Below are 113,605 nucleotides of genomic sequence, written 5' to 3' on the forward strand. Positions count from 1 at the left end.
CCAGTGGAAGCCGACCGACCAGCTGTCGATCGGTTACGCGCACCGCTCGGAAATCGATCACGACCTGGAAGGCAACGTCACCTTCACCAAGCCGGGCAACGTCTCGGCGGTGTTCGCTGCCGGCGGCGTGCGCACCTACGACAACGGTCCGGGCGGCGCGGCGCTGACCACGCCGAGCACCGATACGCTGAGCGTGTCGTACGCCTTCACCGAACAGTTCCGCATGATGCTCGACGCGCAGAAGACCGACTGGCATTCGCTGCAGTCCGTCGACGTCAAGCGCGCCGACGGCACGCCGATCTCCAGCGAAGCGTTCCTGTGGGACGACACGATGATGTACGCGCTCGGTGCCGAGTACGACTTCAGCGATTCGTTCACCCTGCGCGGCGGTGTCGCCCAGGACGAGTCGCCGACCAACGACACTCATCGCACTCCGCGTCTGCCCGACAACGATCGCATGCTTTATTCGCTCGGCCTGACCTGGAACGCGAACGAGCACCTGAGCATCGATGCCGCCTACACCCGCATCGAGATCGACAGCCCGGACGTGAACGTGGTGTCCTCCAGCCGTTCGACCTTGGTCGGCAAGTTCAAGGGCCACGCCGATCTGTTCGGCATCGCGGCTCAGTACAAGTTCTGATCCTTGCCTCGCGCTTGAACGAAAAACCCCGCTTCGGCGGGGTTTTTCTTTGCGCGCGATGCGAGCATGGACGCATCGGCCGTGCCGACCCGCGCGATGAATCGTTACGATGCTCATCGCGCCGGGTCCGCGCCGGCCATGAGGTCGTTCGGGAGCGCTGCCGCCGTGTCGAGTACCCCAGCCATCGTCGATTCGTTGCTGCGCGGTCGCGCGCAACCGTATACGCGCCCGGGCAGCGTCAGCGCGATCGCCAAGACGCGCTTCGAAGGACGGGTCCGGATCGGCGAGATGGGCGTGGACGGCGACGAGCAAGGCGATCGCCGCGTGCACGGCGGACCGGACAAGGCGGTGCACCACTATCCGCGCGATCACTATGCGCTGTGGCGCGAGGAGATCGGCGAACATCCGCTGCTGGAAGCGCCCGGTGCGTTCGGCGAGAACTTCAGCAGCCATGGTCTGACCGAGGCGCAGGTGTGCCTGGGCGATCGCTATCGCATCGGCGATGCGTGGTTGGAAGTGAGTCAGGGCCGGCAGCCGTGCTGGAAGCTCAACGATCGCTTCGGCGTGGCCGACATGGCGCGGCGAGTGCAGGCCAGTGGCCGTACCGGTTGGTACTACCGGGTGATCCAGGCCGGCGAGATCGCCGCCGGCGACACGCTCACGCTGATCGAACGCCCGTGGCCGCAGTGGACGTTGCAGCGGATCGCGACGATGCTTTACACCCGCACCCTGGATATGGACGAGTTGCGCGCCGCACTGGCGCTGCCGCTGGTGCCGTCGTGGCGCAAGCTGGTGGAGACGCGGCTGGCGCGCGGCGCGGTCGAGGATTGGCGTTCGCGGATCGAGGGACCCGTGGCGGATTGAAGCGGTATCGTGGGGTGCGGTGTTTGCGGGCAGATCGAACGACGAAGGTGGTGCATGGGCGAAATCAAGTTCTCCAAGGAAGAAAAAGCCCTGCTGGCCGGCAAGCTGCAGCGGTATTTCAGCGAGGAGCTGAACCAGCAGATCGGCCGGTTCGACGCCGAATTCCTGCTCGACTTCATCTCCGAGGAAATCGGCGGCTATTACTACAACCGCGGTTTGAACGATGCGCAGGCGGTGCTGGCGGCTCGGCTGGACGAGTTGGGCGATGCGATCTATCAGTTGGAGCGGCCGACCGAGTTCAAGCGGTGAGGCTGGATTCGCGGCGGTTGCAAAGCGTCGGGGCTGAAGCCCCTCCCACAAAAGACATCGGACTTGCGCAGTATGGCTTTGCAGAAAGCCTGGGAGCATGAGGTCTTTTGTGGGAGGGGCTTCAGCCCCGACGCTTTTCGCCCAGCGGATAACGAATCAACCAGCCGATGGCCTGCCTTTCGCCAGCCCGGCAAAACACGCCCGCGCCGGGGTACTCACGATCAACACCGCTTCCTGCTTGAAGCGGCGCTTGTATTCGTCGGCGATCTCGACCACGCGCCGGCGTTCCTCGGCGGTGTCGGCATGGATCAAGTCGATCGCGCGCGAGTCTTCCTGTTCGACCTGACCGCTGTCGCCGCGCCATTGGCCCTTGGCCTGATACACCGTCAGCCCCGCGGGGAAGCGCGGCGTCACCACTTCGGCCAGGAAGGTCTGCCACTGCGCTTCGCTGACCGGGCCGTCCGGGCTGTTCATGCCGAACAACACGCGATCCTGGCGGCGTTCGCCGCAGGCGCTCGGATCGCCGGGCTTGACCGGCAGCGGCGCGAGCGAGGCACAGGCGGTGAGGGCGCACAGCAACAACGCGGACACTACGAGCTTGCAGGACATGGTCCGTATCTCCTGGGGATTGCGTCTATCTTGGCAGCAAGCGCGTCCGCCGGCTTCGCGCGCGGCACGGTCGATCTGCGATGGCCGTCGCAGGCTCTCGCTCAAGTCCATCGCCTGGGTGCGAAGGGCTGCGGATCGCCGCGCGCCACGATCGTCGCGACTGCAACCGGCGCCGTCGCACCATCGCGGCATTGCCGCCCGCAATCGGATCGACGCGGTGCGCGCCCTCCTGTAGGAGCAGCGCGAGCCGCGACCGCGACATCGCATATACGACGCAAGCGTAGTTTCGCGGTCGCGGCTTGCGCCGCTCCTACAGGGAGTTGTCGAGCCTACGAAAAACGGCGCGATCCGAAGATCGCGCCGTTCGTGGTTTCATGCCGCCGCGTCGGGTTCGTCGATCAATCGCCCAAGGTCAGCAGCGAAGCGTTGCCGCCGGCTGCCGTCGTATTGACAGTGATGGTCTTCTCGGTGGTGAAGCGCGGCAGATAGTGCGGGCCGCCGGCCTTGGGGCCGGTGCCGGACAGGTTCTGGCCGCCGAAGGGCTGCACGCCGACCACCGCGCCGATCTGGTTGCGGTTGACGTAGCAGTTGCCGACCTTCACCCGCGAGCTGATGCGGTCGATGGTTTCGTCGATGCGCGAATGGATGCCCAGGGTCAGGCCGTAACCGGTGGCGTTGATCGCGTCGATTACCATATCGAGTTGATCGGCCTTCCAGCGGATCACGTGCAGCACCGGGCCGAAGACTTCCTTGTGCAGCTGATCCAGCGACTTGAGCGCGTACGCGCGCGGAGCGAAGAAGCTGCCGTGGGCGCTGTCGGCTTCGACCGGCACTTCGGCGATCTTGGTCGCTTCGGTGTCCATGCGCTGCGCGTGATCGCGCAGCGTCTTCAGCGCGTCCTCGTCGATCACCGGGCCGACATCGGTCGAGAGCAGGCCGGGATCGCCGACCTTCAACTCGGCCATCGCGCCGGCGAGCATGGTGGTGACCTTGTCGGCGATGTCGTCCTGCACGAACAGCACGCGCGCGGCCGAGCAGCGCTGGCCGGCGGAGGTGAAGGCCGAACCGATGGCGTCCTTGACCAGTTGCTCCGGCAGCGAGGACGAGTCGGCGATCAACGCGTTCTGCCCGCCGGTCTCGGCGATCAGCACGCCGATGGCGGCATCGCGCGCGGCCAGCGAACGGTTGATCGCGCGCGCAGTGTCGGTGGAACCGGTGAAGGCCACGCCGGCCACGCGCGGATCCTTGGTCAATGCCGCGCCGACGGTGGCGCCGTCGCCGGGCAGGAACTGCAGCACCGCTTCGGGCACGCCGGCTTCGTGCAGCAGCTTGACCGCGTAGTAGCCGATCAGATTGGTCTGCTCGGCCGGCTTGGCGATGACGCTGTTGCCGGCGGCGAGCGCGGCGGAAATCTGGCCGGCGAAAATCGCCAGCGGGAAATTCCACGGGCTGATGCAGACGAACACGCCGCGGCCCGACAGGTGCAGGGTGTTGGATTCGCCGGTCGGGCCGGGCAGGGCTTCGGGCGCGAACAGCTTGCGCGCCTGCGCCGCGTAGTAGCGCAGGAAGTCGACCGCTTCGCGCACTTCGGCGACGCCGTCGGGAATGGTCTTGCCGGCTTCCTTGGTGCACAGCGCGATGTATTGCGGCATGCGCTGCTCAAGCAAGGTCGCGGCGTGTTCGAGGATCGTCGCGCGGCTGGCGGCCGGCATCGTGTCCCAGGCTTCCTGCGCGGCGACCGCGTTCTTCAGCGCCAACTCGACGGTGGCGCCGTCGGCGGCCTTCCACTGGCCGACGATTTCGCGGCGGTCGGCGGGGTTGGTCACGGCGATATCGGGACCGGTGGTGTTCGCGCCCGGCACCAGCGGCGCGGCGCGCCAATCGGCGGCCGCGGCGGCGTTCACTTGCGCGGCGAGGGTCTGCAGTTGTTGATCGTTGGCGAGATTGACGCCCATGGAATTGGTCCTGTCGAAGCCAAAGCTACGGTAAAGATCGGCCGGAAGCGGAATGCGCGGATGCGGAATGCTGTCGAACGCGGCGACGGTTTCGACCGGATCCTGGATCAGGTCGTCGATCGCGATGGCCTCGTCGGTGATGCGGTTGACGAAGCTGGAGTTGGCGCCGTTCTCCAGCAGGCGACGCACCAGGTACGGCAGCAAATCTTCATGCGAGCCCACCGGCGCGTACACGCGGCACGGCGCGTTCAGGCGATCGGCCGGAATCACCTCGGCGTACAGATCGTCGCCCATGCCGTGCAGCTTCTGGAATTCGAAGTGCTGCTCGCGGCCCATCGCCTTGGCGCGGCGGTGGATGGTGGCGATGGTCTGCGCGTTGTGGGTGGCGAACATCGGATAGATCGCGTCGCTGGCTTCGAGCATGCGCCGCGCGTTGGCCAGGTACGACACGTCGGTGTTCGGCTTGCGGGTGAACACCGGGTAGCCTTGTTGGCCATCGACCTGGGCGCGCTTGACCTCGCTGTCCCAGTAGGCGCCTTTGACCAGGCGCACGGGGATCTTGCGGCCGGTTTTTCGCGCCAGATCGGCGATGAAGTCGATCGCTTCCGGCGCGCGCTTCTGGTACGCCTGGATGGCGAGGCCGTAGCCTTCCCAGCCGTCGAGCGATTTGTCCGAATACGCCGCGGCGATCAGATCCAGCGACATTTCCAGGCGATCGGCTTCTTCGGCGTCGATGGTGAAACCGATGCCGTAGCTCTTGGCCAGTTGCGCCAGTTCAAGCACGCGCGGGGTCAGTTCGGCGAAGACGCGTTCGCGCTTGGCGTGCTCGTAGCGCGGGTGCAGCGCGGAGAGTTTGACCGAGATCGACGGGGTGGCGAACACGTCCGCCTGCAGATAGCTGCCGCTCTTACCGATCGCGTGGATCGCGTCGCGATACGCCTGCTGGTAACGCAGCGCATCCTTGGTCGTCAGCGCGCCTTCGCCGAGCATGTCGAAGGAATAACGGTAGTTCGCGTTGTCGCCCTTCTTCGAACGCGACAGCGCTTCGCCGATGGTGCGGCCCATGACGAACTGATGGCCCATGATCCGCATGGCCTGGCGCACGGCCAGGCGGATCACCGGTTCGCCGACGCGGCCGACCAGGCGCTTGAAGGCGTTGTGGACGTCGCGCTTGGTGTCGTCGGCCAGGTCGACCAGCTTGCCGGTCAGCATCAGGCCCCAGGTGGAGGCGTTGACCAGGACCGAGTCCGATTGACCCAGGTGGCGCTTCCAGTCGGCTTCGCCGAGCTTGTCGCGGATCAGCTTGTCGGCGGTCTCTTGGTCCGGAATGCGCAGCAGCGCTTCGGCCACGCACATCAGCAGCACGCCTTCGTCGCTGCCCAGGTCGTACTGGCGCATGAAGGCTTCGATCGCGCCCTGGTCCTGGGCACGGGCGCGCACGCGCTTGACCAGGTCGGCCGCGGTGGCCTGCGCGGCGGCGCGGTCGGCGTCGGGCAGGCGGGCGAGTTCGAGCAGATGGCGTACGTGCTCGGCTTCGTCGCGGACCCAGCCTTCGGTAAGCGCGGCGCGCGGGCCGCTGGTCGGCGGCGGCAGTTCGGGGCTGATCATCGTGTTGGACGGCGGCTGGGCGCCACGGCGCGGCGGCGGACCGTCGCTGGCGACGGTGGAGGAGGCGTTGGTGGACATCGGGCCCGGGACTGGGGTGGGAAGTCCGCCATTTTAGAGCTTTCTCTCGGGCGCCATCTGCACTTTTTCGGCCGGCAGCCGGGGCGGCGGCCGTGCGCGGGAGTACTGTGCTGCGCGCACCGGCACACGCTCCGGCGGCGCCGCCGGTGCGAACGGACCGACCGGGCAAGGTCGCCTCGGCGTCGCGAAGGTCTCGCCGTTCGCGCCTTATCGCCACCGTAACTTGCACCCGTCACGTTTGCGGCGCCTACCTTTGAGCGCCGTGCAAGTCGCCGAACACCCGGCAAAACCGCGCGGTTTCGGGCTTGGAGCGGGGTCGCTCATGCGGGCGCGGCGCAAGTGGCGGGTTGCCGCAGGACGGGGTCGCCGCTACCATTTATCGGTTATCCGTAGCGCCGATGCCGGCGTGATGGGCCCGGCCAGGGCTCGCCAGCCACCTTTAGCCCCTCGCAATGCTCCGCGCGCCGTTCCCAGGCGCGGTCGGTGCCGGGAGCAGAGGCAGCCCGCGGAGCGCGTTAGATCACCACACTGATTTTTCGGGGCTCGAACTGATGAAAGCCGGTCGTTTCAAGCAGTGGGCAGCGGGCATCGCCTCGATGGCGCTGCCGGTCCTCGCGTTTGCCCAGGCTGCGGACCCTAAGCCGTGGCAGCTGAATATGGGCAAGGGCGTCACCGCCCAGTCGATGAACGCCTACTCGGCCCACCAGCTCGCGCTGTGGATCTGCGTGGTGATCGGCATCCTGGTCTTCGGCGCGATGGCCGTGGCCATGGTCAAGTTCCGCCACTCCAAGGGCGCGGTGGCCGACAAGGACTTCGTCCACAGCACCAAACTGGAGATCGTCTGGACGGTCGTGCCGGTAGTGCTGCTGGTGGCGATGGCGTTCCCGGCCACCAGCAAGCTGATCAACATGTACGACACCCGCGACTCGGCGATGACCGTCAAGGTCACCGGCGTGCAGTGGATGTGGAAGTACGAGTACCTCAACGAGGGCGTGCAGCTCACCAGCCGCCTGGACCGCAAGAGCGACCAACTGCGCCAGAGCGGCAAGCTGGTCACCCGGGCCGACCACGAGCACTACCTGCTCGACGTCGACAACGTCCTGGTGCTGCCGACCGACACCAAGATCCGCTTCGTGATCACCGCCGACGACGTGATCCACGCCTGGTGGGTGCCGGCGCTGGGTTGGAAGCAGGACGCGATTCCGGGCATCGTCAACGAGGCCTGGACCGACATCAAGGAACCGGGCATCTACCGCGGCCAGTGCGCCGAGCTGTGCGGCAAGGACCACGGCTTCATGCCGATCGTCGTGCGCGCGGTGCCCAAGGCCGAGTACCAGCAATGGCTGGCCGAGCAGAAGGCGAAGAACGCGCCCGCAGCTCCGGCCGCACCTGCCGCCGCCGCGCCAGCGACTCCGGCTGCTGCGCCTGCCGCCGCCCCGACCGACGCCGCTCCGGCCTCGGCCGCGGCGACCGCCCCGAATTCCGACGCCCCGACCGCCGCCCCCAAGGGCGTCGCGGTCGCGGGTTGATCGTCAAGCATTCATCAGAGGTAGGCCATGGCAGCCACGCACCCCGTCGCCGATCATCATCACGATCACCACGATGATCACGCCCACAAGCAGGGCTTCATCGAGCGTTGGTTCTTCTCGACCAACCACAAGGACATCGGCACGCTGTATCTGATCTTCAGCTTCGTGATGTTCATCATCGGCGCTGGCATGTCGGTGCTGATCCGCTGGGAGCTGATGGAACCGGGCCTGCAGCACCTCAAGCCCGAGTTCTTCAACCAGATGACCACCATGCACGCGCTGGTGATGATCTTCGGCGGCGTGATGCCGGCCTTCGTCGGCCTGGCCAACTGGATGATTCCGCTGCAGATCGGCGCGCCGGACATGGCGCTGCCGCGCATGAACAACTGGTCGTTCTGGATCCTGCCGTTCGCCTTCACCCTGCTGCTGATGACCCTGTTCCTGCCGGGCGGCGCGCCGGCCGGCGGCTGGACGCTGTATCCGCCGCTGTCGCTGCAGGGTGGTTCCAACGTCGCCTTCGCGATCTTCGCCATCCACATGATGGGCATCAGCTCGATCATGGGCGCGATCAACGTCATCGCCACCATCCTCAACATGCGCGCCCCGGGCGTTGATCTGTTGAAGATGCCGATCTTCTGCTGGACCTGGCTGATCACCGCCTTCCTGCTGATCGCGGTGATGCCGGTGCTCGCCGGCGCGGTGACGATGCTGCTGACCGACAAGTTCTTCGCCACCTCGTTCTTCAACGCGGCCGGCGGCGGCGACCCGGTGATGTTCCAGCACATCTTCTGGTTCTTCGGTCACCCCGAGGTCTACATCATGATTCTGCCGGCGTTCGGCGTGGTGTCGGAGATCATCCCGACCTTCAGCCGCAAGCCGCTGTTCGGTTATCAGGCGATGGTCTACGCGACCGCCTCGATCGCCTTCCTCTCGTTCATCGTGTGGGCGCACCACATGTTCACCGTCGGCATGCCGCTGGGTGGCGAGATCTACTTCATGTTCGCGACCATGCTGATCGCGGTGCCGACCGGCGTGAAGGTGTTCAACTGGGTCACCACCATGTGGCGCGGCTCGATCTCGTTCGAGGCGCCGATGCTGTGGGCGATCTCGTTCGTGATCCTGTTCACCATCGGCGGTTTCTCCGGCCTGATGCTCGCGATCGTGCCGGCCGACTTCCAGTACCACGACACCTACTTCGTGGTCGCGCACTTCCACTATGTGCTGGTGACCGGCGCGCTGTTCTCGATCATCGCCGCGGTCTACTACTGGTGGCCCAAGTGGACCGGACGCATGTACAGCGAGCCGATGGCCAAGTTCCATTTCTGGTGGACGATGATCTTCGTCAACCTGCTGTTCTTCCCGCAGCACTTCCTGGGTCTGGCCGGCATGCCGCGCCGTATCCCGGATTACAACGTGGTGTTCGCGGACTGGAACCTGATCAGCTCGATCGGTGCGTTCGGCATGTTCCTGACCCCGTTCATGATGCTGGGCATCCTGCTGCATTCGAAGCGCTCCGGCGCCAAAGCCGAAGCGCGCGCGTGGGAATCGGCCAAGGGCCTGGAGTGGACGGTGCCGAGCCCGGCGCCGCACCACACCTTCGCCACGCCGCCGGTCATCCGCGACGGCGATCTGGCCCACGGCGACATCACCCACTGATCCAGATGGGTGCAGGCGGCGCGCCGGGTCGATGAAGACCGCGGCGCGCACCGGCCACCCGAGACGGAGACCATGACCCAGCCTCGCGACCCGCACGATCTCGCCCAACGCCGTTCGGCCGCCCGCCGCACCGCGCTGTGGTTCGGGCTGGCCGCGGTGGCGGTGTATGCAGCTTTCATCCTCAGCGGCGTGCTCGGCGCGACGGGGGCACGATGAGCGCTTCGGGTTCGCCGCACGATCCCTCGCCGCAGGATCTCGAACAGGTCCGCCTGGAGCAGGCCGGCCTTGAGCAGGCGCAGCTGAACCAAGCGCGCTCGCAGGCCAGCCCGAAGATGACCCGGCTGATGGTGTTCGTCGCCCTGGGCGCGTTCGCCTTCACCTTCGCGCTGGTGCCGATGTACCGCATCGCCTGCGAGAAGGTGTTCGGCATCCGCCTGGACCGCGGCGCGGTCGCCGACGCCGGCCAGGGCATGAAACCGGTCGCCGACCGTCTGGTCACGGTGCAGTTCGACGGCAGCGTCAATTCCAAGCTGCCGTGGGAGTTCAAGCCCAACCAGTTCAGCATGAAGGTGCGTCCGGGCGAGCAGTACGAGACCACCTATCACGCCCGCAACGCCACCGACCGCGCCATCGTCGGCAGCGCTTCGCCCTCGGTTGCGCCGGCGCGCGCCTCGGGTTATTTCAACAAGACCGAATGCTTCTGCTTCACCGCCCAGACGCTGCAGGCCGGTGAGGTGCGCGAGATGCCGGTGCGTTTCATCGTCGACCCCAATCTGCCGGCCGACGTGCACACCATCACGCTGTCCTATACCTTCTTCAAGAACGACGTGCTCACCGCACGGCTGCAGCAAGGCGCGGTCTCCAAGACCCCATCCTCGCCGTTGGCCGCGCCCTGAGCTGGCTCAGCACCACTTAATCACGGAACGCCGCCATGGCCCACGCTCACACGCCAGACGCCAACATGTACTACGTCCCGCATAGCAGCCGCTGGCCGTTCCTCGGTTCGATCGGTCTGTTCACGACCATGATCGGCGTCGCCAGCTGGCTCAACGAAGTCAGCTGGGGCAAGCCCACCTTCTTCGTCGGCATCGCGTTTCTGATCGCGGTGCTGTTCGGCTGGTTCGGCGATGTGATCCGCGAGTCGGTGCGCGGCCACTACAACAAGCAGGTCGACGTGTCCTTCCGCATGGGCATGGTCTGGTTCATCTTCTCGGAAGTGATGTTCTTCGCCGCGTTCTTCGGCGCGCTGTTCTACGCCCGCCAGTTGGCGCTGCCGTGGCTCGGCGGCGACGGCGACGGCGTGATGACCAACAGCCTGCTGTGGCCCGACTTCAGCTCGGCCTGGCCGAGCAGCGGCCCGGCCGGCGTCGGCGGCAGCTTCGAGACCATTCCGGCCTGGGGCCTGCCGCTGCTCAACACCCTGATCCTGTTGACCTCCGGCTCGACCGTCACCGCCGCGCACCACGCGCTCAAGGGCGGCCATCGCAAGTCGCTGCTGTTCTGGCTGGGCCTGACCGTCGCGCTGGGCTGCCTGTTCCTGTTCTTCCAGGCCGAGGAATACATTCACGCCTACACCGAGCTGAACCTGACCCTGGGTTCGGGCATCTACGGTTCGACCTTCTTCATGCTCACCGGCTTCCACGGTCTGCACGTGACCCTGGGTACGTTGATGCTGGCGATCATCTGGTTCCGTTGCCTGAAGGGCCATTTCGACAAAGACAACCATTTCGCGTTCGAAGCGGTCGCTTGGTACTGGCACTTCGTCGACGTGGTCTGGCTGGGGTTGTTCCTGTTCGTGTACGTGCTGTAAGCGCGGATACGGCGGTGGTTGCGAGGGGGCCGGCAGTCGCCGGCCCTTCGCTTTTGTGGCGGGCCGTTAAAGTCCGCTGAGAAGGTTGCAAGGTTTTTGTGGGAGGGCCTTCAGGCCCGACGCCTTCGTTCCGATCTTGGCGATCCGGGCCCAAAGCGTCGGGCCTGAAGGCCCTCCCACAAGAGCCGGGCCGGTCACGCGGCCGGCGGCGCTCAGTTGGGATTGGACCCCACGCCATGCGGCGTGATCCAGCCCATGTAGATCCCCAGGATAATGATCAGAATCAGCGCCACGGACAGCGCGATACGACGGGTCAGGGCGTTGACGGTGCGCTTGCTCTGCCCCTTGTCCACCAGCATGTAGTACAGACCGGCGCCCAGATTCCAAACGATGACGATCAGGAAGGCGACAACCAGCAGGATCTTCAGCGACTCGTTCATCGCGGCCTCCTCGGGTGCGCGCGGCGCGCGCGCGGATGCGATCGGCGGATTATCGCAGTTCGGCCGGCTCGGCGTCGGCACCGGTGGCCTGCGATGAAACGACGCGGCGGCCGGCTGTTCGGTTGGATCCTGGCGCTGGCGGTGATCGCGTTGTTCGTGCACTTGGGGCTGTGGCAATCGCGGCGCGCGGTCGAGAAGCAGGCCATGCTCGACGCCGCGGCCACGGTGTTGAAACAGCGTATCCCGCGCTCTCTGGCCGTCGCCGGCGATGCCGCGCGCGTGAGCGATTACGACTGGGCCTCGGGTCTGGGGTATTTCGATGAGCGCGACGCGTTGCTGCTGGACAACCAGCAGCGTGGCGGCCGCGCCGGCGTGCGTATCTACCGCATCTTCGTGCCGCGACAGGGCGGCCCGCTGCTAGTCGACCTGGGCTGGCTGCCGCTGGGCGGCGATCGCAAACTGCCGGCGATCGGCAAACCCGAGGGAGAACTCGTGCTGTCCGGCCTGCTGACCGCGCCGCCGTCGACCGGCATCGCACTGGGCCCGGGGCTGGGTCGCGAAGGCTCGCAGTGGCTGCTGACCCGGGTCGATCCGGCCGCGATCGCGCGTCAGACCGGAATGTCGGTGGCACTGGCCCCGCGCGTGCTGCGCCTGGACCCGGCGCTCAAGCTCGGCTACGAACGCGATCTGGAACTGCTCGCCAACACCTTGCCGCCGCAGCAGCACCGCGGCTATTCGCTGCAGTGGTTCGCCCTGGCCGCGGCGGTGCTGGCGACCGCGTTGATCCTCACCTTCCGCCGCAAGCGGCGCCCTTCCGACGTCGACCGCCCATGACCGATTCCGATCCTTCCGCCGCAGACCCCGTGTCGCACCGGCAACGCAACCGCAACCGCCTGGTGCTGTTGCTGATCGCCGCGTTCTTCTTCGTGCCGATGCTGGTCGCCGGGATCCTGCGTTTCACCGACCATCATCCGGCGGTGAACCGCCAGCACGGCGAACTGCTCGAACCCAAGCCGGATCTGCGCGCGCTGAACCTGCGCCTTGCCGACGGCCAGCCCTACGCCTGGAACCCGCAGGCGCGGATCTGGCGCATCACGGTCGCGCCGCAACCCGGCTGCGCCAGGCGCTGCGTCCGATTGTCGCGCCAGCTCGACACGGTCTGGCAGTTGTTCGGCAAGGATGCGGACCGGGTCGAGCTGCTGTGGCTGGGCGAGCTGCCGGCCGGCGCGGCCCGTCCCGCTTCGCTGCGGGTGTTGGCGCCTTCGCCGGAGCTGCGGGCCCGTCTGCCGCGCACGGACGACCCGGCCGGGCCGCCGGTGTACGTGATCGACCCGAACGGCTTCGTGATTCTGCGCTACCCTCCCGGCTTCGAACCGGGCGGCCTGCGCGCCGACCTCGCCAAGCTGCTGAAACTGATGTGACCGGTGGGCCGGCGCGGCGCGCCGGCGATCCGTTAGCAAGCATCGAGCAGGAAAGAGTTTTCGAATGAGCGTAACCAGCATGACCGGTCTGAGTGGTTCGGGTCCGGCGTTGACCAGCATGAATAAGAATTTCCATCGCATCGCGTGGCTCGCCGTCGCGCTGGCGCTGTGCGTGATCGTGTTCGGCGCCTTCGTGCGCCTGTCCAACGCCGGCCTGAGCTGCCCGGATTGGCCGACCTGCTACGGCCGCGCCGCATGGCCGAGCACCGCGCACGAAGTCAACGACCACGTCGCCACCGCGATCCGCCCGGTCGAAGTGCACAAAGCCTGGCGCGAACAATTCCACCGCATGATCGCCGGCCTGCTCGGCGTGCTGGTGCTGGCCCTGGCGCTGGTCTCGGCGCGCCGGCGCAGCAGGGGCCTGTTGCAGGTGGTGGTCGCGGCGGCGGTGGTCGCCATCGCGATCCCGCTGTACATGAAAGGCCAGCACGTGGCCGCTTCGGCGCTGGCGATCGTGGGCGAAGGCATCCTGCTCGCTGCCGCGCTGCGCTGGAGCAATACCGATCTGTCGCGCGCTTCGTCGCTGACCCTGGCGGTGATCATCTTCCAGGCCTTGCTCGGCATGTGGACGGTGACCTGGCTGCTCAAGCCGATCGTGGTGATGGCGCATCTGCTGGGCGGCCTGCTGACGTTCTCGTTGCTGGTGTGGATCGCCTGGCGCGCGACCAACCAACCGATCCGATTGGCCGATGCGAGCCGCGTGCGGGCGCTGATCATGGCCGGCATCGCCGTGCTCGGCGTGCAGATCGCGCTCGGCGGCTGGACCAGCGCCAACTACGCGGCGTTGGCCTGCGGCAACGATTTTCCGACCTGCGTCGGCCAGTGGTGGCCGCGTCACGACTTCGGCGAAGCGTTCGTGCTCTGGCGCGGCATCGGCGTGGATTACGAAGGCGGCATCCTCGACGGCGAGGCGCGCATCGCGATCCAACTCGCGCACCGGGCGATGGCGGTGATCGTGTTCTTCTATCTGATCGGGCTGGCGGTGAAACTGCTGCGCACCCCGGGCCTGCGCGGCTGGGCCACGCTGCTGTTCGCGCTGACCTTGCTGCAGGTCGGCCTGGGCATCGCCAACGTCAAGCTCGGCCTGCCGCTGGCGGTCGCGGTGGCGCATAACGGCGGCGCCGCGCTGCTGCTGTTCGCGCTGGTGTCCTTGCTCGCGCGCCTGCGCACGCCGGAGCCATGATGAACGCTGTCACCCGACCCACCGCCAGACAGTATTGGGCGCTGACCAAGCCGCGCGTGGTCGCGCTGATCGTGTTCACCGCGATCGTCGGCATGTTCCTGGCCGTGCCGGGCTGGCCGCCGTTGCAGGAATCGGTCCTCGGCTTCCTCGGTATCTGGCTGGCCGCATCCTCGGCGGCGGCGATCAATCAGCTGCTGGATTCGCGCATCGACGCGAAGATGGCGCGCACTTCGTGGCGGCCGATCGTGGCCGGGCAGGTCACCCCGACCCAGGCGCTGGTCTTCGCGCTGATCCTGGCCGCGGCCTCGATGCTGATCCTGGTGCTGTGGGTCAACGTCATCACCGCGGCGCTGACCTTCGCTTCGTTGATCGGCTATGCGGTGATCTACACCGTCTTCCTCAAGCGCGCCACGCCGCAGAACATCGTCATCGGCGGCGTCGCCGGCGCCGCGCCGCCGCTGCTGGGCTGGGCCGCGGTCACCGGGATGCAGGGGCCGTGGGACTGGGCGCATGCGCTGTTGCTGGTGCTGATCATCTTCGTGTGGACGCCGCCGCATTTCTGGGCGTTGGCGATCTTCCGCCGCGCCGACTACGCGCGGGCGATGGTGCCGATGCTGCCGGTCACCCACGGCGTGCAGTACACGCGCTGGCAGATCCTGTTCTACACCGTGCTGTTGGTGGCGGTGACCGTGATGCCGTGGGCGGTAGGCATGAGCGGCCTGTTCTACCTCGGCGGCGCGCTGGTGCTGGGCGCGATGTTCTTGTACTACGCATGGAAGCTCATGGACCCGCCGGACGAGTTGTATGCGATGCGGGTTTTCAACTATTCGATCGTCTACTTGATGGCGTTGTTCGCTTTTCTGATGGTCGACCATTGGCTGCTGCCGGTGCTGCAGCCGGTAGCGGCGTTCGAGCTGCAGCCGGTGCGTTGACCGCCCGCGCCCGCCGGGCGCCGGCAGACGCCGAATCAAACCTGCGTCTGATAAATCTGAGGAGTTGCTGTCGATGAGGAACACGATCCTCCATTCCATCGCGGCGCTCCTGCCGTTGGCCGCGCTGACCGCGGCGCGCGCGCAAGCCGTGGAGCCGTCGCTGGCCGCGCCGCGCGACCTGGTGGTCACCGCGGCCAGGCTGTTCGATTCGCGCAGCGGCAAACTCGTCGATCGTCCGCAGGTGCTGATCCGCGACGGCCGCGTGGTCGAGGTCGGCCGGGTCGGCGACGCGGCGCCCGACGGCGTCGAGCGTCTGGATCTGCCCGGCATGACCCTGCTGCCGGGGCTGATCGACATGCACACGCACATCGATTCCGATCCCGCTTACGGCGGCTACACCTATCTGCAGTTCGGCGACCGCTTCTGGTCGATGCTCGCGGTCAAGCACGCGCGCCAGACGTTGGACGCCGGCTTCACCACCATCCGCAACGTCGGCGCCGATGCCTGGAACGATGTCGGCCTGCGGCAGGCGATCGACGAAGGCCAATTGCCCGGCCCGCGCATCGTCGGTGCCGGTTATGCCTTCGGCGCGACCGGCGGCCATTGCGATTCGACTTTCTTCCCGCCGTCGATGGCGCAGAAAAACCCATACAACGCCGACTCGCCCGAGCAGGGGCGCCAGCGCGTGCGCGAGTTGCGCAAGTACGGCGCGCAGGTGATCAAGATCTGCGCGACCGGCGGCGTGTTCTCGCGCAACACCGAGCCCGGCCAGCAGCAGCTGAGCCTGCAGGACATGCAGGCGATCGTCGCCGAAGCGCATCAGTGGGGCCTGCGCGTGGCCGCGCACGCGCACGGCGCGGCCGGCATCAAGGACGCGATCCGCGCCGGCGTGGACACCATCGAGCATGCCAGCCTGATCGATGAGGAAGGCATCCGCCTGGCCAAGCAACACGGCACCTGGCTGTCGATGGACATCTACAACACCGACTACACCCAGGCCGAAGGCAAGAAGAACGGCGTGCTTGAGGACAATCTGCGCAAGGATCGCGAGGTCGCCGACCTCCAGCGCGAAAACTTCCGCCGCGCCCATGCGGCCGGAGTGAAGATGGTCTACGGCACCGATTCGGGCGTGTACCCGCACGGCCTCAACGGGCGCCAGTTCGCGGTGATGACGCGTTACGGGATGAGCGCGGCGCAGGCGATCCAGAGTGCGACTTCGAATGCGGCCGAGGCTTTGGGCCGCAATGACGTCGGTATTGTCGAGAAAGGGCGGTGGGGCGATTTGATCGCGGTGGCCGGCGATCCGACTCAGGACGTGAGGTTGCTGGAGTCGGTGCCGGTGGTGATCAAGGGCGGCGAGGTGGTCAAGGACGCGCGTTGAACCGTTGCCCCCTTTGAAAAAGGGGCGAGCGCCCGGCGCCAGTTTCGTTTCAAAGTGAAGAACCGTGGCGCGGGGGCTTTTTGCGCGGAGCGCGCAGGAGCAAAAGCAAATCCCCCCTGGCCCCTTTTTTCAAAGGGGGGAATCCTTCGGGGAGATGCTTGGCGGGTCTAATCCGCGGCTTGTTCTGGCATGGGCTGCGTTCGCGCACGCCGCGCATACCGCCGCGCAATGTTCGCGCAGACGATCAGCTGGATCTGATGGAAAATCATCACCGGCAGTACGATCGCGCCGAGTGTGCTGCTGGCGAACAGGATCTTCGCCATCGGCACGCCCGTGGCCAGGCTCTTCTTGGAGCCGCAGAACACGATCGCGATTTCGTCCTCGCGCGAAAACCCCAACCGGCGCGCGGCGAAAGTGGTCGCCACCATCACCACCGCCAACAGCAGCGCGCATACTGCGATCACTACGTACAGCGCCTGCACCGGTGTGCTCTGCCACAAGCCGCTGCTGACCGAAGCGGCGAACGCGGTATAGACCACCAGCAGCACCGTGCCTTGGTCGGTGTAGCGCAGCACCGCGCGCTGGCGTTCGACCCAAGGGCCGATCCAGCGTCGCAGCAGGTGCCCGGCCACGAAGGGCACCAGCAACTGCAGCGTGATCTTGCCGATCGCCTCGCCCGGGTGCGCCATCGCGCCGTGCGAGCCGGCCAGCGCGCTCATCAGCAAGGGCGTGAGGAACACGCCGAGCAGGCTCGAAGCCGAGGCGCTGCATACCGCCGCAGGAACGTTGCCGCCGGCCATCGAGGTGAACGCGATCGAGGACTGCACGGTCGAGGGCAGGGTGCACAGGAACAGCAGGCCCAGGTACAACTCCGGCGTCAGCCAAAGGCCCGACAGGGGCTTGAGCGCCAGGCCCAACAGCGGAAACAGCACGAAGGTGCTGGCGAAGATCAGCAGGTGCAATCGCCAATGCAGCGCGCCGGCCACGATGGCCTCGCGCGACAGACGCGCGCCATGCAGGAAGAACAACGCGGCGATGGCCACGTTGGTGAGATCGTCGAGCCCGCGCGCGGCCATGCCCTGCAGCGGAAACCACCAGGCCAGCGCGACCGCGGCCAGCAGGGCCAGGGTGAAGCTGTCCACGCGCAGACGTTGGAGCCACGACATCGATCAGCGCCTCGCAAAGAGGAAGCGCGCAGGGCCGCGGCGGTCGTCCGTGAGCGCGCGGCGATGCGGGCCTGAGCCTCATTCTGGCCGGCGCGCGCGGCCGGGTCCATGGCGGAACGTGGCGGCGAGTTCGGTGCGGGCGTGAGGATGCCGGGCGCGGGAGCGTATCGGATCGTTTCGCAGGCTCGAAGGGCGGTTGTAGGAGCAGCGCGAGCTGCGACCAACCGAAGTGACGTACGCAAGCGCCGCGTCCGAAGCCCGAGCGTATCAGGCGGCAAAACCGCCGAGGGTCGTCGCTTCGGTGGCTTAGGTGGCATTGCACCTTCGAAGCCTGAGCGCATCAGGCGGCAAAACCACTGAAGGTCGTCGCTTCGGTGGCTTAGGTGGCGTTGCACCTTCGAAGCCTGGGCGTATCAGGCGGCAAAACCGCCGAGGGTCGTCGCTTCGGTGGTATTGGACCTTCGAGGCCTTTGCGCATCAGGCGTAAAAAACCACCGAAGGTCGTCGCTTCGGTGGCTTGAGTGGTATTGCACCTCTTAAATTGGCCGCACCCGCTCGGCGATGTCGGCGGCGCTGTCGGGCGTGACGTACCACTTACCCGGTTCTTCGTACTCGAAATCGATCGCCACTTCGGCCGCTTCGCGATTGATGCGCACGATGCACACCCGCCACGGCGCCTTGTCCTTGGTCTGGGTGACCCGGCGCAGTTCCTCCAGACGGTTTTCGATCTCCACCCCCGACGGCGTCAGCGCCTCGCCGGGTTGGCCCTTGTCGTAGCGGAAGCCGTTGAGCCGGCTGATGCCGTCGCCGTACCAGGCGATCAGCGAATAGCCGTCCCAGGGGCGTTCGCCGGCCTTGGGGTCGACCACGATCAAACGCGCGATTTCGCCGAGCAATTCGTCTCTGTTCATGTCCTGCCTTGGGCGTGTCGGTTGGGAGCGTGCCGGTCGGAGCCGTGCCGGCCAGGGCCGCGCCGATCAAGCACGTACCGCTCAGGAACCGGCCGCGATCATCTCGTCCATTTGCGGACCGTCGACCCGGTCGTACTGCTGGCCGGCGCGGTTGTCGAAGGCCACGCGTTGATCGTAAACCCTGCTGCCGTCGCTCGGGTCGATGACCTCATAGGAAATGCGAACCCGGTCCGGTCGGTCGACGTCGCGCGGGGTCAGATCGATGTCGATGCGCACGTCCATGCCCTTGTCGACCCACGCCGCCCACTCGTTCTCCAGGGTCTTGTAGGCGCCCATGTTGAAGTTGCCGTTCTGCGGGAACAGGTTCTTCAGGCCCTGGTCGGTGACGAAGCGGTGGCCGAACACGTGGCCGCCCTGATCGCCGTCGATGCCGCGGTCGGCAGCGGCGCGCTGGGCGTCGGTTTCCGCGTCGCTGCGATCGATCTTGCTGAACACGGTGCGCAGGGTGCCCTGTGCATGCACCGGCCGGCCCTGCTCGTCGACGGTCCAGGTGGCGTTGTTGACCTCGCCGCTGTCGGGGTTGGTCACCGTCGCGGAGATCTCGCGGGTTTGGCCGGGCTCAGGGTCGCTCAGGCCCAGCCAATCCTTGAGCGTGTCGACGAAAGCGCCGCCGCCGGTGTCCTCGCGCGGCAACGCGGCATAGGCGTCGCGCACCTCGGGACTGCCGCCGCGCTCGACCGCGGCGGCGATCGTGTCCTGGCCGAACGCGGTTTCCAGCGTGCGCAGTCGCGGCGCGTCGAGCTTGCCGGCCAGGTCGTTGGCGAGGATCTCGCGCTCGGCCAGCGGCAACGCATCGACCTGTTCGCTCAGCGTGTCCCATTGCGGCGGCGTCCATCCATCGATCTGTTCGCGCAGTTGCGGCGCGGGCGTCTGGCGCAGCGTCTGCGGCGTGGGTAGAGCCTGAACAGGCACCAGCGACGGGGCCGGATTCAGGAGCGGGCCGGACTGGATCGGGTCGGTCATGGATGTGCCTGATCGATACGAATCAAACACACAAACTATCCATAAAACCTGCTGTGCCCCAGTGGGGAAAACCCCAGTAATTCGTGACAGTTCAATGACTTCGTCGGCATCGGATAGGGTTCGCCCCATCTGGCTGCGGCCCGTGTCCAGGTCTAGCGTGCAGTTTCACTTCTGTGCGGACGGGCGCGGCCATGAGCGGAATTTTCAACCATCCGATCTACCAAAATCCGGTGCTGTTCCAGCAAGCCGCCGATCCGCCGCCGGCGGCGAAGCCGCAGGCCACCGAAGGCGTGGTCCCGCCGACCGGCACCCAGCACGAAGACGTGCAGGCCGCGGTCGATGCCACCATCAGCCCGGAGGCCACGGTCGAACAACGCAATACCGCGTACCGCGAAACCCAGGCTTACGTGGAGCGCGCAGCCAGCGGCGGCGATTACGAGGTCATCGACGCGACCTCGATGAAGTCGATCGCCCTGTACACCCTGCGCCAGGAAAACCTGCCCACGCGCTACCGGCCGGAAGTGCTCGCAGCGGTCGATCGCGAAATCTCGCCGAACGCCAGCACCGAGCAGCGCATGCAGGCCTACGACCAGATCCAGCAGTACGTGGAAATGGTCGGCGGCATCGGCGATGCCGGCATCGTCGCCGAGGCGCTGCCAGGCCGCACCGCCGATCTGCTCGGCGAAGCGCGCATTCCGACGGTAAAACAAGATGCCCAGAACGACGCGCAAGCCATCCTGGACGTCGGCAAGCGCGATGGCGAAGACGATTACGGCGCGCGCCGCGCCGCCTTCGCCGACGCCGTGCGCGGCGAGCCGGAGGCCTATCGCGAATACCTGACCGCGGCCGTGCTCGAACGCGATCACGGCGCGGTCAAATCCTGGCTCACCCCCAGCGGCGTACTGGGTCTGGCCGCCGACGGCAAGATCGACGCCGCCACCCGCGCCGACATCACCGAGCAGATCGCCAAGGCCTATAACGACCGGGTGATCGATGCCGATTCCTTCGACGGTCTGGCCGATATCGACTACGGCCCGGATCAGGTCCGCGAGTACAAGGAGATCACCGATTTCCTCAACGGCTCCAGCGGCCCGGAAACGCTCGAGCTGCGTGGCAATCTGGCCGAGCGCATCTTCGATACCTGGTCGCAGTCGCAGTATCCGACCGATCTGGGCCTCCACGGATACAACTACCGCCAGTTGGAACTGGCCATCAACGTCGCCGGCGGCGATGCGCAGCATCCGGAGGTGTTGACCGATTTCCTGCGCGGCCTGCCGGCCGACCAGCTCGATCGAGTGATCGCCATCGCCGCGCAGTTGCCGCAGGCGGAGCCGGACATGATGGCGACGATCTTCTCGGCGGTGGCGCGCGACGAGCGCCCGCAGGCCGGCGACCTGGCCGCGCAACTGGCGCGCCTGCCGGGCGAGCACGGCGACTGGTTCGAGCAGGATCAGGTCTCGCGCAACGAGGCGCTGGCGCAGATGCTCGGCACCCATTCGGACAAGGTGCTCGACGCGCTCAGCGAGTACGACGACAGCGGCGCGCGCGGCTTGGGCGAGGACACCGATCGCAAGCAGTACGAGGTCAACGGCCGCGATCTGGCCGCGGTGCTGGAGCTGACCACGTTCAATCCGGACATCTCCAGCGCGGGCCGACAGAGCGCGCGTCAGGCGATCCTGGATTACGTCGGCGATCAGTCCGACATCATCAACGACTCGCGCGGCCAGACCAACTCGCCCGGCTATGAAGACGCTTCGGGCCGTCTGGTGGTGATCTCCGCGGCCAGCGACGTGGCGGTGGACCGCGGCTTCGAGAAGCTGCAGGCGGATATGGACGCGAAGAAGGAAGCGATCGCCTTCGTAGTCGATCTGGCCCTGGTCGCGGTGCCGTTGCCGGCGCGGTTGGAAGCGCGCGCGACCGGTCAACTGGAGACCTTGTTCGCCAACAATCCGTTGGTGCAGGAGGCCTTGACCGGCCTGACCGGCGAGGTCATCGACACCGCCACCGGACAATTGACCGACGCGGCCAAGCAGCAGCTCTACGGCAATATCGACTCCAACCCGGAACTGGCGCGGCTGACCGAACGCCAGACTGTGGCCGACGCCTTCCGCGAGAGCGCACTCGGCGGCGTGGCCGACGAACGCGACCGCGCCGAGATCCGTCGCGATGCGAACGGGCTGGCGGATGACATCAGCGAGATCGATTGATCGCTGCGGTTCTGCGCGGCGGGTTTTTCGCCGGTACGGCGGCGCGAAAGTTCTCCGCGCCGTCGCTTCGTTTCGAGTCGGTTCCGCTCAAATCTCCCAGACCGGTTCCTCCCTTTGAAAAGGGGGGCAGGGGGGATTTGCTCCTGATCGCCCATCCCCGGCGTCACTTCTCCCCGATCAAATGCCGCTGCCAGAACTCCATCATCGCCGCGCCGAAGTAATCGGTATTGACCTTCTTCTGAAAGCCGTGGCCTTCGTCGTCGAACATCAAGAACCACACCGGCTGGCCGTTGCCGCGCACCGCCTTCACGATCTGCTCGGCCTCGGTGTAGGGCACGCGCGGATCGTTCTTGCCCTGCGCCACGAACAAGGGCGAGCGGATCTTGCCGGCGTTCTTCAGCGGCGAAATGCGCTCGAACACCGCCTTCATTTCCGGTAGGCGCTCGTCGCCGTATTCGGCGCGGCGCAGATCGCGGCGGTAGCTTTCGGTGTTCTTGAGGAAAGTGGTGAAATCGGAAATGCCGACCACGTCGACGCCGGCGCGGATGCGGTCGCTGTAGTGGGTCAACGACGCCAGCACCATGTAGCCGCCGTAGCTGCCGCCGTACACGCCGACCCGCGTGGCGTCGAGTTCGGGCTGCTTGGCCACCCAGTCGAGCAGCGCGCCGATGTCCTTGACCGAGTCCTCGCGCTTTTCCGCATTGTCCAGGCTCAAATAGGTGCGGCCGTAGCCCGAGGAGCCGCGCACGTTGGGCACCAGCATCGCCACGCCGAGCTCGTTGGCCAGGAACTGCGCGTTGGCGCTGAAGGTCGGTTGCGACTGTCCTTCCGGGCCGCCGTGGATCTGGATCACCACCGGTACTTTCTTGCCGGTCGGCAGATCGGCCGGCTTGTAGTAGAACGCGGGAATCGACCTCGGCTTGCCGCCGGCCTGGTCGAAGGTCGGATAGTGGATCAGGCTCGGGGCGACGAACTTGGTCGAATCCAGGCCGCCGACCTCGCTGCGGGTCCAGCGGGCGAGTTGTCCGGCTGCCAGATCGATCACGTAGACGTCGCTGGGCGAGGTCGCGGTGTTGATCGCCAGCGCGATGCGCTTGCCGTCGGGCGAGAAATCGGCGCGGCCGATCACGCCGATCGGCAGCGCGGGCAGCCGCACTTCCTTATGCCCGGGCAGCGACAACACATGCAGCTTGCCGATGCCGTCTTCGTTGCTGACGAACAACAGATGTTTGCCGTCGTCCGACAGCGACAACTGGTCCACGTCCCAGGGAATGTCCGCGCTGAGCACTTCGAACTTGCCGCTTGCCGGTTCGTGCCGGCGCAAGGTGCGGAATTCCTGCGGCTTGCCGTCGACCGGTTCGTCGGAGACGAAATACACCGCGCGGCCGTCGTGGGAGAAACGGAAATCGCTGATCGAGGCCTTGCCGCCATCGACCGGGAACAAGGTCAGCTTGCCGCTGTCCAGATCGACCAGGCCCGGATAGGACTCGCTGGCCGACACGTACTTGAGCACCAGCAGTTGCTTGCCGTCGGGCGAGAAATCCTGCGCGCTCCAGTTGCCGCCTTCCACGACCGCCGCGCGCGATTTGCCGGTGGCGAAGTCCATCACCCACACATCGGTGTCGCGGCCGTTGCGCACGGTGCTGCTGTAAGCGAACTGCTTGCCGTCGTGCGAGAACAGCGGGTCTTCGTTGCGCGCCTTGCCGTCGGTGAGCAGGCGGGTCTGGCGGGTGGCCAGATCGAAGTAATACAACTGCCAGAACTCGTTGCCGCCCACGTCCTTGCCGAACACGAAGCCATTGCCCGAGCCCGGCGCGGCAGCCAGCGAATTGACTGGTTCGGGATAAAAAGTGAGTTGCTCGCGCATGCCCAACGGCTGGCAGACCCGGTGAGCCTGAGTCGTTTCGCCGAAGCGGGTGCCGATCAACAGGCAGCCGTCCTGGGTCCATGCGCCGAAGTTGGCGCCGCGGGTGTTCTGGTAGCGGTTGAGCCGCTCCAGCAGCTCGGCCGGAATCGCCGGAACGTTCTCGCTGACCCGGTTGCCCTGGACGACGCGCTGGGTCTGCGCCGCGGCGGTCTGGGCCTGGACGGTGCCGGCGCAGGCCAGGACCAGCGCGGTGGAAGTCAGGATATGGCGCAACGACATCGGCGTTCTCCCCGGTAGTGCGAAGGTGCAAGGGCCGCGTCCGGCCGTGGCGCGGACGCATGGAGCCTGAGCTTAACGCTGTGTGGCGGGATCGCGATCTCCCCCGAAAGTCACGGCCGGGGAAGGCCGCTGATGGCCTTAGAGTGCGTTGATTGCATTCGGTGCGCGGTGTTCGCGGCCGCGATGCGCGGCGCCGCCGCGCGGTAATTCACACAGGGAGAGTATCGATGCTCGATCGCAGGACGTTCCTGATTCAGGGCGCGCTGGCCGGCGCCGGCGTGTTCGCCGGCGGATCGGCCGGGCCGTCGCGCGCGGCCACGGCGGCGCGCTGGGCGCCCTATGCGGACGCGATGGTGATCGACGGCTGCGGCTTCGTCGGCAGCGTGGATTCGCAGCCGGGCGACGCCTTGTCCGAGGTGCTGGTCGAGGAGGTGCGGGCCAGCGGCCTGCGCGTGCTGCAGACCACGGTCGGGCCGGTCGCCCAGTACGAAGGCGCTTTCGAGCAGGCGGTGCGCGATATCGCCTATTGGGAGAACGAAATCGTCCGCCATCCGGAGCTGTTCGTGCCGGTGCGCACGGGCGCCGACCTGGAGCGCGCGCGGCGCGAGAGAAAAGTCGGCGTGGTCTGTCAGTTCCAGGACAGCGCGCCGATCGGCGAGAAGCTCGAGCGCATCGACGACTTCCATCGCCTGGGACTGCGCACGGTGCAGCTGACCTACAACCTGCGCAACCTGGCCGGCGACGGCTGCATGGAAGCGGGCAACGCCGGTTTGAGCAAGTTCGGCCACAGTCTGATCGAGCGCTTGAACGAGCGCCGCATCCTGATCGATCTGGCCCACAGCGGTCGCCGCACCGCGACTGAGGCGATCGCCGCTTCGAAGGCGCCGGTGCTGATCAGCCATACCGGCTGCGCGGCCCTGGTCGAACGTCCGCGCAACAAGACCGACGCGGAGCTGCGCGCGGTCGCCGATCGCGGCGGTGTGATCGGGATCTATCTGATGCCGTTCCTGCGCGAAAGCGGCCAACCGATGGCCGCCGACGTGATCCGCCATATCGAACACGCGCTGCAGGTCTGCGGCGAGGACCATGTCGGCATCGGCACCGACAACACCGTCTCGCCGGTCAAACTGACCGAGAAGTACAAACGCCAGCACGCCGAATCGATCCGCGAGCGCCGCAAGCTGGGCATCTCCGCGCCGGGCGAAAGCGAGAGCGTGTATCTGTACATTCCCGATCTCAACACCCCGCGCCGGTTCGAGACCCTGGCCGGCCTGTTGTCCGCGCGCGGCCACAGCGATGCGCGCATCGGCAAGATCCTCGGCGGCAATTTCGCACGGGTGATGGGCGAGGTGTGGGGCTGAGCCGCCGCTCGCGGCGAATGCCCGAAGCCCGATTGTAGGAGCGGCGCAAGCCGCGACAAACCGAAGCGATTGATAAGAGCGTGCCATTCGAAGTCCAGATGCACCGCGCTCTCGATCGCTTCCGCCAACCTTCGGCCAATGCGCTCGCGTACATCGCTTCGATTGGTCGCGGCTTGCGCCGCTCCTACAGGGGGCGGCCGGCGCGACGCAGGTATGCGCGTTTTATTCGACCGCGGTTTGACTGGGCAATGCTAAGCGCGCCTGCAGCAAGGTCAGCAGTTCGCGTTTTTCCGCATCGGTGAGACCGCCTTCGCGTTTGCGTTCCTGCAACTCGTCCAGGCGTTGGACCACGGTCTGCTTGTCCAACTGCGCGATCGCATCGAGGAACTCGCGCTGCAGCGTATCGTCGCCGCCCGGCAGGCTTTGGCTGGCCAGCTTCTGCAGCGCGCCGGCCTGTTCGTGTTCGGCGAAATGCTCCAGCAGCGCGCCGGTGCTGATCTCGGGGCGTTGTTGCACCAGGTCGACGATCTGGGTGAGCAACTCGATGCCCGGCTGGCGCAACGCGGCGAAACGGTAAGGCGGTTCCAGCGCGGCGGCCAGCGAGGGCTTCTGCAGCAGCACCGCGATCGCGCTGCGCACCAGCGAACGCTTGGGCGTGGGCGCCGGCCGCGAGCCTGAGTGCGCGCGCTGCGCGGGTATGTGCGTCTCCGGCGAGGACGCGCGCGCGCCGACTCCGGTCAGTTCGGTCAGGCGCTGCTTCATCAGATCGCCGAAGGCGCCGTCGGGAATCTGCGCGAGCAGCGGCTTGGCGCGCTCGGCCAATCGGCCCTTGCCTTCGAGCGTGTTCAAGTTGACGTCGGCGGCGAGCGAATCGAACAGGAACTGCGACAAGGGCGTGGCCTCGCGCAGGCGGCGGTCGAACCCTTCCGCACCTTCGCTGCGCACCAGCGAATCGGGGTCCTCGCCGTCGGGCAGGAACAGGAAGAAGGCCTGGCGGCCATCCTTCATGCGCGGCAACACCGACTCCACCGCCTTCCACGCCGCGCCGCGTCCGGCACGGTCGCCGTCGAAGCAGAAGTACACGTCGGCGGCGTTGCGGAACAGCAGTTCGGCGTGGTCGGGCGTGGTCGCCGTGCCCAGGGTCGCCACCGCGGTGTCGACGCCGTGCTGGAACAGCGCGACCACGTCCATGTAGCCCTCGACCACGATCAGCCGCGGAATCTTGTTGTGGGTCTGGCGCACCTGCCACAGGCCGTACAGCTCGCGGCCTTTGTGGAATAGCGGGGTTTCCGGCGAGTTGAGGTATTTGGGCCCGTCTTCCTTGTCGAGCACGCGGCCGCCGAAGGCGATCACCCGGCCGCGGCGGTCGTGGATCGGGAACATCACCCGATCGCGGAATTTGTCGTAGACGCGGCCGCTGTCGTTCTTGGAGAACAGGCCGGCGCGCTCGAGCAGTTTCATCCGCCGATCGTCGGTGCCGAGCGCATCGCGCAGACCGTTGAAGCCGTCCGGCGCATAGCCGATCCCGAAGCGGTCGCGGATCTCGTTGCTGACCCCGCGGCTGTCCAGATAGCCCTGGACCTTCCCGCTGACGGCGTATTGCTTGAGGAAGAAGCGCTGGGCGGCTTCGACCGCGGTGTACAGGTCGGAGGTCTCGGAATCCTCGTTGCGCGCGCGGGTGTCGCGCGGGACTTCCACGCCGACGCGCTTGGCCAACTCGTCGACCGCGTCGAGGAACTCGAGGCGGTCGTAATTCATCAGGAAGCTGATCGCGGTGCCGTGCGCGCCGCAGCCGAAGCAGTGATAGAACTGTTTGGTCGGCGAGACCGTGAACGAGGGCGAGCGCTCGTCGTGGAACGGGCAGCGCGCCGAGTATTCCTTGCCCTGGCGTTTCAACGGCACGCGCGCGCCGATCACCTCGACGATGTCGGTGCGGGCGAGGAGGTCGTCGATGAAGCCGTCGGGGATGCGGGCCATGCCGGGGACCGCCTTGGACGGGCGGCGGAAACTCGTTGCGGATCGGCGACTAGGATGCCACGAGCGGACGGCTCAGGCCGCGCCCGGATCGGGTCGGCTGGGGGCGGCTCGACCGGGCGCCAGGGCGCGGACGGCTTCCAGCCGGAGCGGCTTTCAGGGTGCGGTGCCTGTGGGGAGGCTCTTGCGGAAGGGCTTGTGTGGCTTGAAGTCTTTTGCGGGAGGGGCTTCAGCCCCGACGCTTTTCGTCCAGATCGCCGGGACCGACCGATTTCTTCCATGCCCATCCGGCAACCTGGACGAAAAGCGTCGGGGCTGAAGCCCCTCCCACAACAGCCGGCTTCCCACGTGCTCTTTCACCAGCGGCTGCGGCGCCTTACGGCCCCGGCCGATCCGGCCACGGCTCGGCCCAGGCCGGAATCCTTATCAATCCGTCGAGCCACCGCACCAGATGCGGATAGGGCTGCAACGGCATGTCCGCCTCGCGCCAATAAACCGCCATCGAGGCGAGCTGGAAGTCGGCGATGGTGAGCCGGCCGCAGGCAACGTAATCGCGGCCCCGCAGGTGGCCGTCGAGCACCGCGGCGTACTTGGCGATGTCGGCCTCGCGCCCCCGCATCGCCTCTTGGTCCGGCTCGCCCAGATCGAAGCGGGCTTTGACGATGCGCTCGAAGTAATGCGCGTCGATCGCCGGCGCCCAGTGGCAGTCGTTCCAGGCCAGCCAGCGCAGCACTTCGACCTGTTCGGCCGGTGCGTGCGCCGGCCACAGGTCCGAGCCGGCGCGGATGCACAGGTGGGCCATGATCGCGGTGGATTCCCACAGCACGAGATCGCCATCGACCAGGGTCGGCGCCTTCTGGTTCGGATTGAGCGCGGTGTAGTCGGGTCGCTGCATCTGGCCGGCGACCACGTCTTGTTCGATCAGCTCGGCCTCGATGCCCAGGTGCTTGACCAGCGCCAGCACCCGGCGGGGCGCTTGGGCGTGGATCCAGTAGATTTTCATGTCGTCGCTCCGTTGCAGGTATCACAACGACGAACCGCGGCGACGCGAATCGACACGCCTGCTCAACCCGCCGATGTTTCCAGTCCGGCCGCCACGCGCTCCTGGGCCAGCCGGTGACGCACGCGCGCGTGCTCGTCGAGCATCGCGGTGATCAGCGCGCCGAGCAGGAACACCACGGCGCAGTAGTACATCCACACCAGCATGATGACCAGGCCGCCGGCCGGCCCATAGGCGGTGCCCAGGTCGGCCTGGCCCAAGTACAGGCCGATCGCGCTGCGGCCGAGCATGAACAAGCCGGCGGTCAACGCGCCGCCGAACACCGCGCGGCTGCGGCTCACCGGGCGATCGGGCAGCCAGCGGTACATCGCCGCGAACACCAGCGCGTACATCACGAACGAGAACGCCGCAGCGAATACCGGCAGCAGGTCGGGCACGTAGGCGATCAGCAACTGCAGCGCGGCCTGCGCGGCCATCGACACCACCAGCAGGAAGCCGACGCTGATGACCATGCCGAACGACAGCAAGCGCTTGCGCAGCCACGCCGCCAGCCCGCCCAGGCGCTTGGCGTCGCTGCGGAACACCCGGTTCAATGCCGCCTGCAGCTGGCCGAACACCGCCGAGGCGCCGACCAGCAGCGCCAGCGTGCCCAGCAGGGCCGCGAACGAGCCCGTGCCCGGCCGGTTTTCGGCGTTGGCCACGATCAAACGCGCGGTGTTCTCCACCTGCGCACCGGCCAGCAGGCCGATCTGGCGGAAGAATTCTTCCTGCGCGGACGGATAGAGCGCGGTGGTCAGCCACAACACCATCAGAATCAGCGGCGCCAGCGACAGCAGGGTGTAGAACGACAGCGCGGCGGCCAGCGCCAGAATGTCGTAATCGACGAAACGTTGCGCGAACTTGCCCGGCCAGCTTTGCTCCAGGCGGCTTTGCAGCGCTTGCACGCGTTGCAGGGCGTCCTGCGCGAATTCGCCCGTGTTCGGTTCGCGCCGGCGGTCGGCGCTGGGGAGGTCGGTGGGTCGCTCGTCGTGGGAGGTCATGCGACGGACAGTGGCTGCGGCGCGTTCAGTATCCGCGAAGCGGGTTAGCGGCGCGTGGGCGGGGTGTGCAGATCGGGCCAGCAGTTCAGTCCCGAGGAATGATGCGCAGGCAGGCGTTCGTTGTCGGCGAGGTGTTGCGGTCGCGGCTCGCGCCGCTCCTACAAGGGCAAGTCCGTTGCCACATCCGCGCCTGTAGGAGCGGCGCGAGCCGCGACGACCGCGGCAATAAAACGGCCGCGCAATCTGCATTGCGCGGCCGGCGTACTCACTCACGGAAGTAATCGTCCCGCTCGGAACCCTCGAACAAGCCGGCACGCAGACAACAGTTCCTTGAACCTCCGCGCGGAGCCGCAGGGGCACGGATCGTTGCGGCCCAGCTTCTCGACCAGTTCCTTGTCGCCATGCACCAGCCGACGGCCGCGTTTGACGCGGGTCTCGGACGGATAGCCCTTGCGGCGTTTGCGGGTGGTTTCGAATCTGGGTTCGGCGTCGAACGATCCGCTGCCGATGGACAGTTCGTCGAATCGCGCGGCTGGGGTTCGAACTGCCGCCGCCGACGCGTCGTCGTTGCGGCATGGGCCGGCGTCCAGCCCGGTGGCGGGGCCGGTCTGGATGGAATCGGTCCGGGTGGGATCGTCTTGAGTGAAATCGGCCCGGCTGAAACCGGCCTGATTGACATCGGCCTGGTCGAAATCGGCCCCGATCAGGCGATCAGCGAGCGGCTCGAAAGCAAGCGATGGGAGCGTTACGGCGTTGCATAAGGCACCTCCGGTTGTGCGGCCCCGATGGGGCGATGGAACCGGCACCGAAGCCTCGATGCCGGAAGAACACAGGCCCGCCGCGTCCGGCGGCGGGCCGGATGGGGATTCAGCCCGCCAGACGCTTCTTGGTCAGCGCAGAGACTTGGCCCATGTCGGCCTTGCCGGCCAGCTTGGCCTTGAGCGGGCCCATCAGCTTGCCCAGGTCGGCCGGGCCGGTCGCGCCGACTTCGGCGATGGCCTGCTCGATGACGGCCAGAATCTCGGCTTCGCCCATCTTGGCCGGGATGTAGCGCTCGATCACCACGATCTCGTCGCGTTCGATCTGGGCCAGATCCTCGCGCGCGGCGGTTTCGTATTGGGTGACCGAGTCGCGGCGCTGCTTGACCATCTTGTCGAGGATCGCGATCACGGCGGTGTCGTCGAGCTCGATGCGCTCGTCGACTTCCTTCTGCTTGAGCGCGGCGTTGATCAGGCGGATCACGCCCAGGGACTGCTTGTCGCCGCTCTTCATCGCGGCCTTCATGTCTTCGGTGAGGCGTTGCTTGAGGCTCATGGTCGGACCTTTCCGTGGATCGGTGAATCGGAAGTGGGCGGGCGCCGCGCTCGCGGGTGGGCGAGTCTCGCGACGGCCGCCTGTTTGCGGAAACGCAAACGCAAAAAGCCGGCGACGCCCGAGGCGCAGCCGGCTCGATGGTCGTTCCGCGAAAGCCGGCGGGTTAGGCCTGGCGTACGCGGAACGCGCGATCAGTACAGGCGCTGACGCTTGGTGACGTCGCGCGAGGCGCGGCGCGCCTGACGCTTCACCGCAGCGGCGGCCTTGCGCTTGCGTTCCTGCGTCGGCTTTTCATAGAACTCGCGCTTGCGGGTTTCGGCCAGGACGCCGGCCTTTTCGCAGGTGCGCTTGAAACGGCGCAGGGCAAATTCGAAAGGCTCGTTTTCGCGGACTTTGACGCTGGGCATACGTAATCTCGTTAACGGGGACCGGCCCGGGCAGACCGGGAGAGCCGCGCATTATAGCGATGCTCGTGCGGAAGGTGCAACATACACCTCCATGAACGCGACATTCTCCCAGAAACCGGCCGCCGGCGCAGCCTGCGGGGCCCGCCGATGAAGGTGTTGGGCATCGAAACCAGCTGCGACGAGACCGGGGTGGCGGTGTACGACACGCAGTCCGGACTGCGCGCCCACGCCCTGTACAGCCAGATCGCCCTGCACGCCGAGTACGGCGGGGTGGTGCCCGAGCTGGCCAGCCGCGACCACGTGCGCAAGCTGCTGCCGCTGATCCGCCAGACCCTGGCCGAGGCCGGGCTGGCGACTTCCGACCTGGACGGGGTGGCCTATACCGCCGGTCCCGGCCTGGTCGGCGCCCTGCTGGTTGGTGCTGGAGTGGCGCGCGCGCTGGCCTGGGCGCTGGAGGTCCCGGCGATCGGCGTGCACCACATGGAAGGCCATCTGCTGGCGCCGCTGATGGAGGACGACCCGCTCGGCCGCCCTGAGCCGCCGTTCGTGGCCTTGCTGGTGTCTGGCGGCCATACCCAGTTGGTCGCGGTCGACCGGATCGGTCAGTACCGCCTGCTCGGCGAGACCCTCGACGACGCCGCCGGTGAGGCCTTCGACAAGACCGCCAAGCTGATGGGCCTGCCATACCCCGGCGGCCCGCAGCTGGCCGCGCAGGCCGAGCTCGGCGTGCCGGGCCGGTTCAAGTTCGCCCGGCCGATGACCGACCGGCCCGGGCTGGACTTCAGCTTCAGCGGACTCAAGACCCAGGTGCTGCTGGCTTGGCAGAACAGCGACAAGACCGACCAGACCCGCGCCGACATCGCCCGCGCGTTCGAGGACGCGGTGGTCGACACCCTGGCGATCAAGTGCGAACGCGCGCTCGATGCGGCCGGCTGCAAGACCTTGGTGGTCGCCGGCGGCGTCGGCGCCAACACGCGTTTGCGCGCCAAGCTCGCGGCGATGGCGGAAAAGCGCGGCGGCCGCGTCGCGTTTCCGCGGCCGATGTTCTGCACCGACAACGGCGCGATGATCGCCTACGCCGGCGCGTTGCGGCTGCAGGCCGGGCAGCGCGCGGATGCGTCGGTGAGGGTGACGCCGCGGTGGGATATGGCCTTGCTCGAACCGGTGTAGCGGTTCCGGCGATCGGCAGCGCCTTAATACTGTCGATGGCGTCGCTGCGGCGAAGTCTTTTGTGGGAGGGGCTTCAGCCCCGACGCTCTTCGCTCGGATCGCCGAAAAGTCTCGCTCCATGCAGGCCCTCCTGCGCGGAGAGGAAAGCGTCGGGGCTGAAGCCCCTCCCACAAAAGGCCTCGTGGTTCGAGCAGCCCAAAGCCCCTCCCACAAAAGGCCTCGTGGCTTCGAGCGGCCCAAAGCCCTTCCCACAAAAGACCTCGTGGCTTCGAGCAGGCCAAACCCCTTCTTGCAAAAGACCCGGCGGCCTCGAGTGGCTCAAGGCCTTTCCGCAGAAACCTCGCGCCGCGGCGGCGGCCGCTGGCGCAAGTGCGCGGCGGTGACGACGAAATCCAGCGGCGCGGGTAGCATGCGTCTCGCGTTAGGTAGTGCACGACCCACGTATTCCCCATTCCCACAGCGAATCCCGCCCCCATGGATCACGTTTTCATCGAAGGCCTGGAAATCGAAGCCCTGATCGGCATCTACGATTGGGAGCGGAGCATCCGCCAACCGCTGGTGTTCGATCTGGAGATGGCTTTCGACAACCGCGTGCCCGCGGCCAGCGACGCGATCGGCGATACGCTCGATTACGCAGCGGTATGCGAGCGCATCTCCCAGTTCGTCGGTCAGTCCGGTTTCGGTCTGGTGGAAACCTTGGCCGAGCGGGTCGCGGCGATGGTGCTCGACGAATTCAAAGTCAGCCGCGTGCGGCTCAAGCTCAGCAAGCCCGGCGCGATCCGCAATGCGCGCGCGGTCGGGGTGTGCATCGAGCGCAGCCGCTGAGGGTTGGGGCAGCGCTGCTGCTGCGCGGCCCTCACCCCGGTCGCACCCCGGCCCGAGCGCATAGCGCTCGGGCGTTCGGTGCCGCGCGAGCCGATGGCTCGCAAGCGCGGCCCCTCACCCCGCAGGCCGGAGAGGGAGACGAGCGGAGTTCGGCGAGTCGGATCGGTGTGGGCGAATCGTCCACCAAGAGCCCTTCTCCCGCTCGCGGGAGAAGGTGCCCGAAGGGCGGATGAGGGCATTTGCGCATGCGCACCTCGCCGCGGCCCTCCCCCCGCAAGAGGGAAAGAGACGAGCGCGGTCCGCCGCCTCACTTGCGAATTCTCCCTCCAAGTCAGACGATGCCCCGATCCACGACCTGGGGGAGCAGGCGATGTTCGAGAAGATTTCCCGTAGCTGGGAGTTGGCCAAGGCCAGCGCCTCGGTGCTCAATTCGGACCGGGAGCTGCTGGTGTTCCCGGTGGTGTCGGCGATCTGCGTGCTGGTGGTGTTGGCCACCTTCCTGGTTCCGGCGATCGCCTTCGATCTGTTCGCTGGCGGCTACAGCGTCGGTTCGCTGCTGTTCGCCTTCGCGTTCTATTTCTGCCAGTACTTCGCGATCATCTTCTGCAACTGCGCGCTGGTCAGCGCGGCGATGATCCGGCTGGAAGGCGGCAATCCCAGCGTGGCCGACGGCTTCAACGCCGCGCGCGCGCGGATCGGCGCGATCGCCGGCTACGCCGCCATCGCCGCGACCGTGGGCATGCTCCTCAACGCGCTCAAGGGCCGCGACAACAACTTCATCGTCCGCCTGATCGGCGGCGCGCTCGGCGCGGCCTGGACCATGGCGACGTTCCTGGTGGTGCCGGTGCTGGTCGCCGAAGACGTCGGCCCGATGGATGCGATCAAGCGCAGCACCGCGATGTTCAAGCGCACCTGGGGCGAAAGCGCGGCCGGCATGATCGGCATCGGCCTGGCCTGCTTCGTGGCGATGCTGGCGCTGGGCGCGGCGGGTTTCGGCCTGGCCTATCTGCTGGGGTTCGTGTCCTCGGCGCTGGCGGTGTTGATCGGCGCGGTGACGGTGCTCGCGCTGCTGGCGCTGGCGGTGTACCAAAGCGCGCTGGGCGGCGTGTATTCGGCCGCGTTGTACCGCTATGCGGTCGACGGCGAAGTGCCGCATGGGTTCGAGGGGCTGTCGCTGGAAGCGCCGCGCCGCTGAAACGGCCGCGGCGTACGGCGGATGAGCCGCGCAAGCCGCGGCGCTGGACTCATCGGGGCCGCCTTCGGGCGGCCTTCGCTTATGCGCGCGCGGGTGCGCCGATCAACGCGCCGGCGCCGGACGTCCCGCGGTTCGTTCCGCTACCTGTGCATCGTCTTCGCTGCCGAAAGCGACCGCGATTCGATTCTCTTCACCCGGCGCATCCTGGTGGAACCACACATGCGCCGCATCGCCGACGCGCGGCAAGGCGAGCGGATCGAACAGAGCGGTCTTGGTGACCCAGCGCTCGGTGCCCAGGTGATCGACGAACTTCACCACGAAGCGGACGCGCGGTTGGTTGTAGATCTCCACGCCGGTGTCGTGCAATTCGGTGATCGTGCCCGGCACGCGCATGCCCTGACACAACGCCTCGCGGATGCGCCGCTCGCGCAGCCGGTGCTTGCGATGCGCGCGCAACGCGCCGGCGGCCAGCGCCGTCGCGATCAAGGCCAGCGCGGCCGGCGCCCAGTACTGCGAAGTCCAGCCCGCCCAGGTGGCCGTGTCCCAGGTCTGCGCGGCGGCGAACCCGTCGTCGGTGAATCCCACGCGTTGCGGCGGTTGCCAGCGATCGGCCGCGCCGCGCCAGAAACCCAGGCCGATCGCCGCCAGATTGATCGCGAAGGTGGCCTGAATGCCCGCGGCCATGCCGTAGAGGGTGTCGAGCACGGCATTGACGAAGAAGCTCAGGATCATGCCGCCGAAGGCCCCGACGAACAGCATCCACAGCAGCGGCGGTACGTCGCTGGGCGGATGTTGGTGGGCCGGCAGGTAGGCCGAGGTCAGGCCGTAGTCCATCGTGTCGGCGATGCCGTAACCCAACATCGCCCACAAGCCGGCGCAGATCGCCACGAAGCTCCACACCCGCACGTGCGCCACTTGCATCGGGCCGGATCGGAGCTGTTGCTGGCGCCGCGCGACGGCGGGATCGACGGTGCTCATGGCGACGGTTCCGTGTCGGCGCTGGATCGCGTGCGGCCATCTTGCACGGGATTGTTGAAAGTAAAGTGCGCGAACAGTTAAACCACGGCGCAAACCGGGGTTTTTAGTACCAAAGCGCTAGCCTGCTTTATCCTGGCGGCTGCCTCCGAGCCGTCCCCGCCGCCTTGCCCGTGAAATCCTTCGATCTGCCGCCTCCCGACGCCGACGCGCTGGCCCACAGCGCGCGCCTGACCCAGTTGATCCGCGCGCAGATCGACGCCCACGGCGGCGCGATCCCGTTTTCGCGCTTCATGGAGTTGGCGCTGTATGCGCCAGGCCTGGGTTACTACAGCGCCGGCGCCAGCAAGTTCGGCGCGAGCGGCGATTTCGTCACCGCGCCCGAGCTCGGCCCGGTGTTCGCGGCCTGCGTGGCCGAAGCGGTCGCGCCGGTGTTGCAGCAGATCGGGCCGCAGGCGCGGTTTCTCGAATTGGGCGGCGGCACCGGCGCCTTCGCCGAGGTCGCGCTCAAGCGCTTGCTCGAACTGGACGCGTTGCCGGACCGTTACGCGATCCTGGAACCGAGCGCGGAGTTGCGTCATCGCCAACGCGAGCGGTTGCGCGAGCGCTTGGTGCCGCCCTTGTTCGACCTCGTCGAGTGGCCCGACGGCCCGTTCGGCGACGAGTGGGAAGGCGTGCTGTTCGCCAACGAAGTGATCGATGCGCTGCCCACGCCGCGCTTCACGATCCGCGACGAGGAAATCTTCGAAGAGCACATCGTGCTCGATGGCGAAGGCTTCGCCCGCCAGTGGCGGCCGGCCGACGATTTCCTGGCCAACGCGGTGCGCCAGGCCGAGCGCCGGCTGGAGCGGCGGTTCGAGGAAGGTTATCGCTCCGAGTTGCTGCCGCAGTTGCCTTACTGGATTCAAGCGGTGTCCGGCGGCCTGCGCCGCGGCGCGATGCTGTTCGTCGATTACGGTTACGCGCGCGCCGAGTTCTACGCGCCGCAGCGCAGCGATGGCACTTTGCGCGCGTTCTATCGTCATCGCATGCACGGCGATCCCCTGCTGTGGCCGGGCTTGCAGGATCTGACCGCGTCGGTGGACTTCACCGCGCTGGCCGAGGCCGGCGTGGCGGCGGGATTCGATCTGGCCGGCTACTGCTCGCAGGCCAGCTTTCTGCTCGGCAACGGCCTGGCCGGCGTGCTGCAGCGGATCGAAGGATTGAAGGACGAGGTGGAGAAGCAGCGGCGTCTGACCGAGGTCAAGAAGCTGACCTTGCCCAGCGAGATGGGCGAGCGTTTCCAGGTGATGGGCTTGGAGAAGGAGGTTGAGTTCGGGGTGGCCTTCCTGGCCGGCGATCTGAGCCATCGTTTATGAGCGGCGCGTCGTCGCGCGCGTGGTTGCGCGAGTTCGACCGGCCGCTGCTGTGGTGCGCGTTGTGGCTGGCGATGATCGCGGCGGTGGTCGCGACCTGTCTGTTGCCGGCGCGCGATCTGCCGCCCCCGCCGTTTTCCCACTTCGACAAGATCGAGCACTTCGCCGCGTATCTGGCGCTGTCCTCGTACGCGGGCATGCTGCTCGCGCGGCTGCGTCCGCAGGCGATCGCGGTGGCTGGATTGATCGCCATGGGCGTCGGCCTGGAGTACGCCCAGGCCACTTTGACCGACTCGCGCAGCGGCGATGCGGTGGATGCGCTGGCCAATAGCCTGGGCGCGTTGAGCGGACTGTTCTTGGCGCGCACGCCGGTGGCGTTGTGGCTGCAGCGGGTCGATCGCCGGCTCTCCCGCAAGCGCTGAAGCGTCGGCGTGGGGCGTCGGAAGGGCCTAGGGAACGGCTTGGTCCGGGGCGGCCTTAAAGTGATGTCGGTCACATTTATGTTTGAGCCGGCCGTCGGCGGCTGCGCCGTTTTCAGAAATCTGTCACAAAGCCAGAGTCGGCATAGTCACGCGACGTATTGCGAAAAAGTTAAAAAATAGTGAGGCTCAGCCCGGGCCACGGGAGCCCACCTCACCTTCGCAAGGAAAACCGACTCATGCCCTCAGTGCACCGCAACCGTTTGGCGTTGGCCGTGGCCGCCGCCATGGCCGCCAACGCCCTCGTTCCCGCCGCCTACGCTCAGGACGCCACCGCGCCGGCTCCGGCCTCCCGCGAGGCGACGACGCTCGATGCGGTGCAGGTGACCGGTTCGCGCGCGCGCGGCCGCGCCGCGGAGGAAACCGCCGCGCCGGTGGACGTGATCGGCAAGGAAGAACTCAACGCGACCGGCGCGACCGAGATCGGCCAGATCCTGCAGATGCTGGAGCCCTCGTTCAACTTCTCGCGCACCTTCGTCAGCGACGGTACCGACATCCTGCGCCCGGCCACGCTGCGCTCGCTCGGCCCCGATCAGGTGCTGGTGCTGGTCAACGGCAAGCGCCGCCATCAGCAGGCGCTGGTCAATGTGCAGCAGACCATCGGCCGCGGTTCGGCCGGCACCGATATCAACGCGATCCCGCTGGCGGCGATCGAGCGCATCGAAGTGCTGCGCGACGGCGCCGCCGCGCAGTACGGGTCGGACGCGATCTCCGGCGTGATCAACATCATCCTCAAGAAGCAGACTGAGGAAACCCAACTCTCGTTCCAGGCCGGCCAGTACTACGCCGGCGACGGCGAGAATTACTCGGTCTCGGCCAACACCGGGGTCAAGCTCGGCGGCGACGGCGGCTACCTCAACCTCACTGCCGAATACCGCGATCGCGCCGAAACCAACCGCGCCGGTCCCGATAGCGCACGCGTCAATCCGCCGCGGGTCACCCAGCGCCTGGGCGACGCGGATGCCAAGGACGCCTATTTCTGGTTCAACGGCGGCCTGCCGGTCGGCAAGGGCGAGTTGTACTGGTTCGGTGGCTTGTCCAAGCGCAAGGGCGACTCCTCCGGCTTCTTCCGCAGCCCCGGCGACAACCGTACGGTGCCGGATCTGTATCCCGACGGCTTCCTGCCCAACATTCTGACCAAGGTCGACGACACCTCGCTGGCGGTCGGCTACAAGTCGGCGATCAACGACAACTGGGACTGGGACATCTCGGTCAACCGCGGCCGCAACAAGTTCGGCTTCGAAGAAAGCAACTCGGTCAACGTGAGCTGGTGGTATGAGCCCAACGGGAGGGCGTGCATTCCCGGCACCGTCAATTGCGGCATCTACGCCCAGTCGCCGACCAGGGCCAAGACCGGCACTCTGCAAGCCGATCAGACCACGTTCAACCTGGATTTCCGCGGCACGCTGCAAGGTTTCAACGATCATCCGCTGTACTTGGGCACCGGCGTGGAATACCGCAAGGACGAGTACAAGATCACTCCCGGCGATCCGGTGACCTACACCTACGGCCGCACCAACAACCGCGCGATTCCGATCCTGGGCCAAGCCGGCGAAACCGCGCAGCCGGGCATGCAGGGCTTCCCGGGCTTCTCGCCGAACGAAGCCGTCGACGACGGCCGCCACAACTACGCCGTCTATCTCGACGCGGAAACCAACCTGACCGATCGCTTCCTGCTCGGCGGCGCGGTGCGTTACGAGGACTACTCCGACTTCGGCAACACCACTACCGGCAAGCTGTCGGCGCGCTTCGACGCAACCGAGCAGTTCGCCATCCGCGGCACGGTGTCCACCGGCTTCCGCGCCCCGGGCGTGCAGCAGCTGTTCTACAGCCAGCGCTCGACCAATCTCAACGCCGCCGGCGTGTTGACCGATACGCTGACCGCGCGTCAGGACAGCGCGGTGACCCGCGCGTTCGGCATCGAACCGCTGAAGGAAGAAACCTCCAAGAGCGGCTCGGTCGGCTTCGTGCTCAAGCCCAACGATCGTTTCTCGCTGACCCTGGACGTGTTCCGCATCGATATCGACGATCGGATCATCTTCTCCAGCAACATCCAGCCCGAGAGCGTCGGCACCAACGGCCAGCCCTGCGCGCCGGGCAACGGCAACTGCCCGATCCGCGCGATCCTCGATCCGATCGGCGTGGGCCAGGTGCTGTTCTTCACCAACGCCATTGATACGCAGACCACCGGTATCGACTTGGTGGCCAACCACAACACCGAGTTCGCCGGCGGTTCCAAGTTGAACCTCACCGCGTTGATGCATTTCAACAAGACCGAAGTGAAGGAGCGTCGTTCGCAATCGAACATCCTCTCGCCGAGCGCCTTGTTCGACGACACCCAGGTGACCTTGATCGAAAAGGGCCAGCCGCGTCAGCACCACGTGCTGCAGGGCGTGTACGAAGTGGGAGCGTGGGAATGGACCGCGCGCGCCAACTACTACGGCCCGGTCACCGGCGAAGGCTTCACCCCGGGCATCAAGCAGACCTGGAGCGGCAAGTGGCTGGCCGATCTGGCGGTGCGCTACAAGTTCAGCGATCAGCTCAGCGTGTCGGTGGGCGGCAACAACATCTTCGACACCTACCCGGACAAGTGGGATCCGCAGACCGGCGCGCCGTTCCCGCAGTTGGGCTTCAAGTACGGCTGGGAAACCCTGCCGTTCGGCATGAACGGCGGTAGCTACTACGCTCGGATCGATTATCGGTTCTAAGGAGCCGGGACGCGGCGGCTTGGGCCGTCGCGGGATCGCAGTACGAAACGCCGCGCGAATTCCGCGCGGCGTTTCGTTCTTGTCGATAGCCCGATTCTGACGGTAGGAGCGGCGCGAGCCGCGACCGCGCCATCAAACCTGCGGCGCAACTGTGGTGTCGCGGTCGCGGCTCGCGCCGCTCCTACAAAGGGCCGTCGATGCCGACGTTTTTGCGGGCGACGGCGATCGCCTCGATCCGCGCGCGCCGCATCGCCTCGCCGATCGCGGGGCCGCTCAGTCCCGGCTTGAGATCGCTCGCGCGCACCTTCAACGCGGCTCGCAACGCCGCGCGCAGGGCCGCGGCTTGCGGATACTCGCTGTCCTCCAAGCCCAGGCGACCGCGCTTGTCGGCTTCGCAGGCCAGCGACATCTGTTCGATCCGCTTGGGGTTGCGGAAACCGTCGCAGCGCGCGATCAGTTCGTACACCGAACGCGGACGCATTTCGTCGAGACGGTGCACGTTGAGGTGTTCGCGGCACACCGCCTCGGCGAGCAGGCGGTGATCGGTCGGCACTTTAAGCCGCGCGCACAAAGCGGCCAGCGGTTCCAGGCCGGCTTGCTCGTGCTGGTGATGGCGCGGCAGCAGATCGGCCGGGGTCAGCGCCTTGCCCAGGTCGTGGGTGAGTGCGGCGAAACCGATCAGATCGTCGCCCGGGGCGAGCTTGGCGGCTTGATCGAGCACCATCTCGGTGTGCACGCCGGTATCGACTTCAGGATGGTATTCGGGCCGCTGCGGCACGCCGTACAACGCATCGACTTCCGGCAGCACTACCGCCAGCGCGCCGGCGTCGCGCAAGGTGCGCACGAACGCCGACGGCGCGGCGCAGGTCAGCGCGCGGCGCAGTTCCTGCCAGACGCGTTCGGCGACCAGGTCCGCGAGTTCGCCCGACTCGGCCATCCACCGCATCAGCGCCATCGTTTCCGGCGCGACGGTGAAACCGTACGGCGCGAACCGCGCCATGAAGCGCGCTGCGCGCAGCACCCGCAGCGGATCCTCGACGAAGGCCGGGCCGACATGGCGCAGCACCCGCGCCTGCAGATCGCGCTCGCCGCCGTAGGGATCGACCAGGCGGCCGTCGCTTTCGTCGCGGGCGATCGCGTTGATGGTGAAGTCGCGCCGGCCCAGATCGTCTTCCAGGCTCACCGACGGATCGGCGTCGACCACGAAACCGCGGTAGCCGCGTCCGGATTTGCGCTCGGTGCGCGCCAGCGCGTATTCCTCGCCGGTGTCGGGATGCAGGAACACCGGGAAGTCCTTGCCCACGGCCTTGAAGCCGGCGGCGAGCATCGCCTCGGGGGTTTGTCCGACGACCACGTAGTCGCGATCGCCGGCCAAGAGGCCGAGCAGAGAATCGCGCACCGCGCCGCCGACCAAGTACACCTCCATCCTCGCATTCCTCAAATACTGTTTCGGTACATTTCAGCCGCGGTCTTAGCGCGGCGCGTTCTGCGCCAGCAAACCGATGATGTCCTCGGCGCCGGCGCTGCGGCCCAGATGGCGCACGATCGGATTGGGCTGACCCGAGACCCACAGGCGCAACTCGGATTCCAGATCGAAATGCCCGGCGGTTTCCAGCGAGAACATCACGATGCTGCGGTAGGGCAGGCTCAGGAATTCGGTCTTGCGGCCGGTCACGCCCTGTTTGTCGACCAGGATCAGGCGGCGGTCGGTGAATACGATCAGGTCGCGGATCTCGCCGAACGCGCGTTGCACGGTTTCGCCCGCGGCAAGCAGCGGCGCGAAGTCGTCGTTGACCTTGTCGGTGGATTTTTCGCCGGCGTGGCCGAGCAGGGTGTCGAGCAGGCCCATGGGATGTCCTTGTCGCGAGGTGTGATGCGCATCCTAGCGCAGGCAAACCGGCGAGGTGTTGTCGCGTCCGCCCCCTGTAGGAGCGGCGCGAGCCGCGACCGCGACATCGCGCTTACGACGTTTCCGTGAGGTCGCGGCTCGCGCCGCTCCTACAGAGGCGGGAGTCAGCGCGTGGCCAGGCCCAGGATTTCGGGCAACCGCGCCAACACCGGCGTCGGCGTAACGCCGAGCTTGATCAGGCCGTTCTCCACGCTGGTCGAATCGGTCTGCAGCGAGCGCCAATTGTCGCGGCTGATCGGCTTGCCCGGCAGGTGTTCGCCGATGGCGGCCTGCAGTTTGCCCAACGCTTCGGGCAGCGGCAGCACCGCGCGCAGACGGCCGCGGGCGCGCGCGCTGGCGCGTACGATCTGCGCCAGCGTCATCACGTCCGGCCCGACCAGGTTGTAACTGCGCGCGATGTGGCTGTCGTCGTTCAAGGCGTTGACGAAGGCCTGGGTGACGTCGCCCACCCAGACCGGCTGGAAGCGCGCGTCGGCGCGGCCCATCGGCAGCACCGGCGCGTAGCGCAACAAAGCGTCGAAGCGGCAGAACAGGCCGTCGCCGGGGCCGGCGATGACTGAGGGGCGGAACAGCGTCCACGATAGTTTGGAGGCGCGCACGCGCTGTTCGGCGCGACCGCGCGATTCCAGGTAATGGCTCTGGCCGGTGCCGGCGTTGAGCGCGCTCATCTGCAGCAGGCGCGTCACGCCCATGTCGCGCATGGCCTCGATCAGCGCTTCGAGCAGTTCCACGTAGACGTGCTCGAAGCCCGCGCCGGTGTCGCCGACTTCGTTGAGGATGCCGACCAGATTGACCACCGCATCGACGTCGTCGAGCACCGCGCGCAGGAAATCCGGATTGCCGACGTCGCCTTCGATGATGCTGGCTTCGCGCGAGAGCAGCTTCTTCTTGTGCGGATCGACGCCGCGGCTGAGCACGGTGATGCGGCAGCGTTCGCGCAGCAGGTGTTCGACGAGATGGCGGCCGACGAAGCCGGTGCCGCCGAGGATCAGGACATGACGACGGGGCATCGCGCGCGGCTCACTCTGTTTCGGCCGGCAACGGCGTGGTGGCGGTGGCCGCCGTTGCCGGGCAGGCGAAGGATTTGCGCTTGGCGTCGATCACCCCGCGCATACGGTCGCTGACGCTGGCTGCATCGCCGTTGAGGCGCCAGTCGTAGAGCACGCTGAAGGCCAGCACGCGGGCGACGTACTCGCGGGTTTCCTTGTAGCTGATGGTCTCGATCCAGAAATCCGGATCCATGCCCGGACGCTGCGATTGCCAGCGCGACAGCGGCGCCGGACCGGCGTTGTAGCCGGCCATCGCGAAATACGGTTGGCCGCCGTACTTGTCGAGCAACTGGCGCAGATAGGCGGTGCCCAGAATGATGTTGGTGTCCGAGTCGTACAGGCTGGCCGCGCCGCCCCAGGGCAGGCCCAGGCTCTTGGCGACCTGAGCGCCGGTGCCGGGCAGCACCTGCATCAGGCCCATCGCGTTGGCGCCGGAACGTGCGGTCGGATTGAACACGCTCTCGGCGCGGATCTCGGCGGCGACCCAGGCCGGATCGATGCCGTTCTTGAGCGATTCGCGGCGGATCGTCTCGCCGTGGTGCAGCGGGAAGCGCAGGTAGTACAAGCGCTGTTCCTGCGGGGTCTTGTTGAGCGAGAACACCGCGCGGTCGAACCAGTTGTAGCTCTGCGCCACTTCGATGGCGATGCGCCGCTGGGTGTCGTCGAAGCGGCTCAGAGCGTCGTCCCATTCGCGGATCGCCCAGGACGTGCGTTCGATCTGGAACAGGCCCATCGCGCGCTGCAGCGCCGGATCGCGCGCGATCGCGGCCTTGGACGCGGCGCTGTCGGTGGGCTGGATCGGGCACAGCGTGTATGGCGCGCCGAGACGGTCGGCCGAGAGGAAACCGTGGAAGTCGGCGTTCTTGGCCGACTCGCGATACAGCCGCGCAGCCGTGGCCTTGTCGCCGGCGCGTTCGCTAAGCCGCGCTTCGAAATATTCCCAGCGCGATTCGTCGCGCTGCTTGGGGCCCATCTTGCGGATCGCGGCGAGTGCGCCGTTCCAATCCGAGCGCGACATCGCTTCGCGCGCGCGCCATTCGTGCAGGCGCTCGTCATAGGCCACATCGGGCACGGCGTTGAGCCGGCGCGCGGATTGCGCGTCGTAGGACGCCACCGACCACAGGGCGGTTTGATACAGCACGCGGCCGCGGTCTTCATCGGTAAAGGCCAGCGCGTTGGCGTACTTGGGCAGTTGCGCCTCGGCGCTGGCCGGTTGCGCCTTGGCCAGTTTTGCCAGGCCGTAGGAGGCGATCTTGCGGCTGCGTTCGGTCTTGGGCCAACCAAGCGCGCGCTCATTCACGTTATCCAAAAAAGCCGCGTACTCGTTCGCCTGAGCCAACTGATCCGCAGGCAACCCACGTGCAGCCGCGCGCATCACCGCCGGTTGCCATTCCGCGGCGGCCGCATCGATACGTTCCCAACGCAATTCCGGGCTCAACCCGCCTTGCGCGGCGAGCACCGCGAACGGCGCGTCGCAGCCGTCGGGCAGCGATTTGCCGCTGCTGCGCCAGATCGTCTGCGCCTCGCGGGTCCATTGCGCATCGACCCGGCCCAGGGCCTGACGCGCGTTCAATTCGGCGCAGCGCAAGGCGACGCTGCGGTCCTTGCCGGCGAGGGTCTTGGGCGACCACGCAGCGTTGAATGCCGCCCAGTCTTCGCGCCGCGCCGCGGCGGCCAGCCACAGATCGCGGAACGCATCGCCGGAGGCTTCGCGGCCGCGACGGTTGAGGAAGTCCTGGGCCTGGCCGTTGTTGACCGTGTCGATGCCGCGGCGCAGCGCCTGGTACTCGACCCAGCCGTACAAAGGATGACGGGCGATATCGGCGTACTGCGCGGCATCGAAGGGGCCGCGTTCGGCCGCGTCGATGGCCGCGCGCACGCGCGGCAGCAAGAGGTCGACCGCGGGCGCGGGCAGCGCATTGCGGACCGGTGCCGGCTTGACCGCGGGCTGGGTCGGCGCCGACGCCGGAGACTGGGCGCAGGCGGTGGTGGCGAGGGTCGCGACGAGCGCGGCGAACAGCAGGGAATGGGGGCGCGGGAGCATCGCTGGACTATAGCCGAGCGCGCATGAATGTCTTATGTGAACGCTGCATGGATGATCGCGAATCGCCAAGCGCGTCGCGTGGCTCGGTATGGCGATTGTAGGAGCGGCGCGAGCCGCGACTGCGAAACTCCGCTTGCGTCATATGCGCGAGTTCGCAGTCGCGGCTCGCGCCGCTCCTACAGTCGGCTATCCAGGCAGCGAACGCCCGTGCAGAATCGTGGATTCGCTTTCGGAGCGCGCGCATGACGATCTGGCTGGTCTTTCTGGTCCTCGGCGCGATCGCCGGCATCCTCGCCGGCTTGCTCGGCGTCGGCGGCGGTCTGGTGCTGGTCGCCGCGTTGGCCTGGATCGCGCCGGTCTTCGGCATTCCGCAGGAAGCGGCGATGCACACCGCGTTGGCCAGTTCGCTGGCCAGTATCGTATTGACCGCGACCGCATCGGCGCGCGCGCATGCCAAGCGCGGCAGCGTGCTGTGGCCGACCGTGCGCTGGATGGTGCCCGGCCTGCTGCTCGGCGGCTGGCTCGGCAGTTTCGTCGCCGTGCGCATCGACGGCGAATGGCTGCGCTGGATCGTCGCCGTCTACTGCTTCATCGCCGCCGCGCAGTTGCTGTTCGGCAAGAACCGTGCCGCGCTGGGCGCCGATGCGCCGCCGCCGCAGGGAACGCCGCTGACCGCCGCGGGCGTCGGCATCGGTGCGGTGTCGGCGGTGGTCGGCATCGGCGGCGGCAGCATGACCGTGCCCCTGCTGGTGTGGCGCGGCGTGGCGCCGGTGCGCGCGGTCGGTACCTCGTCGGCCTGCGGCGTGGCGATCGGCCTGGCCAGCGCGGTCGGCTATGCCTTCAACGCGCCGCCTGGCGCGCTGCCGCACCATGCGATCGGTTACGTCTACTTGCCCGCGGCGATCGGCGTGGCCGTCGCCTCAGTGTTCGCGGCGCCGTATGGCACGCGCCTGGCGCACAAACTGCATGGCGACACCTTGAAGCGGGTGTTCGCCACCTTCCTGATCCTGGTCGCGGTGAGCTTGCTGCTGGGCGGCTGAGCGCCGGCAGGGCCTAGGCGACGCGGCGGGATTCGCGTTTTGCGCGGCCCGGGCGGCGATGGTTTGGGCCGAGCCTGAACGGGCCGATTCGACCTTGCCGGGTGCCGCCGTTCGGCGGCAACGCGGTGCATGCCGCTCAGAACTGAGACCGGGTTGGCAAGTACCACCTATTTGCGCCTTGTGGCGGATTCACGAATTGTTTACAACCTTTCGGTGTCGTCCGGCCGGTCCGGGCGGCGTGCCAATAGCCATCAGAGCTAAGTCACACATACCGTAGAGGGAGAGAGAGTCGATGAAGCCGTCGCGTCGCCATGCCTTGGCGAAAGCCATCCAGTTGTCCCTGTTGGTCGCCCTGCCGGGCTTCGCCGCTGCCCAGGAGGCAGCACCCGCCAAAGACGCCACCACGCTGGATACCGTCCAGGTCACCGGCACCCGCATCAAGAAGGCCGAGATCGAAAGCCAGGTTCCGGTCCAGACCCTCACCCGCGAAGACATCGAGCGCACCGGTCTGACCTCGATCGGCGATGTGGTCCAGGAACTCACCGGCGCGGGTTCCGCGCTCAACACCAAATTCAATTCGTCCGGCAACTTCGGTTTCTCGCCCAACGGCGACGGCATCGGCGCAGGTTCCGCCCAGGTCGATCTGCGCCACCTCGGCCCCAAGCGCGTGCTGGTGCTGGTCGACGGCATGCGTTGGGTCAATGAGTCCTCCGCCTCGGGCGTAGGCGCGGCGACCGACCTCAACACCATTCCGCTGGCGATCGTCGAGCGCATCGAAGTGCTCGAAGATGGCGCGTCCTCGCTGTACGGCTCCGACGCCATCGCCGGCGTGGTCAACATCATCACCCGCCGCAATTTCGAAGGCGGCCAGCTGACCTTGAACTACGGCCAGTACGGCGAGGGCGACGGCAAGCTCAAGGGCTTCGACGCCGCCTGGGGTTTCAACACCGATCGCGCCAACCTGTTCCTGGGTTTGAGCTACGTCGATCAAGACCCGGTGTTCTCGCGCGACCGCGAGGTCTCCAGCGTGCCGGTGCCGGGCCGCGGCGTGGAAGCGGGCAGTTCGGCGACGCCGAACGGCCGCTTCACCTTCACCAATCCCAGCTGCCCCTCGACCGATCACGACGGCGATCCGAGCACGCCCAACATCAATCTGTGCGACATCACCACGCCCAACGGCAGCAGCTTCCCGAACGGCAATCCGCGCTATCCGCAGGACTTCATCCCGTTCGGCGGCGCCAACCGCTTCAACTTCGCCCAGTACAACATGCTGCTGACGCCGTCCAAGCGCACCGGCGCGTTCGGCCAGTTCCGTTTCCACTTCAACGACAACGTGCAGGGTTACGTCAAGGCGCTGTACAACCGCCGCGAGTCGACCAACCAGGCCGCGCCGGAACCGCTGTTCCTCGGCGCCGGCGCCGGCACCGGCAATCCGTGGTCCGAGCAGATCACCATTTCGCGCCTGAACCCGTACAACCCGTTCGGCTTCGACCTGACTTCGATCGGCCCCAACGCCAATCTCGACACGGTCGCGCGCCGGCCGGTGGAAGGCGGTCCGCGCATCTTCGACCAGAAGGTCGACACCACCTACATCGCCGCCGGTCTGGAAGGTAGCTTCGATGCCGGTGACCGCACGTTCTTCTGGGACGTCAACCTCGCCAGCAACAAGAATGAGGCCGACCAGACCAACCGCGGCAGCTACAACGTGCGCAACATCAATCTGGCGGTCGGCGATCCGGCCGTGTGCGCCGCCACCCCCGGCTGCGTGCCGCTGAATCTGTTCGGCGGCCCGGGCACCATCACCCCGGCGATGCTGCAGTGGATCAGCCCGATCGTGCGCGATCGCAGCGAACAGAAGCTGTCGACCTTCACCGCCAACTTCTCCGGCGATCTGTTCGAGATGTGGGCCGGCCCGCTGTCGTTCGCCGCCGGTTACGAGTACCGCAAGTACGAGGGCTTCTATCAGCCCGATCCGATCACGGTGGCCGGTTTCTACAACGGCACTCAGTCGCTGCCGACCAAGGGCGAGTACGACGTCAACGAAGCCTACGTCGAACTCAACGTGCCGCTGATCAAGGAAGGCGCGTTCGGCAAGAGCCTGGACCTGAGCCTGGCCGGCCGTTACTCGGACTACTCGACCTTCGGCGGCCAGTTCACCCCGAAGTACGGTCTGCGTTGGCAAGTCGCCGATGAGTTCCTGCTGCGCACCACCTATGCCGAAGGCTTCCGTGCGCCGTCGATCGGCGAGTTGTTCGGTTCGGCCAGTCGCGCCGACCTGCAGCTCAGCGATCCGTGCCTGACCTCGATCACCGGCGAGCCGGCGACCGGCAACCGCGCCAACTGCGCCGCGCTCGGCGTGCCGGCCGGCGCCGCCCAGGCCAACAGCCAGATCTCGGTGCAGACCGGCGGCAACCAGGACCTGGAGCCGGAAACCGCGCGCAGCTTCACCGCCGGCTTCGTCTACAGCCCGGCCTGGGCCTCGGGCGCGGGCTGGTCGGACAAGTTCGACTTCGAAGTCACCTACTACCGTCACTCGCTGGAAGGCGCGGTGCAGGCGATCGACGCGCAGACCCAGCTCAACCTGTGCGTGCAGACCCTCGATCCGCTGTACTGCGGCGGCATCACCCGCTCCAGCATCGGCGGCATTTCGTCTTTCGAGAACAAGCTGACCAACCTGGGTTCGATCAAGACCTCCGGCTGGGACATCGACTTCTTCTGGACGCTGCCGGAAACCGCGCTGGGCCAATTCAAGGTCAAGTGGCAGAACACCTGGGTGACCCAGTACGACGCGGTCGGCGCCGCCGGGCAGATTCAGCCGCGCAAGCCGGGCGTGGAAGTCAACGACAGCGCGATTCCCGAGTGGAGCTCCAACCTCACCCTGGATTGGAAGCGCAACGCCTGGAACGCGTCGTGGACCGTGCGCCACATCTCCGAGCTGACCGAAACCTGTCAGGCTTCGGCGTTGGCTTCGCCGTACTGCGACAACCCGGTAACCGGCGAGAACAAGCTCGCGCCGACCACCTATCACGACGTGCAGTTGGGTTATCGCTTCGAAGTGCTCAAGGGCCTGCAGATCACCGGCGGCGTCAACAACCTGTTCGACAAGGATCCGCCGATCTGCCTGTCGTGCTCGCTCAACGGTTACGACGCGTCCACCTACGACATCCCGGGTGGCCGTTTCCTGTACCTGCGCGCGGACCTGCGGTTCTGATCGCGGTCGCCGTCAATCGGCCGGCTTGGATCGGGGCGTCCGCGATCGGCGCGCCCGCGGTCGATCCGTTATCGACGGCTTGAAACACGAACGGCCGATGGGAGACCACCGGCCGTTTCGTTGTGGGATGTTCGCGGTGGGGTTGGGTTGAGGCCGTGGCCGCGACGGCCTGGCCGCGAATGCAGTGAGTGCGAAGGCGATGGGGGTCTCGCGGCGGCTTCATGCGTGCGCCGTCGTGTCCGGAGCTTTCGTGCGGTTCCACCGCTTTGAGACGGTTTCACGCGTTGTTCAAAACTGCATCGGCCGTGGCACAAGGATGCACGGCGTGCGTATAGCCACTAGAGCTAAGTCACACACCATTCGAGGGAGAGAGTCGATGAAAGCGTTACGCCGTCATACCTTGGCGAAAGCCATTCAGTTGTCCGTGCTGGTCGCCCTGCCGGGTTTGTCAGCCGCGCAGGAAGCCGCGCCTGCGAGCAGCACCACCACCCTGGACGCGGTCCAGGTCACCGGTACCCGCATCAAGAAAGCCGAGATCGAAAGCCAGGTTCCGATTCAGACCCTCACCCGCGACGACATCGAACGCACCGGTCTGACCTCGATCGGCGACGTGGTCCAGGAGCTCACCGGTTCGGGTTCTTCGTTCAACGGCAAGCGCAACGCCTCGGGCAACGACGGCTTCCCGTCCGACGGCGGCGGCGTGGGCGCCGGTTCGACCACGGTCGATCTGCGCCACCTGGGTTCCAAGCGCGTGCTGGTGCTGGTCGACGGCATCCGCTGGGTCAACGAATCCTCCGCCTCGGGCGTGGGTTCGGCGACCGACCTCAACACCATTCCGCTGGCCATCGTCGAGCGCATCGAAGTGCTCGAGGACGGCGCGTCCTCGCTGTACGGCTCGGACGCCATCGCCGGCGTGGTCAACATCATCACCCGGCGCAATTTCGACGGATTCCAGCTCACCACCAACTTCGGCCAGTACACCAAGGGCGACGGCACCAGCCGCGGCCTGGACTTCGCCTACGGCGGCAGCAGCGAGCGCGCCAACTGGTTCCTCGGCGCCAGCTACACCAAGCAGGACGAAGTCAGCTCGGCCGATCGCGAACTCTCGCGCTTCCCGGTGCCCGGCACCGGCCTGGCGCTGGGCAGCTCGCGCGTTCCCGGCGGGCGCATCGCCTTCACCGCGCCGGACGGGCGCAAGTACGATCTGGTCGCCAATCAGGGCCAGAGCAATCCGACCTACACGCCGGGTCAGCCCGCGTGTGCGCCCGGTGTGGTGCGCACCGACGGCTTCCACTGCTTCGGTTCCAACGATCCGTTCAACTTCGCCCCGTACAACTACGTGCTGTCGCCGTCCGAGCGCAGCGGCGTATTCGGCCAGTTCCGCTTCGACGTCAACGACAAGGTGCGTTGGTATGCGCGCGCCTTGCTCAACCGTCGCGAATCGGAGAACCGCGCCGCGCCCGAGCCGATCGATCTGGGACCCGGCGCCGGCAACGCGTTCGCGGCCGCGGTGGTGATGCCGGCCAACCATCCGTTCAATCCGTTCGGCGTGCAGCTCGATTCGAGCAACCTGAGCATCCTGCGCCGGCGTCCGATCGAGGGCGGTCCGCGCTACTTCGAACAGAAGGTCGATACCTGGTTCGTCGGCACAGGCCTGGAAGGCACCTTCGACGTCGGCGAGCGCGCCTTCTTCTGGGACGTCAACCTGGCCAGCAGCCGCAACAAGGCCGAGCAGACCAACCGCGGCAGCTACAACGCCAAGAACATCGCCACCGCGATGGGCGATCCGGCGATCTGCGCGGCCACGCCCGGGTGCACGCCGCTCAACATCTTCGGCTACAACACCATCACTCCGGCGATGTTGCAGTACATCAGCCCGGTGCTGCACGACAGCAGCGAGAACAAGCTGCAGTTGGCCACCTTCAACCTGTCCGGCGATCTGTTCGACATGTGGGCCGGCCCGCTGTCGTTCGCGACCGGTTACGAGTACCGCAAGTACGAGGGCTCCTACCGCCCCGATCCGATCACCGTGCGCGGCGAATACAACGGCGTGCCGTCGTTGCCGACCCAGGGCGAGTACGACGTCAACGAGGTCTACGTCGAGCTCAACGTGCCGCTGTTCAAGGACACCGCGTTCGGCAAGAGCCTGGACCTGAGCCTGGCCGGCCGCTATTCGGATTACTCCACCTTCGGCGGCGAGTTCACGCCCAAGTACGGCCTGCGCTGGCAGGTGGCCGACGAGCTGCTGTTGCGCGGCACGTACGCCGAAGGCTTCCGCGCGCCGTCGATCGGCGAGTTGTTCGGCTCGCAGAGCCGCGCCGACGTGGGCATGATCGATCCGTGTCTGATCGGTTCCAACGGCGCGCCGCCGACCGGCAGCGCGGCCAACTGCGCCGCGCAGGGCGTCAATCCGGGCACGCGCCAGGTCGATCCGCAGATCTCGGTGCTGACCGGCGGCAATCCGAATCTGGAACCGGAGCGTTCGACCAGCTTCTCGCTGGGCTTCGTGTGGACGCCGTCGATCTTCGAAGACAGCGCGATCGCCAAGCGCGTGGATATCGAGGGCACGTTCTACAGCCACCGCATCGAAGGCGCGATCCAGGCCATCGACCCGCAGACCCAGCTCAATCTGTGCGTGCAGACGCTGTCGCCGGAATTCTGCGGCGGCATCCAGCGCAATCCGATCACCGACCAGATCGACGGTTTCGCCAACTTCCTCGGCAACCTGAGCGTGATCAAGACCGACGGCTGGGACATCGACGTGTTCTGGACCCTGCCGGAAACCCGCTTCGGCCAGTTCAAGGTGGTCTGGCAGAACACCATCGTGGGCAACTACGAAGCGGTCGGCGCGGACGGTTCGTTGCAGCCGCTCGAAGTGGGCGTGCTGGTCAGCGATCCGGTCACCCGTTCGATTCCCGAATGGACCTCGAACGCGACCCTGGAATGGAGCTACGGCAAGTGGAACGCGTCGTGGACCGCGCGTCACATCAGCCAGTTGGTCGAGCAGTGCGGCGACGCCGCCGATTTCGCGGTGTGCAAGAACGATCCGCAGCCGGGCGAGAACCGCCTGGGCGCGACCACGTTCCACGACTTCCAGATCGGTTACCGCTTCGACGTGCTCAAGGGGCTGCAGTTGCAGGCCGGCATGAATAACGTGTTCGGCAAGGATCCGCCGACCTGCCTGTCGTGCAACCTCAACGGCTTCGACGGTTCGACCTACGATCTGCCGGGTGGTGGTTACTACTACGTGCGCGCCGATCTGCGGTTCTGATCGTTGCCGCGGCCGGTGCATCGGCCGCGGTCGCTGGATATGAAAACGAACGGCCGGTGGTTCGCCACCGGCCGTTTTCGTGTGCGCGTGCGGCAGGCTGTTCCCACACAGCGGCGTTCACTTACGGGCGCTCCCTGTAGGAGCGGCGCAAGCCGCGACCGCGCAGTCGCACCGACGATGCAATCGGCAATGCGGACGACACCCAATCGCGAACCGACGTTCGTACCGTATTGGGTATCTGCGCAGTTTGGCTGTGGGTTTCGAGGTTGGCGCGGCGACGCTGTCGCGGCTTGCGCCGCTCTTACCTCAGAGCCTTCAGGTCAAGGCGCTGACGGGCACATCGAGTTCCAACGACAAGGCCAGATGATCCGATTGCGCTGCAGGCACCGCGCGGGCGCCGGCGAAACTCAGGCCGTCGCCGAGCAGAATGTGGTCGATCGCGCGTTGCGGGCGCCAGCTGGGGAAGGTGGGGAACACTTCGCTCGGCGGCTGCAAACGGGTGTTGCGGAACAGCGCCTGCATCTCGGGGCGGTCGGCCGAGCAGTTGAAGTCGCCCATCAGCACCGCGTGCGGGTGGTCGTGCAGCAGTTCGGCGATGAAGGCGAGCTGGGTGGCGCGCGAGGTCGCGCCGAGCGATAGGTGCGCGACCGCGACGGTCAGGCCGTCGTCGCCGTTGCCGTAGTGGGCGATCAGCACGCCGCGGCCGGAGATCCGGCCGGGCAGAGGATGGTCGACGACTTCGCGCGGTTCCAGTTTGCTCAGCAGGCCGTTGGCGCTGGAGGCCACGCTGCCGACGCGGCGGTTGGGCTGGTGGCTCCAGTAGTCGAAGCCGGCGCGCTGGGCGAGGTAATGCGTCTGGTTGGTGAAGCCCGAACGCAGACTGCCCGGATCGGTTTCGTTGAGGCCGACGATGTCGTGCTCGCCGGCCAACTGGGCGATGGTGTCGAGGCTGCCGCGCTTGTTGCCGGCGGGCAGCACGTGCGACCAGCTGCGCGTCGCGTAATCGCTGTAGCGACGCGTGCTGGAGCCGGCCTGGATGTTCGCGCTGAGCAGGCGCAGCCGGCGTGTATTCATGCTCGGATCGATGCTCGCGCCGAGCCGATCAGTTCTTCTTCGCCGGCTCGACCACCGGCGCCGCCGGCGCGGTCGTCGGAGCGGCGGCCGGAGCGGCAGCGGCGGGCGCGGCGGCCTGCATCGCGGCGCGTTCGCGCGCGACCAGGTGATCGGTGATGCGCAGGTAGTCCTCGAAGTTCTTGCCCTTGATCAGGTACTTGCCGTTGACCACCAGCGACGGGCTGGCGCTGACGCCGGAGCGCTGCATGAATTGCTCAGCGCGCTTGCCCTTGGCGTTGATCGCGAAGCTGTTCATGGTGCCGATGAAGTCCGACGCCTTGACGCCGTACTTGGCGTAGAACGCGCCGAGCTGTTCGTCGGTGACGGTCTGGTAGTTGATCGACTGGTCGATATGCACGGCGCGGAACATCGCTTCGTGGGTCTTCTCGACCAGGCCCAGGGTCTGGGCGGCGTAGAAGGCCTTCTCGAACGGGATCGGGTTGCCGCCGAAGGGGCCGGCGATCGGGGTGAACTTCACGTCCGCGGTCTGCTTCTTGCGCCAATCGAGGATCTGCGGCTCGAACTGCGCGCAGTGCGGGCAGGTGTAGCTGAAGATTTCCGCGACTTCGATCTTGCCCGCGACCGGCTCGAACGGCTGGCCGGCGGGAATTTCGTCGTAGTCGGCGCCGGCGACCGGGGCCGGGCCGGCCGGCGGCGTGGCGACGGCGGCGGGCTGGATCGCGGGCTCTTCCGGCGCGGCGGCCGGTGCCGGCGTGGCGCCTGCATCGGTGGTCGCGGCAGGCGCGGTGGCTTCGTTGGCCGCCGGCGTGGCCGGGGCATCGGCGGCCGGAGCCGGGGTTTCGGTCTTGTTGCAGGCGGCCAGCGCGAACAACGCGCTCAGAACCAGCGGGTATCGGGACAAGGTGGCCAAACGCGAATTCATCAGAGCTCTCCGCAGACGAACGAATGAGGGGGCGGGCAAGGCGCGTGCCGGAAGACACCGGACGCGCCGCCGTCGAGGGCGGCCGCCAGGATAGCGGTCGCGGGACGTAACGTGGAGTGTAGGTGGTTGCCGCCGCGCCGATCGGCCGATCGCGCGTCGTGGTCGCGACCGGCGAGCGTCGAACTGCGGCCCGGGCGCTTCAGCGCTTGGCCGTGGTCCCGCGCTCCTTGGCGATCAGGTGATCGGCCACGCGCAGCATGTCGTCGAACCCCTTCTGGGTGGTGATGCGGTACTTGCCCGCCACCACCATCGCCGGAGTGCCGTCGACGCCCGCGGCCATGATGAAGTCGCCGGCGCGCTTCATCGCCTGCGCGGTGGCCGGGCCGGTCATGGTCGCGGCGAAGGTGTTCGCGTCGGCGCCGTACTTGGCGTAGAAGGCGCCGATTTCGGCCGCGGTGGCGTTCTGGATCGGCAGGCTGCGCTGTTCGTGCAGCGCCTTGAACACCGCTTCGTGGGTCTTGGGCAGCAGCTTGAGCGTCTGCGCGGTGTAGAAAGCCTGCGCGTACGGCGTCCAGTAGCTGCCCCACGGCGCGGCCAGCGGCACGAAATTGACGTCGGCCGGAAGCTTGGCCTTCCACGCGCTGATCTGCGGTTCGAAGTGAGCGCAGTGCGGGCAGGTGTAGCCGAACACTTCGACCACCTCGATCTTGCCGGCGGCCGGAGCGAACGGCTTGCCGCCCTCGATTTCGACATAGTCCACGCCCGGCTCGGGCGTGGGGCCGGCCGGCGCGGCGGCCTTGGGCGCGGCGGTGGCGGCGAAGGGGAGCACGGCGAGCAGCAGCAAGGTGGCCAGGCGTCGATTCATTGGTAGGTCTCGTCGGTGGTGAGGCCCGGTCGCGCCACGGAGGGCCGTCGCGCCCGGGACGGGCGGGCATGAAAAACGCCGGCACCCAGGATAACGGCCGGCGTTGCGCAGTCAGAGTATGCGATGGGACTTAAATGCGGCGTGGAAGTTCCGCGGTGCGTATTGGGTGATGGCGGTCACCTTCTTGCGGCGCGCTTGGGATTCTGGCTGTAGGAGCTGCGCAAGCTGCGACCAGGAACCTAGCCTGCGACGAAAGCCAGATGTCGCGGTCGCAGCTTGCGCAGCTCCTACATCGAGACTTCCGGGTTACCGATGGCCGTAAACGAAAACGCCGGCCTGTCGCCAGGCCGGCGTTGGTGAGCGCATCGATGGCGCCCAGGCTTCAGCCCTTGGCGGGCGCCGGAGCGGCCGGTTGCGCGGCCGGGGCGGCGGCGGGCGCTGCCGGAGCTGCCGCCGGAGCTGCCGGCTTGGCCGCCGGTGCCGGGGCGGCGGCGACGTCGTCGGCGCGCTCGTGCAGGCCCTGCAGGTAGCTCGACAGCGAGCCGATTTCTTCGTCGGTCAGCTTCTTGGCCACCGAGGCCATGACGTTGAACAGGTGCGGATCCTTCTGCGTGGTCGTGCCGGCTCGGTATTCCTCCAGGCGACGCTGCGAGTAGACCGCCTGCTGACCGGCGATATGCGGGTAGGCCGGGCCCGGATTGCCCGCGCCGCCCGGACCGTGGCAGGCCATGCAGGCCGGGATGCCGCGATCCGCGTCGCCGCTGCGGAACAGCTGTTCGCCGACCTGATAGAACTTCTTGTCCTTGTTGGGGCCGGACGCGATCACGGTGTCGTCGGCCACGCCGGCGCCGGACTTCTGGGTCGCGAAATAGGCGCCCAGGTCGCGCGCGTCCTGCTCGCTGAGCGCGTCGGCGAAGGGCTTCATCGCCGCGGACATGCCGGTGTTGCGCTCGCCGGTCTTGAACAGGGCGATCTGGTGGGCGATGTAGCGCTCGCTCTGGCCGGCCAGGCGCGGGTACTGCGGATCGGTCGGGTTGCCGTCGAGGCCGTGGCAGGCCGCGCAGGTGCCGGCCTTGGTCGCACCGGCCTTGACGTCGCCCCACTTGGCCTTGGGTCCGCCGGAGAGCGGAGCGACCTGCACCGGCTCCTTGTCGGGGATCGGCGTGACCGTGGGCTGGGCGAACGCGACGGCGGCGACCGCTAAGGCGGCGATGCCGATCAGGCTCAGGACGCGGGCTTGGCTCATGTAGCTGGGCTCCGAACTACTGCTGGCTTGCTGTGCAAGGGCTGGCTGGATGGCGGTGCGGCCGGCCACTATGGGCGCCGGAACCTCGGAATTATCTGTCGCCGACCCGGATCGGGTCAACGCGGGTTCAGCCGCCCAGGTCGCAGAACGCGAGCGGGCGGCGGGGGCGTGCGATCCTATAGGCATGATCAACCACCTTGCCCGCGCCCGTTATCTGTTGTCGGCGCACAACGTCAAACAGCTGCCGCCCGACGGCGGTTTCGAGGTCGCCTTCGCCGGCCGCTCCAACGCCGGCAAGTCCAGCGCGCTCAATGCCATGTGCCAGCAGAACGCGCTGGCGCGGGTGTCCAAGACGCCCGGCCGCACCCAGCAGCTGGTGTTTTTCGACGTCAGCCTGCCGTATCGCGGACCCGAGCCGGCGCCGGACCCCGACCGCTTTCTGGTCGATCTGCCCGGTTACGGCTACGCCAAGGTGCCGCAGAACCTGCAGGCGCACTGGCAGGCGTTCCTGGATCGCTACTTCCAGACCCGTCAGGCCCTACGCGGGCTGGTAGTGGTGATGGACATCCGCCATCCGCTCAAGGACTACGACCGGCAGATGCTGGGTTATGCGGTCAGCCGCGATCTGCCCGCGCATGCGCTGCTGACCAAGGCCGACAAGCTCGGTCGCGGCCAGCAGCAGCAACAATTGATGACGGTACGCAAGGAACTGCAAGCGGCGTTCGGCGACACGATCAGCGTGCAGACCTTCTCGGGCGAGTCCAAGCAGGGCGTGGACGAGGCGCGCGAGAAAGTGATGGGCTGGCTGGGACTCGGCGATGCGCCGGCGTCCGCGCCGAGCGCGCCCGAGCTGCCGCGGGAAGAGTAAGCGCGGGCGTTCGAATTCGCGGGGCAAGTGAATTCGCTTGCGCGGGGCTGGCCGCTCTGTGAGAGGGCTGCTCTTGTGGGAGGGGCTTCAGCCCCGACGCTGTTCGATCCGCTCGCGGCAGAGTCAGGTCCGAGCGAATCATCGCGACCTGACAGGAAGGCGTCGGGGCTGAAGCCCTCCCACAAAACACCTCAGGCCTTCGATAAAGGCTTGGGGCGCGCGAAGTCTCGAACGTTTCATCGCGACCCGAGAGGAAAGCGTCGGGGCTCAAGCCCCTCCCACAAAACAGCTCGAGCCTTCGATCAAGGCTTTGGGGCGCGCGAAGTCTCGAACGTTTGCCGAGCAAGCCGGGTCGCCAGTAGCGCCGGCTGCCGGACCCTGGCCGCTTTCTTACCATCGTTCGCGTTAACCCCTGGGTGACTCACGAGCTTCGCGCATCGCGCGCGGGCTGCACCCAGGACAGATAACGCCATGGACCCGATCGCCGACCCGCAGACCATCCTCGCCGCCGGCGCCTACGGCACCGCGCTGCTGTTCTTCGCTTACGGCGCCTACGCGCTGCTCAAGACCAAGAACGCCGAACAGAACAAGAACGTGCGCTGGTATCTGGGCATCGGCGCGGTGGTGGTGGTGTCGATGATCGGTTTCGATACGCTCAAGAGCTGGCGTAGCGGCGAGCGCGTGGTGCCCAACGTGTTTCTGACCTTCTCGCCGCGTTTCGCCGCGGTGAACCTGCCCGATCCGGTGATCGAGTACCGCGGCCGGACCCAGGCGGCGAACGCGCCGATCCAGGTCGCCGACAACAACAGCAGCATCAACATTTCGGTCGATTCGATCATCGAGAAGGTCAAGGGCCTGCAGCAGAACAACCAGCAACTGCAGAACGCGCTCGGCAGCGCCGCGCTGGCCAGCCAGCCCAAGGAACTGGCCGAACAGATCGCCGCGGCCGACAGCGCCGGTCACGATCCCTGCGCCGGCGGCGGCGATGCGACCTTGTGCGGCTGGAAGCAGCTGTCCAACGGCGAGTTGGCCAGCGCGCAGGCGACCCTGACCGAGGCGGTGAAGGCCGCGCCGGTCGGCGATCCCAAGGCCAAGGCCACCGCGCTCAGCGGGCTGGGCGAGATTTACGTCGGCCAGGGCCGGATCGATGAAGCCAAGGTGGTGCTCAAGCGCGCCGCCGATCTGGGCAACGCCGGCGCCAAGAAGCGTCTGGATACCCTGGCGGTTCCGCCGAAGGCCGCGCCGATGCGGCCGCTTACGCCGGTGCTGCAGCCGGAGCGGCCGAACTTGCGCGAGCGGTCGGCGCGTGAGGTGCCGGCGCGCGGATAACCCGCATCCGTCGCGACGACGGACCGGGCGCCGCCCATCGGCCATGCCGGCGAAGGCGGAGCCGTTTCGATAGCGCTCGCATCGTTTCCGTGCCGCGGCGCTTTATCGTCTGCGCTTACTGCGCCTGCAGCGGTCGCGATGATTGGATCTCGCCGCGCGAGTCGTACAGGCGCGAGGTGTCCAGTGCGCCGTCGCCGTCGCTGTCGATCTCCCCGCCGGTCAGGCGTCCGCCGGTGTAGAGGTTGCGCTTGATCACCCGGCCCTGCGCATCGAGCCATTCCTCGGAGGTCAACACGCCGCGCAGCGCGATCTGTTGCCGTTCCGGAGCGCCGTCGCCGTCGTAGTCGGCGCTCTGGCCGGTCCACACGCCATCGCGGTAGGTTTCCACGGTTTCGTAGGAGCCGTTGAAATCCTGGTCCTGTTCGGCGCCGGTCGCCAGGCCGCGCGCATCGTATTGGGTGACCAGATCCGCGTCGCCGTCGGTGTTGCGATCGGATTGCACGCGCACCAGCCGCTCGCCTTCGAAGAACAGGCGTTCATCGGCGACGCCGTCGCCGTTGTAGTCAGCGCTTTCCTCGCGGGCTCCCGGCTGCATCGCGATGCCGGTCGCGGCGGCGCCGAGCAAGGCGCCGATCAGCAACGCGAACACGATGCCGCCCATGCCGGTACCGGTATGGCGCAGTTTGCGCTGGTTCAACGGCCGATAGGCGTTGCCATCTTCGACATGTTCGGGCGTGTCGTCATCGCCGAAATCCTGGTCGGCGGGTTCGTCCTCGTCGTCGCTCAGCGGAACGGCCGATGCTTGCCATTCCTCGATGATCTCGCGCGCACGCGCAGCGTCCTGATCGGCGACTTCCACCCGCACCGATCCGCCCACCGGCAGCAATCCGGCGCCGCCTTCCAGCGCGCCGCCGAACACGAACGATTGAATCCCTTCCTGCCCCAGCAACCCGCGCACGAGCTGCGCATCCGCCGAATGGGCGGCGTGATAGACGATTAGCACCGATGTCCTCCCTGGACGCGACCGGCCGGTCCGTCCAGGCGAGTATCCCGCGACTGCCGCCGCATGGCGAGCGGCGCGGAACCGACGCGATTTCAGCCGCCAACGCGCGCGGCGTACATGCCGTAAGCCGGCAGGATCAAACGCTGGCCGTGGATGCGGCCGCCGGGCAGCCCATGGCCGGCGTCGACGGCCCAGGCCGCGCGTTCGCCCAGTTCCACCGAAGCCTCGCCGTCGCCGAGATTGAACGCCATCAGCATCGCTTCATCGCCCGTGCCGCGCACGAAGGCGATGACCGGCTCGGCGCTGTCGATGAAACCGATCGCGCCGTCGAGCAGGGCGCGATGACGCTTGCGCCAGCCCAGGAAACGACGGAAACCGTTGAGCGCGGACGCGGGATCGTCCTGCTGGCGCGCCACATCGAGCCGGCGATGGCTGGCCGGAATCGGCAGCCACGGCTCGCCGGTGCTGAAGCCGGCGCCTTCGCCGCCGTCCCACGGCAGCGGCGTGCGGCAGCCGTCGCGGCCCTTGAAGTTCGGCCAGAACGCCTTGCCGTAAGGATCCTGCAAGGCCTCGAACGGCACCTCGGCTTCGGGCAGGCCGAGCTCCTCGCCCTGATACACGCACACCGAGCCGCGCAGCGAACACGCCAGTGCGCTGAGCAAGGTGGCGAAATGCGCCGGACGCGCGCCGCGGCCCCAGCGGGTGACCACGCGCTGCACGTCGTGATTGGAGATCGCCCAGCACGGCCAGCCTTCGCGCATGGTCGCTTCCAGCCGCTGCACGGTGCCGCGGATGTGTTCGACGCTGTAATCCTCGGTCAGCAGTTCGAAGCTGTAGCCCATGTGCAGGCGGCCGGCGCGGGTGTACTCGTCCATGGTCGCCAGCGAGTCTTCCGAGGAAATCTCGCCCAGCGCCACCGCGCCCGGATAGCGATCCAACAGCGCGCGCAACTCGCTCAGGAACGCCAGATTCTCCGGCTGGGTGTTGTTGTAATGGTGGTACTGGAACGCGTACGGATTGTCCGGACTGAAGCCGCGTCCGACCCGCTGCGACGGCGGCTTGGGCGGGTTGTCGCGCAGTTGCGCGTCGTGGAAGCAGAAATTGATCGCGTCCAGGCGCAGACCGTCGACGCCGCGGTCGAGCCAGAAGCGCACGTTGTCGAGCACCGCCGCGCGCACCGCCGGATTGTGGAAATTCAGATCCGGCTGCGACGACAGGAAGTTGTGCAGGTAGTACTGCTGCCGGCGCGGTTCCCAGCGCCAGGCCACGCCGCCGAACAGCGACATCCAGTTGTTCGGCGCGGTGCCGTCCTCGCGCGCGTCGGCCCAGACGTACCAGTCGGAATACGGGTTGTCGCGGCTTTCGCGGCTGCGCCTGAACCACTCGTGTTCGCTGGACGTGTGGCTGAGCACCTGGTCGATCATCACCCGCAAGCCCAACGCATGCGCCTTGGCCAGCAGGCGATCGAAATCGTCGATCTGGCCGAACAGCGGATCGACCGCGCGGTAATCGGCGATGTCGTAGCCGAAATCGGCCATCGGCGATTTGAAGAACGGCGAGATCCAGATCGCGTCCACGCCCAGGTCGGCGACATAGCCGAGTTTGTCGATGATGCCCGGCAGGTCGCCGACGCCGTCGCCGTTGAGGTCGCGGAAGCTTCTCGGATAAATCTGGTAGACGACCGCGCCGCGCCACCACGGGTCGCCGGCTTGCGGCGTCTGGATCGGCGCTGTTTGTACCGGCGCTGTTTCGACGGGCGCAGTTTGGATCTGCGTAGTTTTGATCGGATCGCTCGACACGCCGGGCCCCTGGAATCGATTGGCGGCCTTCGTGCTGCACTGCCGCGATACAGGCCAGCTTACCGCCGCCGACCCGCGCGGCCCGAGCCTGTGCATACGTATTCAGCGCGAAACCGCCAGAAGAAGTGCGACATGAATGCGACTTAATCCCATGAATACGTATGCATAACCCGCTGTTGGCGCGAAGGCTTGCCTAACATGCGCCACAGACCGAAGGCGCACGCCGCCGAGGCAACCGCAGCGCGATTCAATGCGCGCGGCCGACACACAGCGCTTCTGGAGGGGAGCATGTCGAGATCGAAGCCCAATAGCTTGCACGTCCCGTCGCAATCGAAATTCAACCGTCACCTGTTGACCGCGGCCCTGGCCTCGCTGGGGGTGTGCGGCTCGTGGACTGCCTGGGCAGCTGACGCACCCGCGCCGCAAGAAGCCGTGCCCGCCGCCGCCGAAGCGCCGCAAGCCGATGCGCATCAGCTCGACGCGGTCCAGGTCACCGGCAACCGTCGCGTGCAGTCGATCCAGAAGTACGCCGGCACCATCCAGTCCTTCAGCGGCGACGACCTGACCAAGCTCGGCATCAACACCGACTTCCGCAATCTGCAGGCAGTGGTGCCGGGATTGCAGATCACCAAGCAGGAAGGCAAGTACGAAATCTTCCTGCGCGGCATCGGCGCGGCCGATTCGGATTTCTCCTCCGATCCTTCGGTGGCGACCTATTACAACGGCATCTACCTGCCGCGTCCGCGCTCGATCGGCCCGATGTTCTTCGACGTCGACCGCATCGAGGTCAACAAGGGCCCGCAGGGCACGGTGCGCGGCCGCAACGCCACCGGCGGTTCGATCAACGTGATCTCCAAGCGCCCCGAACTCGGCGTGACCAGCGGCGGCCTCAAGGTCGGCGCCGGCAATTACGATTTCACCACCGCCGAGGGCGTGCTGAACCTGCCGATCGGCGAGACCTTCGCGCTGCGTGCGGCGTTGTTCGACGAGGAGCGCTCCTCGTACATCAGCAACGGCTATCCCAAGTCGCTGTTCGACGCCGAAGGCCCGAGCGCGCTGGACAACCAGGCCGCGCGCCTGTCGATGCTGTGGGAGCCCAACGACAAGTTCTCCGCGTTTGTGATGCTCGACAAGGTGACCGAGCGCGGCACCGGCGATCCGGGCCTGTTCGCCGAGCGCGGCCTGGCCGCGGGCTACGACATCAAGGACCTGGACGATCCGTTCAAGCAGTACTTCCGCACCCAGGGCAGCACGACCAACGACATCGAAGGCATCGCCGGCACCTTCACCTACAACTTCAACGACAAGGTGTCGGTGGAGTTCAACACCTCGTACCGCAAGTACGACTTCTACAACCGCAACGCCTCGCGTGAATGGCAGCTCGGGCCGGTGTATCCGGGTTCCGATCGCGAAGCCTATTTCAATCCCGAGCGGCTGGACTGGTACGACACCTTCTATCAGTCCGACAAATCCAGCTCGACCATCAACGAGCTGCGCGTGTTCGGCGACACCGGCCGCCTGATCTGGTCGGCCGGCCTGTTCAATTACGAGGAGAAGTACGACTACGCCTCCTGGGACGTCGGCAACGGTTACTTCGGCGATTGCGACTGGTGGCGTCCGGGCACGGTCTGCGGCTATCAGGACGGCCTGGGCGGCGAGAACCGCGGCGACAAGTCCAAGGTGGAGTCCAATGCGGTCTACGGCGATTTCAGCTTCGCGGCGACCGATTCGCTGCGTCTGATCGGCGGCATCCGCTACACCCGCGACAAGAAGATCGCGCGCGAATCCAATGTCAAGTATCAGTTCATCATTCCAGAAGAACTGTTCCAGCAGTTCACCGGCCAGCCGATCAACACGTCCACGAATCCGTACACGACGGGGCTGATCCTGGGTTCACCGGGCTTCCGTCTGGCGCCTCCAGGCGACCGTCGCGGTGGCGATCCGAGCATCTGCACCGGCTGGTCGCCGGGCGAACTCAAGTGCGGTCCGGGTGGCAACACTCTGGACTATTTCCTCGGGGGTATCGACAGCTTCGGCGCCAACGACAACTGGGCGCAGTTCCTGCAAAAGAATCGCGATCAGATCCAAGTCATCGCGCGATCCGACTTTCCGGGAGGCAAGAGCGAGGACACTTACAAGGACAGTTACGTCGACTGGCGGGTTGGCTTTGAATACGACGTCAACCCGCAGGTGATGGTGTACGGCACCGTCTCCACCGGTACCCGTTCGGGCGGCATCAACCGTCCGCTGTTGCTCAACGACGGCAGCGCGCTGGCGCCGTCGTTCGAACCCGAAGAACTGACCTCGTACGAAGCCGGCATCAAGGGCGATTACGTCTGGGGCGAGACCCCGGTGCGCTTGAACGCGTCGGTGTTCTACTACGACTACAAGAACAAGGTGTTGCAGAACCTGATCGACGTACCGGCGCCGACGCCGACCAACCCGAACGCGACCAGCCGCCAGGTGTTCAACGACAACGCGGCCAACGCCAGCGTGCTGGGCCTGGAGCTGGAAGGCCGGGTCGGGTTGCCGCACGGGTTCAACGTCGGTTACAACTTCACGTACCTGGATGCGACTTTCGACGATTCCATGGTGCTCGACACGCGTTCGGGCGGGTTGGGGCTGATCGTGCCGCTGGACGGCAACCGACTGCCGAACACGTCCAAGTACAACGCCAACGTGAGCCTGTCGCAGACCATCGACATCAATCGCGGCGCGCTGTCCTCGTTCGATTGGACGATCAATGTGACCTACCGTTCGGACTACTACCTCACCGCGTTCAACAGCCGCGGCTTCGGGCTGGACGCGGCCGGCAACGTCATCGAGATCCCGCTCAAGGACATGCCGTTCAACAACGGCTCCAACCCGGCCGCCGGTGGCGGTCCGGCCAATGGGCTGGCGATGCGCGACGATGTCGACGGGTTCGTGACGGTCAATGTCTCGGCGGGGTTGAACTTCGGCAGCGACAATCAGTTCCGGATTGATGGGTTCGTGTCCAATCTCACCGACGAGGTTTATTCGGGTAAGGGGTTCGTCAACAACGCGACCAATATCCGGTACTTGAATACGCCTCGGATGTATGGGGTTCGGTTTTCTTCGCAGTTTTAAGGGCAAGAGCAAATCCCCCCTAACCCCCCTTTTTCAAAGGGGGGAATAGTGCGCGGGGATTTGGCGAGAACGTCGCAGTCGCTTGTCTTCCTCCTTTGTTGAGGGGGATTGAGGGGGATTTGCTTTTAGCGCCACCGGTCCGCCCAGTTCGCTCCATCCCATGCCAGTATCGAACCCCATGACCGACAGTTCCCGCGCCCAGCCCCGCAAGCCGCAGCTGTCGTTCTGGCAGATATGGAACATGTGTTTCGGCTTCCTCGGCATCCAGTTCGGCTTCGCGCTGCAGAACGCCAATGTCAGCCGGATCTTCCAGACCCTGGGCGCGCCGATCGACGACATCCCGATGCTGTGGATCGCTGCGCCGTTGACCGGGCTGATCGTGCAGCCCATCGTCGGTTATCTGTCCGACCGCACCTGGACCGGGCTGGGGCGGCGCCGGCCGTATTTCCTGGTCGGCGCGGTGTTGGCGACGTTGGCGTTGCTGGCGATGCCGAACTCGCCGACCTTGTGGATCGCCGCCGGCCTGCTGTGGATCCTCGACGCGTCGATCAATATCTCGATGGAGCCGTTCCGCGCCTTCGTCGGCGACCAGTTGCCGCAGCAGCAGCGGCCCACCGGCTACGCGATGCAGAGCTTCTTCATCGGTGTCGGCTCGGTGGTCGCCAGCGCGTTGCCGTACGCGCTGGCGCATTTCGGCGTCGGCAATACCGCCGGGCCCGGCGAGGTGCCCGATACGGTGCGCTACGCGTTCTATTTCGGCGGCGCGGTGCTGTTGCTGTCGGTCGGCTGGACCGTGCTGCGCACGCGCGAGTACCCGCCTCAGCAGCTGCATGCCTTCGACGAGGCGCCGGCGCTGCCGCGGCCGGAGCGCGACCGAGTGCGTTGCCTGCTGCTGGGCGCGTCGTGGATGGTGGTCGGCGGTATCTGCGCGACTGCGATCTCGATGTTGGCGTTGGACCGGCAGTTGTATGTGCTGGCCGCGTTGATCGCAGCGTTCGGCCTGGCGCTGTTGCTGCGCGGCCTGGTCCGCGACGGTGGCGGTTTCGCCACGGTGATGGACGATCTGGGCGCGATGCCGCCGACCATGTTGCGGCTGGCCGTGGTGCAGTTCTTCTCCTGGTTCGCCTTGTTCGCGATGTGGATATACACCACGCCGGCGGTCACTCAACTGCATTACCACAGCAACGACACCGCTTCGGCCGCCTACAACGAAGGCGCCAACTGGGTCGGCATACTGTTCGCCGCCTACAACGGTTTCGCCGCGCTCGCCGCCATCGTGATTCCGCCGATGACGCGGCGCTGGGGCCTGCGCTGGACCCATCTGTTCAATGTCGCGCTCGGCGGCGCGGGCCTGATCTCGATCGCGCTGATCCGCGATCCGCAATGGCTGCTGTTGTCGATGCTCGGCGTCGGCTTCGCCTGGGCCTCGATCCTATCGTTGCCCTACGCGATGCTGTCCGACAGCGTGCCGGCGGCGAAGATGGGCGTGTTCATGGGCATCTTCAATTTCTTCATCGTGATTCCGCAGTTGGTCGCGGTCAGTCTGCTCGGGTTTTTGATCAAGCAGTTGTTCGGCGGGCAGCCGGCGATGGCCTTGGTGATCGGCGGGGTCAGCTTGTTCGCGGCGGGCCTGTGCGTATTGTGGGTGCGCGAGCCCGGAACGGAACCCCAGGCATGAGGGCGTTGCGCGTCGCGATGCTGGCCTTGGCCCTATGCGGCTGCGCGCAGGCCGCGCGCGATGCCGCGCCGTCGCGCGACTACTACGGCACGCTGGAGCCGATGGCGAGCGATGCGGTGTATTTCGTGGTCACCGACCGCTTCGTCAACGGCGATACCGGCAACGATCAGCGCGAGCAGGGCGGACCGGACCCGGCGACCCGAACCTTCGACCGCCCGGTGCCCGGCGCGCCGGCCGGGCAGAGCGACAACATCGGCTACCTCGGCGGCGATTTCAAAGGCCTGCTCGACAACGCCGACTACATCCACGACATGGGTTTCGGCGCGGTCTGGCTGACGCCGATCGTCGACGACCCCGATCAGGCCTTCACCGGCGGCGACGCGGTGACCTGGGGCGGCGCGTTCCAGGACCGCGGCAAGACCGGTTATCACGGTTATTGGGGCGTGGATTTCTACCGGCTCGACGAGCATCTGCCGAGCCGCGATCTGGATTTCGCCGGACTGACCCGCGGATTGAAGCAGCACGGCTTGAAGACGGTGCTCGACATCGTCGCCAATCACGGCTCGCCCTCGTTCACGATGCCCAAGGATCAGCCCAGGTACGGCGAGATCTATCGCGATGGCGTGCTGATCGCCGATCACCAGAATCTCGCGCCGGAACAGCTCGATCCTGCGGGTAATCCTTTGCACCGGTTCTTCCACAACGAAAAGGATCTGGTGCAGCTGTCGAACATCGACGACACCAATCCGGCGGTGCTGGATTACTTCGTCGGTGCCTATTCGCAATGGATCGACCAGGGCGCCGACGCGTTCCGTATCGACACCATCCGGCATATGCCGCCGGCGTTCTGGAAGAAGTTCTCCGATCGCATCCGCGCCAAGCGCCCCGGATTCTTCATGTTCGGCGAGGCGTTCGACTACAAGGCCGAGAACATCGCACCGTTCACCTGGGCCGAGAACGGCGGTGTCAGCGTGCTCGATTTTCCGCTCAAGGAGCGCATGGCCGAGGTGTTCGGGCGCAAGCACGGCGATTTCTCGCTGCTGAGCGAACGTCTGTATCTGGCCGACGGGCCGTACGCGAACCCGTACGAGCTGATGACGTTCTACGACAACCACGACATGCCGCGGCTGGACGCGAGCGACGAGGGCTTCGTCGACGCGCACAATTGGCTGTTCACCGCGCGCGGGATTCCGGTGATCTATTACGGCTCGGAAGTCGGCTTCGAACGCGGCCGGGCCGAGCACGCGGGCAATCGCAATTATTTCGGGCAGGCGCGGATCGATGCGGCGCGCGGTCATCCGATTCGCCGGTCGCTGACGCGAATCGCCAAGCTGCGCGAGCAATCGCCGGCCTTGCAGCGCGGGCTGCAGGTGAATGTGTCGCTGAAGGGCGATCGCGCGGTCTTCTATCGCGTCTACGAACATGCCGGGCAGTCGCAGATCGCGCTGGTGCTGCTCAACAAGGGCGATGCGGCGGCGGAATTCGAGGTTCGCGAGTATCTGCAGGCCGGGCGTTGGCGCGCGGTGCTGGGCGGCGGCGAGGTCGATGTCGGCGAGAGCGGCGTGCTGAAGGCGACGGTGCCGGCGCATGGGGCCGAGGTCTATCTGCTGGATGCGCCGGTGAAGCGCGCGGATCTTATCGCGGCGCTGGACGTGGCGATGGCGGGCGCGCGCCGGCGCACGAAGTAGCGCGGTCGCGGCTTGCGCCGCTCCTACAGGGGCTTCGGGCAGCCTCGCAAAGGTTCATGTAGGAGCGGCGCAAGCCGCGACCGTATCAATTCAACCATCGCGCAGGCTTGTGGCCGCGCTTCGCTCAATCCGCCTGCGCCCCACAAGACTTCCGTACCACCAGCGCCGTCGGCAACCGGATGCTTTGCGCCTCCTCGCCGTCCACCAGCCGCATCAACGTATCCACCAGCAACTCGCCGGCCTGCTTGGTGTCCTGGAAAATCGTCGTCAACGGCGGATGCGCGAAGCGCGCCATCGGAATATCGTCGAAGCCGATCACCGACACGTCCTCGGGCACGCGCAGGCCGTGCTCGGTCAGCGCGCGCATCGCGCCCAACGCGATCAGGTCGCTGGCGGCGAACACCGCGTCGAACGGCAACCCGCGTGCGATCAACTCGCGCGCCGCGGCATGACCTGCGTCTTCGGAGCTTTCCGCGTCGACCTGCAAGGCGCGGTCCAGCACCAGTCCCGCCTCGTCCAGCGCGCGTTCGCAGCCGATGAACCGATCGAGAAATTCGGGGTAGTGACTGGATGCGTCGCCGAGAAACGCCACGCGCTTGCGGCCCAGCGACAGCAGATGGGATCCGGCCTGATGGCCGCCGCCGATGTTTTCGCAACCGATCGACAAGCCCGGCTGATCGGGCAGTACCGCGCCCCAACGCACGAAGCGGGTGCCTTGCTCGACCAGCTTCTGCAGCTTGCCCTGATAGGCGAGGTAATCGCCGTAGCCGAGCAGGATCAGCCCGTCGGCTTTCATGCTGTCTTCGTAGTCGCCGGCCCAGTCGTCGGAGAGCTGCTGGAACGAGATCAGCAAGTCCTGGCCATGGCGCGCACACGCGCGGGTGATCGAGCCGAGCATGGACAGAAAGAACGGATTGATATGCGACTCGTCCGGGGTCGGGTCCTCGAACAGCAGCAGCGCCAGCGTGCCCGAGCGTTGCCGGCGCAGGCTGGAGGCGTGGCGGTCGACCTTGTAGTTGAGTTCGCGCACCACCGCTTCCACGCGCTTGCGGGTTTCGGCGTTGACCAGCGGCGAACCGCTGAGCACCCGCGAGACCGTGGCCTGGGAGACGCCGGCCAGGTGGGCGATGTCGACCGAGGTGGCTTTCGACTTCTTGCGCATGGGGGCGAGTGTAGCTTTAGTGCGGGGATTCGGGATTGGATATTCGGGATTCGAAAGTCCCGGCCTCACCGAGGATCCATCCACCCGCGCAAGGCATCCACCACCACATTGATCGCCACGATCAGCGCGCCGATCACCAGCACCACGCCCAGCACCAGGGTGTAGTCGCGGTTGAGCGCGCCCTGCACGAAGTAGCGGCCCATGCCGGGGATGCCGAACACCTGTTCCACCACTGTCGAACCGGTGACCACGTTGATCAGGGCAGGCGACAACCATGCCACCACCGGCAGCATCGCCGGTTTGAGCGCATGCGCGAACAGCAGCCGCGTCTCGGACAGGCCGCGCGCGCGGGCGGCGCGCAGGTAATCGGCCGACAAGGTTTCCAGCATCGAGGCGCGGGTCAGCCGCGCGCAGTAGGCGATGTTGGGCAGGGCCAGGGCGATCGCTGGCAGCACCACGTTGTCCCATTCGCCCCAGCCGCCGGCCGGCAGCCAATGCAAGGTCACCGCGAACAGCAGCACCAGCAACGGGGCGACCACGAACTTCGGCACCGCCAGGCCCAGGCCGGCGACGAACATCAGCACGCGATCGGTCCAGCCGCCGGCGCGCAGCGCGGCCCATACGCCCAGGCTCACGCCCACCAGCAATGCCAGCAGCAGCGCGATGCCGCCGTTGAGCGCCGACACCGGCAGCGCATTGGCGATGAGTTGGTTGACCGTGTAATCGGGGTATTGGAACGAAGGCCCGAGGTCGCCGCGCGCCGCGTCGCCGAGCCAGCCCAGGTATTGCATCGCCAAGGGCTGATCGAGCCGGTACTGCGCATCGAGTACCGCCTGCACCTCAGGCGGCGCGGCTTTCTCGGAGTCGAACGGACCGCCCGGCGCGGCGCGCAGCAAGACGAAGCACAAGCTCGCCAGCAACCACAGGGTGATCACGGCCTCCAGCAGCCGCGAGGCGAAGCGGGCCAGGCCGGGCGCGAGGCGCATCAGACCTGCACGCCGAACAGACGGCCGACCAGGGTCGCCGCCGCCATCGCCAACGCGCCCCAGAACGCGACCCGCAAGGCTCCGCGCAGCACCGGCGCGCCGCCGGTCCAGGCCGCCAGCGCGCCGGAGATCGACAACGCCACCAAGGTCGCCGGAATCGCCACCGCCTGCACCCGCCCGGGCGGCGCCACCAGCACCGCGGCGATCGGCAATGCCGCGCCGCAGACGAAGGCGCAGGCCGACGCCAGCGCGGCCTGCACCGGACGCGCGCGCAAGGTATCGGTGATGCCCAATTCGTCGCGCGCGTGACTGCCCAGCGCATCGTGTTCGCTGAGTTGGCGCGCGACTTCATGGGCCAGCTCCGGCGTCAGCCCGCGCTGAACGTAGATGCTGGCCAGTTCTTCCAGCTCGCTCTGCGGATCCTCGGCCAGTTCGCGTTTTTCCACCGCGATGTCGGCGTGTTCGGTATCGGCTTGCGAACGCACCGACACGTATTCGCCGGCCGCCATCGACATCGCTCCGGCGACGGTGCCGGCGATGCCGCTGGTGAGCACCGCGGCCGCATCGGCGCCGCTGGCGGCCACGCCGACCACCAGTCCGGCGACCGAGACGATGCCGTCGTTGGCGCTCAGCACCGCCGCGCGCAACCAGCCCACGCGGTCGGAGCGATGCACTTCCGGATGCCGGCTGCGCGCGTGCGGACGCTGCGAAGGCGCGGTCATGGCGACAGACTCAGCCAGCGGCTGGCGTGCCGGTCCAGCGCGTTGGACTGGAAGCCGCGCACGCGCTCGGACACCAGATGCTTGGAGGTATAGAAGTACAAGGGAATCGCCGCGTTGTGGTTGAGCAGGCGTTGCTCGGCCGCGCGCAGCCAGGCGTTGCGCGCGGCTTGCGAATGCGCCGCGTCGGCCCGGGCCAGGCGTTGGCGATAGTCGGCGTCGTCGTAACCCATCCAGTTCAACGGGCCGTCGCTGCCGAAGGCGGCGAGGAAATTGCGCGCATCGGGCAGATCGCCGATCCAGCCGCCGCGGAACACCTGGGTGATCGCGCGCTGCTTGCGGTTCTGCACGAACACCTTCCACTCCTCGTTGCGCAGGCGCACCTGCACGCCCAGGGTCTGCCGCCACATCGCCGCGACCGCGAGCGCGAGCCGGCGGTGCGGGGTGGAGGTGTTGTAGCGCAGCTCGATCACCAACGGATGGTCGCGGGAATAACCCGCATAGCGATACAGGCCGCGCGCATGCGCCTCGCGCTGGGCCTGCGGCATCGCCGCCCAGGTCGCGGCCGCGGGCGTATAACCGGCGATACCCGGCGGCACGATGCCGTAGGCCGGGGTTTCGCCCAGGCCGGTGACATAGCGGGTGAGTTTGTCGCGATCGAGCGCCATCGACAGCGCGCGACGCAGCGCCAGGGTTTTGTCGGCGCACACCGGCGTGGCGCAATCGGTGTTGCGCAACGGCGGCTTGGTGACGTTGAGGCCGAGCCAGAACGCGCCCAGATACGGCGACAGCCGCAACTGCGCACCGAAGCGTCGACGCAGCGCGGTCAGCGGCTGCGGCGGCACCACTTCGGTGATGTGCAGATCGCCGGCGGCGAAACGCTGCAGTTCGGCGGCCGCGTCCTCGGTGACGTGGAAGCGCACGCGTTCGATCGCCACCGCGGCGGCATCGTGAAAGCGCGGATTCTTCTCGACCAGCACGTGGGCCTGCGGCGTCCATGCGCGCAGCCGGTAAGCGCCGTTGGACACCAGCCGTCCGGGTTGGGTGTGTTGCGCGCCGTACTGGTTCACTGCCGGCAGATACACCGGAAAGGCGATCGGCAGCGTCAGCAGCGCCGGCAGCGATGCGCTGCGGTTGAGGGTGAATACGACCGTGCGCGGGTCCGGCGCCGCCACGCCGAGGCGCTCGGGCGGCAGCGTGCCGGCCTGCACGGCCTGGGCATTGTCCAGCGCATCGAACAACTCGCCGAACGGCGCGGCCGTGGCCGGAGCGAAGGCGCGGCGGAAGCTGGCGAGCACCTGCGCGGCGTCCAACGGCTCGCCGTTGCTCCAACGCAGGTCTTCGCGCAGGGTGAAGGTCCAGATGCGGCCGTCGGCCGACACCGTCCAGCGTCGGGCCATGCCCGGGATCAGCCGGCCTTGCGCGTCCTCGGTCACCAGACCCTCGTACAGATCCCGCAACACGTTGCCGCAGGCCACTTCCTGGCAACGGTGCGCGTCCAAGGTGCTCGGTTCCGGGCCGTTGCCGCGTTCCAGCTGAGCGTCGCCGGTCTGCGCAGGCACGGCGGGCGCCATCAGCGCCAGTAGCAGGGCCGAACCATAGCGTTGCAGGACGGACGTTGTTCGGCGCAAGACGGGCTCTACACTGCCAGGGTCTTGCGATTGTAGGCGACCCGCCGCATATCCAGACCCAGAAACCATGCGTACTAGCGCAAGCTAGGATGCCAGGGCCTCGGACCGGCTCCCGTGCGACGGGACGCCGGTTACGGTCGTTGCGCCGCGCGAAGCGGACGCGACCGGGCCCGGTCCAGACGATCGATTCAATCAGCGAGGTGGATGTGTCCGGTCCCAGCCAGGTCAAGGATATTGAGATTCCCGACATCAAGGGCGGCGCGCGCGCCGTGCTGGTCGATTACCTGGCCTCGGGCGCGCGCCCGGAGTCGGATTGGAAGATCGGCACCGAACACGAGAAGTTCGGTTTCCGCACCGACGATCTGCGTCCGCCGACCTTCGACGGCGATCGCGGCATCGAAGCCTTGCTCAAGGGCCTGACCCAGTTCGGTTGGGCGCCGGTGGAGGAGAAGGGCCGGGTGATCGCGCTGACCCGCGAGGAGGCTTCGGTCTCGCTGGAACCGGCCGGTCAGTTGGAACTGTCGGGCGCACCGCTGGCGACCTTGCACGACACCTGCGTGGAAGCGGCGACCCATCTGCGCGAGGTGCGCACCGTCGCCGAGCCGATGGGACTGGGCTTCCTCGGCATGGGCTTTCAGCCCAAGTGGCGCCGCGACGAAATGCCGTGGATGCCCAAGGGCCGCTACAAGATCATGCGCGAGTACATGCCCAAGGTCGGCGATCTCGGCCTGGACATGATGACCCGCACCAGCACGGTGCAGGTCAACCTGGACGTGCGCGACGAAGCGGACATGGTCAAGAAGTTCCGCGTGTCGCTGGCCTTGCAGCCGATCGCGACCGCGCTGTTCGCCGATTCGCCGTTCACCGAAGGCAAGCCCAACGGCTATCTGTCGTACCGCTCGCACATCTGGACCGACACCGACGCCGACCGCACCGGCCTGCTGGATTTCGTGTTCGAAGACGGCTTCGGTTACGAGCGTTACGTCGATTATCTGCTCGATGTGCCGATGTACTTCGTCTACCGCGACGGCCAGTACATCGACGCGGCCGGCCAATCGTTCCGCGATTACCTCGACGCCAAGCTGCCGGCGTATCCCAATCAGCGCCCGACCTTGAAGGACTGGGCCGATCACACCACCACCGCGTTCCCGGAAGTGCGCTTGAAGAAGTATCTGGAAATGCGCGGCGCCGACTCGGGCCCGTGGAACCGGATCTGCGCGCTGTCGGCGTTCTGGGTCGGGCTGCTGTACGACGCGGAAGCCTTGGATGCGGCTTGGGACCTGGTGCTGGACTTCAATCCGGTCGAACGCCACGCGCTGCGCGACGGCGTGCCCAAGCACGGCTTCCACTTGCCGTTCCGCGACGGCAAGGTGCTGGACCTGGCGCGTCGCGCCTTGGAGATTTCCGCGCATGGCCTCAAGCGTCGCGCGCGTGTGAACCACAACGGCGCCGACGAGTCGATCTATCTGGAGCCGCTGACCGAGTTCGTGGCGATGGGCAAGAGCCCGGCCGAGCGCAAGCTTGAGTTGTTCCACGGCGCCTGGGGCGGCAACGTGGATCCGGTGTTCAAGGAGTTTGCGTACTGATGGGATGGATGCCGCGTCGGCGATTGCCGTCGCGTGAAAAGCGAATCCGCGGCAATGTCGTCTTTCGAATCGAAAACGTTTCCGCGGTGTTTCGCGATCTGAGCCAAAAGCGTCGGGGCTGAAGCCCCTCCCACAATAGACTTCGCCGCCACGCAATCTTTTGTGGGAGGGGCTTCAGCCCCGACGCTCTTCCATCACGATCGCCGTGCCGTGCGCTCTACCCGCAACGCGCCGAACCCGCTGGCGTGCACGATCCCGCCGCGGGGATGGACGATGTCGTCGATCGGGTCGACGACGATCAGCGCGGTGTTCATGCCATGGGCTCGGGTTTCGCGCTTGCATCGCGAACGCCCTGGGGCAGGACGCTCGCCTTGGCGCCGGCGCGCAAGGCGATCACCGCGCCGGCCACGATCAGCGCCGCGCCGATTAATGTCGACGCGCGCGCGGCGTGGCCGAACAGCCACCAATCCAACGCAGCGCTGACCGGCACGGCGACGTACATCAGCGGCGCCAGGGTCGAGGCGTTGTCCATGCCGCGATAAGCCAGGTCGCGCAGCGATTGGCTGCCCAGGCTGCAGGCCGCCATGCCCAGCAGCGCCAGCGTCAGTACCCACGAAGACGCGGCGTCGCCGAATACGGCCTGCGTCGGCAGATGGGCCAGGCCGAACGTCGCCAGCGGCAAGCCGATCAGCGAAGCCTGCAGATACAACTTGAACTGATTGCGGAACGGCGGCTGATGCTGGGCGCTGCGATAGAACAGCACCTGCGAGCAGGCCATCGCGAAGCCGCCGAACAACGAGACCAGGGCGTTGCCGTCGAGTCCGCGCGCTCCCGGCTGCAGCACCACCAGCACGCCGATAAAACCTGCGACCAGGCCGGCGATCGCCGCCGGCCGCAGCCGTTCGCCCAGCCACAGCCATGCCACCAGCGGAATGAACAAAGGCCCGGTGTTGTAGAGCAGCACGGCATGCAGCAAGTCCCCGCGCATCGCCGCGAGCACGAAGCAGCCCTGCGAGACGATCACGCAGACCGCGCGCACCCAGCCGGCACGGTCGGCCAGCGACCAGACCGCGCGCCAATCCTCGCGTTTGGCCAAGGCGATCAGGATCAGACCGGGAATCATGAAGCGCAGCCAGGTCACCAGCTCCGGCGGCAGGCCGCGGGTGTAGCGGCTGAGCAGGCCGAGCAGGGCCAGGCAGGTGGAGGCGGCGGCCATGAGGCCGGCGCGAAGCAGTAAGGGACGGGACGGCGGCAGTACAGCCGAGGCAATCATCGGGGTGGCAGGCATGTGGTAAATATATTCCTGCCACGGTTCCATAAAAATCTGGAATTTACAGCTCACCGGTAAGTAAATATGACCACTGACGATCCCTCCGGCCGGCGCCTGCCGCCGCTGCGCGCCCTGCAGGCCTTCGCTGCGGTGGTCCAGCACGAGGGCATGCGCCGTGCCGCCGAGCGCATGCACTTGAGCCATGCCGCGCTGAGCCAACACGTCCAGCACCTGGAGGAAGCCTTCGGCCTGCGCTTGCTCGATCGCAGCGGCGGACGCGCCCGGCCGACCCCGTTGGGACGCGAGTACGGCGAGGCGCTGATCGCCGGTTTCCAGCAGATCGAGGCGGCGACCGCGCGCCTGCGCCTGCGCGGCGACGAAAGCCGGCGCCTGATCCTGGGCGCGCCGACCAGTCTCAGCGTGAGCCTGCTGTTGCCGAGCATCGAAGAGTTCTCCGCGCGCGCCGGCTTCGATCTGCAGTTGTTCTGTCCGGTCACCGTGGCCGATCTGGCCCAGGCGCGCGTGCACGCCTTGCTGATGCACGGCGATCCGCGCGCGCACGGGTTGCAGGGCGAGTTGCTGTTCGAGCAGGCGCTGGTGCCGATGGCCGCGCCCGAGTTGGTCGCGCGAATCGACCCGCAGCGTTGGTGGCGCGAGCCGGCGCCCGGCGTGCGCGTGCTGCACGTGGTCAGCGAAGGCTGGCGCAACGATTGGCCGGAGTGGTTCGGCGCGGACACCGCCGCCTGGCCGTTGCCTCAGCTCAGTCTGTCTTCGCCGATGCCGGCGATCAGCGCCGCGCTGGCGGGGCAGGGCATCGCACTGCTGTATCCGCGGCTGGTCGCCGAGCGTTTGGCCAGCGGCGAATTGGTGAGCCTGCCCTCGCCGCGCGAGGCGCCGATCAAGCGCTTGTATCTGGCGTGGCTGCCGCAGGCGCACGGCGGCGCGCGTTTGGGGTGGGTGCGCGATTGGGTGGTGGAGTTGTTGGTGGAGCGGACGGCGCGGCCGACCGTTGCGTCTTAGTACGGGCGCGTGGTCGCGGCTTGCGCCGCTCCTACATGGGCTGCCTGTAGGAGCGGCGCAAGCCGCGACCGCGAATCAACAACAACGGTGTCCCCGCGGTTTCAACTACGATTCAAACCGCTTCGGCGCGCTTGGCCAATTCCTTGAGCCGATCCAGATCCGGCTTATGCAACTTGCGCGCATACGCCGGCAAGCGCTTGGCCTTGGTCTGCGCCTGCTCGCACAGCTCACGCGCGCGCGTGAGGTCGCCCCAGCCGATCAGGCACTGCGCATAGTGCGCATGCGCTTCGAAGCCGCTGCTGTAGCCGATCAGGGTTTCGAATTCTTCCTTCGCCTTGGCCTGCTCGCCCTGCGCGGCGACCGCGCGCGCATAGATCAGATGGCCTTCGGGCGAGCGGAAGTCCGGGCGCTTGGCGATCAGTTCGTCGAGCTGCTGGCGCGCCTGCGCCGGCTGGCCGGCTTCGAGCAGAGCATGGGCCAGCTTGACCTGGATGTGCGGATCGTCGCGATGCACGCCGCTGAGCGCGGCGCGGTACAGCGGCAACGCGTCGGCGGCGCGGCCGGCGCCCAGCAGCGCATCGGCCAGACGCATGCGGTTGTCGGTGGTCGCCGAGGTATCGAAGGCCTCCTGGGCCTCGCGCAGTTCGCGGCCCGGATCCAGCATCCGTCGCACGTTGCCGACCAGGGCCCGGCCATGCCGGGTGTGGCGCTGCTCCGGCAGCCAGATCGCGAAGGCGTAGACCACGCTGCCCAGCAACGGAAACATGAAGAGAATCATCAACCAATAGCGATCCTGTCCACTGCGCACCGCATGCACGGCGAAGCACAGCGCGACGAGAACGTGCAGTCCCAGGCCCAGATACGGCATGACGCGTTCCTTGCGAGGTGAAGGGAGAGACGGGCAACAGTGTCACGGTTTGGCGAAGGCCGCGCCAGTGGGGGCAGCGCAGATCGGTCGGGGCCTGCGCCCGCTCAGCGCAGGCGTTCGAACCGGCGCACCGAGCCGTCGTCGGCGAAGGAGATTTCGTATGCGGTCTCGCCTTCGCCCTGGATCGGCGAAGTCGACCAGCCACCCAGGCCGTCGTTGTAGCCGCCGCCAGGGGTGAAGTACCAGACCCCGCTGAGCTGGCCGGAGCGGGAATCCTTGCGCGCGCCGGGCACGCCACCGGCGCGTGCATACCAGTTGCCGCGCACGACGGCGGCGGTGGCGAAGGCGACCCGGTCCAACGGCATGTCGCGCGGAGGATCCGCACGTGGCGCGGGGCCGAGCGCGCAGTCGTGCGGCTTCGCGCCATCGTGGCGCCATTGGCCTTCGCGGTAGCGATACGTGTGCATTTCGCCGGCGCGGGCGGGATCGACCAGGGCGATCTCGATATCGTCGTCGTGGAACAGCATCGCCGCATGCACCTGCGGCGTCCGCCCGCCGAATTCGGGCAGTGCCGCCAGCGAGCGCTGGGCTCGGGCCAGCGCGGAGGCGTCGGCCATCAATGGCTGCTCGCGCGAACAGCCGGCGGCGGCCAGCGCCATCGTCGCGGCCAGGGTCATGCGAGCGACGGATGACCGGCGTGCGGCCGTACGGCGATGCTGGGATGACAGCGGCATGTCCATTTCTCCCGTGATGTGGCGTCCAGTTGCGGCAGGATGCACGAAGCCGCGCATGCGCGTGGTTTCCGCTGCAACTAAACCCGATCCCGCGGCATGCTGCAATGCACAAGCCACTGAGATAGCCTTGCCGGATGAACGTAATGAGCGATACCAGCGACGAACCCTTGCGCGCGATCGACTTCGCGTCCACCGATGCGCTGTTGCGCGAGGACGTGAAAATCCTCGGCGCCCTGGTCGGCGAAATTCTTGCCGAGCAACGCGGCGAGGACTTTCTCGCCGACGTAGAACACCTGCGCCGCGCCGCGATCCGCCGACGCGAAGCGCAGGCGCCGATCGCCGCGCTCGCCGATGCGCTGGCCGATATCGACCTGGATCAGGCCAGCGATCTGGTCCGCGCGTTCGCCACCTATTTCCAGGCGGTCAACCTGGCCGAGCGCGTGCACCGCATCCGCCGCCGCCGCGATTACGAGCGCAGCGGCGCCGGCGCCCAACCCGGCGGCCTGCGCGACGCGCTCGGCGCGCTGGCGCGACTGGGCGTGAGCGCGGAGGAAGTGGCCGCGCTGCTGCCTCGCTTGCGGATCGAACCGGTGTTCACCGCGCATCCAACCGAAGCGGTGAGACGCGCGCTGCTTGAGAAGGAGCGCACCATAGTCGGCTGTTTAGTAGCCGACATCGACCGATCCCGCACCCCGCCCGAGCGCCGCGCCGACCGCGAACGCATCCGTCTGGCGCTGACTGCGAGTTGGCAAACCGCCGAGGCGCCCGCGGCCAAGCCCAGCGTCGCCGACGAGTTCGAACACGTCGGTTTCTATTTGTCTGACGTGCTGTACCGGGTGCTGCCGGTGTACTACGAGATGTTCGAGGACGCGCTGAGCGAAACCTACGGCACCGCACCCACGCTGCCGGACGTGCTCGGTTTTGGCACCTGGGTCGGCGGCGACATGGACGGCAATCCGAACGTCGGCGCCGACACCGTCGCCGCGACTCTTGCCGGGCAGCGCGCGCTGGTGTTGGGGGCATACCGGCGCGATCTGGCCGCGCTGGCCGAACTGCTGAGCCAATCGGTCACGCGCGTGCGCGTGGACGATGCGGTGTTGGCGCGAGTCGAGGATTACCGCTACCAGTTGCCCAAGGCCGCCGCGCTGCTCAAGCCGCGCCATGCCGACATGCCGTACCGCAATCTGCTGAGCCTGATGTCGGCGCGCCTGCAGGCGACCACCGACGAAAGCGTGCACGGTTATCCCGACGCCGCCGCGTTCCTGGTCGATATCGGCTTGATCGAACGCAGCCTGGCCGCGCATCAGGGCGCGCACGCCGGCGGTTTCGCGGTGCGCCGTCTGCGCCGCCGCGCGGAATGTTTCGGCTTTCACCTGGCCAGTCTGGATCTGCGCCAGGACTCGGGCACCCACGACGCCGCGCTGGCTGCGGTGCTGGATCTGCCCGAATGGGAATCGATGGACGTGGCCGCGCGCGCCGCGCGTCTGCACAGTCTGCTCGACGGCGATGCGCCGCCTGCGCGCCCCGCCGCCAGCGCCGCGCAATCGACCCTGGAGGTGTTCCGCGCGGTCGCCCGCCTGCGCCCGCGTTACGGCGAGCGCGCGTTCGGGCCTTACATCGTCAGCATGAGCCGCAGCGCCGCCGACGCGCTGGCGGTGCTGGCGCTGGCCAAGACCGCCGGTTGCCTCGACGGCAACGGCCGGGTGCCGCTGGACGTGGCGCCTTTGTTCGAGACCGTCGACGATCTGGACGCAGCCGCCGACACCTTGCGCGCACTGTTCGCCGATCCGATGTACCGCGCGCACCTGCGTGCGCGCGGCGACCGCCAGGTGGTGATGCTGGGCTATTCCGACAGCGCCAAGGACGGCGGCATGGTCGCTTCGCGCTGGGCGTTGCAGCAGACCCAAATCGCCTTGACCGCGCTGGCCCACGACAGCGGCGTGCGCATCGCCTTCTTCCATGGCCGCGGCGGTTCGATCAGCCGCGGCGGCGGCAAGACCGAGCGCGCGGTGATCGCCGCGCCGCGCGGTTCGGTCGACGGCTATCTGCGCCTGACCGAACAGGGCGAGGTGATCCATCGCAAGTACGGCATCCGTGCGCTGGCGCTGCGCAATCTTGAGCAGACCACCGGCGCGGTATTGCGCGCGACCCTGCGTCCGCGTCCGCCGGAACCGCGCGAGGGCGGTTGGCGCCACATCGCCGGCGAACTGGCCGCCGCCGCGCGCGCCCACTACCGCGCGCTGGTGCACGAGGATACCGCGTTCCCGGCTTATTTCCGCGCGGCCACGCCGATCGACGTGATCGAGCGCCTGCGCATCGGTTCGCGTCCGGCCAAGCGCGCCGGCGTCGGCGATATTTCTTCATTGCGCGCGATTCCCTGGGTATTCGCCTGGTCGCAGAATCGCGCCGGGCTCACCGCCTGGTACGGCGTCGGCACCGCACTGGAGCGGGCCCTGCAGCAGCGCGGTCGCGAAGCGCTGGCGGAAATGGCGCGCGACTGGCCGTTCTTCGGCACCTTGATCGACGATCTGGAAATGGTGCTGGCCAAGTCCGATCCGGGCATCTTCGAACGCTATTCCATGCTCGCCGCCGGCTTGCCCGAGGGCGATCTGCATGCACGCTTCCATCCAGGCATCGCCGAGGAGTTCGAACGCACGCGTCGCGCGGTGCTGACGATCAAGGGCAGCGACGAATTGCTCACCGGCGACCACCGGTTGCGCCAGTCGATCCGGCTGCGCAATCCCTATGTCGATCCGATCAGTCTGTTGCAAGTCGACCTGCTCGCGCGCTGGCGCGCAGCGGGGCGGCCGGACGACGCGCTGCAGCAGGCGTTGGTGGCGACGGTCAACGGGATTGCGGCGGGGGTGCAGAACACCGGCTGATTCGGCGTGGCGCCGGCGACGGGCGTAGGCCTGCCGGCCGGGCGCGTCCGCCCAACTGGCGAAAGACTTTCCCGAACCCCTGTAGGAGCTGCGCAAGCTGCGACCGCGAGCTCGCGGTGATTGCGCCGGTTTCGTCGGAGCCGAGATGGCGCGGTCGCGGCTCGCGCCGCTCCTACAATCGACCTGCGTGACTTGCGACCGATCGGGCGGACTCGCCCGGACAGCGAAATCTTTCCCGAAGCTGCTGTAGGAGCTGCGCAAGCTGCGACCACGAGCTCGCGGCGATTGCGCCGGTTTCGTCGTAGCCGAGATGTCGCGGTCGTGGCTCGCGCCGCTCCTACAATCGACCTGCGTGACTTGCGACCGATCGGGCGGACTCGCCCGGACAGCGAAATCTTTCCCGAAGCTGCTGTACGAGCTGCGCAAGCTGCGACCACGAGCTCGCGGCGATTGCGCCGGTTTCGTCGTAGCCGAGATGGCGCGATCGCGGCTCGGGCCGCTCATGGAGTCGGGCCGAGCGGCCTCGATCCGGATATCGGTTCTGATACTATCCCCCAGTATCCGACCGGTACTCGTTCGCGCGCTCAAGGACAGGCCATGCCCCATTCCCCCGCCGAGAAAAAACGCGTCCTGACCCGCGTGCGTCGCATCAAGGGTCAGACCGAGGCCTTGGAGCGCGCGTTGGAGCAGGGCAGCGAATGCGCCGCGGTGCTGCAGCAGATCGCCGCGATCCGCGGCGCGATCAACGGATTGATGTCGCAAGTGCTGGAAAGCCACATCCGCGAAGAACTCGGCCAGGCCGTGTCGTCGCACAAGACCCGCAACGCCAGCATCGACGAGGTCGCCGCGCTGGTGCGTTCGTATTTGAAGTGAACACCGTACGCGAGCGCGCACGGCGCGACGCGGTCACGCATTCCCTCCCGCCACTCGGGACGCCATTTAGGAGAACCTCGCCATGAGCCGTGTCATCAAGAGCCGCGCCGCCGTCGCTTTCGCCGCCGGACAGCCTTTGCAGATCGTCGAGATCGACGTCGAGCCGCCGCGCGCCGGTGAAGTGCTGGTGCGCATCACCGCGACCGGCGTTTGCCATACCGATGCTTTCACTCTCAGCGGCGACGATCCCGAAGGCCTGTTCCCGGCGGTGCTGGGCCACGAAGGCGGCGGCGTGGTGGTCGAAGTCGGCGAAGGCGTCACCAGCGTCAAGCCCGGCGATCACGTGATTCCGCTGTACACGGCCGAATGCCGCAAGTGCAAGTTCTGCCTGTCGGACAAGACCAATCTCTGCCAGGCGGTGCGTGCGACGCAGGGCCGCGGCGTGATGCCCGACGGCAGCTCGCGTTTCAGCTTTGAGGGCCAGCCGATCCATCACTACATGGGCTGCAGCACGTTCAGTGAATACACGGTGGTGGCCGAGGTTTCGCTTGCGGTGGTCAATCCCGCCGCGCCGTTGGAGAAAGTGTGTCTGCTCGGTTGCGGCGTCACCACCGGCATCGGCGCGGTGCACAACACCGCCAAGGTCCAGCCCGGCGATACGGTCGCGGTGTTCGGCCTGGGCGGCATCGGCTTGGCGGTGATCCAGGGCGCCGTGCAGGCGAAAGCCGCGCGGATCATCGGCGTCGACACCAACGCGGGCAAGTTCGAACTGGCCAAGGCGATGGGTGCGACCGACTGCGTGAATCCCAGGGACTCCGATCGCCCGATCCAGGACGTGATCGTCGAGATGACCGACGGCGGCGTGGATTTCAGCTTCGAATGCATCGGCAACGTCGAGGTGATGCGTTCGGCGCTGGAGTGCTGTCACAAGGGTTGGGGCGAGTCGGTGATCATCGGCGTGGCCGGTGCGGGCCAGGAAATCAGGACTCGGCCTTTTCAATTGGTGACCGGTCGCGTGTGGCGCGGCTCGGCGTTCGGCGGCGTGAAAGGGCGTACGCAGTTGCCGGGCATGGTCGAGCAGGCGATGACGGGCGAGATCGATCTGGACCCGTTCATCACCCATACGCTGCCGCTGGAGCGGATCAACGAGGCTTTCGATTTGATGCACGAGGGTAAGTCGATTCGCTCGGTGATCCATTACTGAACATGATGGCCGGCAAGGACGGACGATGAAGAACATTCAAGTCATCGATGGCGCGCAGAACTGCGTTTACGACATCTTCGCCATCGACGACGAAGGCTTCGCCCTGATCTTTCCGGACGGTCAGGACGTGGCCTTCATCGACGAGGTCGAGGCGCGGCATCCGTTTCAACTGCTCGGCCCGGTGTTCGAACGTTTGTGGCGGCAGCGCGTGCCCAAGCGCCAGGCCAACGGCATCCACGGCCTGCTGTTCTTCGAACTGGAAGAAAAGAAGCCGTTCTACCCCGATCGTACCGACGAGAACGCGATCAATCCCAATGGCAGTCGGCTCCGTGGAGAATGACTCATGCAAAAAATAGAATCCCACGCCTGCTTCGGCGGCCGTCAGCAAGTGTGGAGCCACAGCGCCACCACGCTGGGCTGCACGATGCGCTTCGGCGTCTATCTTCCGCCGCAGGCCGAGAGCGGCGACTGCCCGGTGCTGTACTGGCTCTCCGGCCTGACCTGCACCGAACAGAACTTCATCACCAAGGCCGGCGCGCAGCAGTTCGCGGCGCAGCACGGGGTGATCCTGGTCGCGCCCGACACCAGTCCGCGCGGCGAGGGCATCCCCGATGCGGAAGGTTACGATCTCGGTCAGGGCGCGGGTTTCTACCTCAATGCGACGCGGCCCAAGTGGGCGGCGAACTTCCGCATGTACGACTACGTGGTCGACGAGTTGCCGGCTCTGGTCGACGCGCATTTCCCGACCACCAGCGCGCGCGCCATCAGCGGGCATTCGATGGGTGGGCACGGCGCGTTGATGATCGCGCTGAAGAATCCGGGCCGCTATCGCAGCGTGTCGGCGTTCTCGCCGATCGCCGCGCCTTCGCATTCGCCGTGGGGCGAGAAGGCGTTCACTGCTTACCTGGGCGAAGACCGCGAGCTGTGGAAGGCATGGGACGCGACCGCGCTGGTCGGCGGCGCGAGCGAGAAGCTGCCGCTGCTGATCGATCAGGGCGGCGACGATGAATTTCTGCTGCCGCAGCTCAAGCCCGAGTTGCTGCGGGTGGCGTGCGAGGTGGCCAAGCATCCGCTGGAACTGCGGATCCGGCCGGGTTACGACCACAGCTATTACTTCATCGCCAGTTACATCGGCGAGCACATCGCCCATCACGCGAAGGCGTTGCAGGGTTAGTTTGCGCTGGAAGCAAAGTCGCTGGATTCCCGCCTCCGCGGGGATGACGAGCAAAAAGAGCGATGCAATAACCGCGCTTACGACTTCTTCGGCGGCGGCAACGCCTTGGCGTTGACCTTGTTGCCGTCGGCCAGCAGCGCGTTCGGCGCCAGCACCACGGTGTCGCCGGGCTTGATCCCGGTCAGCACTTCGACTTCGTTGCCCAGGTTTCGACCCAGGGTCACGTCGCGGTAGGCCAGGGTCGAATCGGATTTCAAGGTCGCCACCTGGATGCCGGCTGCGCGCTGGATCACCGTGGAGACCGGCAACACCACCGCGGGCACGGCGCGCGGCAGGTGCAGGCGCGCGGTTCCGACCATGCCGGCGGGAATGCGGCTGTCGGGGTTGGGCAGGCGCAGTTCGGTGCGCATCACGCCGGCATCGCGCGAGAGGTTGCGCGCGCTGCGCGCGACCTGCGCCTTGAAGACCTGGCCCGGCAGTTCGGGGAACGTCACGTCGGCTTCCAGGCCGTTCTGGATCTGCAGCGAAACGTTCTGCGGCACGTCGACCACCACCCGCAACGGATCGAGCACGGCCACCTCGAACATCGGCACGGTGACCGAGGCCGAATCGCCGACCACCCGATCGCCGCGCTCGACATTGCGCGCCACCACCACGCCGGCGAACGGCGCGCGCACCGATTGGAACGACTGCCGTTCCAGCGCCGAGGTCAGCCGCGCCTGGGCCGCGTTGCGCGCGGCCACGGCGACATCGAAGTTGCCCTTGCGGTCGCTGAAATATTCCTTCGACACCGCGCCCGAACCGATCAGCGTCTGGGCGCGGTCGTAATTGACCTTGGCCAGCTCTTGGTCGGCGGCGGTCTGCGCCAGCACCGCGCGCGCTTCGCGCACCGATTGATCGATCTCCGGCGCCGAAATCGTCGCCAACACCTGGCCGGCGGCGACCTTGTCGCCGAGTTCGGCCTTGCGTTCGCTGACGAAGCCGGTGGCGCGCGCGTACAACTGCGCCGATTCGCCGGCCAGCGCGCGCGCCGGCAAGGCCAGTTCATAGGCTGCGTCGGCGGACTTGGCCTGGACCGTGAGCACGTCGGGCACGGTCGCGGCCGCGGTGGTTTCGGCTTCGCTGCGGCCGCAGCCGGACAGTGCGGCCACTGCGGCCAACACCGCGGCGGCGAGCGCTACGCGGGTCAGCGGACGGGACAAGCGATTGCGGATCATGGGGCGACTCCTGCGGGGGCACCGGCGATGTCGGAGGTTTCGTCCTCGGCGCGCGGCTTACGGCGGCGGCCGACGACGGCCAGAATGGAAGGAACCAGAATCAGGGTGGCGGGCGTGCCGAACAACAGGCCGCCGATCACCGCGCGGCCCAGCGGCGCGTTCTGCTCGCCGCCGTCGCCCAGGCCGATGGCCATCGGGATGATGCCGAGGATCATCGCGCTGGCGGTCATCAGCACCGGGCGCAGGCGTACCGCGGCCGATTCGTACGCGGCCAGTTCCGGATCGTGACCGTCGGCGACCAGGCCACGAGCGAAACTGGTGACCAGCACGCTGTTGGCCGTCGATACGCCGATCACCATCATCACGCCCATCAGCGCCGGCACGCTCAACGGCGTGCCGGTCGCCCACAGACCGACGGCGGCGCCGGCGATCGCGATCGGCAGGCCCGACATCGCCACCGCGGGCTGGATCCACGACTGGAAGTTCACCACCAGCACCAGGAACACCAGGATGGCCGACATCACCAAGCCGGCGGCGAGTTCGCCGTAAGCGTTCTGCATCTCGCCGGCCTGGCCGACGATCTCGATGCGGTTGCCGGGCTTGAGCTTGGCGTTGAGCTCGCCGGTGATCTTGGTCAGGCGGTCGTAGACCGAACCCAGGTCGGTGCCTTCCACGTTCGCGATCACGCTGATGGTCGGCGCCAGGGTGGTGCGGGCGATGCTGGCTGGCACGTTGCGCGGCGTGATCGTCGCGATATTGCGCAGCAGCACCGCCTCGCCGTTGGCGCCGATTCGCAGCGGCGAGTTCATCAGCTGATCGATGTTCTGCATCTGGTTGAGCGGCGCCTGCACCTGCACGGTGTAGGCGATGGCGTTGACGGTGTCGGTCCAGTACACCGGCGAGACCGTGCCGGCCGAGCCGAGCACCGCCAAAACCGCGCGCGCGGCCTGCTGCGCATCCAGGCCGAGTTGCGCGGCGCGGGTGCGATCGATCTTGACCTGGTACTCGGGCAAGTCCAGCACCTGGCGCAGCGAGATGTCGACCGCGCCGGGCACCTTGCGCAGGCGGCTTTCGATTTCGCGCGCCAGCGCCATGTTGCCAGGCACGTCGCGGCCGATCAGGCGCACTTCGAACGCGGCTGCAGCCGAACCCGCCAGGGTGCGGCTGGTCGCGTCCGGCGGACGTTCGAACAGCTTGACCTCGGGAAAACGCTCGGCGATGCGCTTGCGGATCTTGACCAGATAGTCGTGGCTGTTGGCGTGCGGCGAGCGCAGCTGCAGCATGATTTCGGCCTCGAACGAGCCGACCACGGTGCTGTCGACCAGCGACAGGTTGATCGCGTCGGGCACGCCGATCTGTTCGTAGACGGTCTGCAGTTCCTTGGGCGGAATGATGTTGCGGATTTCGCGCTGGATCTCGCTGAGCTTGGCCGCGGTTTCTTCCAGGCGCGTGCCGGTCGGCAAGCGCACCTGCAGGCGCAGCTGGCCGGCGTCGACCTGCGGGAAGTATTCGCGGCCCAGCGATGCGGCGGCGAGCGCGCCGACGCCGAACACCAGCAAGGCGACGATGGTCAGCACCGCGCCGTGATGGCCGAGCTTGACCAGCAGCGCGTGGTGCTTGTCGCGCAGCGAGTCCAGCACGTGCTCGACCTTGTGGTTGATCTTCAGCAGCAGCTTCTCCGGCGCCCAGCGCGGATTGGCGCGGCTTTGGATGTCGGCCGGCAGCAGCAGATAGCACAGCACCGGAATCAGCATGCGCGAGAGCAGGAACGAGGCCAGCATCGCGAAGATCACCGCCAGCGCCAGCGGGGTGAACACCCACGCCGACAGGCCGGTCATCAGCAGGATCGGCGTCAACACGATGCAGATCGAAATGGTCGAAACCATTTCCGGGAACACCACTTCCTTGGCGCTGTCGAGGATGGCGGTGCGCACTTCCTTGCCCAGGGCGATATTGCGATTGGTGTTCTCCACGTCGACCACCGCGTTGTCGACCAGGATGCCGATCGCCAGCGCCAGGCCGCCGAGGGTCATGACGTTGAAGGTGTAGCCCAGCAGATGCAGCATGGCGATGGAAGTCAGCAGCGCCAGCGGAATCGCCGAGAGCACGATCATGCTCGAACGCCACGAGCCGATGAACACCAGCACCACCAGCGCCACCAGCAGGCCGACCAGCACCGCTTCGTGCTCGATCGAGCTGATCGCGTTGTCGACGAACACCGACTGATCGAAGATCGCGTGGATGCGCGTGCCCGGCGGCGCCGAGGCTTCGATTTCGGGCAGGCGCTCGCGCACCGCGCGCACGATCTCGACCGCGGACGCACCGCCGAGCTTGATCAGCGCCACCGACACCGCGCTGGAACCGTCCATGCGCGCGACGTTGGTCTGCAGCGCGCCGCCGTCGCGCACCGAGGCGACGTCGCGCACGTAGATCACCGTACCGCCGCGCGAGGCGATCGGAATGTCGAGGAACTCGGCCGCGGTCGCCGGGCTGGTGTCGATCGAGATCTGCATCTCGCGCGCGCCTTCGCGGATCGAACCCGACGGCAAGGTCGGGCTGCCGCGTTCCAGCGCGCCGGTGACGTCGGCCGGAGTCAGGCCGTAGGTCTGCAGTTTGGCCGGATCCAGGTCGACCATGATCTGCCGCGGCGCGCCGCCGTAGGGCAGGGTCATGCGGATGCCGGGAATGGTCTGGATCTGCGAGCGCAGTTGCAGGCGCGCGTAGTCGTAGAGCTGGGCTTCGGTCAGCGAATCCGAGGACAGCACCAACTGCAGCACCGGCGTGCTCGACACGTTGTTGCGCACCACCAGCGGCGGCGAAGTACCCGGCGGCATGCGTCGCAGGATCGTTTGCGAGACCGCGGTGATCTGCACCAGCGCGCGGTCCAGGCTGACCGTGGGCTGGAAATCGATGCGCACGATGCTGGCGCCGTTGAGCGTTTCCGAGCGCACCTCTTTGAGGTCGTCGACGGTGTTGAGGATCGCCGCCTCGGAGAACGAAGTCATCTTCGCCGCGACGTCGGCCGCGGGCAGACCGGTGTAGGTCCACACCAGGTTGATCGAGGGAATCCCGACTTCGGGCAGGATGTCGGTCGGCATCTTGCGCGCCGACAGCACGCCGAACAGCAGGATCAGGATCGCCATGACGCCGATCGTGTAACGGCGGCTCAGGGCGTATTGGACAATCCACATCGTGAGGGGCTTCCGACGGCTGGATGAGTGGTGCGAAGTGTCCTCGCGTCGCGGCCGCACCGCAGCCGTGTCGCGTGGAAAGGATCGTGTGCTTGCCGCAACGCTGCGTGCGCGTCGCCGTATGGCCGCGGCCACGACGGAAACTTTATGCGCCGCTGGCGTACGCGTCGCTGTCGCTTGGCTGACAAAACCGTCAGTTGCGCGCCGCGTTCGCTTGCATCGGCCTGGGGAGGGCGGGGATCCCCGGTGGTCGGGCCTGGGTGGGTGGCGGGGCTGGCGGCGCTCGCTGCGCCTGCCCTCCGGCCATTCCGGGGCCGGCGCGGCGCGCGCGACGGCCGGCGTCCCGCGGACGGGACGTCGGATGCCGGCTCGCCGCCCATCGGCCCGGCCCCGCGTCGAGACGGAGTGAGGGACCGTTGGGGGAGTGCGATTAAAGTAGTCCTTGCGCCGCCGCCGTGTTAGTACATTACTGTTGCATCATTGCCTAATTCTGCAATTCAGCTGAAAAGGCACAGTCTCAGGCCAGATTCCTACCGATAATCGCAGCCACCCGACTCCCCGCGGGAAGCCATGAACGCCAATACTTCCGCCGAATCGATCGCGCAACGAGGCAGCTGCGCCGCGCAGGCCGAGCTGGTCGATCGGATTGCCCGATTGACGGACGGCGACGGTGTCCACGCCACCGATGTGCGCGCCCTGCATCTGATCCGCATGAGCGGCCCGACCGAATGCTCGCCGTCGGTGTACGAACCGCGGCTGTGCGTGGTCGCGCAGGGACGCAAGATCGTGACCTTGTCCGACCGCACTTATCACTACGATCCGCTCAACTATCTGGTGGTGTCGGTGACGCTGCCGATGATCGGCCAGATCGTCGAAGCCACCCCGGACAAACCGTATCTGTGTCTGCGCATCGATATCGATCCGGAACAGATCGCGCGATTGATCGTCGACGCCGGTCAGTCGCCGGCGAGCGAACCGGCGCGCGACAGCGGCGGCGTCGACCTGGGCCTGTACGCGGCCAAGGTCAACAAGACGCTGATGGACGCGGTGCTGCGGCTGATGCGTTTGCTCGACACGCCGCAGGATCTGGCGGTGCTGGCGCCGATGGCCCTGCGCGAGATCTTCTATCGCGTGCTGATGGGCGACTTGGGCCACCGCCTGCGCGCGCTGGCCGTGACCGACAGCCGCTCCAGCCGCGTGGCCAAGGCGGTGGCGGTGCTGCGCCAGCGTTATCTGCAGCCGCTGTGCATCGAGGACTTGGCCGACGAGGTGCACATGAGCACCTCGTCGCTGCATCACCAATTCAAGGCGGTGACCACGATGTCGCCGCTGCAATTCCAAAAGCATCTGCGCCTGCACGAGGCGCGCCGCTTGATGATGGTCAGCGGCATCGAAGCGGTCGCCGCCGCGCATCGCGTCGGCTACGAGAGCCCCTCGCAATTTTCGCGCGAGTACAAGCGGTTGTTCGGCGCACCGCCGCGTTCGGAAGTGGTGCTGGCGCGCGGCGCGCCGCAGGGCTGAGGCTTTGCGCAAAGCCTCACGAGGGGGCTCTGTGGCAGGACCGGCAGGCTCGATGCTTTCCCAGAGCGATCAATCATCGTCGCTTCGTTGGCGAAAGGCGTCGGGGCTGAAGCCCCTCCCACAAAAAACCTCGTGGCGTCGAAGTCTTTTGTGGGAGGGGCTTCAGCCCCGACGCTCTTCGACGATGGGGCGGCCGCCGCACCTCCCCCTGCGGTGCGAACCGAATCGAAAGTCTCGACCGAAACGACGGCGCGCCCTCGCGGACGCGCGCCTTCAGCTTGCCGGCCGTGCCTGAGGCCAATGCAACGCAGATTCAGCGAGACACCCCATGCATCGCGTCATTCCGATTCGTTCTGAAAAAAGTACCAGGCCGCTGTAGGGGGCTCGCGCATCGAGTGCGTTTGACTCAATAAGCGTGTCCGAAATTCACAACCATCCGGCCGCTTCCATTGAGGTTCCCATTCGTCGGAACAAGGTCCCGTGCCTTGATCGTGCCGCGGGCGCGTGCCCGCGACGGTAATCCGTGCTTGCAGTCACCCGCATTAGGAATAGACACGCAATGAAGAAGATCTCCTCCAGCAAGAAGTTCGCCGTGATCGGTCTGGCGGCGGCTTGCGCGACCGTGTTGATGTGGTCGCGCCAGGACACCCAACAACCCGCGATCGGCGCGCCCGGTGATGCGCTCGCCTCGGCCGCCGTCGCCAAGGCGTCAGGCGCTTTGCCCGGCGCGACGATGCGTCCGGTGGCCTTCGCCGCCCCGACGCCGCGCAACGATGCGCAGAGCAAACTCGGCGCCGGTCAGCTGCTGGAAGCGGTGCAACTGCTGTCGCAGACCCAGGCTGCCGCCGGCGCGGGATCGTCGGCTGCCGTGGGCGCCAAGCGAGGCAGCGCGGCGCACAGCGCTGCGACCGCCGCGCAGCAGATCGCGGTGCTCGATCGCGTCGGCATTCCGCTGCGCTATCGCGACGGCGAGAAAGTCAAGGTCAACGTCGATCTGGCGCTGACCTACGAACAAGTCCAGAACCCCAGCCTGCTCGACCGCGCGACCTCGTCGTTGCGCGAAACCCTGTTGGCCGCCGGCCTGCAGGCGCAGCAGATCAACGGCTCGCCGAGCATCGAGGCCTCGGTGCCGCTGGCGCGCCTGGAGTGGGTGGCCAGCCTGCAGCCGGTCGCGCAGGTGTCGCTGCTGGCCATGCCAGATACCGCCGCGTTCACCGACGGCGCCGGCGCCAGCAATCTCGATCAACTGCGTTCGCTCGGCAACTACGACCAACTCGCCGCCGGTCTGCGCCGCGATCTCAACGGCGAGGGCCTGACCATCGCGGTGTTCGATCAGTTCGCCAACACGTCCGGTCAGATCAAGGCCTTGCAGGACGCCGGCGAGTGGCCGGTGAACACGGCCGCGGTCACCGACAAGGTCACCTTGTTCAAGCCGGCCGCCGGCGCGTTCGGTTACACCGGACAGAAGCACGGCAACGCGGTGGTCGAGATCGTCTACGACATCGCGCCGGAAGCGAAATTCCGCGTCTACGATGCCGGCCAGACCGCCGACTGGGTCAAGGGCATCCAGGATGCGGCCAACCTCAACGCGCTCAACGAACCGCAGGGCGAACCGCGCGCGCAGGTGCTGACCGCATCGCAGGGCATGGCCCTGTACGCGCCGGGCGACGGCACCGGCACCGGCAGTAACCTGAAGGGCCTGTACGACGCGATCGAAGCCGCCGCGCGCAACGGCGTGCTGATCCTCAACGCCGCCGGCAACGAGGCGCAGGTGCATTGGGACGGCGACAGCACCGCCGGCGCGGTCGCCAACACCTTGCAGGATTTCGTGGTCGGCAATGTCGACGCCAATGGCGCGGCGATCGCCGACACCATCAATCCGCTGCGCATCGACGGCTTCGGCGAATGCGTTCCGGTCGGCGCCAAGAACGCCGCCGACGCCAACCTGATCGCGATCGACTTGTGGCTGGGTTGGAACGATTGGACCAGCGCCAACAACACCACCAACGCCGACTACCGTCTGGAACTGGTGCGCTGGGCCGACGCGGTGACCCGCAACGGCCGCGTGGTGACGCCTGCCGGTTGGGTCGCGGTGACCCAGTCCGACAACGCCCAGGCCGGTGCGGCCGGCCAGCAGCCGCTGGAACGCATCAGTCTGCAGCCCTCTTCGGCGACCAAGACCACGGCCTGCAACAATGTGTTCAATGCCACCCGCTTCGCCGGCGGCGGCAAGTTCGGCGTGAAGGTGGTGCGCAAGACCGCCAACGCCAGCAATTTCCTGCGGCTGATGAGCGGCGGCCTGCACAACTTCCTGTACGGCGAAGCGGAACGTTCGCTGGTGCATCCGGCCGATTCGGCCAGCGTGATCACGGTGGCGGCGCTGGATGCGGCGACCTCCAACCTGGAAGCCTACAGCTCGCGCGGCCCGGTGCTTGCCGCCGGCGGCGCTCGTCCGAACGGACAGGCCGCGGGCAACGCCAAGCCGGATCTGGCCAACTTCGCCAATGTCGACACGGTGTCTTACGGCGATAACACCTTCAACGGCACCTCCTCGGCGACGCCGCACGTGGCCGCGCTGGCGCTGTTGGGCCTGCAGCATCAGCGCCAGTTGACCAATGCGACCGTGCCGGCGCCGTTGCCAGCCAATGCGACCGCGCAGCAGAAGGCCGAGCGGACCGCGTTGCTGCGCCAGCGCAACGTCAACCTGTCCGACGCGACCTACGACGCGCTGACTTATGTCTCCAGCACCGGCGGCAACGATCTGGGCGTTGCGGGTTTCGACAGCAGCTACGGCAACGGACGTCTGAAGTTCCACCTCAACTCCGAAGCCTGCTTCCTGTCGGCGACCTACGACGCGAGATACCGCTCGCTGTTGCCCGCGCAGGCCGCGCCGCTGCCGGCCGGACAGAAGACCTACGAGCAACTGCGCACCGACAACAGCACCGCTTGCGCGGCGCAGTGACGCATCGCTGAGGCGCCTCGGTCCAGCCGAGCGCATGCGGCTTGGACCTCCCCAGGCACCGGACTTCGGTCCGGTGCCTTTTTCATGGGCGATCGATGCGACATCGCATCAACGCTTTTGCGGGAGCGCCTTCAGGCCCGACGCTCTTGGATCCGTTCGCGCCGATCCAAGAGAACAGCGTCGGGCCTGAAGGCCCTCCCACAAGAGCAAGGCCATCGCGCAAGAACGTCGTCGCTTCGCGCAAGTTCGCGCTGCACCGCAGCGTAGCGCGCCACGCGCTCACATTTGCTCACCGCATCGCTACCGCCGCTAACCGTCCGGTCGACGAAGATCGCATCGTCGCCTAATCCAAAACGCAATCGCGCCGGTACGCAGGACAGCCGAGGCGGTATTCGCGCGGCGAGCGAAAAATGCGGGTTTTCTGCCGCTCGCGTCGCACTTTTCCGCCGCGCATGCGATTAGCGTGCATCCCCGACGCGAAGCCGCCCGCGGATTCATCGCCAGCCAGCCGACGTCGCATCGCCTGCGCCACGCGCGCACGCGTTCGACCCACTGCGCCCCGGGCCGCCTCGCCGCGAAGCGGAAGCCTCCGCTTCGTCACCAGGGAGCAGGGGAGAGCAGGACATGCCGCATACCTTCCACGCCGATTCGCGATCGCGGCCATCGCCGCTGCCGATGCCTATGCCGTTACTCGCGGCCGCGCTGGCGTTCGCCTTGGCCGCTTGCGCCGACAGCCACGTCAAACCCGAGCCGCGCGGCGGGCTGTCGCGCGCCGACATCGGCAAGCACGCCCAGGCCGGCGCGCGCGGCGACGAACTGCCGCTGCCGCCGCTGAGTTCGACCATTCCGCTGGATATCAGCGTGCCGCAAAGCAATCCGAACCTGCAGGATCTGCAGGACGATTTCGATCTGTTCTCGTGGCAGTCCTTCGTCGCGGTGAACTGGCCCGGCGGGCCCGACGGCAATCCGATCCCGGGCACCACCATCGGCGCCAACGTGCCGACGGTGTGGGAGAACTGGAAGGAGAGCCGCGACATCTTCCTGCCCGGCGGCGCCACGCCGCCGCCGTGGGGTACCGACCCGCCGCCGCCTTCGGTGTGCAAGGGCCAGGGCAGCGGCGTATTGAATCTGACCCAGGTCGGCAAGACCCCGAACGTGCTCGACGAAAGCGGCGAGCCGTTCGAGACCGGCCCGCTGATCGATCAGAACGGTGTCTACGTGCGCTTCGCGATCATGGCCAATCAGGACATGTTCGACACCATCGTCAGCGATGGTCTGTACAGCAAAGCCGGTCAGGCCAAGTTCGGCAAGCCGGCCGACTTCGCCCAGCCCAACGGGTCCAAGAACACCGGCGCGATCATGATCAAGTCGTCGTGGAAGGTGATGGGCGGCAAGGACCAGGCGAGCCGTTTCCACACCATCCAGGCGCTGGTCTACACCAACCCCGATGAACACGAAGGCGTGCAGGCCTCGTGCAAGTTGCAGACGGTCGGCCTGGTCGGATTGCATATCGCGCACAAGACCGCCGGCGAGCCGCAATGGGTGTGGTCGACCTTCGAGCACGTCGACAACGTACCGGTCAAGGGCGAGCCGATCGACAAGTCGCAGTACAACTTCTTCAACAGGAACTGCAGCGGCAGCTGCGAGGTCAACGAGCCGCCGGCGCGGCCGTGGAATCCGAACAATCCGCACACCGCGCCGAGCCAGATCGTGCGCGAGATACCGCTGACCGATTCGACCAAATCGCTCAACGCGCGTTATCAGGCGCTGCTGAGCAAAACCTATCCCGGAACGGTGTGGGCCAACTACGAGCTGATCAGCACGCAATGGCCGACCAACGCCACCAATCCGACCGACCCGACCGGCAATCCGGCGCCGAGCTTCCTCGCCAACGCGACCTTGGAAACCTACATCCAGGGCAAGGTGCCGCAAGCCTCGTCGAGCTGCATGGCCTGCCACAACAACGCGACCATGACCAACGGCTTGAGCTCGGATTTCACCTACCTGCTGCAGCGCGCGCAATAAGGAGAACGACATGCTCGATTACATGGAGTACTTCATCCGCCTCAGCGTCGGCCTGACCGGTTTCACCCGCGATGCGATCGCGCCGCAGATCGATCCGGTGGACATCAAGACGGTCTATCTGCAGGTGTTCCGCGAGAACCTGCCCAACGGTATGGCCGATCAGATCATCGCCGAATACTACGGACTCAATCAGGCCGAGGGTGGGCAGGACAAGAATCAGGAAGCCATCGCCGGCGCCTTGCTCGACGGTACGCGTCCGGCCGAGGTGCTGGCGCTGCGCCAGCTGATCTACCTGTGGTACATGGGCGCCTGGCCGACCGTGCAGTACGACGATTCGCCCACGCGCGGACAGACCTTCAGCAACATCGTCTCGGCCACCAGCTACACCCAGGGCCTGGTGTGGCGGGTGATGCAGTCCCATCCGATGGGCAGTTCCAACTACACCTACGGCTATTGGGCGAGCACGCCGCCGCCGCTGCAGGCCTATCTGGAGAATCCGGCATGAGCATCACCGTCCCCGCGAACGGTTTCGACGTGGTGATCGTCGGCTCGGGCATCTCCGGATCGATCATCGCCTATCAACTCGGTCTGAAAGGCAAGCAGGTGCTGATCCTGGAAGGCGGGCCGCCGGTGCCCAAGAGCCGCGAGCAGTACATGCAGACCTTTTTCACCGCCAACGCCAAGACGCCCGAGTCGCCGTATCCGCCGACCAATCAAGGCGCTGGCGGCCCGGGCAATCCGCTCGGCCAACCCGACCCGGCCTCGCTCAACACGCCGCGTTACACAGTGCTGCAGATCAACAGCTGGCAGCAACCGCTGCAGTGCTATTTCGTCTATGGCCCGCAACCGGTCAAGGCCGCCGACGATCCGAACATGCAGTTCGCCTTCGGCAGTTCCTACGAGCGCGTGGCCGGTGGGACCACCTGGCATTGGCTGGGCACGTCGCTGACCCATCTGCCCAACGATTTCCAGCTCAAGACCAAGTACGGCCAAGGTGTGGACTGGCCCGGCGGCGCGCAGTTCTATTACAACCTGCTGCCGTATTACCGCCAGGCCACCGAGGTGATCGGCGTGTCTTCCGACAAGCCGCCGATGGTCGAGCTGTACAAGAGCTTCGATGTCGAACCCGGAGGCATCTATGGCGCCAACTACGACTACCCGATGCCGGGCATCGTGCCTTCGTTGAACGACGTGCTGTATCAGCAGAACGTCGCTTCGTTGAGCATCGATGACATCGCGCTGTTCGTCACGCCCACTCCGCAAGGACGCAACTCGCGGCCTGGCAAGCGCCGCCAGTGCGCGGGCAACACCAACTGCATTCCGATCTGTCCGATCCAGGCCAAGTACGACGGCACCGTGACCCTGGCGCAGGCCTTGCAGACCGGCAACGTGCAGATCGCCTACCAAACCGTCGCCAGCAACATCCGCTTGGACGGCGATCAGGTCAGCGGCATCGACTATCTGACCTACGACAGCCAGACCGGACCGTCCACCGGCGGCGGCACCGCGGTCGGCAAGCGCTACGTTCTGGCCGCGCATGCGATCGAAACGCCGAAACTGCTGTTGATGTCGAACAAGAATCCGGGATATGGCAACGGTGTGGCCAACAGCTCCGATCAAGTCGGGCGCAATTTGATGGATCACGTGATGTATCTGGCCTGGGGCCTGGCCAAGGATCCGATCTACGCCTTCCGCGGGCCGCTGTCGACCTCGGGCATCGAGTCGGTGCGCGATGGCGCGTTCCGCAGCGAGCGCGCGGCCTACCGCATCGAGATCGGCAACGAAGGCTGGAACTGGGCGACCAACGATCCCAACACCACCCTGGCCGATTTCGTGTTCGGCCAGAACAACACCCAGTTGAACGGCGATTCGGTCAACCAGCAGGGCAAGGCGCTGCGTTTCGATCCGAACATGCCGGCTTTCAGCAAGCTCTACGGTTCCAAGCTGGTGCAGGTGCTCAACGGCGTGTACACGCGGCAGTTGCGCCTGGGTTATCTGATCGAGCAGTTGCCCGATCCGCAGAACCGGGTGCAGTTGTCGAGCGTCTACAAGGATCATCTTGGACTGCCGCGGCCGCAGGTCACCTACCGCATCAGCGAAGACTATGTGCGCAACGCGTTCGTGTCGGCCAAGCAAGCTTCGACGCAGATCTTCGACGCGTTGGGCGCGACCGAGTACACCCAAGTGCCGGCGGCGCCGGCGCTGAGCGGGGCGGACGCGTCGCCGACCACGTTCGAGTACTTGGGCAATACCTTCACCTTCTACGGCGCCGGCCACATCATCGGCACGTACCGTATGGGCGCCAGCGCCGCCGATTCGGTGCTCAACGCGCGGCAGCAGTCGTGGGACCACAGCAATCTGTACATGGTCGGCAGCGGCGTGTTCCCGACCACCGCAACGGCCAATCCGACCTTGACCATCGCGGCGTTGGCGTTGCAGGCAGCGGACAACATTCTCAGCGATCTGGGTTGAGCTTGCAGGGAGGGCAGAGGAGGCCGCGCCCGGGGAGGGCGCGGCCAGGTCGGAAAGCGTCGGGGCTGAAGCCCCTCCCACAAAAGACTTCGTGGCATCGAAGTCTTTTGTGGGAGCTGACGCCGCTACGAGGTCTTTTGTGGGAGGGGCTTCAGCCCCGACGCTTCACCCGCGCACCTTGCGACGAAGCGGCCTCACTGCACCGCGCGCAGCAACCGTTCGGCCACCGCGCGTAACTGCGGCAAACGCTCGCCGGCATCGAGCAGTTCGAACTCCACCCCGGTCAAGGCCAGCAGGGCCAGGATTTCCTCCGGCGTCTCGCCGCGCACATGCAACAGGCTGCTGTGTTCGTCGATGTGTTCGAGCACGCCGCACCACGGCGGCAGCTGCGGCGCCAGGCTTTCGGCCGAACCGCGCAGCCGCGCGCGCAGCACCTCGCCCTGCACGACCTGGCTGATGCTGCGCTGCACGTAAGCGGCGATGTCCTCGGGAAACTTGCGCGGCGCGAAGCCGCCGCCGCACTGCGCCGATTGGATCCGGTCGGCGCGGAACAAACGCCAATCCTCGCGGCTGCGGTCCCACGCCAACAGGTACCAGCGCCGGCCGCTGCTGACCAGTCGCAGCGGTTCGATGGTGCGCTGGCTCGCGCGCCCGCCGCGGTCGCTGTAGTGCAGCTCGATCAGGCGGTGATCGCGACAGGCGCCGGCCAGTTCGGTCAGCGTCTCCACGTCGGGGCCGTCTTCGTGCTGGGCCAGCGACAGGGTCACCGAATACAGCGCGCTGACCCGGCGCCGCAGCCGCGCCGGCAGCAGTTGGTCGAGCTTGCCGAGCAGGCCGACCGCGGTGTCCTCGATCCGCGCCACGCTGGCGGCGGCGCTGCGCAGGGCCACCACCATCGCCACCGCTTCGTCGTCGTCGAGCAGCAGCGGCGGCAGCGAGGCGCCGGCGGCGAGCTGATAGCCGCCGCCGACACCGGTGGAGGCCTGCACGGGATAGCCGAGTTCGCGCAGGCGATCGACGTCGCGGCGCACGGTGCGCGCATCCACTTCCAGCCGCTCGCACAGTTCCGCGCCGGTCCAATGGCGGCGCGATTGCAGCAGGGACAGCAGGCGCAGGAGTCGGGTCGAGGTCTTGAGCATGGGACCCAGTCTAAAACCTATTGAGGACAGAAATTGTCCTCAATAAGCTCTATCCTTTGATCGTCCGGGGCAGACCGCCCCGCCTAACCGGAGCGCACCGCGATGACCGTTCAGACCTACCAGGCCAGCTGCCACTGCGGCGCGATCCGCTACGAAGTCGACCTCGACCTGGACGCCGGGACCTCGCGCTGCAATTGTTCGATATGCAGCAAGCTGCGCAAGTGGGGCGCGCTGGTCAAGCCCGACGCCTTCCGTCTGGTCGCCGGCAACGTCGAGGAGATGGGCTCGTACCAGTTCGGCACCTTCAGCGGCACCTATCACTTCTGCAAGCATTGCGGCGTCCACGCCTTCGGCACCGGCGAGCTGGAAGTGCTCGGCGGCAAGTACTACTCGGTCAATGTCGCTTGCCTGGACGTGGAACACGAGGTGTTGGCGGCGGCGCCGATCCAGCTCATGGACGGCTTGAACAACAATTGGTTCGAGGTTCCCAAGATCACCGCGCATATGTAAGGGCGCGGGTGCTCCTTGTCGCGGTCGCGGCTTGCGCCGCTCCTGCAGGGAGCTCATCGCGACACTTCGATTACGGCGAAACACAATCGCAGACCGACCGACACCCACGCCCCCGATGGACACCAACGCGCTCAAGAAACATTGCCGCCGCTACCCGGGCGCCGAGGAGGTTCCGCATGGGGCGCCGTCCAATATCCTGGTCTACAGCGTCGGCGGAAAATTCTTCGCCTACTTCAAGACCAGCGAACCCGAGCGCTGGCGTTTCAGTTTCAAGACCACGCCGGAGCGCTTCGTCGAGCTCACCGACATGCCCGGGGCGAAACCGGCGCGGTTCATGGGCCGCTATCACTGGGTGACCGTGGTCGATGTGCGGCGCGTGCCGCAGGACTATCTGATCGAATTGGTCGACTGGTCGTACCGGCGCGCGCTGGGCAATCTCAGTCGCAAGCGTCAGGCCGAGGCGCTGGCCGAGGCCGATGAAGCGCAGCGTCTCAGGCTGAGCCCGATCGCGCCGACGAAAGCTCGCCCAAGACTCGTAACGCTGCGTCCACCCGCGCATCGAGCGCGTGGCCGTAGTTGAGCCGCAGGCAATGGCGGTAGCCGCGATGCGCGGAGAAGATCGGCCCCGGCGCGATGCTGATGCCGCGCTGCGCCGCCTGCCGTTGCAACGTCAGCGCATCGCGGTCGGGCGGCAGTTCGATCCATAGGAAGTAACCGCCGTCGGGCCGGGTGACCCGGGTGCCGGCGGGGAAATATTCGGTCACCGCCTGCAGATACGCGGCCTGTCGCTCTTGCAGGGTCTTGCGCAATCCGCGCAGATGCCGCTCGTAACCGCCGCGCTGCAGATAGCGCGCGATCGCCAACTGCGCCGGCACGCAGGTGGACAAGGTGTTGGTGAGCTTGAGCCGCGCCACCGTCTGCGCGTAGCGTCCCGGCGCGGTCCAGCCGATCCGGTAACCCGGCGCCAGGGTCTTGGAGAACGAGCCGCAATGCAACACCAGGCCGCGCGTATCGAACGCTTTGGCCGGCAGCGGGCGGCGCGCGCCGAAGTGCAGTTCGCCGTAGACGTCGTCCTCGATCAGCGGCAGTTCGTGGCGCGCCAGCAGGTCCACCAGTTCGCGCGTCTTGGCTTCGGGCAGGCTGGCGCCGAGCGGATTCTGGAAACTGGTCATCAGCCAGCACGCCTTGGGCGCATGGCGGCGGATCGCCGCATCCAGCGCGCCCAGCTCGATGCCTTCGCGCGGATGGGTCGGCACCTCCACCGCATGCAGTCCGTGGCGCTCCAGCGTTTGCAGCGCGACGTAGAAGCAGGGCGACTCGACCAGCACGGTGTCGCCGGGCCGGGTGGTCGCGGCGATGCACAGGTTCAAGGCTTCGATCGCGCCGTTACTGATGACCAGGTCGTGCGCGCCCAACTCCACGCCGCCGATGCGGTAACGCAAGGCTATGTGCCGGCGCAGCTCGGCGTTGCCGGGGGTCAGGTCGTCGACGGTGCTGCGCGGATCCAGATGCACCGCCTCGTGCGCCATCGCCCGGCCGAGCTTGGCCAGCGGAAACAGGTCCGGGCTCATGAAGGCCGAACCCAGGGGCACGATGTCGCGCGTCATCGCCGATTCCAGCACTTCGAACACCAGCGCACTGATGTCGACCGGGCGCGATCGGCCGTCGGGCGCGGAGGCGGCGTCGGGTTCGGGCAGCAGGGCGCGCGCCTGTTCGCTGACGTAGTAACCCGAGCGCGGACGCGGGCGCACCAGACCTTGCGCTTCGAGCAGGTAATAGGCCTGGAACACGGTGGCCGGGCTGAGCTTGCGCGCCGCGCTGGTCTGGCGCACCGAGGGCAGGCGCTGACCGGGGCGCAGCAGGCCCTGGCGGATCGAGCGGGCGATGTCGTCGGCGAGGGCTTGGTAGCGCTTCATGGGGACGGGCGTCGGAAAAGTTGCGGCACAGGACGTCAATGGGCAGCAGCAATCGCGGTAGGGGCGGTTGCGGGACCGAACTCCGCCAAGCTGCCTCGCGCGCCACCCACCGACGCGACCGCGAGGTCTTTTGTGGGAGGGGCTTCAGCCCCGACGCTGTCCGATCCGCCTGATTCGGAAGTCGGTAGCACCTGACCGAAAAGCGTCGGGGCTGAAGCCCCTCCCACAAAAGACCTCGCCCTATCAGGCTTCCCGAATCCCGAATCCCGAATCCCAGCCTTCCTTGCGACTGATCTGGTTTTTCTTCCAGATTCTGAGTCTACGCAATCTGGATCGGTGGGCGAACAATGGACCCCGCAGCAAAAGCTGCTCAAACCCGCCATCGCCCGCCATGAATCCGCAAGTCGAACTCAATCTGGCCCTGATCCTGTTCATCCCCTGGTTCTCGATCCTGGCCTGGCTGTTCTGGGCCTACCCGCGCCAGCCCCGCGGCGGCGCGCGCACCGCCTTCGACAGCGTCAGCCTGCTGCTGGCCAGCGCGGCCGCGTTCTGGGGCATGCACTGGAGCATGCTCAACGCCGACCCCAATGCCGGCGCGATCTGGAAACAGGTGCTGGCCAGCTCGGTCGCCTACGGCCTGTTCCTGGCGGTAATGACCGCGGCCGTCGCGCTGCGCTGGCGCTGGCTGCGCGGCCGCAACCGCGCCGTCGCTCCCTCTTCCGACACCACGCGCCCGTTCCCGGGCAGGGCCGAATCATGAAACTGCTGCTCGTCGCCGCTTTTCTCGGCGTGATCCTCTACAACCTCGGCGCCGGTCTGTATTACATGCTGGTCGACCAGGGCGCCAGCAAGCGCACGGTCAACGCGTTGACCAAGCGCATCGTCTACTCGATCGCCTTGATCGGACTGGTCGTGATCGGCATCGCCACCGGCGTGGTGCAGCCGCACGGCGTGGGCGTCTGAGACCGGGCGGACGACGCGCCGCGACCGCGGCTAAGCTGTCGGCTGCTCCGCCACCGACCTCGCGATGACCACCGCCCGCATCGTTGCCAACGCGCAAACGCCCGAGTACTACTTCGAAGAACGTTGCCACGTGGTGGAGTGCTGGAACTCCGCCGACGACGCGAGCAGCTCGATCGCGCGCATCCGGGTCGAGCCCGGCGTGATCACGCGCCTGCACCGCCTGCGCGGTACCAGCGAGCGCTATCTGATCCTGCATGGCCGTGGCCGCATGCACGCCGGTGATCTGGCGCCGGCCGAGGTCGGCCCGGGCGATGTGGTGTTCATTCCGGCCGACGCGCCGCAACGCATCGCCAACCTCGGCGACGGCGATCTGGTGTTCCTGGCGATCTGCACTCCGCGTTTCGTGCCCGAGTGCTACGAAGACCTCGACGAAGACCCCTGAATCCGCTTCCCGGCGCCGCGCGCGATACCCGGTATGGCAAGCTTCGTCAGTCCACGGCCAAAGGAGGGCGCATGCGACACGACGAATCCTTCAAGCTTTACTGGCAGTCCGACGGCAGGCCTCAGTACGACCAGAATTTTGGTCCGTTGATGATGCGGGCGTGGATCGACTGGAACGGCGGCGACGCCGATCTGTGGCGGCCAGAAGGGCGTCAGCACGTCGCCGGCGGAGTGCACGAGTTCACCCAGCGCAGTCTGCGTCACTACACAGTCGCGGGCGAATGGATTGCGCCGCTACCGCGCTTGTTCGAACAGATCGGCGTGTTTTCGAGCCGGCTCGAGTCCCTGGTCGCGTCCGAGGAACAACGGCCGGACTATTTCGAACTCGACGCTTTCACCGGGGTCATCGGCCTTCGGCCGTTCCAATTCTCCTTCCATCGTGGTGTTCCGGGAACCGAACTGACGCAGTTGGGGCAGTCGTTGTATTCGGCGCTGTCCGCCGCGATCGCAAACGCCCGGATCACCAAACAGGGCATCGGTTGATCGATCTGCGCCAACGCTACCTCGGCTGCCTGCTCGGCCTGGCCTGCGGCGATGCGGTCGGCACCACGGTCGAATTCCGCGGTCGCGGCGATTTCGAGCCGCTCACCGGCATGGTCGGCGGCGGGCCGTTTGCGTTGCGCGCCGGCGAATGGACCGACGACACCTCGATGGCGCTGTGCCTGGCGGCGAGCCTGATCCATTGCCGCGGCTTCGATGCGCGCGATCAGATGAATCGCTATTGCAACTGGCGCGCGCACGGCTATATGAGCAGCAACGGCGAGTGCTTCGACATCGGCATGACGGTGAGCGCGGCCCTGGACCGATATTTGCGCAACCAGGATCCGTATGCCGGCGATCCCGGCCCGCGCGCGGCCGGCAACGGCGCGTTGATGCGGCTGGCGCCGGTGCCGATGCTGTGGCGTCGCGATGCGGAACAGGTTCGCCATTACGCCGCCGAATCGACCCGCACCACCCACGGCGCGGACGAGGCTTTGGATTGCTCGCGCCTGTTCGCCGGTCAATTGCGCGCGGCGCTGATGGGCGCGGGCCAGGAAGCGGTGTTGACTCCCGCGATGGCGCCGCCGGCCAGCGAATCGGTCGCGGCGATCCACGCCCGCGCATACGCCGGCAAGCCCGAGAGCGAGATCGTCGGCTCGGGCTACAGCGTGCAATCGCTGGAAACGGCGCTGTGGTGTTTTCTGCACACCGACTCGTTCGAAACCGCGATCCTGCGCGCGGCCAACCTGGGCGACGACGCCGACACCACCGCGGCGATCTGCGGCCAGATCGCCGGCGCTTACTACGGCGTCGATGCGATTCCGCGCGACTGGCTGGACACGTTGGTCATGCGCGAGGAGATCGCGACGATGGCCGATGCATTGTTGGCCTTGTCGGAGCGGTCCGACGGGTTGATTTGATCGCGCGCAGCGGCGAGCTGCGGTCGACGATGCACCCGCAAGCACCTACACTGCCTCGGCACGGCCGACGTGCGAGCGCGAGACGCGGCGATGGCGGAGTCTTCTGCGAAATCCAGGCGAACCAGCAACGTCGCGCGCGGGCGGCCGCCGAAGACCGACAAGGCCAAGCCGGCCAACGCGACCGGCCAGCGCGGTCTGGCCAAGGAGATCGCGCGGCAAACGCAGGCCTGTGAAGGCGATCCGAATTTCATGACCTCGCTGGCGCGAGGCCTGGCGGTGCTCAGCGTATTCGCCGGCCACGCCCGCGAAGTAAGCATGTCGCAGATCAGCCTGGAAACCGGCATTTCGCGCGCGGCGGTCCGGCGTGTGCTGTACACCCTGGGCAAACTCGGTTACGTCGGCGAATACGCCGCCGGCTACGTGCTGGCGCCGCGCGTGCTGGGGATCGGCGGCGCGTACCTGTCCTCGACGGCGCTCACCGTCGCGTCGCAGCCGGTGCTGGACGCGCTGCGCGACGAGGTCAACGAGTCGTGTTCGCTCGGTATTCTCGACGGCGATGAACTGCTGTATGTGGCGCGCGCCGAGACCGTGCGCATCATGTCGATCGGCTTGCGCTCGGGCAGCCATCTGCCCGCGTATTGCACCTCGATGGGACGCGTGCTGTTGGCGGCATTGCCGCCGGACACGTTGGCCGGTTACCTGGCGCGCACCCAGCTGCGGCCGCGCACCGAGCGCACCGTCACCGGACAAGACGAATTGCTGGCGATCCTGGACAGGGTGCGTCACGACGGGGCGTGCGTGGTCGATCAGGAGCTGGAAATCGGCTTGCGTTCGGCCGCGGTGCCGGTGCGCGACCGCGACGGCAAGGTGATCGCCGCGCTCAACATCGGCACCCAATCCGGACGCGTCACCCTGAGCGCTCTGCAGACCCGATTGGTGCCGGCGTTGAAGCGCGCCGCCAAGCAATTGGAATCGGTATTCGACTGATGAGTCCGTCGGCGCGCGTCAGTCCGCGTCGGTGGTGGGTTGCGCAGTCGCACTCTCGGCCGATTGCTCTTCGATGATCGGCCTGGCGAGCGCGAACGCATGGTTGGCCGCCGGCACGCCGCAGTAAATCGCGGCCTGCATCAGCGCTTCCTTGATCTCGTCCGGCGTCACCCCGTTGTTGCGCGCGGCCCGCACGTGCAATTTGAGTTCCTCGTCGTGACCGAGCGCGACCAGCATGACGATGGTCAGCAACGAGCGCGTATGCCGCGGCAATCCGTCGCGGGCCCAGATCGTGCCCCAGGCGGCGCGGGTGAGGAAGGCCTGAAATTCCGCGGTGAAATCGCTGTCGGCGGCCATGGCGCGGTCGACGTGCGCATCGCCCAGCACTTCGCGGCGGATCTTCATGCCGGTCCGGTAGCGCTCTTGTTCGTCCATCGATGCGTCCTCAGGCGTTTAGGAAAGCCAGTGCGGCGACGTTGAACGCCGCCGGGTCGTGCCAGTTGAAGATGTGCCGGCCCGGCAGTTGCGCGAATTCGCCGTGGACGACGCGCTCGGCGATGAAACGCAGATCGGCCGGCGGCGTGACCGGGTCGTCGCTGCCGGCCAGCGCCAGGGTCGGTACGGCCAATTGCGCCAATCGTTCGCGAAAATCGGTCTCGGCCAGAGCGTGGCAGCAGCCGATGTAGGCCTGCGGCGATGTGCTCAGGAACGCAGCGGCGATGCGCGCGGTCAGCGCCGGATGCGCGGCGACGAACGAGGGCTCGAACCAGCGCTGCACGGTGCCGTCGACCAGCGACGACAAGCCTTGGGCCTGCACTTGGGCGATGCGTTCTTGCCAGATCGCGGCGGTGCCGATCTTCGCCGCGGTGCTGCACAGGATCAGCCGGTCCAGCCGATCCGCCGCATGCAGGCCCAGCCATTGGCCGGTCAGTCCTCCGATCGACAAGCCGCAGAAATGGCTGCGTTCGATGTGCAGCGCATCGAACAGCGCCAGCACGTCGCGCCCCAGATCTGCGGCCGAATACGGGCCGGGCGGGGCGGTGGAGCCGCCGTGGCCGCGTCGGTCGTAGCGAAGCACGCGGAACTGCGCGCGCAAGGCGTCGATGTTCGGGTCCCACATGTGCAGATCGGTGCCCAGCGAATTGCACAACGTCAGCCAGGGCCGACCCTCGTATCCGTCGATGCGGTAGTGCAGGCGGTGCTGGGGAAGGTCGAGATGAGGCATGCGATGAGCGTCGGCCAGGAGGTCAGAGCGGCGGCGTCGTTCGCGAAGGACGAAGCGCATCGTCCTCGTCGGCGCGAATGGCGCGGTCGATCCAATGATCGTTCATGCCCAATGCGCTGTCGGCCGCGAACAGCGCCGTCAATGCATCGGGACTCAGAATGGCCATGACCTGCGCTTGTTCGGCCAGCACGTTGCGCAGATGACGGCGGTCGACGATGGCTTGTTTCGCCGCGGATTCGACCAACTGGTGCGCGGCCTGTTTCCCCAGCGATTCGCTCAGCTTCACGGCGACGGCTTCGGCATAGAGCGAACCGCCGCCGATATCGAGATGCGCGCGCATTCGTTCGCGATCCAGCTCCAAGCCGTCGATCACGCCGCTGACCTGCGAGAGACTGCCCGCGGTGAGGCGCAGGATCTGCGGCAGCGTGTCCCATTCGGCATGCCATCCGCCGACGCCGCGCTCATGCTCCTGCGGCAGCGCCGAGAACAGAGTAGCGATCAGGCCGGGCACGCGCGTGGCGTTGGCGATGGCGGCGAGGCAGGCGACCGGATTGCGCTTGTGCGGCATCGCCGACGATCCGCCCTTGCCGTCGGCGGCCGGCTCGAAGGCCTCGCCGATTTCGGTCTGCATCAGCAGGACGATGTCGCGCGCGATCTTGCCCAGGGTGCCGGCGATCAGGCCGAACACCGCGCCGGTTTCGGCGATGCGGTCGCGCGCGCTGTGCCAGGGCAACGCGGGCAGGCTCAGGCCCAGGTCGTCGGCGAGCGCTTGCGCCACCTCCAGGCCACGGCCGTGCAGCGAGGCCAAGGTGCCGGCGGCGCCGCCGAACTGCAACGCCAGCGCGCGACCGCGCAGTTCGCTCAGGCGAACGCGCGAGCGCGACAAGGCGTCCAGCCATCCGGCCGCCTTGAGCCCCAGCGTCACCGGCACCGCCGCTTGCAACAAGGTGCGGCCAGGCATCACCGTTGCGCGTTCGCGATCGGCCATCACGCGCAAGCTCGCGATCAACACATCCAGACGCGGCTCGAAGGCATCGAGCACGTCGCGCAATTGCAATACGCCGCCGGTGTCGATCGCGTCCTGGCTGGTCGCGCCCCAATGCACCCAGCGCGCCGATTCGGCATCGTGGCTCGCCACTTCGGCGGTCAACGCGCGCACCAGCGCGATCGCGGGATTACCAGCGAGCGCGGTCGCGGCGGCCAAGGCCGGGATGTCGTACAGATCGGCCGCGCAGGCCGATTCGATCGCCGCGACGGCGTGCCGCGGAATCACTCCGCAGCGCGCTTCGGCGCGGGCCAGGGCCGCTTCGAAATCGAGCATTCCCTGCAATCGCGCGCGCTCGTTCAACGCGGCGTCGATGGCGGCGTCGCCGAACAGCGTACTCAGCAAGCTGACGTCCGAGCTCATGGCGACTTCGTTCTCCCTTGCTGCGGCGATGGCGGACACGGGCCGATACGGCGGCCCAGGGCATTCAGTATTCGAAGAACACAGTTTCGCGCCCGCCCTGCATGCGCACGTCCCAGGTATAGCACCCCGGCGTGGTCCGCTGTGCGACCAGGGTGCCACGGCGCTCGTTCGGAACCAGCGACAGGATCGGATCGTTGGACAGATCGGCGTCGTCGGAAAAATAGATTCGCGTCGGAGCGGCCTTGAGTAGCCCACGCATGAACACCAGCGCGACCAGATGCGGCGCTTGCAAGCCGCCGCCCGGGCCGGCGACGCGACCGGGCTTGACGGTACTGAAACAGAAGCGGCCGTCGCCGTCGGTGGGCACGCGGCCCCATCCTTCGAATGCGGGATCGTGATCGTGGTGGCGCGGATCGTCCGGGTGAGCGTAGATGCCTTGCGCGTCGGCTTGCCACAGTTCGATCATCGCGTCGCTCACCGGCAGGCCATTGCCGTCGAACACGATGCCGGCGATCTCCACGCGCTCGCCGAGCGCCGAATCCGGCGCGACTTGCGTGCGATACAGCGCTTCGAGCCCGATCCGGTAATACGGGCCGACGGTTTGCGAAGGGGTCGTCTGCAGACTCATCGGTCACTCCCAAGGCGTCTGGCGGCGGCCGCGCAGGACGATATCGAAACGATACGCCAAGGCGTATTCGGACTGCGCGTTTTCCCAATCGAACGCGGACACCATGCGTTCGCGCGCGTTGGCGTCGGCGACGCAGTTGAAGATCGGATCGTGGGCCAGCAATGGATCGCCGGGGAAATACATCTGGGTGACCAGGCGTTGCGCGAAACCATCGCCATGCAGGGAAAAATGGATATGCGCCGGCCGCCAGGCGTTGTAGTGATTGCGCCACGGATACGCGCCGGGCTTGATCGTCTTGAACCGATAGCGGCCATGCTCGTCGGTCAGCACCTGGCCGTCGCCGCGGAAATTAGGATCCAGCGGCGCGTCGTGGCGATCGCCGTCGTGGCGGTAACGGCCGGCGGCGTTGCATTGCCAGACTTCGACCACGCGATTGCGCACCGGCCTGCCGTTCTCGTCGAGCACGCGGCCCGAGACGATGATGCGTTCGCCCAGCGGCTCGCCGGCGAAACCCGCGGTCAGATCGGCGCTGTTCGGGCCGGACACGGTGCGATCCAAAGCGGGTCCGGTGATTTCCGACAAGGTGACCGGAATGGCGATCGGATCGCGACTGGGCCCGCGCGCCACCGAGGAACGGTACGGCGGGTGCAGATATCCGGGTTGGGTGAACGGATGCGGCCTGCGGAAACCGCGCAAGTCGCCGATGGAATCGTTCATAGAGCGGAATCCGGGGTGATCCGGCGCCGATAGCGGGCGTCGGGAGGAAGTGAACGGAGCATCGGTCCTGTCGCCGTAGTGTGCATGGCCGCGGCCGCGATGAGGAGACCGGCAGGCGCCGGATCGGCGTCGGATCCGGTACGCCCGATCAAACGCGTTCGATCGCCACGGCGATGCCCTGGCCGACGCCGATGCACATGGTCGCCAGACCGATCTTTCCGCCGCTGCGTTCGAGTTGGCGCAACACGGTCAACGCCAGCCGCGCGCCGCTCATGCCCAGCGGATGGCCCAGGGCGATGGCGCCGCCGTTGGCGTTGACGTGCGCGGCGTCGTCGTCCAATCCGAGTTGGCGCAGGCAGGCCAGACTCTGCGCGGCGAAGGCTTCGTTGAGTTCGATCGCATCGAAATCATCGATCTTCAGATTCAGGCGCGCCATCAACTTTTGCACCGCCGGCACCGGGCCGATGCCCATATAGGCAGGCTCCACGCCCGTGGTCGCCATGCCCAGCACGCGCGCGCGCGGGGTCAGACCGTACTGGCGTATCGCGCTGTCGGAAGCGAGCAGCAAAGCCGCCGCGCCGTCGTTGAGTCCGGCCGCGTTGCCGGCAGTGACGGTGCCGGAGGGACGGAAAGCGGGCCGGAGTCTGGCCAGCGCCTCCAGGGACGTGTCGGCGCGCGGGTGTTCGTCGGAGACCACCTCGACGGTGTCGTCGCGCTTGCGTCCGGCTGCGGGCACGATCACTGGCGCGATCTCGCCGCGGTGGAAATCCGCTTCGCGCGCCGCCGCCACGCGTTGCTGGCTGCGCAGCGCGAACGCATCCTGATCCTCGCGCGAGATGGCGTAGCGCTCGGCCACGTTCTCCGCGGTTTCGCCCATCAGCTCGACGCCGTATTGCTGCTTGAACCGAGGATTGACGAAGCGCCAGCCCATGGTCGTGTCTTCGATCTGCTGGGTGCGCGCGAACGCCGCGTCGGCCTTGCCCATCACATAAGGCGAGCGCGACATCGACTCGACGCCGCCAGCGATGGCCAGGTCGAGTTCGCCCCCGCGCAGGCTGCGCGCCACCAGGCCGAGCGCGTCGAGCCCGGAACCGCACAATCGATTGATCGTCGCACCCGGCACCGACAGCGGTAGCCCCGCCAGCAGCAGGCTCATGCGCGCGACGTTGCGGTTGTCTTCGCCGGCCTGATTGGCGCAGCCGAAATAGACATCGTCCACCAGCGCCGGATCCAGGTCCGGATGCCGGGCGAGCAGCGCCAGCAGCGGCAGCGCGCCCAGATCGTCGGCGCGTACGCCGGCCAGCGCGCCGCCGTAACGGCCGATCGGCGTGCGGATGCCGTCGATGATGTAAGCCGCGCTCATGCGTCGGTTCCCGCGTGCGCGCTGCCGTGCGCGGCGTCGGTACGCGCCTGCAGCGCGCGCAGGGCGACGAGTTCAGCGGCGGCCGGCTCGGCGGTGGTTTTGAGCGTTGCGGCGAACCGCACCGGCCAGCCGGTGGCTTCGACGATACGTTCGCGGCTGACGCCGGGATGGATCGAGACCACGGTGAGTTCGCGCGTGACCGGATCGGGCTCCATCACGCACAGATCTGTGATGACCGCGGTCGGGCCTTTGCCGCGCAGCCCCGCGCGTTGTCGCGCGTCGCCTCCGTCGAGATGGCCGACGGAGGTGATGAAGTCGAGCGTCTCGACGAAGGTGCGCCGACTTTGGCGCACGATGATCAGCACTTCTTTCGCCGAACCGGCGATTTCCGGCGCGCCGCCCGCGCCGGGCAGGCGTGTGCGCGGCGCATCGTAGGCGCCGATCACGGTGGTATTGAGGTTGGCGTAGCGATCGATCTGGGCCGCGCCGAGAAAACCGATATCGATGCGCCCACCTTGCAGCCAATAGCGAAAAATTTCCGGGGTGGACACCACCGTATCGGCGGTTTCGGCCAATTCTCCGTCGCCGATCGACAGCGGCAACACGCTGGGCTTCGCGCCGATCGGGCCGGATTCGTAGATCAGCACCGCTTCCGGCGCGTGGGTCAGGCGGGCCAGATTCGCCGCGGTCGACGGCAGGCCGATACCGACGAAACAGGTCGCGCCGTCGGGCAGGCGCCGCGCCGCGGCCACGGTCATCATCTCATTGGTGCTGAATTCGCCGATGGGCCGGCCGATGTCGGACGCGCTCATGCGGCCTCCCGCTGCGATTGCGCGTGCAGGCGTTGGAATTCGGCGAAATCGGCGGTGTCGAGGATGTGCTTACGAATCCATTCCAGGAAACGGTCGCGATCGCGCGCGATCGTATCCCAGGCCAGATAAAACCGATTGTCGCGTTCGTAATAACCATGCGCGTAGGAGGGCGCGGCGCCGCCGGGCACATGGCACACCGCGTCGACCACCCACTTGGGCAGGATGCAGGCGTTGCTCGGCGCATCGAGCCGGTCGACGATTTCTTCGACGGTGACGATCAGTTTCTTTGCCGCCAACGCGGCTTCCTTCTGCACGCCCAGGATGCCCCACAACAGCACGTTGCCGCGGCGGTCGGCTTGTTGCGCGTGGATCACGGTGACGTCCGGGTTGACTGCGGGCGAAGCGGCTAGGCGTTCGCCTGTGTAAGGGCAGTCGATGAAGCGGATGTCTGGGTTGTGCTTGGGCAGGTCCGATCCGGTGTAGCCGCGCAACAGCGAAAACGGTAGGCCGCTGGCGCCGGCCACATAGGCGCTGGCCATGTCGGCATGGCTGTGCTCGCGAATCTCCAGCGGGTGCGGCCAGCCTTTTTCGACGGCGTCGCGCAGGCGATGCAACGAACCCACGCCGGGATTGCCACCCCACGAGAAACGCAACGCGCGCGCGCAACCGGCGCCGATCAGCTGGTCGTAGATCAGGTCCGGCGTCATCCGCACCAGGGCGAGGTCGCGTAAGCCCTGGCGGATGATTTCGTGTCCGGCAGCGTGCGGAATGAGATGGGTGAAGCCTTCCAGCGCGACGGTATCGCCATCGTGGATCAGGCTGAAGACGGCTTCGCGCAAGGAAACGATGTTGGCCACTCAAGGCTCCTGGAAACGTGCAACGAACCTGGTTACGGTAGAAAGCGCGCCGCTGCGGGTCAATGCGATAATCGATTTACGTGTGCGGTAATCGCACAAGCGGTTTCTTCGTCCGGAGCCATGCCCATTCCGCGGCAGGCCAGCGCGCGGGTTCGACCGCGCCGCTCAAAAGCGCAAGGTCAGGTAAGGGGCGAAGAAAAAGTAATCGCGGCCGCGCACGGCGCCGTCGCGCAGAAACGGACCGGCGTCGGCGTGGTGAACGAACAGATCCAGTGTCGCGTAGGTATTGATGCGGTATTTCACCGCCAGCACCTTGCGCACGCCGATGTCGCGCTCATCGTTGGCGGCGCCGGGCCGCACCACGCGCCAACCGGCGCCGTAGACGCCGTCGTGCACGCTCTGCCGTTGCAGCGCCAGCACGTACAGGTTCAACCACAGCTTGGGAGTGGGTTTCAAGACCAGGTCGGGCCCGAATGAGCGCACGTTGCTGGACAGAAAACTGCCGTCGAACACCGCCGAGCGCGAGTACAGGCCGTTGAAGGTGTTGAGCTCGCCGTCGCGCGGGTCGCGGTCGCCGGAAGAGGCCTCCAGGCGCACGCCCAGGCGCGGTTTCCACGCCGCTTGCTCGAAGGTGTAGCCGGCGAACAAAGTGCCCTGCCAGGCGCGGATGCGCTGCGCGCCGAAATCGCCGCGCTGTCCGATCAGTTCCAGGTCGTAGTCGAATCCCTTGTTCGCACCGCTCAGGCGAGCGGACAGCGTGCGGCGCTGGTCGTTCGCCGGGCCGCTGGCATCGAAGCGGCGATTGCGTTGTTCGGTATCCAGATAGAGCAACTCGAGTTTCGCCGCGGCCGGCGCCGAACGCAGCAAGGGCACTTCGACGTGCCCGCCCCACAGCCGGTGCAGGTCGTTGGTGCGATCGTCGAAGCCGCCGATGCGGGATTCGACCGGTCGTCCCCACAACAAACCGCCGCTGAAACCCGGGCGGTCGTAGAGCAGCCGCACCGCATCGAAGGACAGGCGCGAGTTGGGCGGCTCGCGCACGTCCAGTAAGCGTTGCCAGCCGTGGGCGATCTGCTGGCGGCCGGTGCGCAGCCTCCAGCGCGGTTGCGCTTCGCCGCTGGACAGCTCGATGAAGCCTTGCGACAACTCCAGGGTATTGCGGTCGGTGGCCTGCACCGTGGCGGCATCCAGGCCGGAAACGAAGCTGCTGGACAGCTCGCCGAACAGGCGCAGATGCGGGTTGACGCGATAGTCCGCCCACAAGCGCAGACGTTCTTGCCAATAGCCGTCCTGATCGTCGCGGGTGAAACGGCCGAAGCCCGGATTGCTGCGGTAATCGAACAAGGTGCGGCTCTCGCCGCCGATGCTGAGCGAGCCCTCGTTTCCGACCGACCGGTATTTCCACTGCTCCCAGGCGCTGCGTTGTCCGGGCTCGGTTTTCGCCAGATAGCGATAGTCCTCGTCGTAAGCCAGCAACTTGAACGACGGCGGCGTTTGTGCGCTGGCGACGCAAGGAAGCAGCGCCAGCGCGTAGGCGATCCATGGCTTGCGCGATGCGCCGTTGAAGGCGGGATGGGACATGGCGGTTTCCTCGTGAGGTATTGGGCGCGCGCGCCGGCGCGACGCGCTGCGCCGATATCGGGTGTCAGGGAGTTCGGTCGAAGCCGGGATCAGCGTCGGCGCGGATTCGCCGTCAATTGGAGCGGTGTAGCCACGCCACCGCGGCCGCCGCCAACAGCAGCGGCACGGCGCACAGGTAATACAGGTGCGAGGTCGACCAATCGAGATCGGTCAACCAGCCGACCGCGATGGGGGACAGAATCGCGCCGATCCGGCCGATGCCGATC

At 66.9% G+C, this 113,605-nt stretch carries 99 protein-coding genes and 1 pseudogene (2 of these 100 cut by a window edge); 52 read left to right on the top strand and 48 right to left on the bottom strand.

The window, feature by feature from the left end:
* The 3 genes from ACTOWJ_RS21545 to ACTOWJ_RS21555 all read left to right on the top strand — a co-directional run.
* Nucleotides 1-640 carry the 3' end of an OmpP1/FadL family transporter gene (locus ACTOWJ_RS21545; protein ID WP_441336667.1) on the top strand. The gene continues 734 nt to the left of window position 1, outside the view, so only the last 640 of its 1,374 coding nucleotides appear in the window; its start codon lies off the left edge, out of view; the stop codon is at nt 638-640.
* A gap of 138 nt (nt 641-778) precedes the next feature.
* Nucleotides 779-1,504: an MOSC domain-containing protein gene (locus tag ACTOWJ_RS21550; RefSeq protein ID WP_441336668.1), complete on the top strand. Its 726-nt coding sequence runs from the start codon at nt 779-781 to the stop codon at nt 1,502-1,504.
* Between the two features lie 54 nt (nt 1,505-1,558).
* Nucleotides 1,559-1,813 carry a DUF2164 domain-containing protein gene (locus ACTOWJ_RS21555; protein WP_441336669.1) on the top strand — a complete coding sequence of 85 codons (255 nt, stop codon included), beginning with the start codon at nt 1,559-1,561 and terminating at the stop codon, nt 1,811-1,813.
* A 156-nt stretch (nt 1,814-1,969) separates the two neighbouring features.
* Here the strand turns inward: ACTOWJ_RS21555 and ACTOWJ_RS21560 are convergent, their stop codons facing one another.
* Both ACTOWJ_RS21560 and putA read right to left on the bottom strand, forming a co-directional pair.
* Nucleotides 1,970-2,422: a DUF3574 domain-containing protein gene (locus ACTOWJ_RS21560; protein ID WP_441336670.1), complete on the bottom strand. Its 453-nt coding sequence runs from the start codon at nt 2,420-2,422 to the stop codon at nt 1,970-1,972.
* 398 nt (nt 2,423-2,820) lie between these two features.
* On the bottom strand, nt 2,821-5,985 hold the full coding sequence (gene putA / locus ACTOWJ_RS21565) for a bifunctional proline dehydrogenase/L-glutamate gamma-semialdehyde dehydrogenase PutA (protein ID WP_441336846.1): 3,165 nt from the start codon (nt 5,983-5,985) through the stop codon (nt 2,821-2,823).
* A 629-nt stretch (nt 5,986-6,614) separates the two neighbouring features.
* On the opposite strand from putA, the gene coxB reads away from it, so the two are divergent.
* From coxB to ACTOWJ_RS21590, 5 genes are all read left to right on the top strand, one after another.
* Nucleotides 6,615-7,592, top strand: a complete 978-nt coding sequence (coxB, locus tag ACTOWJ_RS21570; RefSeq protein WP_441336671.1) for a cytochrome c oxidase subunit II — start codon at nt 6,615-6,617, stop codon at nt 7,590-7,592.
* A 27-nt stretch (nt 7,593-7,619) separates the two neighbouring features.
* Entirely contained in the window at nt 7,620-9,248 is a 1,629-nt protein-coding gene (gene ctaD, locus ACTOWJ_RS21575) for a cytochrome c oxidase subunit I (RefSeq protein WP_441336672.1), read from the top strand.
* A 72-nt stretch (nt 9,249-9,320) separates the two neighbouring features.
* Complete coding sequence (locus tag ACTOWJ_RS21580) at nt 9,321-9,464, top strand: hypothetical protein (protein WP_441336673.1); 144 nt, start codon at nt 9,321-9,323, stop codon at nt 9,462-9,464.
* Complete coding sequence (locus ACTOWJ_RS21585) at nt 9,461-10,144, top strand: cytochrome c oxidase assembly protein (RefSeq protein WP_441336674.1); 684 nt, start codon at nt 9,461-9,463, stop codon at nt 10,142-10,144. The genes ACTOWJ_RS21580 and ACTOWJ_RS21585 overlap by 4 nt, the downstream gene beginning before the upstream one ends.
* 35 nt (nt 10,145-10,179) lie before the next feature.
* Nucleotides 10,180-11,058: a cytochrome c oxidase subunit 3 gene (locus tag ACTOWJ_RS21590; protein WP_441336675.1), complete on the top strand. Its 879-nt coding sequence runs from the start codon at nt 10,180-10,182 to the stop codon at nt 11,056-11,058.
* 66 nt (nt 11,059-11,124) lie between these two features.
* Here ACTOWJ_RS21590 and ACTOWJ_RS21595 read toward each other — a convergent pair whose 3' ends face one another.
* Entirely contained in the window at nt 11,125-11,238 is a 114-nt protein-coding gene (locus ACTOWJ_RS21595) for a DUF6053 domain-containing protein (RefSeq protein ID WP_441336676.1), read from the bottom strand.
* Between ACTOWJ_RS21595 and ACTOWJ_RS21600 the strand changes: the two genes are divergently transcribed.
* Nucleotides 11,195-11,305, top strand: coding sequence for a DUF6053 domain-containing protein (locus ACTOWJ_RS21600; protein ID WP_441336677.1), 111 nt, complete (start codon nt 11,195-11,197; stop codon nt 11,303-11,305). The two genes, ACTOWJ_RS21595 and ACTOWJ_RS21600, sit on opposite strands and share 44 nt — an antisense overlap.
* Here ACTOWJ_RS21600 and ACTOWJ_RS21605 read toward each other — a convergent pair.
* Nucleotides 11,271-11,498 (bottom strand): twin transmembrane helix small protein, encoded by a 228-nt coding sequence (locus ACTOWJ_RS21605; RefSeq protein WP_441336678.1) that lies wholly within the window; start codon nt 11,496-11,498, stop codon nt 11,271-11,273. The genes ACTOWJ_RS21600 and ACTOWJ_RS21605 overlap by 35 nt on opposite strands.
* Nucleotides 11,499-11,591: 93 nt before the next feature.
* On the opposite strand from ACTOWJ_RS21605, the gene ACTOWJ_RS21610 reads away from it, so the two are divergent.
* The 5 genes from ACTOWJ_RS21610 (at nt 11,592) to ACTOWJ_RS21630 (ending at nt 16,475) form a co-directional block, all read left to right on the top strand.
* Entirely contained in the window at nt 11,592-12,332 is a 741-nt protein-coding gene (locus tag ACTOWJ_RS21610) for an SURF1 family protein (protein ID WP_441336679.1), read from the top strand.
* Nucleotides 12,329-12,919, top strand: coding sequence for a hypothetical protein (locus ACTOWJ_RS21615; RefSeq protein ID WP_441336680.1), 591 nt, complete (start codon nt 12,329-12,331; stop codon nt 12,917-12,919). The genes ACTOWJ_RS21610 and ACTOWJ_RS21615 overlap by 4 nt, the downstream gene beginning before the upstream one ends.
* Nucleotides 12,920-13,037: 118 nt before the next feature.
* Entirely contained in the window at nt 13,038-14,162 is a 1,125-nt protein-coding gene (locus ACTOWJ_RS21620) for a COX15/CtaA family protein (RefSeq protein ID WP_441336847.1), read from the top strand.
* On the top strand, nt 14,159-15,094 hold the full coding sequence (locus tag ACTOWJ_RS21625) for a heme o synthase (protein ID WP_441336681.1): 936 nt from the start codon (nt 14,159-14,161) through the stop codon (nt 15,092-15,094). Before ACTOWJ_RS21620 ends, ACTOWJ_RS21625 begins: the two co-directional genes overlap by 4 nt.
* A gap of 73 nt (nt 15,095-15,167) precedes the next feature.
* Entirely contained in the window at nt 15,168-16,475 is a 1,308-nt protein-coding gene (locus ACTOWJ_RS21630; RefSeq protein ID WP_441336682.1) for a Xaa-Pro dipeptidase, read from the top strand.
* 167 nt (nt 16,476-16,642) lie between these two features.
* Here the strand turns inward: ACTOWJ_RS21630 and ACTOWJ_RS21635 are convergent, their stop codons facing one another.
* The 3 genes from ACTOWJ_RS21635 to ACTOWJ_RS21645 all read right to left on the bottom strand — a co-directional run bounded on the left by ACTOWJ_RS21635 (nt 16,643) and on the right by ACTOWJ_RS21645 (nt 19,575).
* A complete protein-coding gene (locus tag ACTOWJ_RS21635; protein WP_441336683.1) occupies nt 16,643-17,641 on the bottom strand; it encodes a bile acid:sodium symporter family protein in 999 nt (332 codons plus the stop codon).
* A 536-nt stretch (nt 17,642-18,177) separates the two neighbouring features.
* Nucleotides 18,178-18,552, bottom strand: a complete 375-nt coding sequence (locus ACTOWJ_RS21640; protein WP_441336684.1) for a hypothetical protein — start codon at nt 18,550-18,552, stop codon at nt 18,178-18,180.
* Between the two features lie 81 nt (nt 18,553-18,633).
* A complete protein-coding gene (locus ACTOWJ_RS21645; protein WP_441336685.1) occupies nt 18,634-19,575 on the bottom strand; it encodes a DNA/RNA non-specific endonuclease in 942 nt (313 codons plus the stop codon).
* Nucleotides 19,576-19,766: 191 nt separating this feature from the next.
* Here ACTOWJ_RS21645 and ACTOWJ_RS21650 point away from each other — a divergent pair, with 191 nt between their 5' ends.
* Entirely contained in the window at nt 19,767-21,782 is a 2,016-nt protein-coding gene (locus tag ACTOWJ_RS21650; RefSeq protein WP_441336686.1) for a hypothetical protein, read from the top strand.
* A 163-nt stretch (nt 21,783-21,945) separates the two neighbouring features.
* On the opposite strand, the gene ACTOWJ_RS21655 is transcribed toward ACTOWJ_RS21650, so the two are convergent.
* A complete protein-coding gene (locus tag ACTOWJ_RS21655) occupies nt 21,946-23,928 on the bottom strand; it encodes a S9 family peptidase (protein ID WP_441336687.1) in 1,983 nt (660 codons plus the stop codon).
* Between the two features lie 227 nt (nt 23,929-24,155).
* Here ACTOWJ_RS21655 and ACTOWJ_RS21660 point away from each other — a divergent pair, with 227 nt between their 5' ends.
* Nucleotides 24,156-25,289, top strand: coding sequence for a dipeptidase (locus tag ACTOWJ_RS21660; protein WP_441336688.1), 1,134 nt, complete (start codon nt 24,156-24,158; stop codon nt 25,287-25,289).
* Between the two features lie 222 nt (nt 25,290-25,511).
* On the opposite strand, the gene dnaG is transcribed toward ACTOWJ_RS21660, so the two are convergent.
* Complete coding sequence (gene dnaG, locus ACTOWJ_RS21665; RefSeq protein WP_441336689.1) at nt 25,512-27,266, bottom strand: DNA primase; 1,755 nt, start codon at nt 27,264-27,266, stop codon at nt 25,512-25,514.
* A gap of 212 nt (nt 27,267-27,478) precedes the next feature.
* Here dnaG and ACTOWJ_RS21670 point away from each other — a divergent pair, with 212 nt between their 5' ends.
* Complete coding sequence (locus ACTOWJ_RS21670) at nt 27,479-27,724, top strand: DUF6053 domain-containing protein (protein ID WP_441336690.1); 246 nt, start codon at nt 27,479-27,481, stop codon at nt 27,722-27,724.
* Here the strand turns inward: ACTOWJ_RS21670 and ACTOWJ_RS21675 are convergent.
* From ACTOWJ_RS21675 to rpsU, 5 genes are all read right to left on the bottom strand, one after another.
* Entirely contained in the window at nt 27,640-28,266 is a 627-nt protein-coding gene (locus ACTOWJ_RS21675; RefSeq protein WP_441336691.1) for a glutathione S-transferase family protein, read from the bottom strand. The genes ACTOWJ_RS21670 and ACTOWJ_RS21675 overlap by 85 nt on opposite strands.
* Before the next feature lie 62 nt (nt 28,267-28,328).
* Entirely contained in the window at nt 28,329-29,303 is a 975-nt protein-coding gene (locus ACTOWJ_RS21680; RefSeq protein ID WP_441336692.1) for a YihY/virulence factor BrkB family protein, read from the bottom strand.
* A gap of 269 nt (nt 29,304-29,572) precedes the next feature.
* On the bottom strand, nt 29,573-30,109 hold the full coding sequence (locus ACTOWJ_RS21685; protein WP_441336693.1) for an SEC-C metal-binding domain-containing protein: 537 nt from the start codon (nt 30,107-30,109) through the stop codon (nt 29,573-29,575).
* Nucleotides 30,110-30,170: 61 nt separating this feature from the next.
* On the bottom strand, nt 30,171-30,617 hold the full coding sequence (locus ACTOWJ_RS21690; RefSeq protein WP_441336694.1) for a GatB/YqeY domain-containing protein: 447 nt from the start codon (nt 30,615-30,617) through the stop codon (nt 30,171-30,173).
* Nucleotides 30,618-30,808: 191 nt separating this feature from the next.
* The gene (gene rpsU, locus ACTOWJ_RS21695) at nt 30,809-31,024 is read right to left on the bottom strand and encodes a 30S ribosomal protein S21 (RefSeq protein ID WP_031371286.1); all 216 of its coding nucleotides are present in this window, start codon (nt 31,022-31,024) and stop codon (nt 30,809-30,811) included.
* A 147-nt stretch (nt 31,025-31,171) separates the two neighbouring features.
* On the opposite strand from rpsU, the gene tsaD reads away from it, so the two are divergent.
* The 3 genes from tsaD to ACTOWJ_RS21710 all read left to right on the top strand — a co-directional run bounded on the left by tsaD (nt 31,172) and on the right by ACTOWJ_RS21710 (nt 34,214).
* The gene (gene tsaD / locus ACTOWJ_RS21700; protein WP_441336695.1) at nt 31,172-32,194 is read left to right on the top strand and encodes a tRNA (adenosine(37)-N6)-threonylcarbamoyltransferase complex transferase subunit TsaD; all 1,023 of its coding nucleotides are present in this window, start codon (nt 31,172-31,174) and stop codon (nt 32,192-32,194) included.
* Nucleotides 32,195-32,668: 474 nt separating this feature from the next.
* Nucleotides 32,669-33,019, top strand: coding sequence for a dihydroneopterin aldolase (gene folB, locus ACTOWJ_RS21705; RefSeq protein ID WP_441336696.1), 351 nt, complete (start codon nt 32,669-32,671; stop codon nt 33,017-33,019).
* Between the two features lie 370 nt (nt 33,020-33,389).
* Nucleotides 33,390-34,214: a DUF6159 family protein gene (locus tag ACTOWJ_RS21710; protein ID WP_441336697.1), complete on the top strand. Its 825-nt coding sequence runs from the start codon at nt 33,390-33,392 to the stop codon at nt 34,212-34,214.
* Nucleotides 34,215-34,316: 102 nt separating this feature from the next.
* Here the strand turns inward: ACTOWJ_RS21710 and ACTOWJ_RS21715 are convergent, their stop codons facing one another.
* Nucleotides 34,317-35,192, bottom strand: a complete 876-nt coding sequence (locus ACTOWJ_RS21715; protein WP_441336698.1) for a hypothetical protein — start codon at nt 35,190-35,192, stop codon at nt 34,317-34,319.
* Nucleotides 35,193-35,362: 170 nt separating this feature from the next.
* On the opposite strand from ACTOWJ_RS21715, the gene ACTOWJ_RS21720 reads away from it, so the two are divergent.
* From ACTOWJ_RS21720 to ACTOWJ_RS21730, 3 genes are all read left to right on the top strand, one after another.
* Nucleotides 35,363-36,547: a class I SAM-dependent methyltransferase gene (locus tag ACTOWJ_RS21720; RefSeq protein ID WP_441336699.1), complete on the top strand. Its 1,185-nt coding sequence runs from the start codon at nt 35,363-35,365 to the stop codon at nt 36,545-36,547.
* Nucleotides 36,544-36,966: a VanZ family protein gene (locus ACTOWJ_RS21725; RefSeq protein WP_441336700.1), complete on the top strand. Its 423-nt coding sequence runs from the start codon at nt 36,544-36,546 to the stop codon at nt 36,964-36,966. The genes ACTOWJ_RS21720 and ACTOWJ_RS21725 overlap by 4 nt, the downstream gene beginning before the upstream one ends.
* 236 nt (nt 36,967-37,202) lie before the next feature.
* Nucleotides 37,203-39,731 (top strand): TonB-dependent receptor plug domain-containing protein, encoded by a 2,529-nt coding sequence (locus ACTOWJ_RS21730; RefSeq protein ID WP_441336701.1) that lies wholly within the window; start codon nt 37,203-37,205, stop codon nt 39,729-39,731.
* Nucleotides 39,732-39,912: 181 nt separating this feature from the next.
* On the opposite strand, the gene ACTOWJ_RS21735 is transcribed toward ACTOWJ_RS21730, so the two are convergent.
* The 4 genes from ACTOWJ_RS21735 to ACTOWJ_RS21750 all read right to left on the bottom strand — a co-directional run bounded on the left by ACTOWJ_RS21735 (nt 39,913) and on the right by ACTOWJ_RS21750 (nt 44,733).
* Nucleotides 39,913-41,157 carry a multifunctional CCA addition/repair protein gene (locus tag ACTOWJ_RS21735; RefSeq protein WP_441336702.1) on the bottom strand — a complete coding sequence of 415 codons (1,245 nt, stop codon included), beginning with the start codon at nt 41,155-41,157 and terminating at the stop codon, nt 39,913-39,915.
* 45 nt (nt 41,158-41,202) lie between these two features.
* Nucleotides 41,203-41,580, bottom strand: a complete 378-nt coding sequence (locus ACTOWJ_RS21740) for a PH domain-containing protein (RefSeq protein WP_441336703.1) — start codon at nt 41,578-41,580, stop codon at nt 41,203-41,205.
* Between the two features lie 164 nt (nt 41,581-41,744).
* Nucleotides 41,745-42,650 carry a complex I NDUFA9 subunit family protein gene (locus tag ACTOWJ_RS21745; protein ID WP_441336704.1) on the bottom strand — a complete coding sequence of 302 codons (906 nt, stop codon included), beginning with the start codon at nt 42,648-42,650 and terminating at the stop codon, nt 41,745-41,747.
* A 10-nt stretch (nt 42,651-42,660) separates the two neighbouring features.
* The gene (locus tag ACTOWJ_RS21750) at nt 42,661-44,733 is read right to left on the bottom strand and encodes a transglycosylase SLT domain-containing protein (RefSeq protein WP_441336705.1); all 2,073 of its coding nucleotides are present in this window, start codon (nt 44,731-44,733) and stop codon (nt 42,661-42,663) included.
* A 242-nt stretch (nt 44,734-44,975) separates the two neighbouring features.
* Here ACTOWJ_RS21750 and ACTOWJ_RS21755 point away from each other — a divergent pair, with 242 nt between their 5' ends.
* The 3 genes from ACTOWJ_RS21755 (at nt 44,976) to ACTOWJ_RS21765 (ending at nt 52,255) form a co-directional block, all read left to right on the top strand.
* Nucleotides 44,976-45,773 (top strand): sulfite exporter TauE/SafE family protein, encoded by a 798-nt coding sequence (locus tag ACTOWJ_RS21755; RefSeq protein ID WP_441336706.1) that lies wholly within the window; start codon nt 44,976-44,978, stop codon nt 45,771-45,773.
* A 292-nt stretch (nt 45,774-46,065) separates the two neighbouring features.
* Nucleotides 46,066-48,984, top strand: a complete 2,919-nt coding sequence (locus ACTOWJ_RS21760) for a TonB-dependent receptor (RefSeq protein WP_441336707.1) — start codon at nt 46,066-46,068, stop codon at nt 48,982-48,984.
* Between the two features lie 376 nt (nt 48,985-49,360).
* Nucleotides 49,361-52,255, top strand: a complete 2,895-nt coding sequence (locus tag ACTOWJ_RS21765) for a TonB-dependent receptor plug domain-containing protein (RefSeq protein ID WP_441336708.1) — start codon at nt 49,361-49,363, stop codon at nt 52,253-52,255.
* A 315-nt stretch (nt 52,256-52,570) separates the two neighbouring features.
* On the opposite strand, the gene ACTOWJ_RS21770 is transcribed toward ACTOWJ_RS21765, so the two are convergent.
* From ACTOWJ_RS21770 to ACTOWJ_RS21785, 4 genes are all read right to left on the bottom strand, one after another.
* The gene (locus ACTOWJ_RS21770) at nt 52,571-53,329 is read right to left on the bottom strand and encodes an endonuclease/exonuclease/phosphatase family protein (RefSeq protein ID WP_441336709.1); all 759 of its coding nucleotides are present in this window, start codon (nt 53,327-53,329) and stop codon (nt 52,571-52,573) included.
* A 28-nt stretch (nt 53,330-53,357) separates the two neighbouring features.
* Nucleotides 53,358-54,251, bottom strand: a complete 894-nt coding sequence (locus ACTOWJ_RS21775; RefSeq protein ID WP_441336710.1) for a thiol:disulfide interchange protein DsbA/DsbL — start codon at nt 54,249-54,251, stop codon at nt 53,358-53,360.
* Between the two features lie 199 nt (nt 54,252-54,450).
* On the bottom strand, nt 54,451-55,116 hold the full coding sequence (locus ACTOWJ_RS21780) for a thiol:disulfide interchange protein DsbA/DsbL (protein WP_441336711.1): 666 nt from the start codon (nt 55,114-55,116) through the stop codon (nt 54,451-54,453).
* A gap of 382 nt (nt 55,117-55,498) precedes the next feature.
* Complete coding sequence (locus tag ACTOWJ_RS21785; protein ID WP_441336712.1) at nt 55,499-56,362, bottom strand: c-type cytochrome; 864 nt, start codon at nt 56,360-56,362, stop codon at nt 55,499-55,501.
* Nucleotides 56,363-56,546: 184 nt separating this feature from the next.
* On the opposite strand from ACTOWJ_RS21785, the gene yihA reads away from it, so the two are divergent.
* Nucleotides 56,547-57,230: a ribosome biogenesis GTP-binding protein YihA/YsxC gene (yihA, locus tag ACTOWJ_RS21790; RefSeq protein ID WP_441336713.1), complete on the top strand. Its 684-nt coding sequence runs from the start codon at nt 56,547-56,549 to the stop codon at nt 57,228-57,230.
* Between the two features lie 62 nt (nt 57,231-57,292).
* Here the strand turns inward: yihA and ACTOWJ_RS21795 are convergent.
* A pseudogene (locus ACTOWJ_RS21795) lies at nt 57,293-57,415 on the bottom strand (DUF6053 domain-containing protein); the annotation flags it as partial.
* A gap of 286 nt (nt 57,416-57,701) precedes the next feature.
* On the opposite strand from ACTOWJ_RS21795, the gene ACTOWJ_RS21800 reads away from it, so the two are divergent.
* Nucleotides 57,702-58,559: a hypothetical protein gene (locus ACTOWJ_RS21800; protein WP_441336714.1), complete on the top strand. Its 858-nt coding sequence runs from the start codon at nt 57,702-57,704 to the stop codon at nt 58,557-58,559.
* 115 nt (nt 58,560-58,674) lie between these two features.
* Here ACTOWJ_RS21800 and ACTOWJ_RS21805 read toward each other — a convergent pair whose 3' ends face one another.
* Entirely contained in the window at nt 58,675-59,562 is an 888-nt protein-coding gene (locus ACTOWJ_RS21805) for a putative signal transducing protein (protein ID WP_441336715.1), read from the bottom strand.
* 92 nt (nt 59,563-59,654) lie between these two features.
* Nucleotides 59,655-61,286 (bottom strand): alpha-glucosidase, encoded by a 1,632-nt coding sequence (locus ACTOWJ_RS21810; protein WP_441336848.1) that lies wholly within the window; start codon nt 61,284-61,286, stop codon nt 59,655-59,657.
* Between the two features lie 363 nt (nt 61,287-61,649).
* Between ACTOWJ_RS21810 and ACTOWJ_RS21815 the strand changes: the two genes are divergently transcribed.
* From ACTOWJ_RS21815 to ACTOWJ_RS21825, 3 genes are all read left to right on the top strand, one after another.
* Nucleotides 61,650-64,469, top strand: coding sequence for a TonB-dependent receptor (locus ACTOWJ_RS21815; protein WP_441336716.1), 2,820 nt, complete (start codon nt 61,650-61,652; stop codon nt 64,467-64,469).
* Nucleotides 64,470-64,710: 241 nt separating this feature from the next.
* A complete protein-coding gene (locus tag ACTOWJ_RS21820) occupies nt 64,711-66,147 on the top strand; it encodes an MFS transporter (protein WP_441336849.1) in 1,437 nt (478 codons plus the stop codon).
* Nucleotides 66,144-67,835, top strand: coding sequence for an alpha-amylase family glycosyl hydrolase (locus ACTOWJ_RS21825; protein ID WP_441336717.1), 1,692 nt, complete (start codon nt 66,144-66,146; stop codon nt 67,833-67,835). Before ACTOWJ_RS21820 ends, ACTOWJ_RS21825 begins: the two co-directional genes overlap by 4 nt.
* 124 nt (nt 67,836-67,959) lie before the next feature.
* On the opposite strand, the gene ACTOWJ_RS21830 is transcribed toward ACTOWJ_RS21825, so the two are convergent.
* The 4 genes from ACTOWJ_RS21830 to ACTOWJ_RS21845 form a co-directional block, all read right to left on the bottom strand.
* Nucleotides 67,960-68,997 (bottom strand): LacI family DNA-binding transcriptional regulator, encoded by a 1,038-nt coding sequence (locus tag ACTOWJ_RS21830; protein ID WP_441336718.1) that lies wholly within the window; start codon nt 68,995-68,997, stop codon nt 67,960-67,962.
* Nucleotides 68,998-69,062: 65 nt separating this feature from the next.
* Entirely contained in the window at nt 69,063-69,983 is a 921-nt protein-coding gene (locus tag ACTOWJ_RS21835; protein ID WP_441336719.1) for an ABC transporter permease subunit, read from the bottom strand.
* Nucleotides 69,983-70,705 (bottom strand): VIT1/CCC1 transporter family protein, encoded by a 723-nt coding sequence (locus ACTOWJ_RS21840; RefSeq protein ID WP_441336720.1) that lies wholly within the window; start codon nt 70,703-70,705, stop codon nt 69,983-69,985. Before ACTOWJ_RS21840 ends, ACTOWJ_RS21835 begins: the two co-directional genes overlap by 1 nt.
* Complete coding sequence (locus ACTOWJ_RS21845) at nt 70,702-72,264, bottom strand: peptide ABC transporter substrate-binding protein (RefSeq protein WP_441336721.1); 1,563 nt, start codon at nt 72,262-72,264, stop codon at nt 70,702-70,704. The genes ACTOWJ_RS21840 and ACTOWJ_RS21845 overlap by 4 nt, the downstream gene beginning before the upstream one ends.
* Before the next feature lie 275 nt (nt 72,265-72,539).
* Here ACTOWJ_RS21845 and ACTOWJ_RS21850 point away from each other — a divergent pair, with 275 nt between their 5' ends.
* Nucleotides 72,540-73,919 (top strand): glutamate--cysteine ligase, encoded by a 1,380-nt coding sequence (locus ACTOWJ_RS21850; protein WP_441336722.1) that lies wholly within the window; start codon nt 72,540-72,542, stop codon nt 73,917-73,919.
* A gap of 310 nt (nt 73,920-74,229) precedes the next feature.
* Here the strand turns inward: ACTOWJ_RS21850 and ACTOWJ_RS21855 are convergent, their stop codons facing one another.
* A complete protein-coding gene (locus ACTOWJ_RS21855) occupies nt 74,230-75,135 on the bottom strand; it encodes a DMT family transporter (RefSeq protein WP_441336723.1) in 906 nt (301 codons plus the stop codon).
* A 138-nt stretch (nt 75,136-75,273) separates the two neighbouring features.
* Here ACTOWJ_RS21855 and ACTOWJ_RS21860 point away from each other — a divergent pair, with 138 nt between their 5' ends.
* Nucleotides 75,274-76,209, top strand: a complete 936-nt coding sequence (locus ACTOWJ_RS21860; protein WP_441336724.1) for a LysR family transcriptional regulator — start codon at nt 75,274-75,276, stop codon at nt 76,207-76,209.
* A gap of 112 nt (nt 76,210-76,321) precedes the next feature.
* Here ACTOWJ_RS21860 and ACTOWJ_RS21865 read toward each other — a convergent pair whose 3' ends face one another.
* Together ACTOWJ_RS21865 and ACTOWJ_RS21870 are read right to left on the bottom strand one after the other, a co-directional pair.
* On the bottom strand, nt 76,322-77,077 hold the full coding sequence (locus ACTOWJ_RS21865) for a tetratricopeptide repeat protein (RefSeq protein ID WP_441336725.1): 756 nt from the start codon (nt 77,075-77,077) through the stop codon (nt 76,322-76,324).
* A 104-nt stretch (nt 77,078-77,181) separates the two neighbouring features.
* On the bottom strand, nt 77,182-77,811 hold the full coding sequence (locus ACTOWJ_RS21870; protein WP_441336726.1) for a hypothetical protein: 630 nt from the start codon (nt 77,809-77,811) through the stop codon (nt 77,182-77,184).
* 143 nt (nt 77,812-77,954) lie between these two features.
* Here ACTOWJ_RS21870 and ppc point away from each other — a divergent pair, with 143 nt between their 5' ends.
* The 5 genes from ppc to fghA all read left to right on the top strand — a co-directional run bounded on the left by ppc (nt 77,955) and on the right by fghA (nt 83,944).
* Nucleotides 77,955-80,693, top strand: a complete 2,739-nt coding sequence (gene ppc / locus ACTOWJ_RS21875; protein ID WP_441336727.1) for a phosphoenolpyruvate carboxylase — start codon at nt 77,955-77,957, stop codon at nt 80,691-80,693.
* A gap of 597 nt (nt 80,694-81,290) precedes the next feature.
* On the top strand, nt 81,291-81,566 hold the full coding sequence (gene frmR, locus ACTOWJ_RS21880) for a formaldehyde-responsive transcriptional repressor FrmR (protein ID WP_441336728.1): 276 nt from the start codon (nt 81,291-81,293) through the stop codon (nt 81,564-81,566).
* A gap of 94 nt (nt 81,567-81,660) precedes the next feature.
* On the top strand, nt 81,661-82,770 hold the full coding sequence (locus tag ACTOWJ_RS21885) for an S-(hydroxymethyl)glutathione dehydrogenase/class III alcohol dehydrogenase (protein ID WP_441336850.1): 1,110 nt from the start codon (nt 81,661-81,663) through the stop codon (nt 82,768-82,770).
* Nucleotides 82,771-82,795: 25 nt separating this feature from the next.
* On the top strand, nt 82,796-83,110 hold the full coding sequence (locus tag ACTOWJ_RS21890) for a hypothetical protein (protein ID WP_441336729.1): 315 nt from the start codon (nt 82,796-82,798) through the stop codon (nt 83,108-83,110).
* Between the two features lie 3 nt (nt 83,111-83,113).
* Nucleotides 83,114-83,944 (top strand): S-formylglutathione hydrolase, encoded by an 831-nt coding sequence (fghA, locus tag ACTOWJ_RS21895; protein WP_441336730.1) that lies wholly within the window; start codon nt 83,114-83,116, stop codon nt 83,942-83,944.
* 77 nt (nt 83,945-84,021) lie between these two features.
* On the opposite strand, the gene ACTOWJ_RS21900 is transcribed toward fghA, so the two are convergent.
* Entirely contained in the window at nt 84,022-85,161 is a 1,140-nt protein-coding gene (locus tag ACTOWJ_RS21900) for an efflux RND transporter periplasmic adaptor subunit (RefSeq protein WP_441336731.1), read from the bottom strand.
* Nucleotides 85,158-88,352, bottom strand: a complete 3,195-nt coding sequence (locus ACTOWJ_RS21905; RefSeq protein WP_441336732.1) for an efflux RND transporter permease subunit — start codon at nt 88,350-88,352, stop codon at nt 85,158-85,160. Before ACTOWJ_RS21905 ends, ACTOWJ_RS21900 begins: the two co-directional genes overlap by 4 nt.
* A gap of 570 nt (nt 88,353-88,922) precedes the next feature.
* Between ACTOWJ_RS21905 and ACTOWJ_RS21910 the strand changes: the two genes are divergently transcribed.
* From ACTOWJ_RS21910 to ACTOWJ_RS21935, 6 genes are all read left to right on the top strand, one after another.
* Nucleotides 88,923-89,873: an AraC family transcriptional regulator gene (locus tag ACTOWJ_RS21910; protein ID WP_441336733.1), complete on the top strand. Its 951-nt coding sequence runs from the start codon at nt 88,923-88,925 to the stop codon at nt 89,871-89,873.
* Between the two features lie 559 nt (nt 89,874-90,432).
* Nucleotides 90,433-92,835, top strand: a complete 2,403-nt coding sequence (locus ACTOWJ_RS21915) for a S8 family serine peptidase (protein ID WP_441336734.1) — start codon at nt 90,433-90,435, stop codon at nt 92,833-92,835.
* Between the two features lie 95 nt (nt 92,836-92,930).
* On the top strand, nt 92,931-93,182 hold the full coding sequence (locus tag ACTOWJ_RS21920) for a DUF6053 domain-containing protein (protein ID WP_441336735.1): 252 nt from the start codon (nt 92,931-92,933) through the stop codon (nt 93,180-93,182).
* 328 nt (nt 93,183-93,510) lie between these two features.
* The gene (locus ACTOWJ_RS21925) at nt 93,511-94,860 is read left to right on the top strand and encodes a hypothetical protein (RefSeq protein ID WP_441336736.1); all 1,350 of its coding nucleotides are present in this window, start codon (nt 93,511-93,513) and stop codon (nt 94,858-94,860) included.
* 10 nt (nt 94,861-94,870) lie between these two features.
* Nucleotides 94,871-95,365, top strand: coding sequence for a hypothetical protein (locus ACTOWJ_RS21930; protein ID WP_441336737.1), 495 nt, complete (start codon nt 94,871-94,873; stop codon nt 95,363-95,365).
* On the top strand, nt 95,362-97,332 hold the full coding sequence (locus tag ACTOWJ_RS21935) for a GMC family oxidoreductase (protein ID WP_441336738.1): 1,971 nt from the start codon (nt 95,362-95,364) through the stop codon (nt 97,330-97,332). The genes ACTOWJ_RS21930 and ACTOWJ_RS21935 overlap by 4 nt, the downstream gene beginning before the upstream one ends.
* A 194-nt stretch (nt 97,333-97,526) precedes the next feature.
* Here ACTOWJ_RS21935 and ACTOWJ_RS21940 read toward each other — a convergent pair whose 3' ends face one another.
* Nucleotides 97,527-98,471, bottom strand: a complete 945-nt coding sequence (locus tag ACTOWJ_RS21940; RefSeq protein WP_441336739.1) for a helix-turn-helix transcriptional regulator — start codon at nt 98,469-98,471, stop codon at nt 97,527-97,529.
* Nucleotides 98,472-98,573: 102 nt separating this feature from the next.
* On the opposite strand from ACTOWJ_RS21940, the gene ACTOWJ_RS21945 reads away from it, so the two are divergent.
* Nucleotides 98,574-98,981, top strand: a complete 408-nt coding sequence (locus tag ACTOWJ_RS21945; RefSeq protein ID WP_441336740.1) for a GFA family protein — start codon at nt 98,574-98,576, stop codon at nt 98,979-98,981.
* 115 nt (nt 98,982-99,096) lie between these two features.
* Entirely contained in the window at nt 99,097-99,561 is a 465-nt protein-coding gene (locus tag ACTOWJ_RS21950) for an MmcQ/YjbR family DNA-binding protein (RefSeq protein WP_441336741.1), read from the top strand.
* Here the strand turns inward: ACTOWJ_RS21950 and ACTOWJ_RS21955 are convergent.
* Together ACTOWJ_RS21955 and ACTOWJ_RS21960 are read right to left on the bottom strand one after the other, a co-directional pair.
* On the bottom strand, nt 99,473-100,897 hold the full coding sequence (locus ACTOWJ_RS21955) for an aminotransferase-like domain-containing protein (protein WP_441336742.1): 1,425 nt from the start codon (nt 100,895-100,897) through the stop codon (nt 99,473-99,475). The genes ACTOWJ_RS21950 and ACTOWJ_RS21955 overlap by 89 nt on opposite strands.
* Nucleotides 100,898-100,932: 35 nt before the next feature.
* Nucleotides 100,933-101,280 carry a DUF6053 domain-containing protein gene (locus tag ACTOWJ_RS21960; protein ID WP_441336743.1) on the bottom strand — a complete coding sequence of 116 codons (348 nt, stop codon included), beginning with the start codon at nt 101,278-101,280 and terminating at the stop codon, nt 100,933-100,935.
* An 8-nt stretch (nt 101,281-101,288) separates the two neighbouring features.
* Here ACTOWJ_RS21960 and ACTOWJ_RS21965 point away from each other — a divergent pair, with 8 nt between their 5' ends.
* The 6 genes from ACTOWJ_RS21965 (at nt 101,289) to ACTOWJ_RS21990 (ending at nt 104,748) form a co-directional block, all read left to right on the top strand.
* Nucleotides 101,289-101,657, top strand: a complete 369-nt coding sequence (locus tag ACTOWJ_RS21965; RefSeq protein ID WP_441336744.1) for a hypothetical protein — start codon at nt 101,289-101,291, stop codon at nt 101,655-101,657.
* Nucleotides 101,654-101,860 (top strand): DUF2909 domain-containing protein, encoded by a 207-nt coding sequence (locus tag ACTOWJ_RS21970; protein ID WP_441336745.1) that lies wholly within the window; start codon nt 101,654-101,656, stop codon nt 101,858-101,860. The genes ACTOWJ_RS21965 and ACTOWJ_RS21970 overlap by 4 nt, the downstream gene beginning before the upstream one ends.
* A 64-nt stretch (nt 101,861-101,924) precedes the next feature.
* On the top strand, nt 101,925-102,302 hold the full coding sequence (locus ACTOWJ_RS21975; RefSeq protein ID WP_441336746.1) for a cupin domain-containing protein: 378 nt from the start codon (nt 101,925-101,927) through the stop codon (nt 102,300-102,302).
* 71 nt (nt 102,303-102,373) lie between these two features.
* Nucleotides 102,374-102,844, top strand: a complete 471-nt coding sequence (locus ACTOWJ_RS21980; RefSeq protein WP_441336747.1) for a hypothetical protein — start codon at nt 102,374-102,376, stop codon at nt 102,842-102,844.
* Nucleotides 102,841-103,761 (top strand): ADP-ribosylglycohydrolase family protein, encoded by a 921-nt coding sequence (locus ACTOWJ_RS21985; protein ID WP_441336748.1) that lies wholly within the window; start codon nt 102,841-102,843, stop codon nt 103,759-103,761. Before ACTOWJ_RS21980 ends, ACTOWJ_RS21985 begins: the two co-directional genes overlap by 4 nt.
* 90 nt (nt 103,762-103,851) lie before the next feature.
* Nucleotides 103,852-104,748, top strand: a complete 897-nt coding sequence (locus ACTOWJ_RS21990; protein WP_441336749.1) for an IclR family transcriptional regulator domain-containing protein — start codon at nt 103,852-103,854, stop codon at nt 104,746-104,748.
* Between the two features lie 18 nt (nt 104,749-104,766).
* Here ACTOWJ_RS21990 and pcaC read toward each other — a convergent pair whose 3' ends face one another.
* The 10 genes from pcaC to ACTOWJ_RS22040 form a co-directional block, all read right to left on the bottom strand.
* Nucleotides 104,767-105,183, bottom strand: coding sequence for a 4-carboxymuconolactone decarboxylase (gene pcaC, locus ACTOWJ_RS21995; protein WP_441336750.1), 417 nt, complete (start codon nt 105,181-105,183; stop codon nt 104,767-104,769).
* Between the two features lie 10 nt (nt 105,184-105,193).
* Nucleotides 105,194-105,973 carry a 3-oxoadipate enol-lactonase gene (gene pcaD, locus ACTOWJ_RS22000; RefSeq protein WP_441336751.1) on the bottom strand — a complete coding sequence of 260 codons (780 nt, stop codon included), beginning with the start codon at nt 105,971-105,973 and terminating at the stop codon, nt 105,194-105,196.
* Nucleotides 105,974-105,995: 22 nt separating this feature from the next.
* Nucleotides 105,996-107,381 (bottom strand): 3-carboxy-cis,cis-muconate cycloisomerase, encoded by a 1,386-nt coding sequence (locus tag ACTOWJ_RS22005; protein ID WP_441336752.1) that lies wholly within the window; start codon nt 107,379-107,381, stop codon nt 105,996-105,998.
* 64 nt (nt 107,382-107,445) lie between these two features.
* Nucleotides 107,446-108,009 (bottom strand): protocatechuate 3,4-dioxygenase subunit alpha, encoded by a 564-nt coding sequence (gene pcaG / locus ACTOWJ_RS22010; RefSeq protein ID WP_441336753.1) that lies wholly within the window; start codon nt 108,007-108,009, stop codon nt 107,446-107,448.
* A 3-nt stretch (nt 108,010-108,012) separates the two neighbouring features.
* On the bottom strand, nt 108,013-108,726 hold the full coding sequence (gene pcaH, locus ACTOWJ_RS22015; protein ID WP_441336754.1) for a protocatechuate 3,4-dioxygenase subunit beta: 714 nt from the start codon (nt 108,724-108,726) through the stop codon (nt 108,013-108,015).
* 148 nt (nt 108,727-108,874) lie between these two features.
* Nucleotides 108,875-110,089, bottom strand: a complete 1,215-nt coding sequence (gene pcaF / locus ACTOWJ_RS22020) for a 3-oxoadipyl-CoA thiolase (RefSeq protein ID WP_441336755.1) — start codon at nt 110,087-110,089, stop codon at nt 108,875-108,877.
* Entirely contained in the window at nt 110,086-110,874 is a 789-nt protein-coding gene (locus tag ACTOWJ_RS22025) for a CoA-transferase subunit beta (protein WP_441336851.1), read from the bottom strand. Before ACTOWJ_RS22025 ends, pcaF begins: the two co-directional genes overlap by 4 nt.
* Before the next feature lie 23 nt (nt 110,875-110,897).
* Nucleotides 110,898-111,758: a CoA transferase subunit A gene (locus ACTOWJ_RS22030; protein ID WP_441336756.1), complete on the bottom strand. Its 861-nt coding sequence runs from the start codon at nt 111,756-111,758 to the stop codon at nt 110,898-110,900.
* A 165-nt stretch (nt 111,759-111,923) separates the two neighbouring features.
* Nucleotides 111,924-113,339, bottom strand: a complete 1,416-nt coding sequence (locus ACTOWJ_RS22035; protein WP_441336757.1) for an alginate export family protein — start codon at nt 113,337-113,339, stop codon at nt 111,924-111,926.
* Nucleotides 113,340-113,451: 112 nt separating this feature from the next.
* On the bottom strand, nt 113,452-113,605 hold the end of the coding sequence (locus ACTOWJ_RS22040) for an MFS transporter (RefSeq protein ID WP_441336758.1). 1,151 nt of this gene lie beyond the right edge of the window; the window shows 154 of its 1,305 coding nt (coding positions 1,152-1,305); its start codon lies beyond the right edge, outside the window; the stop codon is at nt 113,452-113,454.

Source organism: Lysobacter sp. CA199 (genome assembly GCF_052078715.1).
GTDB lineage: Bacteria > Pseudomonadota > Gammaproteobacteria > Xanthomonadales > Xanthomonadaceae > Lysobacter.

Bases quoted from the DNA above. Each gene is read 5' to 3' on its own strand.
- ACTOWJ_RS21940 (WP_441336739.1), bottom strand. From the start codon at position 98,471: ATGCTCAAGACCTCGACCCGACTCCTGCGCCTGCTGTCCCTGCTGCAA.
- fghA (WP_441336730.1), top strand. From the start codon at position 83,114: ATGCAAAAAATAGAATCCCACGCCTGCTTCGGCGGCCGTCAGCAAGTG.
- rpsU (WP_031371286.1), bottom strand. From the start codon at position 31,024: ATGCCCAGCGTCAAAGTCCGCGAAAACGAGCCTTTCGAATTTGCCCTG.
- ACTOWJ_RS22005 (WP_441336752.1), bottom strand. From the start codon at position 107,381: ATGAGCTCGGACGTCAGCTTGCTGAGTACGCTGTTCGGCGACGCCGCC.
- ACTOWJ_RS21585 (WP_441336674.1), top strand. From the start codon at position 9,461: ATGAGCGCTTCGGGTTCGCCGCACGATCCCTCGCCGCAGGATCTCGAA.
- ACTOWJ_RS21920 (WP_441336735.1), top strand. From the start codon at position 92,931: ATGCGACATCGCATCAACGCTTTTGCGGGAGCGCCTTCAGGCCCGACG.
- ACTOWJ_RS21725 (WP_441336700.1), top strand. From the start codon at position 36,544: ATGAGCGGCGCGTCGTCGCGCGCGTGGTTGCGCGAGTTCGACCGGCCG.
- ACTOWJ_RS21925 (WP_441336736.1), top strand. From the start codon at position 93,511: ATGCCTATGCCGTTACTCGCGGCCGCGCTGGCGTTCGCCTTGGCCGCT.
- ACTOWJ_RS21905 (WP_441336732.1), bottom strand. From the start codon at position 88,352: ATGTGGATTGTCCAATACGCCCTGAGCCGCCGTTACACGATCGGCGTC.
- ACTOWJ_RS21965 (WP_441336744.1), top strand. From the start codon at position 101,289: ATGAATCCGCAAGTCGAACTCAATCTGGCCCTGATCCTGTTCATCCCC.
- ACTOWJ_RS21855 (WP_441336723.1), bottom strand. From the start codon at position 75,135: ATGGCCGCCGCCTCCACCTGCCTGGCCCTGCTCGGCCTGCTCAGCCGC.
- ACTOWJ_RS21655 (WP_441336687.1), bottom strand. From the start codon at position 23,928: ATGTCGTTGCGCCATATCCTGACTTCCACCGCGCTGGTCCTGGCCTGC.
- ACTOWJ_RS21605 (WP_441336678.1), bottom strand. From the start codon at position 11,498: ATGAACGAGTCGCTGAAGATCCTGCTGGTTGTCGCCTTCCTGATCGTC.
- ACTOWJ_RS21915 (WP_441336734.1), top strand. From the start codon at position 90,433: ATGAAGAAGATCTCCTCCAGCAAGAAGTTCGCCGTGATCGGTCTGGCG.
- yihA (WP_441336713.1), top strand. From the start codon at position 56,547: ATGATCAACCACCTTGCCCGCGCCCGTTATCTGTTGTCGGCGCACAAC.
- ACTOWJ_RS21970 (WP_441336745.1), top strand. From the start codon at position 101,654: ATGAAACTGCTGCTCGTCGCCGCTTTTCTCGGCGTGATCCTCTACAAC.
- ACTOWJ_RS21625 (WP_441336681.1), top strand. From the start codon at position 14,159: ATGATGAACGCTGTCACCCGACCCACCGCCAGACAGTATTGGGCGCTG.
- ACTOWJ_RS21630 (WP_441336682.1), top strand. From the start codon at position 15,168: ATGAGGAACACGATCCTCCATTCCATCGCGGCGCTCCTGCCGTTGGCC.
- ACTOWJ_RS21785 (WP_441336712.1), bottom strand. From the start codon at position 56,362: ATGAGCCAAGCCCGCGTCCTGAGCCTGATCGGCATCGCCGCCTTAGCG.
- pcaC (WP_441336750.1), bottom strand. From the start codon at position 105,183: ATGGACGAACAAGAGCGCTACCGGACCGGCATGAAGATCCGCCGCGAA.
- ACTOWJ_RS21990 (WP_441336749.1), top strand. From the start codon at position 103,852: ATGGCGGAGTCTTCTGCGAAATCCAGGCGAACCAGCAACGTCGCGCGC.
- ACTOWJ_RS21765 (WP_441336708.1), top strand. From the start codon at position 49,361: ATGAAAGCGTTACGCCGTCATACCTTGGCGAAAGCCATTCAGTTGTCC.
- ACTOWJ_RS21580 (WP_441336673.1), top strand. From the start codon at position 9,321: ATGACCCAGCCTCGCGACCCGCACGATCTCGCCCAACGCCGTTCGGCC.
- ACTOWJ_RS21660 (WP_441336688.1), top strand. From the start codon at position 24,156: ATGCTCGATCGCAGGACGTTCCTGATTCAGGGCGCGCTGGCCGGCGCC.
- ACTOWJ_RS21760 (WP_441336707.1), top strand. From the start codon at position 46,066: ATGAAGCCGTCGCGTCGCCATGCCTTGGCGAAAGCCATCCAGTTGTCC.
- ACTOWJ_RS21650 (WP_441336686.1), top strand. From the start codon at position 19,767: ATGAGCGGAATTTTCAACCATCCGATCTACCAAAATCCGGTGCTGTTC.
- ACTOWJ_RS21955 (WP_441336742.1), bottom strand. From the start codon at position 100,897: ATGAAGCGCTACCAAGCCCTCGCCGACGACATCGCCCGCTCGATCCGC.
- ACTOWJ_RS21835 (WP_441336719.1), bottom strand. From the start codon at position 69,983: ATGCGCCTCGCGCCCGGCCTGGCCCGCTTCGCCTCGCGGCTGCTGGAG.
- ACTOWJ_RS21745 (WP_441336704.1), bottom strand. From the start codon at position 42,650: ATGCCCCGTCGTCATGTCCTGATCCTCGGCGGCACCGGCTTCGTCGGC.
- dnaG (WP_441336689.1), bottom strand. From the start codon at position 27,266: ATGGCCCGCATCCCCGACGGCTTCATCGACGACCTCCTCGCCCGCACC.
- ACTOWJ_RS21950 (WP_441336741.1), top strand. From the start codon at position 99,097: ATGGACACCAACGCGCTCAAGAAACATTGCCGCCGCTACCCGGGCGCC.
- putA (WP_441336846.1), bottom strand. From the start codon at position 5,985: ATGATCAGCCCCGAACTGCCGCCGCCGACCAGCGGCCCGCGCGCCGCG.
- ACTOWJ_RS21750 (WP_441336705.1), bottom strand. From the start codon at position 44,733: ATGCTCCCGCGCCCCCATTCCCTGCTGTTCGCCGCGCTCGTCGCGACC.
- ACTOWJ_RS21560 (WP_441336670.1), bottom strand. From the start codon at position 2,422: ATGTCCTGCAAGCTCGTAGTGTCCGCGTTGTTGCTGTGCGCCCTCACC.
- ACTOWJ_RS21800 (WP_441336714.1), top strand. From the start codon at position 57,702: ATGGACCCGATCGCCGACCCGCAGACCATCCTCGCCGCCGGCGCCTAC.
- ACTOWJ_RS21620 (WP_441336847.1), top strand. From the start codon at position 13,038: ATGAATAAGAATTTCCATCGCATCGCGTGGCTCGCCGTCGCGCTGGCG.
- ACTOWJ_RS21890 (WP_441336729.1), top strand. From the start codon at position 82,796: ATGAAGAACATTCAAGTCATCGATGGCGCGCAGAACTGCGTTTACGAC.
- ACTOWJ_RS21675 (WP_441336691.1), bottom strand. From the start codon at position 28,266: ATGAAAATCTACTGGATCCACGCCCAAGCGCCCCGCCGGGTGCTGGCG.
- ACTOWJ_RS21865 (WP_441336725.1), bottom strand. From the start codon at position 77,077: ATGCCGTATCTGGGCCTGGGACTGCACGTTCTCGTCGCGCTGTGCTTC.
- ACTOWJ_RS21710 (WP_441336697.1), top strand. From the start codon at position 33,390: ATGTTCGAGAAGATTTCCCGTAGCTGGGAGTTGGCCAAGGCCAGCGCC.
- ctaD (WP_441336672.1), top strand. From the start codon at position 7,620: ATGGCAGCCACGCACCCCGTCGCCGATCATCATCACGATCACCACGAT.
- ACTOWJ_RS22035 (WP_441336757.1), bottom strand. From the start codon at position 113,339: ATGTCCCATCCCGCCTTCAACGGCGCATCGCGCAAGCCATGGATCGCC.
- ACTOWJ_RS21610 (WP_441336679.1), top strand. From the start codon at position 11,592: ATGAAACGACGCGGCGGCCGGCTGTTCGGTTGGATCCTGGCGCTGGCG.
- ACTOWJ_RS21980 (WP_441336747.1), top strand. From the start codon at position 102,374: ATGCGACACGACGAATCCTTCAAGCTTTACTGGCAGTCCGACGGCAGG.
- ACTOWJ_RS21945 (WP_441336740.1), top strand. From the start codon at position 98,574: ATGACCGTTCAGACCTACCAGGCCAGCTGCCACTGCGGCGCGATCCGC.
- ACTOWJ_RS21740 (WP_441336703.1), bottom strand. From the start codon at position 41,580: ATGGGCCTGCTCGACACCCTGCTCGGCCACGCCGGCGAAAAATCCACC.
- pcaH (WP_441336754.1), bottom strand. From the start codon at position 108,726: ATGAACGATTCCATCGGCGACTTGCGCGGTTTCCGCAGGCCGCATCCG.
- ACTOWJ_RS21910 (WP_441336733.1), top strand. From the start codon at position 88,923: ATGAACGCCAATACTTCCGCCGAATCGATCGCGCAACGAGGCAGCTGC.
- ACTOWJ_RS21930 (WP_441336737.1), top strand. From the start codon at position 94,871: ATGCTCGATTACATGGAGTACTTCATCCGCCTCAGCGTCGGCCTGACC.
- ACTOWJ_RS21830 (WP_441336718.1), bottom strand. From the start codon at position 68,997: ATGCGCAAGAAGTCGAAAGCCACCTCGGTCGACATCGCCCACCTGGCC.
- ACTOWJ_RS21870 (WP_441336726.1), bottom strand. From the start codon at position 77,811: ATGCCGCTGTCATCCCAGCATCGCCGTACGGCCGCACGCCGGTCATCC.
- pcaD (WP_441336751.1), bottom strand. From the start codon at position 105,973: ATGCCTCATCTCGACCTTCCCCAGCACCGCCTGCACTACCGCATCGAC.
- ACTOWJ_RS21755 (WP_441336706.1), top strand. From the start codon at position 44,976: ATGACGATCTGGCTGGTCTTTCTGGTCCTCGGCGCGATCGCCGGCATC.
- ACTOWJ_RS21590 (WP_441336675.1), top strand. From the start codon at position 10,180: ATGGCCCACGCTCACACGCCAGACGCCAACATGTACTACGTCCCGCAT.
- coxB (WP_441336671.1), top strand. From the start codon at position 6,615: ATGAAAGCCGGTCGTTTCAAGCAGTGGGCAGCGGGCATCGCCTCGATG.
- ACTOWJ_RS21550 (WP_441336668.1), top strand. From the start codon at position 779: ATGAGGTCGTTCGGGAGCGCTGCCGCCGTGTCGAGTACCCCAGCCATC.
- ACTOWJ_RS21900 (WP_441336731.1), bottom strand. From the start codon at position 85,161: ATGATCCGCAATCGCTTGTCCCGTCCGCTGACCCGCGTAGCGCTCGCC.
- ACTOWJ_RS21825 (WP_441336717.1), top strand. From the start codon at position 66,144: ATGAGGGCGTTGCGCGTCGCGATGCTGGCCTTGGCCCTATGCGGCTGC.
- ACTOWJ_RS21690 (WP_441336694.1), bottom strand. From the start codon at position 30,617: ATGAGCCTCAAGCAACGCCTCACCGAAGACATGAAGGCCGCGATGAAG.
- ACTOWJ_RS21775 (WP_441336710.1), bottom strand. From the start codon at position 54,251: ATGAATTCGCGTTTGGCCACCTTGTCCCGATACCCGCTGGTTCTGAGC.
- ACTOWJ_RS21860 (WP_441336724.1), top strand. From the start codon at position 75,274: ATGACCACTGACGATCCCTCCGGCCGGCGCCTGCCGCCGCTGCGCGCC.
- ACTOWJ_RS21730 (WP_441336701.1), top strand. From the start codon at position 37,203: ATGCCCTCAGTGCACCGCAACCGTTTGGCGTTGGCCGTGGCCGCCGCC.
- ACTOWJ_RS21770 (WP_441336709.1), bottom strand. From the start codon at position 53,329: ATGAATACACGCCGGCTGCGCCTGCTCAGCGCGAACATCCAGGCCGGC.
- ACTOWJ_RS21840 (WP_441336720.1), bottom strand. From the start codon at position 70,705: ATGACCGCGCCTTCGCAGCGTCCGCACGCGCGCAGCCGGCATCCGGAA.
- ACTOWJ_RS21975 (WP_441336746.1), top strand. From the start codon at position 101,925: ATGACCACCGCCCGCATCGTTGCCAACGCGCAAACGCCCGAGTACTAC.
- frmR (WP_441336728.1), top strand. From the start codon at position 81,291: ATGCCCCATTCCCCCGCCGAGAAAAAACGCGTCCTGACCCGCGTGCGT.
- ACTOWJ_RS21640 (WP_441336684.1), bottom strand. From the start codon at position 18,552: ATGAACAGAGACGAATTGCTCGGCGAAATCGCGCGTTTGATCGTGGTC.
- ACTOWJ_RS21960 (WP_441336743.1), bottom strand. From the start codon at position 101,280: ATGGCGGGTTTGAGCAGCTTTTGCTGCGGGGTCCATTGTTCGCCCACC.
- ppc (WP_441336727.1), top strand. From the start codon at position 77,955: ATGAGCGATACCAGCGACGAACCCTTGCGCGCGATCGACTTCGCGTCC.
- ACTOWJ_RS21935 (WP_441336738.1), top strand. From the start codon at position 95,362: ATGAGCATCACCGTCCCCGCGAACGGTTTCGACGTGGTGATCGTCGGC.
- ACTOWJ_RS21635 (WP_441336683.1), bottom strand. From the start codon at position 17,641: ATGTCGTGGCTCCAACGTCTGCGCGTGGACAGCTTCACCCTGGCCCTG.
- ACTOWJ_RS21715 (WP_441336698.1), bottom strand. From the start codon at position 35,192: ATGAGCACCGTCGATCCCGCCGTCGCGCGGCGCCAGCAACAGCTCCGA.
- pcaF (WP_441336755.1), bottom strand. From the start codon at position 110,089: ATGAGCGCGGCTTACATCATCGACGGCATCCGCACGCCGATCGGCCGT.
- ACTOWJ_RS21735 (WP_441336702.1), bottom strand. From the start codon at position 41,157: ATGGAGGTGTACTTGGTCGGCGGCGCGGTGCGCGATTCTCTGCTCGGC.
- ACTOWJ_RS21815 (WP_441336716.1), top strand. From the start codon at position 61,650: ATGTCGAGATCGAAGCCCAATAGCTTGCACGTCCCGTCGCAATCGAAA.
- tsaD (WP_441336695.1), top strand. From the start codon at position 31,172: ATGAAGGTGTTGGGCATCGAAACCAGCTGCGACGAGACCGGGGTGGCG.
- folB (WP_441336696.1), top strand. From the start codon at position 32,669: ATGGATCACGTTTTCATCGAAGGCCTGGAAATCGAAGCCCTGATCGGC.
- ACTOWJ_RS21820 (WP_441336849.1), top strand. From the start codon at position 64,711: ATGTGTTTCGGCTTCCTCGGCATCCAGTTCGGCTTCGCGCTGCAGAAC.
- pcaG (WP_441336753.1), bottom strand. From the start codon at position 108,009: ATGAGTCTGCAGACGACCCCTTCGCAAACCGTCGGCCCGTATTACCGG.
- ACTOWJ_RS21680 (WP_441336692.1), bottom strand. From the start codon at position 29,303: ATGACCTCCCACGACGAGCGACCCACCGACCTCCCCAGCGCCGACCGC.
- ACTOWJ_RS21645 (WP_441336685.1), bottom strand. From the start codon at position 19,575: ATGACCGACCCGATCCAGTCCGGCCCGCTCCTGAATCCGGCCCCGTCG.
- ACTOWJ_RS21615 (WP_441336680.1), top strand. From the start codon at position 12,329: ATGACCGATTCCGATCCTTCCGCCGCAGACCCCGTGTCGCACCGGCAA.
- ACTOWJ_RS21555 (WP_441336669.1), top strand. From the start codon at position 1,559: ATGGGCGAAATCAAGTTCTCCAAGGAAGAAAAAGCCCTGCTGGCCGGC.
- ACTOWJ_RS21780 (WP_441336711.1), bottom strand. From the start codon at position 55,116: ATGAATCGACGCCTGGCCACCTTGCTGCTGCTCGCCGTGCTCCCCTTC.